The sequence below is a fragment of the Streptomyces sp. NBC_00572 genome (assembly GCF_026341815.1).
Classification (GTDB): domain Bacteria; phylum Actinomycetota; class Actinomycetes; order Streptomycetales; family Streptomycetaceae; genus Streptomyces.
The window spans coordinates 1-108,896 of record NZ_JAPENX010000004.1 but is presented as its reverse complement, the minus strand read 5'-3'; the positions used below and the strand labels follow the sequence as shown (position 1 = coordinate 108,896).

83 protein-coding genes and 4 pseudogenes are annotated in these 108,896 nt (G+C 71.0%); 42 read left to right on the top strand and 45 right to left on the bottom strand.

From position 1 onward, the window contains the following. Nucleotides 1-679 precede the first annotated feature (679 nt). A complete protein-coding gene (locus OG514_RS39025; RefSeq protein WP_266903282.1) occupies nt 680-817 on the top strand; it encodes a hypothetical protein in 138 nt (45 codons plus the stop codon). Between the two features lie 148 nt (nt 818-965). Here OG514_RS39025 and OG514_RS39020 read toward each other — a convergent pair whose 3' ends face one another. From OG514_RS39020 to OG514_RS39005, 4 genes are all read right to left on the bottom strand, one after another. Next, a complete protein-coding gene (locus OG514_RS39020) occupies nt 966-2,126 on the bottom strand; it encodes a ParB/RepB/Spo0J family partition protein (protein WP_266903280.1) in 1,161 nt (386 codons plus the stop codon). Then, nucleotides 2,126-2,860: a ParA family protein gene (locus OG514_RS39015; protein ID WP_266903278.1), complete on the bottom strand. Its 735-nt coding sequence runs from the start codon at nt 2,858-2,860 to the stop codon at nt 2,126-2,128. The genes OG514_RS39020 and OG514_RS39015 overlap by 1 nt, the downstream gene beginning before the upstream one ends. Nucleotides 2,861-3,313: 453 nt before the next feature. Beyond that, nucleotides 3,314-3,739 carry a DUF4267 domain-containing protein gene (locus tag OG514_RS39010; RefSeq protein ID WP_266903289.1) on the bottom strand — a complete coding sequence of 142 codons (426 nt, stop codon included), beginning with the start codon at nt 3,737-3,739 and terminating at the stop codon, nt 3,314-3,316. 229 nt (nt 3,740-3,968) lie between these two features. Next, nucleotides 3,969-4,415 carry a DUF1772 domain-containing protein gene (locus OG514_RS39005; protein WP_266903276.1) on the bottom strand — a complete coding sequence of 149 codons (447 nt, stop codon included), beginning with the start codon at nt 4,413-4,415 and terminating at the stop codon, nt 3,969-3,971. Nucleotides 4,416-4,506: 91 nt separating this feature from the next. Between OG514_RS39005 and OG514_RS39000 the strand changes: the two genes are divergently transcribed. From OG514_RS39000 to OG514_RS38990, 3 genes and pseudogenes are all read left to right on the top strand, one after another. Then, nucleotides 4,507-5,085, top strand: coding sequence for a TetR/AcrR family transcriptional regulator (locus OG514_RS39000; protein WP_266903253.1), 579 nt, complete (start codon nt 4,507-4,509; stop codon nt 5,083-5,085). Nucleotides 5,086-5,544: 459 nt separating this feature from the next. Further along, nucleotides 5,545-5,757, top strand: a pseudogene (locus tag OG514_RS39445) (hypothetical protein); the annotation flags it as partial. Nucleotides 5,758-5,825: 68 nt separating this feature from the next. Then, complete coding sequence (locus OG514_RS38990) at nt 5,826-6,638, top strand: transposase (RefSeq protein ID WP_266903251.1); 813 nt, start codon at nt 5,826-5,828, stop codon at nt 6,636-6,638. A 384-nt stretch (nt 6,639-7,022) separates the two neighbouring features. On the opposite strand, the gene OG514_RS38985 is transcribed toward OG514_RS38990, so the two are convergent. Next, complete coding sequence (locus OG514_RS38985; RefSeq protein WP_266903249.1) at nt 7,023-7,496, bottom strand: nuclear transport factor 2 family protein; 474 nt, start codon at nt 7,494-7,496, stop codon at nt 7,023-7,025. 668 nt (nt 7,497-8,164) lie between these two features. Between OG514_RS38985 and OG514_RS38980 the strand changes: the two genes are divergently transcribed. Continuing rightward, nucleotides 8,165-9,802 carry a serine/threonine-protein kinase gene (locus OG514_RS38980; protein ID WP_266903247.1) on the top strand — a complete coding sequence of 546 codons (1,638 nt, stop codon included), beginning with the start codon at nt 8,165-8,167 and terminating at the stop codon, nt 9,800-9,802. Between the two features lie 340 nt (nt 9,803-10,142). Here OG514_RS38980 and OG514_RS38975 read toward each other — a convergent pair whose 3' ends face one another. Continuing rightward, complete coding sequence (locus OG514_RS38975) at nt 10,143-10,787, bottom strand: transposase (protein ID WP_323181697.1); 645 nt, start codon at nt 10,785-10,787, stop codon at nt 10,143-10,145. Between the two features lie 198 nt (nt 10,788-10,985). Here OG514_RS38975 and OG514_RS38970 point away from each other — a divergent pair, with 198 nt between their 5' ends. From OG514_RS38970 to OG514_RS38955, 4 genes are all read left to right on the top strand, one after another. Beyond that, nucleotides 10,986-11,390 (top strand): GntR family transcriptional regulator, encoded by a 405-nt coding sequence (locus tag OG514_RS38970; protein WP_266903243.1) that lies wholly within the window; start codon nt 10,986-10,988, stop codon nt 11,388-11,390. Then, nucleotides 11,387-12,283 carry an ABC transporter ATP-binding protein gene (locus tag OG514_RS38965; protein ID WP_266903241.1) on the top strand — a complete coding sequence of 299 codons (897 nt, stop codon included), beginning with the start codon at nt 11,387-11,389 and terminating at the stop codon, nt 12,281-12,283. Before OG514_RS38970 ends, OG514_RS38965 begins: the two co-directional genes overlap by 4 nt. Further along, the gene (locus tag OG514_RS38960) at nt 12,280-13,287 is read left to right on the top strand and encodes an ABC transporter permease subunit (RefSeq protein WP_266903239.1); all 1,008 of its coding nucleotides are present in this window, start codon (nt 12,280-12,282) and stop codon (nt 13,285-13,287) included. Before OG514_RS38965 ends, OG514_RS38960 begins: the two co-directional genes overlap by 4 nt. Before the next feature lie 193 nt (nt 13,288-13,480). Further along, on the top strand, nt 13,481-14,176 hold the full coding sequence (locus OG514_RS38955) for a hypothetical protein (protein ID WP_266903237.1): 696 nt from the start codon (nt 13,481-13,483) through the stop codon (nt 14,174-14,176). 106 nt (nt 14,177-14,282) lie between these two features. On the opposite strand, the gene OG514_RS38950 is transcribed toward OG514_RS38955, so the two are convergent. From OG514_RS38950 to OG514_RS38940, 3 genes are all read right to left on the bottom strand, one after another. Further along, complete coding sequence (locus OG514_RS38950; RefSeq protein ID WP_266903235.1) at nt 14,283-14,891, bottom strand: GPP34 family phosphoprotein; 609 nt, start codon at nt 14,889-14,891, stop codon at nt 14,283-14,285. A gap of 106 nt (nt 14,892-14,997) precedes the next feature. Next, nucleotides 14,998-15,471, bottom strand: a complete 474-nt coding sequence (locus OG514_RS38945; protein ID WP_266903233.1) for a hypothetical protein — start codon at nt 15,469-15,471, stop codon at nt 14,998-15,000. A gap of 133 nt (nt 15,472-15,604) precedes the next feature. Next, nucleotides 15,605-16,042, bottom strand: coding sequence for a helix-turn-helix domain-containing protein (locus tag OG514_RS38940; protein ID WP_266903231.1), 438 nt, complete (start codon nt 16,040-16,042; stop codon nt 15,605-15,607). Nucleotides 16,043-16,266: 224 nt separating this feature from the next. Between OG514_RS38940 and OG514_RS38935 the strand changes: the two genes are divergently transcribed. From OG514_RS38935 to OG514_RS38925, 3 genes are all read left to right on the top strand, one after another. Then, complete coding sequence (locus OG514_RS38935) at nt 16,267-17,697, top strand: MFS transporter (RefSeq protein WP_266903287.1); 1,431 nt, start codon at nt 16,267-16,269, stop codon at nt 17,695-17,697. 318 nt (nt 17,698-18,015) lie between these two features. Next, nucleotides 18,016-19,200: an acyl-CoA dehydrogenase family protein gene (locus OG514_RS38930; protein ID WP_266903229.1), complete on the top strand. Its 1,185-nt coding sequence runs from the start codon at nt 18,016-18,018 to the stop codon at nt 19,198-19,200. A 120-nt stretch (nt 19,201-19,320) separates the two neighbouring features. Beyond that, complete coding sequence (locus OG514_RS38925) at nt 19,321-20,163, top strand: NAD(P)H-binding protein (protein ID WP_266903227.1); 843 nt, start codon at nt 19,321-19,323, stop codon at nt 20,161-20,163. Between the two features lie 105 nt (nt 20,164-20,268). Here OG514_RS38925 and OG514_RS38920 read toward each other — a convergent pair whose 3' ends face one another. Beyond that, complete coding sequence (locus tag OG514_RS38920; protein ID WP_266903225.1) at nt 20,269-22,356, bottom strand: BTAD domain-containing putative transcriptional regulator; 2,088 nt, start codon at nt 22,354-22,356, stop codon at nt 20,269-20,271. 323 nt (nt 22,357-22,679) lie between these two features. Here OG514_RS38920 and OG514_RS38915 point away from each other — a divergent pair, with 323 nt between their 5' ends. From OG514_RS38915 to OG514_RS38905, 3 genes are all read left to right on the top strand, one after another. Beyond that, on the top strand, nt 22,680-23,564 hold the full coding sequence (locus OG514_RS38915) for an NAD(P)-dependent oxidoreductase (RefSeq protein ID WP_266903223.1): 885 nt from the start codon (nt 22,680-22,682) through the stop codon (nt 23,562-23,564). A 130-nt stretch (nt 23,565-23,694) separates the two neighbouring features. Continuing rightward, a complete protein-coding gene (locus OG514_RS38910; protein WP_266903221.1) occupies nt 23,695-24,183 on the top strand; it encodes a pyridoxamine 5'-phosphate oxidase family protein in 489 nt (162 codons plus the stop codon). Between the two features lie 278 nt (nt 24,184-24,461). Further along, nucleotides 24,462-25,646 carry an acyl-CoA dehydrogenase family protein gene (locus tag OG514_RS38905; protein ID WP_266903219.1) on the top strand — a complete coding sequence of 395 codons (1,185 nt, stop codon included), beginning with the start codon at nt 24,462-24,464 and terminating at the stop codon, nt 25,644-25,646. 585 nt (nt 25,647-26,231) lie between these two features. Here the strand turns inward: OG514_RS38905 and OG514_RS38900 are convergent. The 7 genes from OG514_RS38900 to OG514_RS38870 form a co-directional block, all read right to left on the bottom strand. Then, on the bottom strand, nt 26,232-26,636 hold the full coding sequence (locus OG514_RS38900; RefSeq protein ID WP_266903217.1) for a DUF6009 family protein: 405 nt from the start codon (nt 26,634-26,636) through the stop codon (nt 26,232-26,234). Then, a complete protein-coding gene (locus OG514_RS38895) occupies nt 26,633-28,144 on the bottom strand; it encodes a phage/plasmid primase, P4 family (RefSeq protein WP_266903215.1) in 1,512 nt (503 codons plus the stop codon). The genes OG514_RS38900 and OG514_RS38895 overlap by 4 nt, the downstream gene beginning before the upstream one ends. Next, on the bottom strand, nt 28,141-29,265 hold the full coding sequence (locus OG514_RS38890) for a bifunctional DNA primase/polymerase (protein ID WP_266903213.1): 1,125 nt from the start codon (nt 29,263-29,265) through the stop codon (nt 28,141-28,143). Before OG514_RS38890 ends, OG514_RS38895 begins: the two co-directional genes overlap by 4 nt. 277 nt (nt 29,266-29,542) lie before the next feature. Further along, entirely contained in the window at nt 29,543-30,490 is a 948-nt protein-coding gene (locus tag OG514_RS38885; protein WP_266903211.1) for an SGNH/GDSL hydrolase family protein, read from the bottom strand. Between the two features lie 278 nt (nt 30,491-30,768). Then, on the bottom strand, nt 30,769-31,677 hold the full coding sequence (locus OG514_RS38880) for a zinc-binding dehydrogenase (protein WP_266903209.1): 909 nt from the start codon (nt 31,675-31,677) through the stop codon (nt 30,769-30,771). Nucleotides 31,678-31,821: 144 nt separating this feature from the next. Continuing rightward, nucleotides 31,822-33,108 (bottom strand): MFS transporter, encoded by a 1,287-nt coding sequence (locus tag OG514_RS38875; protein ID WP_266903207.1) that lies wholly within the window; start codon nt 33,106-33,108, stop codon nt 31,822-31,824. Beyond that, nucleotides 33,105-33,644 (bottom strand): transcriptional regulator, encoded by a 540-nt coding sequence (locus OG514_RS38870; protein ID WP_266903205.1) that lies wholly within the window; start codon nt 33,642-33,644, stop codon nt 33,105-33,107. The genes OG514_RS38875 and OG514_RS38870 overlap by 4 nt, the downstream gene beginning before the upstream one ends. 153 nt (nt 33,645-33,797) lie before the next feature. Between OG514_RS38870 and OG514_RS38865 the strand changes: the two genes are divergently transcribed. After that, nucleotides 33,798-34,889, top strand: a complete 1,092-nt coding sequence (locus OG514_RS38865; RefSeq protein ID WP_266903203.1) for a transposase — start codon at nt 33,798-33,800, stop codon at nt 34,887-34,889. A 207-nt stretch (nt 34,890-35,096) separates the two neighbouring features. Here the strand turns inward: OG514_RS38865 and OG514_RS38860 are convergent, their stop codons facing one another. From OG514_RS38860 to OG514_RS38850, 3 genes are all read right to left on the bottom strand, one after another. After that, complete coding sequence (locus OG514_RS38860) at nt 35,097-36,866, bottom strand: biotin carboxylase N-terminal domain-containing protein (RefSeq protein ID WP_266903201.1); 1,770 nt, start codon at nt 36,864-36,866, stop codon at nt 35,097-35,099. An 81-nt stretch (nt 36,867-36,947) separates the two neighbouring features. Then, nucleotides 36,948-38,111, bottom strand: coding sequence for a sensor histidine kinase (locus OG514_RS38855; protein WP_266903199.1), 1,164 nt, complete (start codon nt 38,109-38,111; stop codon nt 36,948-36,950). Further along, the gene (locus OG514_RS38850; RefSeq protein WP_266903197.1) at nt 38,108-38,572 is read right to left on the bottom strand and encodes a flavin reductase family protein; all 465 of its coding nucleotides are present in this window, start codon (nt 38,570-38,572) and stop codon (nt 38,108-38,110) included. The genes OG514_RS38855 and OG514_RS38850 overlap by 4 nt, the downstream gene beginning before the upstream one ends. Before the next feature lie 271 nt (nt 38,573-38,843). On the opposite strand from OG514_RS38850, the gene OG514_RS38845 reads away from it, so the two are divergent. After that, nucleotides 38,844-40,433, top strand: a complete 1,590-nt coding sequence (locus OG514_RS38845; protein ID WP_266903195.1) for an aspartate aminotransferase family protein — start codon at nt 38,844-38,846, stop codon at nt 40,431-40,433. Nucleotides 40,434-40,511: 78 nt separating this feature from the next. Here the strand turns inward: OG514_RS38845 and OG514_RS38840 are convergent, their stop codons facing one another. From OG514_RS38840 to OG514_RS38810, 7 genes are all read right to left on the bottom strand, one after another. Further along, entirely contained in the window at nt 40,512-40,652 is a 141-nt protein-coding gene (locus OG514_RS38840) for a hypothetical protein (protein WP_266903193.1), read from the bottom strand. Next, the gene (locus OG514_RS38835; protein ID WP_266903191.1) at nt 40,652-41,389 is read right to left on the bottom strand and encodes a 4'-phosphopantetheinyl transferase; all 738 of its coding nucleotides are present in this window, start codon (nt 41,387-41,389) and stop codon (nt 40,652-40,654) included. The genes OG514_RS38840 and OG514_RS38835 overlap by 1 nt, the downstream gene beginning before the upstream one ends. Further along, a complete protein-coding gene (locus OG514_RS38830) occupies nt 41,386-42,303 on the bottom strand; it encodes a metallophosphoesterase (protein ID WP_266903284.1) in 918 nt (305 codons plus the stop codon). Before OG514_RS38830 ends, OG514_RS38835 begins: the two co-directional genes overlap by 4 nt. Nucleotides 42,304-42,426: 123 nt before the next feature. Then, entirely contained in the window at nt 42,427-43,176 is a 750-nt protein-coding gene (locus OG514_RS38825; protein WP_266903189.1) for a thioesterase II family protein, read from the bottom strand. Next, on the bottom strand, nt 43,176-43,802 hold the full coding sequence (locus OG514_RS38820) for a ScbR family autoregulator-binding transcription factor (RefSeq protein ID WP_266903187.1): 627 nt from the start codon (nt 43,800-43,802) through the stop codon (nt 43,176-43,178). The genes OG514_RS38825 and OG514_RS38820 overlap by 1 nt, the downstream gene beginning before the upstream one ends. Nucleotides 43,803-43,996: 194 nt before the next feature. Next, nucleotides 43,997-44,422 (bottom strand): nuclear transport factor 2 family protein, encoded by a 426-nt coding sequence (locus OG514_RS38815; RefSeq protein ID WP_266903185.1) that lies wholly within the window; start codon nt 44,420-44,422, stop codon nt 43,997-43,999. Between the two features lie 86 nt (nt 44,423-44,508). Further along, nucleotides 44,509-44,889, bottom strand: a complete 381-nt coding sequence (locus tag OG514_RS38810) for a nuclear transport factor 2 family protein (protein ID WP_266903183.1) — start codon at nt 44,887-44,889, stop codon at nt 44,509-44,511. Between the two features lie 271 nt (nt 44,890-45,160). Between OG514_RS38810 and OG514_RS38805 the strand changes: the two genes are divergently transcribed. The 4 genes from OG514_RS38805 to OG514_RS38790 all read left to right on the top strand — a co-directional run bounded on the left by OG514_RS38805 (nt 45,161) and on the right by OG514_RS38790 (nt 72,151). Beyond that, nucleotides 45,161-59,107 carry a type I polyketide synthase gene (locus OG514_RS38805; protein WP_266903181.1) on the top strand — a complete coding sequence of 4,649 codons (13,947 nt, stop codon included), beginning with the start codon at nt 45,161-45,163 and terminating at the stop codon, nt 59,105-59,107. A 72-nt stretch (nt 59,108-59,179) separates the two neighbouring features. Next, nucleotides 59,180-64,648 (top strand): type I polyketide synthase, encoded by a 5,469-nt coding sequence (locus OG514_RS38800; protein WP_266903179.1) that lies wholly within the window; start codon nt 59,180-59,182, stop codon nt 64,646-64,648. 117 nt (nt 64,649-64,765) lie between these two features. After that, a complete protein-coding gene (locus tag OG514_RS38795) occupies nt 64,766-71,212 on the top strand; it encodes a type I polyketide synthase (protein ID WP_266903177.1) in 6,447 nt (2,148 codons plus the stop codon). Nucleotides 71,213-71,380: 168 nt separating this feature from the next. Then, nucleotides 71,381-72,151, top strand: a complete 771-nt coding sequence (locus OG514_RS38790; protein WP_266903175.1) for an SDR family NAD(P)-dependent oxidoreductase — start codon at nt 71,381-71,383, stop codon at nt 72,149-72,151. Nucleotides 72,152-72,222: 71 nt separating this feature from the next. Here OG514_RS38790 and OG514_RS38785 read toward each other — a convergent pair whose 3' ends face one another. Then, nucleotides 72,223-73,131, bottom strand: coding sequence for a ScbA/BarX family gamma-butyrolactone biosynthesis protein (locus OG514_RS38785; RefSeq protein WP_266903173.1), 909 nt, complete (start codon nt 73,129-73,131; stop codon nt 72,223-72,225). Nucleotides 73,132-73,248: 117 nt separating this feature from the next. Between OG514_RS38785 and OG514_RS38780 the strand changes: the two genes are divergently transcribed. Continuing rightward, nucleotides 73,249-73,914 carry a ScbR family autoregulator-binding transcription factor gene (locus tag OG514_RS38780; protein ID WP_266903171.1) on the top strand — a complete coding sequence of 222 codons (666 nt, stop codon included), beginning with the start codon at nt 73,249-73,251 and terminating at the stop codon, nt 73,912-73,914. Between the two features lie 23 nt (nt 73,915-73,937). Here OG514_RS38780 and OG514_RS38775 read toward each other — a convergent pair whose 3' ends face one another. Both OG514_RS38775 and OG514_RS38770 read right to left on the bottom strand, forming a co-directional pair. Further along, nucleotides 73,938-74,765 carry an AfsR/SARP family transcriptional regulator gene (locus OG514_RS38775; RefSeq protein WP_266903169.1) on the bottom strand — a complete coding sequence of 276 codons (828 nt, stop codon included), beginning with the start codon at nt 74,763-74,765 and terminating at the stop codon, nt 73,938-73,940. A gap of 74 nt (nt 74,766-74,839) precedes the next feature. Continuing rightward, nucleotides 74,840-76,009 (bottom strand): transposase, encoded by a 1,170-nt coding sequence (locus tag OG514_RS38770; RefSeq protein ID WP_266903167.1) that lies wholly within the window; start codon nt 76,007-76,009, stop codon nt 74,840-74,842. Nucleotides 76,010-76,292: 283 nt separating this feature from the next. Between OG514_RS38770 and OG514_RS38765 the strand changes: the two genes are divergently transcribed. Next, nucleotides 76,293-78,533 carry a helix-turn-helix transcriptional regulator gene (locus tag OG514_RS38765; RefSeq protein ID WP_266903165.1) on the top strand — a complete coding sequence of 747 codons (2,241 nt, stop codon included), beginning with the start codon at nt 76,293-76,295 and terminating at the stop codon, nt 78,531-78,533. Nucleotides 78,534-78,539: 6 nt separating this feature from the next. Then, nucleotides 78,540-79,097 carry an XRE family transcriptional regulator gene (locus OG514_RS38760; protein ID WP_266903163.1) on the top strand — a complete coding sequence of 186 codons (558 nt, stop codon included), beginning with the start codon at nt 78,540-78,542 and terminating at the stop codon, nt 79,095-79,097. 110 nt (nt 79,098-79,207) lie between these two features. Here OG514_RS38760 and OG514_RS38755 read toward each other — a convergent pair whose 3' ends face one another. Continuing rightward, complete coding sequence (locus tag OG514_RS38755) at nt 79,208-79,897, bottom strand: DUF998 domain-containing protein (protein WP_266903161.1); 690 nt, start codon at nt 79,895-79,897, stop codon at nt 79,208-79,210. A 209-nt stretch (nt 79,898-80,106) separates the two neighbouring features. Here OG514_RS38755 and OG514_RS38750 point away from each other — a divergent pair. Beyond that, nucleotides 80,107-80,285 (top strand): annotated as a pseudogene (locus tag OG514_RS38750) (site-specific integrase); the annotation flags it as partial. Here OG514_RS38750 and OG514_RS38745 read toward each other — a convergent pair. Next, the gene (locus OG514_RS38745; RefSeq protein WP_266903159.1) at nt 80,248-81,489 is read right to left on the bottom strand and encodes an MFS transporter; all 1,242 of its coding nucleotides are present in this window, start codon (nt 81,487-81,489) and stop codon (nt 80,248-80,250) included. The pseudogene OG514_RS38750 and the gene OG514_RS38745 sit on opposite strands and share 38 nt — an antisense overlap. Nucleotides 81,490-81,589: 100 nt before the next feature. Here OG514_RS38745 and OG514_RS38740 point away from each other — a divergent pair, with 100 nt between their 5' ends. The 4 genes from OG514_RS38740 (at nt 81,590) to OG514_RS38725 (ending at nt 85,925) form a co-directional block, all read left to right on the top strand. Beyond that, nucleotides 81,590-82,675: a helix-turn-helix domain-containing protein gene (locus tag OG514_RS38740; protein WP_266903157.1), complete on the top strand. Its 1,086-nt coding sequence runs from the start codon at nt 81,590-81,592 to the stop codon at nt 82,673-82,675. A gap of 187 nt (nt 82,676-82,862) precedes the next feature. Then, complete coding sequence (locus OG514_RS38735; protein WP_266903155.1) at nt 82,863-83,186, top strand: YciI family protein; 324 nt, start codon at nt 82,863-82,865, stop codon at nt 83,184-83,186. Between the two features lie 178 nt (nt 83,187-83,364). After that, the gene (locus tag OG514_RS38730; protein WP_266903153.1) at nt 83,365-85,350 is read left to right on the top strand and encodes a sigma-70 family RNA polymerase sigma factor; all 1,986 of its coding nucleotides are present in this window, start codon (nt 83,365-83,367) and stop codon (nt 85,348-85,350) included. 41 nt (nt 85,351-85,391) lie between these two features. Beyond that, nucleotides 85,392-85,925, top strand: a complete 534-nt coding sequence (locus OG514_RS38725) for an AAA family ATPase (RefSeq protein ID WP_266903151.1) — start codon at nt 85,392-85,394, stop codon at nt 85,923-85,925. 96 nt (nt 85,926-86,021) lie between these two features. Here OG514_RS38725 and OG514_RS38720 read toward each other — a convergent pair whose 3' ends face one another. Then, nucleotides 86,022-86,759 (bottom strand): NIPSNAP family protein, encoded by a 738-nt coding sequence (locus OG514_RS38720; protein ID WP_266903149.1) that lies wholly within the window; start codon nt 86,757-86,759, stop codon nt 86,022-86,024. Between the two features lie 131 nt (nt 86,760-86,890). Here OG514_RS38720 and OG514_RS38715 point away from each other — a divergent pair, with 131 nt between their 5' ends. The 3 genes from OG514_RS38715 to OG514_RS38705 all read left to right on the top strand — a co-directional run bounded on the left by OG514_RS38715 (nt 86,891) and on the right by OG514_RS38705 (nt 89,741). Further along, on the top strand, nt 86,891-87,868 hold the full coding sequence (locus OG514_RS38715) for a YafY family protein (RefSeq protein WP_266903147.1): 978 nt from the start codon (nt 86,891-86,893) through the stop codon (nt 87,866-87,868). Between the two features lie 164 nt (nt 87,869-88,032). Next, complete coding sequence (locus tag OG514_RS38710) at nt 88,033-88,212, top strand: hypothetical protein (protein WP_266903145.1); 180 nt, start codon at nt 88,033-88,035, stop codon at nt 88,210-88,212. Further along, nucleotides 88,209-89,741 (top strand): TerD family protein, encoded by a 1,533-nt coding sequence (locus tag OG514_RS38705; RefSeq protein WP_266903143.1) that lies wholly within the window; start codon nt 88,209-88,211, stop codon nt 89,739-89,741. Before OG514_RS38710 ends, OG514_RS38705 begins: the two co-directional genes overlap by 4 nt. A 33-nt stretch (nt 89,742-89,774) precedes the next feature. Here the strand turns inward: OG514_RS38705 and OG514_RS38700 are convergent, their stop codons facing one another. Then, nucleotides 89,775-90,287 (bottom strand): hypothetical protein, encoded by a 513-nt coding sequence (locus OG514_RS38700; RefSeq protein ID WP_266903141.1) that lies wholly within the window; start codon nt 90,285-90,287, stop codon nt 89,775-89,777. Between the two features lie 392 nt (nt 90,288-90,679). Here OG514_RS38700 and OG514_RS38695 point away from each other — a divergent pair, with 392 nt between their 5' ends. The 3 genes from OG514_RS38695 (at nt 90,680) to OG514_RS38685 (ending at nt 92,674) form a co-directional block, all read left to right on the top strand. Then, the gene (locus OG514_RS38695) at nt 90,680-91,195 is read left to right on the top strand and encodes a hypothetical protein (RefSeq protein ID WP_266903139.1); all 516 of its coding nucleotides are present in this window, start codon (nt 90,680-90,682) and stop codon (nt 91,193-91,195) included. A gap of 551 nt (nt 91,196-91,746) precedes the next feature. After that, entirely contained in the window at nt 91,747-92,217 is a 471-nt protein-coding gene (locus OG514_RS38690; RefSeq protein WP_266903137.1) for a lamin tail domain-containing protein, read from the top strand. 298 nt (nt 92,218-92,515) lie between these two features. Then, entirely contained in the window at nt 92,516-92,674 is a 159-nt protein-coding gene (locus OG514_RS38685; RefSeq protein WP_266903135.1) for a hypothetical protein, read from the top strand. A gap of 76 nt (nt 92,675-92,750) precedes the next feature. On the opposite strand, the gene OG514_RS38680 is transcribed toward OG514_RS38685, so the two are convergent. Beyond that, entirely contained in the window at nt 92,751-93,521 is a 771-nt protein-coding gene (locus OG514_RS38680; protein ID WP_266903133.1) for an SDR family NAD(P)-dependent oxidoreductase, read from the bottom strand. An 82-nt stretch (nt 93,522-93,603) separates the two neighbouring features. On the opposite strand from OG514_RS38680, the gene OG514_RS38675 reads away from it, so the two are divergent. Together OG514_RS38675 and OG514_RS38670 are read left to right on the top strand one after the other, a co-directional pair. Beyond that, complete coding sequence (locus tag OG514_RS38675; RefSeq protein WP_266903131.1) at nt 93,604-94,212, top strand: TetR/AcrR family transcriptional regulator; 609 nt, start codon at nt 93,604-93,606, stop codon at nt 94,210-94,212. Between the two features lie 159 nt (nt 94,213-94,371). Continuing rightward, nucleotides 94,372-94,518, top strand: a pseudogene (locus OG514_RS38670) (site-specific integrase); the annotation flags it as partial. A 12-nt stretch (nt 94,519-94,530) separates the two neighbouring features. Here the strand turns inward: OG514_RS38670 and thrS are convergent. The 6 genes from thrS to OG514_RS38640 form a co-directional block, all read right to left on the bottom strand. Next, on the bottom strand, nt 94,531-95,859 hold the full coding sequence (gene thrS, locus OG514_RS38665) for a threonine--tRNA ligase (protein ID WP_266903129.1): 1,329 nt from the start codon (nt 95,857-95,859) through the stop codon (nt 94,531-94,533). Nucleotides 95,860-95,931: 72 nt separating this feature from the next. Next, on the bottom strand, nt 95,932-96,480 hold the full coding sequence (locus OG514_RS38660) for a hypothetical protein (protein ID WP_266903127.1): 549 nt from the start codon (nt 96,478-96,480) through the stop codon (nt 95,932-95,934). Between the two features lie 163 nt (nt 96,481-96,643). Continuing rightward, nucleotides 96,644-97,489 (bottom strand): hypothetical protein, encoded by an 846-nt coding sequence (locus OG514_RS38655; protein ID WP_266903125.1) that lies wholly within the window; start codon nt 97,487-97,489, stop codon nt 96,644-96,646. Between the two features lie 305 nt (nt 97,490-97,794). Next, on the bottom strand, nt 97,795-98,484 hold the full coding sequence (locus OG514_RS38650) for a helix-turn-helix transcriptional regulator (protein ID WP_266903123.1): 690 nt from the start codon (nt 98,482-98,484) through the stop codon (nt 97,795-97,797). A 687-nt stretch (nt 98,485-99,171) separates the two neighbouring features. Further along, nucleotides 99,172-100,143 (bottom strand): peptidoglycan-binding protein, encoded by a 972-nt coding sequence (locus OG514_RS38645; RefSeq protein WP_266903121.1) that lies wholly within the window; start codon nt 100,141-100,143, stop codon nt 99,172-99,174. Between the two features lie 379 nt (nt 100,144-100,522). Next, on the bottom strand, nt 100,523-101,587 hold the full coding sequence (locus OG514_RS38640; protein WP_266903119.1) for a peptidoglycan-binding protein: 1,065 nt from the start codon (nt 101,585-101,587) through the stop codon (nt 100,523-100,525). 235 nt (nt 101,588-101,822) lie between these two features. Between OG514_RS38640 and OG514_RS38635 the strand changes: the two genes are divergently transcribed. Continuing rightward, a complete protein-coding gene (locus OG514_RS38635) occupies nt 101,823-103,232 on the top strand; it encodes a peptidoglycan-binding protein (RefSeq protein WP_266903117.1) in 1,410 nt (469 codons plus the stop codon). A gap of 120 nt (nt 103,233-103,352) precedes the next feature. Here the strand turns inward: OG514_RS38635 and OG514_RS38630 are convergent, their stop codons facing one another. Together OG514_RS38630 and OG514_RS38625 are read right to left on the bottom strand one after the other, a co-directional pair. After that, entirely contained in the window at nt 103,353-103,568 is a 216-nt protein-coding gene (locus OG514_RS38630) for a hypothetical protein (RefSeq protein WP_266903115.1), read from the bottom strand. A 272-nt stretch (nt 103,569-103,840) separates the two neighbouring features. Then, nucleotides 103,841-103,942 (bottom strand): annotated as a pseudogene (locus tag OG514_RS38625) (DUF6104 family protein); the annotation flags it as partial. 468 nt (nt 103,943-104,410) lie between these two features. On the opposite strand from OG514_RS38625, the gene OG514_RS38620 reads away from it, so the two are divergent. Further along, nucleotides 104,411-104,599: a hypothetical protein gene (locus OG514_RS38620; protein WP_266903113.1), complete on the top strand. Its 189-nt coding sequence runs from the start codon at nt 104,411-104,413 to the stop codon at nt 104,597-104,599. A 70-nt stretch (nt 104,600-104,669) separates the two neighbouring features. On the opposite strand, the gene OG514_RS38615 is transcribed toward OG514_RS38620, so the two are convergent. Continuing rightward, nucleotides 104,670-105,647, bottom strand: a complete 978-nt coding sequence (locus tag OG514_RS38615) for a recombinase family protein (protein ID WP_266903111.1) — start codon at nt 105,645-105,647, stop codon at nt 104,670-104,672. A gap of 207 nt (nt 105,648-105,854) precedes the next feature. Here OG514_RS38615 and OG514_RS38610 point away from each other — a divergent pair, with 207 nt between their 5' ends. The 3 genes from OG514_RS38610 to OG514_RS38600 all read left to right on the top strand — a co-directional run bounded on the left by OG514_RS38610 (nt 105,855) and on the right by OG514_RS38600 (nt 107,557). Continuing rightward, on the top strand, nt 105,855-106,793 hold the full coding sequence (locus OG514_RS38610; RefSeq protein ID WP_266903109.1) for a MerR family transcriptional regulator: 939 nt from the start codon (nt 105,855-105,857) through the stop codon (nt 106,791-106,793). A 195-nt stretch (nt 106,794-106,988) separates the two neighbouring features. Further along, nucleotides 106,989-107,153, top strand: coding sequence for a hypothetical protein (locus OG514_RS38605; protein WP_266903107.1), 165 nt, complete (start codon nt 106,989-106,991; stop codon nt 107,151-107,153). 14 nt (nt 107,154-107,167) lie between these two features. Beyond that, a complete protein-coding gene (locus OG514_RS38600; RefSeq protein WP_266903105.1) occupies nt 107,168-107,557 on the top strand; it encodes a hypothetical protein in 390 nt (129 codons plus the stop codon). On the opposite strand, the gene OG514_RS38595 is transcribed toward OG514_RS38600, so the two are convergent. Continuing rightward, entirely contained in the window at nt 107,554-108,018 is a 465-nt protein-coding gene (locus OG514_RS38595) for a hypothetical protein (RefSeq protein ID WP_266903291.1), read from the bottom strand. The two genes, OG514_RS38600 and OG514_RS38595, sit on opposite strands and share 4 nt — an antisense overlap. Nucleotides 108,019-108,896 lie beyond the last annotated feature (878 nt).

The following is a 108,896-nucleotide window of genomic DNA, read 5'->3' as shown; positions in this document are numbered from 1 at the left end:
CGGTTCGCTGCGCTCACCGCCCTCCCGCTTCGCGGAGGGCCGCCCGCTGCGCTCCGGGGGCCTGAAAGGGGGCCGGCCCGCTGCGCGGTCCGGGTTGAAAGGTGAAGGGGTTCGCTGCGCTCACCCCCGCCCCGGCGCAGCCGGGGTGGTCCCCTCCGCTGCGCTCCGGGGACCCGAAGAGGGCCGGGCCGCTGCGCGGTCCGGGTTCCCGGGCCGGTTGGGAAGGCTCGCTGCGCGGGCCAGAGGGGTGCGTCTAGGGCGGGACGCTGCGCTTACCCGCCCCATGGCCCCATGTACAACTCCAGTGCAACTCCAGAAACTCCAACAGGAGCCGGGAATAGGTCAACTACTGGGCGGCTGGGGTGCAGCCCCCAGGGGCGGCCTCCACCACACCCCAGCAACCCACAAACCCCGCCACCCCAACAACGGCAAAGAAGGGAGCTGGTGACGGGCCGTCGAAACGGAAGGGGCAGGGGTACCGGGACCCACTGTTGGGGCGAGAGGGGTGATCCCGCGTTGGGACGAGAGGGGTGATCCCCGCATCACACCATGGCATGCTTCAAAATGAGCAGAAGATTAACTATGGAGGGGGTCCAGACCCTCCTCACCCCACGCGACACCTGCGCCCGACACCGGCCCGACCCACCCCGGCCAGCAGGGCATCCGCCTGCTGCTGCTCATGGCGAAGTCACGGCCGCCCGGTGTCCCGTACGAGCAGCAGCAGTTCCACGCCCTGATGTCGGACAACGGCGTGCTGGACGTCACGCCCGAGCGGGCCGCAGCCGTCGCCGCCCAGCTCCGCGCAGCACTCACCTGAACAAATGCCTCAGGCCCGCGAGAACGAGCCCTGCTGTTTCCGCACGTCTCCGCTACGGGGGCGTGCGGTCCCAGGAGTGCCGCTGGAGACGTGGAAGCCCCTGCTGCTCCATCGTGTCGATGGAGCAGCAGGGGCTTCTTTGGATGGGCTACGGGTGCCTCAGTCCATCCGAGACCTGCTGCAGGATGTCTGCGAGCGAGGACCGGTCCTGCGGGGTGAGACTCCCCCGCATGTCCTTGATGACGGCGTCGACTCCATGGCTCCGCCGGAAGTAGCGCAGGATGAACGCGCTTCGCTCGGCGGGGGCCAGCCGCTCGAAGGCGGCGTCCATGAGGGCTGCTCCGTCGTGCCACGGGACCGCGACGTTCGTGTCCGTCGCGTGCGGTGTCTGTCGTGGCTCGGGGACATGGCCGTCAGGAGGTCCGTCCTGCCCCGGTGCTTCGGTGGCAACGGATTCCCCGTTGTTTGCCGTGGGCTCCGAGGGCGGTTTCAAAACCGGGTTTTGAACTTGCGGGGGTTCCGGCACCGATTTCAAAACCGGGTTTTGAAGCTGCGGGGGCTCCTGCGCCGGCTTCGTGCTCCTGCGCGGGCCCCTCGGCTGGTTGGCCTTGAGGATCTCCTCGGCCGCGGTCGCCTTCTGCTCCTCGGGGTCCTGGATCCTGGCGATCTTCTCCGCCGTCTTCACCTTGAGCTGCTTGGTGTCGACGACGTCCCGGAGCTCGGGGGTCAGGTTCAGCAGGCTCAGGCGGTTGGAGACGTACATCTGCGACTTGCCGATGCGTTCCGCGACCTTCTCCTGGGAGCCGTGGCGCTCGACCATCCGCTGCAGGAACTCCGCCTCCTTGTAAGGGGGGATGTTCTTGCGGTGGATGTTCTCGATGATGACGGCTTCGTCGACCTTGTCGTCGTCTTCCCTGCCGAGGCGGTCGCGTACCCGGATCTCGAACTTCGTCCAGCCGAGCTGCTTCGCCGCGTGGAACCGTCGGTTGCCGAGGATCACGATCCACTCGGCGTCGCCGATGCGAGCGCCGTGCTCGGGCTTGATGCGGAGGAACGCCTCGCGTGACATCGCGACGGCCGGCTGAAGCTGGCCGACCGATGTCATGGACTCCTTGAGCTCGCGGAAGTCGGCGTCGTCGTCGGTGTAGTCGACCTCGGTGCGCGGGTTGTCCGGGTTGCCGACGAGCGTGTGCATGTACACGGTGGTCGGCGGGGCCTCCGCCTTGGCGGGTTCTGCGGCGGTGGTGCGCTTGGTGCCGGGCTTGCCCGGCCCGTCGAGGAGGTCCGCCCAGGGCTTCTTCGCGGCCATCAGCGACGTTCCTTCTTGCCGGCGCCCAGTTCGAGGGCAAGCTGGTAGAAGTCCTCGCGTGCTTCCATGGCGACCCGGTTCTTCTTGTACTGGGTCACGACGGTCCCTTCGAGCGCCGCTCGGGTGTGGACCTTGTAGTGGCGGACGACGGTGTTCGCCAGGTTCCAGCCCTGAGCACGGACGAAGTCCTTGGTCTGCTCCAGGTCGGCCTCGCCGTCGCGGGGGTCCCAGTTGTTGATGACGACGAGGTAGGGGATGCCGAGGGGCTTCACCACTTCCTCGATCGTGTCGCGCGTCGGCATGAATCCGAGGGGCTCGGGCTCCACGGGCACGATGATGTCGTCGGCGTTGGAGAGCACGGCGCGCATGGCGTCGGCCGCGGTGCTCTTGCCGAAGGGGTCGCCGGCTTCTTCCTTCTCGTCCTCGGGGAGGTCCATCCATCCCGGGGTGTCGATGAAGGCGTGCTTGATCTTGCGGGACTTCTTGAGGTGGGAGAAGAGTTCGAGGTCTTCTCGGGAGTTGATCTGCTCGAAGGAGAAGGGCAGATCGTGGCCGACCCGTTCCGACCACCAGGTGGTCGACCCCTGGGGGTCGGCGGAGACGGCGGCGACGTAGTTGGGGTCGCCTTCGGGGGATTCGCCCAGAACGTGGGCGGTGATGGCCGCGGTGTTCACGGTGAGAGTCGACTTGCCGACTCCACCCTTGCGGTTGATGAGCGCGGTAATCCGTGCCATGGGTGGTACTCCTGATGCTCCGTATGCTTCCCGGCCCGGGTGGGTCGGTACTAGCGGACCGGGACAGGATGCCACGTAATGCCCCACCGGCGGCCCCTCGGCGTGTCGGTTTCAAAACCCGGTTTTGAAGGTGGGGGAGTGGCGCTCCGCGGGTCGGCGGGCTCGGCGGGGTTCAAAACCGGGTTTTGAAGCGGGCGGAACGGCGCTCACCGGGTCGGCGGGTCGGCGGTCTTCAAAACCGCGTTTTGAAGACGGGGGAGTGGCGCTCCGCGGGTCGATGGGCCGTCAGTCTTCAAAACCGGGTTTTGAAGACCTCGGATCAGAGCTGGGCGAGAGGTGTCGGGGAAGGACCTTGCCCGCGAGTTGCTGCGCCGTCGCCACGAGCTTCTCCTGTCGGTTCGGCACGCGTGAAGGTGGCCCGGCCGGGGGCCGGGCCACCTTGGACTGAGGGGATCAGGCGGGCTGCGGGGCGGGTCTTGCCGGAGCGGCCGCGACCTTGCGGGTCTCGTGCATCATCAGCAGACCGTTGACCACCATCAGCGTCGCGGTCAGGCCGTGGACGCCGAGGGCGGTGGCCACGGAGCCGTGGTGGGCCAGCACGGTGGTCATGTCGCCGTACGCGGCGAGGGCCTCCACCAGCAGGACCCAGCCCAGCGCCCGGCGGTGGCCCGTGACCAGCAGGATGCCCAGGACCAGGGCCAGGACGACGTCGCGGATTCCCTTGATGATCAGGAAGCCGCCGCCGTCGCCGGCCGGCCAGCTCGGCAGGCCGAAGCCCGGCGCCGTCGTCTCCGGGCTCAGGATGAAGTCCGTCCCGAACCAGAGGATGAAGAGGATGAAGGCGGCGGACAGGACGGTGTTGATCTTCTTCAGCGGCATTGTCTTCTCCCTGTCGGTCTTCGTGAACGTGGTGGAGCGCCGGTGAGTCGTGCTGGATGTCGCGCGCCGGAGCGGGGAGGGCGGGCACGAGCGTGCGCGCTCGGCCGGGTTCGCGTCTTCCAGGACGAGGCCGAAGAGGGTGAGCTCGGGCGAGTTGGCCATCAGGTGGTCGCCCAGGGAGGTCCGATGTCGACAGGTCCCTCCAGGACGGCGGGGGAGTCCGCGAGGGTCAGACGAGGGCGGTGACCAGCAGGGTGAAGGCGGCGATGATGACGGCGACGCGGACGTAGTGGAAGCGGTCCCAGCGGTTCATCTGCTGCTTCCAGTCGGCGGGCCGGTTCTCAGGGGTCCACGTCTTGCCCTGGTTGTTGATCGGGACGAGCAGCAGGATCGACATGATCACGCTGACGATCAGCAGCACGCCGGCGGTGACGACGAGGCCGGTGCCGGCGTGGTGCCATCCGGCGATGGCCCAGACGGCGGTGAGGACGAGCGAGCCGATGTACCAGACCGGCATCACGGCGCCGAGCATCCGGCCGCCGTGGGCGCGGCCGAGCTGGCCGCTGTCCTCGGGGAGTGCGTTGAAGATCGGGTTCATGACGAAGGCGACGGAGAACTCCACCCCCACCATCAGGCCGACGACCACGGTGGTGAAGACCTCGAGTGCGTTGAGCATGATGACCCCTCCAAGAATCTAGCGTCGCTAGGTGATGAGGCAACGCTAGTACTACTGCCGCTCGATTGTCTAGCGGTGCTAGGATCGAATCATGTCGGTACAGGAACGCAAGCAGCGTGAACGGGCGGACCGCGAGCGCCTCATCGTGACGACGGCCCGCGAACTCGCCGAGCAGCAGGGCTGGGACGCGGTCACCACCCGCCGGCTCGCCGAGCGCATCGAATACAGCCAGCCCGTCCTCTACAGCCACTTCCGCGGCAAGCGCGAGATCATCGGCGCCGTCGCCCTCCAGGGCGCCGCCGAGATGGCCGCGGCGGTGCGGGCCGCGACCTCCGCCGCGGACGGCCCGCGCGAGCGGGCCGCCGCGCTCGCCCGCGCCTACCTCGACTTCGCCGAACGCCATCCGGCGGTCTACGACGCCATCTTCCAGCTCGACGGCGGTCTCGCGTACGCGCAGGAGGACACCCCGGAACCGCTCAAGGACGCCTTCGCCGCCCTGCTGGAGACCCTCGGCGAGGTCGCCGGGGACGGCGTCCACCCGGGACTGTTCACCGAGACCTTCTGGGCGGCCCTGCACGGCGTCGCGACCCTGACCCGGGCGCGACGGCTGCCGCCGGAGGACACCGAGCTGAGGGTGCAACTGCTGGTGGAACGGCTCGCCGTGGTCTGACACAGCGTCCCGGCGGGTACGCGGCCGGGACCCTCGGGCCCTGCGCCGCTGCCTGCGCAGACCCTCGCGTGGCGGGTGGGCGGCGCAGCTGTAGCGGCCCAGGCAGTTGACGGTGGCGCGTTTCAGCGGGGAGCCCGCGGCCGCGTCTTCGTCCAGGACGTCACGTTCCCGCTCCTCGGGCGGCAGGGCCCGGGGTCCGCAGCCCCTCGCGGCCGGACATCCCGCAGCAGGTCGTACGCGCGGACCTGCCCGGTCACCCATGAGCCGGTGGCTTCGTTCGCTTCTAGGCAGCGTTTGTCCGCCAGTTTGGGCAGCAGTTTGCGGATCTTGAGGCCCGTGAATGTTCATGAGCAAAACTCGGGTTCTGGCTCACTTTCCGTGGAGCTTGCACGCTGAGTGACGGTTGTTGGGTGAGTGGGCCGTGGGGAAGTTGCCCGGAATTGACCCGTACCGGGTGGGGTGTGGCTGACAGTTCGGCCCGTGGAAGAAGTGGTGCTTCGGCTGGAGGAGTTGCTGTTCCCGTCGATTGCGGACGTGGCGGTGCTGTCGGTCGCTGTGAACGACGAGGCGGTACGTATAGAGGCTCGAAGCACGGTGGCTGGGGCCGTCTGTCCCGGATGCGGGAGCTGGTCACGGCGGGTTCACAGCTCGTACCTGCGCTTTCCCGCTGCTGTGCCCAGCGGTGGCAGACGGGTTGCTCTCTGTTTGCGCGTCCGCAGGTTCCTCTGCCCGGTCATCTCGTGCGGGCAGCGGACCTTCGCCGAACAGTTGCCAGGGCTGACGCGTCGGACGGCCGGCGGACGGAGCGGCTGCGGTCGACGCTGGCCGCGGTCGGGCTCGCGCTCGCCGGTCGGGCCGGTGCCCGCCTGGCGAGCGTGATCGGCGTTTCCGTGAGCCGCAGCACGGTGCTGCGGCTGGTCGAAGCGTTGCCCGACCCCGAATTTCCGGCCCCGCGGGTGGTTGGCGTCGATGAGTACGCGACCCGCAGAGGGCGTCACTACGGGACTGTCCTGGTCGACGTCGAGAGCCGGCGTCCAGTCGATCTGTTGCCCGACCGGGAGGCGTCCAGCCTGGCCGCTTGGCTCGTGAATCGGCCCGGGGTGGAGGTGGTCTGCCGCGATCGGGCGCCGTTCTTCGCCGAAGGTGCCACGGCTGGGGCACCTCAAGCGGTGCAGGTGGCGGACCGGTGGCATCTTTGGCACAACCTGAGCGAGGTCGCAGAGCGGTGCGTCGCAGACCACCGCGGATGCCTGCAGGTCCTGGCGCCGGATTCAGCCCAGTCGGCCCCCGAGCCGAAGAAGCTCGAAGACCCCTCCGACTCGCCCTGGCCAAGGGGACACCGCTTCGCTGACCGCACCCGCGACAAGCACGCGACCGTCCACGAACTACTGGCAGCCGGGCTCAGCCGGAGGGCGAGCGGCCGCCAACTCCATATGACCTCCCGCACCAGCTCGGAAGGCACCCGCCCGACCAACTGCAGCCCGTCCATCGAGACCAGTGGTCCACACAGTGCATCGACGGCTACACAGGCCAGCCCGCCGGATTCCCTGTAGTAGACGGTGACAGCCCTTGCGTAAGCCGGGGCGGTCATCTCGCGAAAGACGGCCTGGAGCACAAGGGCGCCGTGTCGCTGGTGCATGGAGAAGACGGTTCCAGTGAACCCCTGCAGCTCCATCGCGGCGCCGGCTTCCTCGTGACTCATGCCGAATCGGAGCGGGCCCACGCTCTCGAAGGGGGTGTAGTGCCACTGCACTCGATCGGAGTCGTTCACGACAGACCACATAGTCCAGCCATCTCACCACACACCACTGACATCACACTCAGTCAGCCCTCCACGGAAAGTGAGCCAGAACCTGAAAAGGCTCTGGCTCAAGTTCTGTGGAGTGTCACTCCCCGTGGCGCAGGACCCTTGACGGCCGGTCGGCTGGGAGCCGTTCTCATGACTGGCCGGGCCCGCCGAGGCGTTCCGTGGGACCGGCGAAGGAGAGGAAGAGAGTCCGCGTGGTGAGCAGCCAGGTGCCGTCCACTTTGCGGAACGTGTCTTCGTAGTGCCCCACCTGAACCGGGGGCCGCGGCGGTACGAGGCCCTCGCTGTAGCCGTCGACACGGTACGTGGTGAAGTAGGTGGTGGCGGCGGCGGTGTCCGCAGAGGTCACGGTAACCAGGATGTTGGTGCATATACGGCGTGACAGTCGGTCTGCGGGCCGGTTGCCGAAGTAGATGCGCAGGGCGTCGTGACCCGCAATGCGGCGGTCGCCGGCGGGCCATTCCCAGGTGCCGTCCTGCGTGAAGAGGTCCGCCACCGAGCCCGGGTCTCCGAGGTCGAGCCGGTGGACGAACTCGACGACCAGCCGCTCACAAGCCCGCTCTGCGAGCAGGCGCTCCATCGGGTCAAGAGTTTCAGTATTCATGATCAACTCATATCAGGTCGCCCCTGGCTGAGGCAGCCTCACCCGAGCTGGGCCCCGGTTCCGGGCGCATGCTCTCCAGAGCCGTGCCCGTCCGTGGCCGACCCCCACCTGCCGATCCGTGACTCAGTGTGGCCAGTCCACAGAACCTGAGCCAGAACCAAAACTCGTGAACATCACCCGACCGTGGATCTGGGTGCCTCCCAATCCCATGAACACCCGACGGCGCTACTCGGGCTCTGGCACAACTTCTGTGGTTGGTCGTGGGCCTGTTGTGGGCTGAAGAACTCGGCTCGGCGCTAGTCGTGCTGATCTTCGGCCCAGTGCTGGGCGGCATCTGCTCCATGATGATCGTCATGGATCGGACGATGCGAAGCCGCTTGAGACGGCGTATGGGGCTGCACGACGATGGCTGACCCTTGTCAGGCCAGCCATCACTCATGGTTGCCGACTCCACAGAAGTGATGCTGTTGGTGATCTTGTCGGGGCCTGCTGGCACGGAGCTGAGGCGCCCTGTGCCGCTGCCTGACTTGCAGCCAATGAGCGAGGCAACTCGGACCTTCGGCTGTTCTGGTGGAACGACAGGCAGGGTCCTAGGCTCGTGGGGCGAACGCGGCGGGCGGTCGAGCCGTGAGGAATCCCCGCGCGGGGAGACGAGGGGGGAGTACTTCGTGCCGAGGGCAGCGTTTCAGTTTCCTACATTGCAGTCTGACGATCCGGACAGTTTTGGGGGCTTTCAGCTGGTGGCGCGGCTGGGCGAAGGCGGTATGGGGCAGGTGTTTCTCGCTCTTTCCCCCGGCGGGCAGCCAACGGCTTTGAAGGTGATCCGTCACGAGTTCGCCGGGGACGCGGAGTTCGGACAGCGATTCGCGCGCGAGGTGGGCGCCGCACAGAAGGTGCGCGGTGCCCACCTCGCGCCGTTGCTGGACGCCGACCCCCAGGCCGAGCGGCCATGGCTGGCCACGACGTACGTGGCCGGGCCCTCCCTGCGGGACCTGGTGGCCGACCATGGGCCGCTGCCGACCGAGCAGGTGATGCTGCTGGCCTGGGGCATCGCCCACGCCCTCGCCGACATCCACGCCGCGAACGTGGTGCACCGGGACCTCAAGCCCGGGAACATCATGCTGGACGAGAGCGGTCCGAAGGTCATCGACTTCGGCATCGTCAAATCTCTGACCCAGTCGGTGACCTACCGGAGCCATTCCACCCGGATCGGCACCCCGCTGTACATGTCGCCCGAGCAGGCTTCGGGCCGCGCCGTCGGCGCGGCCTCCGACGTCTTCGCTCTCGGTTCCACCCTGTACTTCCTCGCCGCCGGCCGTGAGGCGTTCGCCGCGGAGAACGAGTGGGCCGTTGCCCACCGCGTCGTCGCCGACGACCCGGACGTGTCCCTCTTCACTCCACCTCTGCGCCAACTGATCGCCGCCTGCCTGCACAAGGACCCCGGCCAGCGCCCGACACCATTACGTGTGCGGGAGTGGTGCGAGGAGGAGCTGGGTAACGCACTCGGTCCGGGCGCCTGGATGGGGATTACTGGTGCCCGCGCGGCTATCCAGGCGCGCACCAGCGCTTTGCGCGCCCTCGCTGTCGCCGGCTCGGAAGCGGCAGACACCGCCTTCCGCAATCAGCCCGATTCCCCGCATATGACGGGTGGCGATGAAGGCGGCGGGACGACGGAGGCCGTGCCTGTCGCCTCATCGGCTCCCGCCGCGTTGCGGGGTACGCAGAAACTGCCGCAGCAGGTGCCGAACCCGATCGGGCCCCCATCGGTGGGTGAAGTGATCGGCCCCCATGTGGCAGAGATCCTCGTGGCAGCGGGAGCGCTCGTCTGGGCGAGCTTCAAGCCGCTCTTTTCGGAGACCTGGAAGAAGGAGTCCTCCGGCACTCAAGTGGCACACGTAGTCGAGCGCTTCAACTGGCAGCACCCTTGGGAAGCGATTCCCAGCGGCATCCCCGGATTGGCGACGAGCTGGCAGGCGATACCCATCGGGGTCATCGGTACAGCGGCCGGCCTCGCCTTGGCACTCCTGTTCCTGCTGAGACTGGCCGGCAGCCAAGACCTGAAGAAGTTCGGCCTGGCGGCAGGCGTGATCTGTGCCGGCTGGATCACCATCGTGACGCTTCTTGGTCTGTGGGTGCTCGCGATGACCTTCGGCCTGGAGCCCTCGGATGACGCCAATCCCGGATATACGATTCGCACCGTGCTCCTGCCTGGAGGGTGGCTGCTACTTCTCGCAAACGGCCTGATGGCTGACGCGCTCCGACGCACGCACGGATACCTCGCGAGGTGGACAGCAGGCAGTACCTGACGCTCAGATCCGCCCTCGCCGAGGTGGGTCAGATCGGAGTTGCAGTACTCCGCAGGTCCCAGCCCGCCCGCTGCCACCACCGCGACCCGAGGCGCTGCGTACGAGTCGCAGCGCGGCACGGGAAGTTTCGACAAGATCGCCAACAGCATCCAGAAGTTGAGCCAGAACGAGAAGGTTCTGGCTCAGGTTTTGTGGCGGGTGACGCTCTGTCATTGCTCGACATCGAACAGCGGGATGGACGGTGATGGCGGAGCAAGGACTGTGCGAAGACGGTTGAGGTCGGCTCGCCACTGCTTCCAGTCTTCCGGATCGACCCAGTTCGAGGCCGGCCCGGCCTCGTCTAGGCACGGACGCGCTGGTAGCTGCCTTTGTAGCCGAGCGGCACGATCTCCTCCCACAGCTTCCAGGCGTTGGTGAAACCCTCGTTCCACCGGTCGTCCAGGTAGGGCTTGTAGTCATCGAGGACCGAAGGTCGGTTCTGCCACTGGCCGGTGCACAGTTCCTCCGGGGCCGCAGACTCGGCGAGCTGCTTGACCGTCCGCCAGGTCATGCCGAGCTGACGCTGGATCGAGCGGCGGCTGTGCCCGGCCTCCGGCAGTGCGTGGACGGCGGCGTGCCGGGCCCTGGTGCGGTCGGCGAACCGGTGGCCGGTCGGCCAGGGTGAGCCGGGCGGCTCCTCTTCTGGGGCAGGTTCAGGCTCGGGTTCGGGGGCGGTGGGGACCAGGGCTCGCAGGCGGCGACGGTGCTGGGCGACGGCCCGTTCGGCGGCTTCGCTCAGGTTGTGCCAGAGGTGCCACCGGTCCGCGACCTGGACAGCCTGCGGGGCGCCGCCGGAGGCGCCTTCGGCGAAGAAGGGCGCTCGGTCTCGGCAGATGACCTCAATGCCTGGCCGTTCGGCGAGCCAGGCCGCCAGGCTGGATGCCTCCCGGTCCGGCAGCAGGTCGATGGGACGGCGGGTTGACATCCCGTCGAACGGTAGCTGCACCACTCCGGGCCCAGCGATGCGGCTGGTTTCAAAACCGGGTTTTGAACCGGGCTGCGTCGTTGCGCGGGCTGGCGGGGTGGTTCCTCCACGGAGATTCGTCGGTGGTGGAGCCGTCCTCGGCGTCGGGGGGCTTGTGCCGCGGGCTCTACCTTGCCGGATTGCTAGGGTAGATGGCTATAGTGCTAGGCAACTAGATAAATGGAGGAACTGGTGATTGAGTTCCACCTCAACGGCCGGTCCGGGCTGTCCCCTTACCAGCAGCTGGTCCAGCAGGTGCGGCACGCTCTGCGCCTGGGCGTGCTGAAGGAGGGCGACAGGTTGCCGACCGTCAAAGAGGTCGCCAAGCAGATGGCGGTCAACCCGAACACGGTGCTCAAGGCGTACCGCGAGCTGGAGCACGACGGTCTGGTGGCCGCCCGGCCCGGCGTCGGGACCTTTGTGACCCGGACGCTGGCCGACGGCACGCTCGCCGCGCACGGCCCGCTGCTCAAGGACCTGCAGCGCTGGCTGACCAAGGCCCGCCTGGCCGGGCTCGATGACGAAAGCATCGAGGCGCTGTTCCTGAACGCCTTTCGTAACGTCGCCGGAGAGGACGTAGCGTGAGTGCAGTCTTGCGAGCCCAGGGGCTGGGCAAGAGGTACAAGCAGCGGTGGGCGCTGCAGAACTGCGATCTGGAAGTTCCGCCCGGCCGGGTCGTCGGCCTGGTCGGCCCCAACGGAGCCGGCAAGTCGACCCTGTTGAAGCTGGCCTCCGGCATGCTGACCCCGACAGCCGGATCCATCGAGGTGTGCGGTGGCCGTCCAGCCGCTGATGTGGAACAGCTGGCCAAAGTCGGTTTCGTCGCCCAGGACACCCCCACCTACGCCGCGCTGAGCGTCGCCGACCACCTCGACTTCGGCAAGCGCCTCAACCCGAACTGGGACGACGCCCTGGCCCGGGACCGGATCCGTCGCCTCGGTCTGGACCCCAAGCAGCGGGCCGGCAAGCTGTCCGGCGGCCAGCGCGCGCAGCTCGCTCTCACCCTGGGCATCGGCAAGCGCCCGGAGCTGCTGATCCTGGACGAGCCGGTCGCGGCGCTGGACCCGCTCGCCCGGCGGGAGTTCATGCAGGACCTCATGGAGGCCGTCGCCGAGCACGAACTGAGCGTCGTACTCTCCTCCCACCTGGTCTCCGACGTGGAGCGGACCTGCGACTACGTCATCGTGCTGGTCGACTCCCGCGTGCAGGTGGCCGGCGACATCGACGACCTGGTCGCCTGCCACCACCGGCTCACCGGCCCGCGCCGGGACCCGGCCACCCTCCCCGCGGACCAGCACGTCATCACCGCGAGTCACACCGACCGGCAGACCACCCTCCTGGTGCGCGCTGACGCTCCGGTCAAGGATCCGTCCTGGACCGTCAGCCCGCTCGGCCTGGAAGACATCGTCCTGGCCTACATGACCCGGCCCGCAGACGCGGTCCGTGACACCCGACCCGCGCTGGAGGTACTCCGATGATCTGGCTGACCTGGCGCCAGTTCCGTACCCAGGCCGGCGTGATGTTCGCCGCGATGGCCGTCTTCGCCGCCGCCCTCGCGGTAACCGGACCGCAGCTGGCCAACCTCTACCAGGCCGCCGGCAGCAGCCTGGTGGACCGGCTCCCCAGTTCGGACCAGGGCCTCTACTACGCGGGACTGCTGGTCGTTCTCGCCGTACCGGCCGTCATCGGGATGTTCTGGGGCGCGCCGCTGATCGCCCGTGAACTGGAGACCGGCACTCACCACCTCGCGTGGAGCCAGGGCGTCACCCGCACCCGCTGGCTGGCGGCCAAGCTGGGCCTCGGCACGGTGGCCGCCATGACCGTCGCCGGACTGGCCACGCTCGCGGTGAGCTGGTGGAGCAGCCCCATCGACCGGTCCATCGACAACGGGGGTGCGACGGACACGTACTTCGCGAGGCTCGACCCCGTGGCCTTCGCCGCACGAGGTGTCGTCCCCGTTGCCCACGCCGCCTTCGCCTTCGTCCTGGGCGTCGCCCTCGGCCTCGTCATCCGCCGCACCGTGCCCGCGATGGCGACCACGCTCGTCGCCTACATCGCGGTCCAGTTCACCGTGCCGATGTGGATCCGGGCCCATCTGGCCGCAGCGGACCGGACCACCGTGCCGATCGCCCCCGACGGCGCCCCCATCAGCATCCAGGACGGTGCCAAGCAGATCGTCGCCCATCCCGACGTGCCAGGGTCCTGGGTCACCTCCCAACAGACGCTCGACGCCGCCGGTGAACCGACCTCCGTGCCGTCGTCCTTCGGCGACTGCCTGCACACTGCTTCGGGCCCGCCCACCCTGCCGCAAGTCGACGGCTGCATCGGCGACCTTCAGGCGCTGGGCTACCAGCAGCAGGTGACGTACCAGCCCGCCGGCAACTTCTGGGCCCTGCAGTGGGCCGAGACGGGGCTCTATCTCGGCCTCGCCCTCGCCCTGGCCGGGGGCTGCGTCTGGTGGATCCGCCGCCGGCTGGCCTGACAGACGACGCGTCGCTCGTTCGCCTCGGCTGAGTCCCTCCGCGCCGCCCGCCGCGAAGCGCCCGAACGGCCTCGGCCGGGCGTCTCCTGGCCCAGCTCAGAAACGGCTCAAGTCACTTGTCCCTGCAGGTCTCTTGGCCGCAGGGTGGACTTCGCCATCGACCAATGGCCTGAGGTACCAGGGGGAGACGAACATGAAGATCAGACGGACCTGCCTGTCCGCATACGCCGTCGTCGCGCTGCTCACGGGGACGGCCGCCTGTACGGCCGGCGGCGGGGCAACCGGCGGCGGGGCAACCGGCGGCGGGGCGACCAGCGGCGGGGCGCCCAAGAAGGCCGAGCTCGCCGTCGACACGGCATGCAAGAACGGCACGTACACGTGGTTCAACGTCGACGAGCGAGACGTGCTGACGGGTGTCGCCGAGAAGCAGAAGCTCGGCAAGGGGGGCGGCAAGCTGACGAACAGGCTGTCGAAGCTCCACACCCCGCGTACCGCCGTCACGTTCGAGAAGGGCCCGCGGGTCGACGCGGAGGCCACGCTCCGCTCGCTGGGCTCCCACATCGGGGAGACGGACGAGATCGACAACCACGATTACGGCTTCGCCGATGTCCACAGGCCCGCGCCGCAGCCGGCGACCGCCACCAGCGTCAGCGGCGCCGGGACCTTCGTGGACTTCGCCTTTGTCCGACAGGTCACCGCCGACTTCCTGTACACCTGCGGCAACAGCGAGCGGGTGACGGGCCGCGCGATCAGCTGGACCGGTGACGGCTCGGGCGTCGTGGAGTGCTCCACATCGACCGGGAACGTGAAGCCGGGGGAACCGGTCTTGGAAGCGGCCCGCCTGTCCTGCGGCCCCAACAGCCCTGCGGCCAGGGCCAAGAAGGCCTGACGCGCTCGCGGTCAAGGGTCGATGACTTCAGCCGGCATCGCTCATTCCTGGCGTCAGCGTCAGCGTCGGCCTTGACCGCGAACCCGGCCTCGGCCTCGGCCTCGACTCACGGTCCTCGCCAGAGGTTGGCGAAGGCCGAGTTCTCGATGTTCCGCCTCTGGCGTACGGCCTCCAGCTCCATCACCGCGTCATGGACCGAGGCCACCACGGTCGTCACCGCCTCGTCGTCGAAGCCGGGCTCTTCGTCGGGGCGGCGGCCGCCGTCGATGCCCACGACCGCGGCGAGGGCGGCCAGGACGGGTTCCTTCTCCTCCCAGCGGTCGGCTGCCCGGCGGCGCGCGGGCGTATCGGCCGGTTCCACGCGTTCCGCGCCGAAGGGCAGCCGACCGCTTCGCTTCCGCGTCAGCTCGCCCTCGTCCTCCAAGGCCGCCTGGTACGTGGCCGAGAGGTCTCGGCCCCGGCGCCACAGCCAGTCCTCGACCTGTTCGTAGGGGGCCTGCCGAGACAGCCCTGTCGCAGCCTCGGCCAGGAGCCGGTCGTCCGGTGTCGCGGCTTCGCCCGGCACGATGCGGTCGCCGTCCACGGTGGCGGTCCCCGCGCCGATGAGATCGATCAGCTCGGCTCCCGCGAGTGCGAGCGACAGGTCACCCTGTCCCACCGAGTCCTTCGACTCCGGGCTCATTCCGATGAGGAACAGGTCTCTTGCCGTGGTCATGAACGGATCCCCTCGGAGACGTCGACAAAGGTGGGGCGACTGTCACGATCAGTATCGCCCCCGCCGTGCGGCCGAAGCCCGGTCGCGGGAAGGGAATCGCCTTGGGTCAGGAGGCGACCCGCGTCACGTCCGTGATCCGGCAGGTGACGGCCTCGTCGACCTGCGTCAGGCTCTGGGCACGTTCGTTGGCGAGTTGGCCGGGGGCCAGGTGGCTGACGACTGCGTTGGACTCGGTGAGGCGCTCTCCCGACGCTCCTACGAACTCCACGCTGATGATGTAGTCGCTCGGCTTGCTGCTGCGGTTGGTGACGTCCAGGTCGGCATGGGGCCACTTCGTCCCTGCGTCCACCTGGCAGGCCGTGATCTTCACATCGCCCGCCGGCCCGGTGGGACCGTCCCGGCTCGGGTCCTCCACCGTCGCCACGAGTGCGATGACGGCGATCACCGTGACCAGGACGAGGCCGCCGAGGACGAGGCTGACGACCAGGCAGGTCCTCGACCTCTTCTTCGGGGGCTGCGGTGGCACGGCTCCCCAGCTTCCGCCGGGGGGAGGGGGCTGCTGACCGGGGGTGGTTCCCATGGCCGTCACCTTCTTCGTACGACTACCTCCACAGTGCCCCCGTACAGGGGTGCCTGCTCGGCGGTCGTGCTGGTCGCGGCCCTCGGCGGACGGCTTTGACCAGCACTTTCGCGGTGGAACCGCCCTGGTGGGGTCAGGTGGCCGACTCCAGGGCGTCCAGGCGGATGTCGTACTCGGCCCGGGCGGTGGCGATCTCCTCCTGGTGGTCCTCCGTCCAGTCCACCAGGGCCCTGATCGTGGTGTGCAGGGTCGCTCCGAGCGGGGTGAGCTCGTACTCCACGCGCGGGGGGACCACCGGGTGCACCGTGCGTCGTACGAGGCCGTCCCGTTCCAGCTGGCGCAGCGTCACGGTCAGCATCCGCTGGCTGATGCCTTCGATGCGGCGGCGCAGTTCGGAGAAACGCAGGGTCTGGCGCTCCAGGTGCGCGATGGCGAGCAGCGACCACTTGTCGGCGACGCGGTCGAGGATCTGCCTCACCTCGCATCCCTCGCGGGCATCCCACTGGCGGACGTCGTAGTCCTGCTCGGTACCCGTGCAGTGACTTGGTGACTTTAAAGTGCGTTCTTCCATGGTTCCCCACCGTGCCGCATGATGCCAGTGGTTACAAGTGGGAACCAGCACAGGCTTCTTCTTTGCAACTCCTCTCCCAGCCTGCCCCGTTCTCACGCGAACTTCAAGGGAACTCCAAGCACCTGCCGCAATAATGCGGCTGATTCCCTATCGCTATTCCTTCGCGTTCAAGGAGAAATTCTGTGTCCACACTGCAATCCCCCTCGAGCAGCGGCACCGACCGCATGAGCGGGCGCGCATGGGGCGTGCTGTTCGTGCTGTGTGGCGCGATCTTCCTCGAGGGCATCGACGTCGCCATGCTCAACGTCGCCCTGCCCTCGATCCGCGAGGACCTGGACATGTCGACCGGCATGCTCCAGTGGGTGATGAGCGCCTACGTGCTCGGTTACGGCGGGTTCATGCTGCTGGGCGGCCGTGCCGCCGACCTGTTCGGACGCCGCCAGATGTTCGTCTTCTGGCTCGTGGTCTTCCTCCTCTTCTCCGGCCTGGGCGGCTTCGCCACCGAGGGCTGGATGCTCATCGTCGCCCGCTTCGTGACCGGTGTCGCCGCCGCGTTCATGACCCCGGCGGGTCTGTCCATCATCACCACGAGCTTCGACGAGGGCCCGCAGCGCAACAAGGCCCTGCTCGTCTACTCCGGCACCGCCGCCGGCGGTTTCTCCATCGGCCTGGTCGTCGGTGGTCTGCTGGCCGCCATCAACTGGCGCTGGGTCTTCTTCGCGCCGGTCATCCTCAGCGCCCTCATCCTCATCGCCGCGATCGCCCTCATCCCCAAGTCGGCGCGCCCCGACCGCACCGGCCAGGGCGTCGACCTGGCGGGTGCGATCACCGTCACCGGCGGCATCCTGCTCCTCGTCTTCGGCGTCGAGCGTGCCACCCACGCCTCCGCCGCCTGGACGATCGGCACGATCGCGGCGAGCCTGGTCCTCTTCGGTGCCTTCATCGCCATCGAACGCAAGTCGTCCTCGCCGCTGGTACGCCTGGGCATCTTCCGCAACGGTTCCCTGGTCCGCGCCAACCTGGCCGGCATGCTCTTCGCCGCGGGGTTCTTCGGCTTCCAGTTCATCGCGGTGCTCTACCTGCAGGAGCTGCGCGGCTGGTCGACCCTGCAGACCAGCTTCGCCCTCATCGTCATCGGTGTGGACGCGATCCTCTCGCCCACCCTCACCCCCAAGCTCGTGGCCAAGTTCGGCAACGCCCGGGTGATCTTCGGCGGTCTGCTCCTCGCCGCCCTGTCCTACGCCCTGTTCCTGCCGGTCGGCGCGGACTGGACGTACATGGCGATGTTCCCGAGCCTGATCATCCTGGGCCTGGCGTTCTCCCTGGCCTACGGACCGCTCACCATCGTCGCCACCGACGGCATCGCCGAGGAGGAGCAGGGCGTCGCCGGCGGTCTGCTGTACACGTCCTTCCAGTTCGGCGCCGCTCTCGGTCTGTCCTCCGTCGCCGCCGTCAACATCGGGGCCACGGACGGCACCTCGCCGGCGGAGCTCCTCGACGGCTACCAGGCCGCCCTGGTCGTGCCGCTGGTCGCCGCCCTCGTCGCCGCCTTCATCAGCGCCTTCGGCCTGCGTAGCCGGGCCGGGGCGACCGACGCCGAGCCGGCAGCCACGGAGATCCCCGGCGCGGCCGAGCCCGTCGAGGCGTCGAGGTAGTTCCCGCCCCACCCTCGGCAGCACCTCGCTCAACCCGCTCAAGCCGCTCAAGCCGCTCAAGCCGCTCAAGCCGCTCAAGCAGCATTGCCCTGGCCTCCATGCCCCGGTCGGCCAGGGCAATGCTTTTTTCTTGCGCGGAACCATTCTCCGGTAACCGGCCGGTCGAGACGACGGCCGGTCTGGCTGTTTGATCGAGCTGTTTTCCGAGAGCGCCGGATTACCTGCACATGACCTTGCTTTCGAGAGAATACGAATGACCGTCGGCGCAAAGAAGAGTGCGCGTCGTAAAGTTGCTGCGGCAAATTCTGAGGAGACAGGATGACCACGACCGACAGTGCCGTCACCGCGGTGCTGGACGAGGTGACAGCCCTCGTCGACACGCTTCGCAAGAGCGGACCCGAGGGCGAGGAGCGTCGCTGGATCCCGGACGAGAACGTCGAGCTGCTCGACAAGGCCGGCGTGTACCGCCTGGCGGTCCCGCGTCGCTTCGGTGGTCTTGAGGCCCCGGTCGCCGACCAGGTCAGGATCCTGAGCGAGATAGCCCGTGCCGACACGGCCACCGGCTGGGTCTCGATGATCTGGGTGTCCAGCTCGTGGATCCCCAGCCTCTTCCCCGACAAGGCCCAGGAGGAGGTGTACGGCGCCGGCCGCGCGGTGCGCGTCTCCACCGGCTTCACCCCCACCGGCACGCTGACCCCGGCGGCCGACGGCTCGTACAGCCTCAGCGGCTCCTGGAAGTGGCTCTCCGGCGCCCGCGGTTCGAACTGGGCCGTGCTGTCCGCCCTGCTCGTCGGCCCCGACGGCACCCCGGCTCCCTTCGCCGCCCTCGTCCCCTTCAGCGAGCTGTCCATCGCCGACGACTGGCACGCCTCGTACGCCGCCGGCACGGGCAGCTCCACGGCCACCGCCGAGAACGTGACGGTCCCGGCCCACCGGGTGGTCAGCCTGATGGAGGTGCTCTCCGGCACCACCGGCGACCGCTCGAACACCGGTGCCACCGGGCGCAACTACGCCTTCATCCCCTTCTTCATGGCCCAGGGCGCCTCCGCCTACATCGGGATCGCCAAGGGTGCCTACGAGCTGTTCCTCGACCGCCTTCCGGGCCGGGGCATCACCTACACCTCCTGGACCGACCAGAGCGCCTCTCCGGTCACCCAGATCCAGGTCGCCATCGCCGCCAACAAGATCGCGGCCGCCGAGGCGCTCCAGGACAACTGGCTGCGCCGGCTCCAGGAGCACGCCGACGCCGGTACGAGCCAGTCCGTGGAAGAGCGGGCCACCGCCCGCGGCACCGCGGCCTTCGCCATCCAGCTCGCGAAGGAGGCCGTCGACGAGCTGTTCGAGGCCAGCGGCGCCTCGGTGATCATGCGCGACGTGGCGTTCCAGCGCTTCCACCGGGACATGCGGGGCCTGGCCCTGCACGCGCTGTTCGCCTTCAACCCCAACCAGGAAGTGCACGGACGGGCCATCCTCGGGCTCGCCCCCGACACCCCGTTCCTGTGATCCGCCGTTCCGGATGACCGGAACGCTCCGGCCACCGGGCCGCCCGCACGCGCGGGCGGCCCGGTCTCGTACACCCCTCTTTGGTCGTTTACATCTCCCTGTGCAGGAAGGCTCATTGCCATGACCGACACCACCGTCCTCGTCCTCGGCGGTACGGGAAAGACCGGCCGCCGCGTCGTGAACCGGCTGAAGGAGCGCGGGGCCACCGTCCGCGCGGCCAGCCGCTCCGGGGACGTCCGCTTCGACTGGGACGACACGAGCACCTGGGAGCCCGCGCTCGCCGGCGTCGACGTCGCCTACCTGGTGGACGCGCAGGACAAGCCCGGTGCCTGGGACGCCGAGGCCGCGCTGCGCGAGCTGTCCGGCCTCGCCGTCGCCGGCGGGGTCCGCCGGCTGGTGCTGCTCCAGGCCCGGGTGACCGAGCCGGTCGGCGGCAAGTCGCTGATAGCCGGCGAACGCGCCGTCCAGGAGTCCGGTGCCGAGTGGACCGTGCTACGGCCCAACTGGTTCTTCCAGAACTTCGACGAGGGGGTCCTGCTCGACGGCGTCCGTGCCGGTGAACTGTCCCTCCCCGCCGGGTCGGGCCGCGAGCCGTTCGTCGACACCGAGGACGTCGCCGCCGTCGCGGTCGAGGCCCTGCTGGGGGACGGCCACGCCGGACAGACCTACGAGCTGAGCGGCGCCCGGGCCCTCACCCTGGACGAGGCCGTCAAGGAGATCGCCCAGGCCACCGGCCGGGACATCCGCTACGTCCCCGTCGAGCACCAGGCCTACGTGGACGAGCTCGTGAGCTACGACGTACCCGCCGACTACGCGCTCTTCGTCGCCGATCTCGTCGCCCAGATCCGCGACAACAAGAACGCCACCCCCACCGACACCGTCCGGCGCGTGCTGGGCCGTGAACCCCGGGACTTCTCCGACTTCGTGAAGGACGCCGCCGCGCGAGGCGTCTGGAACGTCTGAGTCCTACCGGGCTGTGGAACGTCCGAGTCCTACCGGGCTTTCAGCACCTGACGTGCCGGGGCCCCGCCGGATCACCGGCGGGGCCCCTTCCCGGTGCTCCCTCCCTCACACCGCGATCCTCCGTCCGCGCGTCGGCGACTGCGGACGGCCCGCCGACGGCTCCTGCGACCGGTCCGTCCGCGGCGGCAGCAGCGTCAGCGTCGACGCACGGTGCTTTCCGCCGCCCCAGCCGGGGCGGCGTTCGAGCAGCTCGGGCCGGGCCGTGGCGACGGTGAGCAGCGGGGCCGTACCGGCGCCGTCGGACAGGGACTCGAGCCGGTCCAGTACGGCGTCGGCCGCTTGGTGGGCGTCGTCGACGACGACCACGACCGGTTCGATCGCGGCGGCCGCCGTCAGGAGCTCCGCCCATACGTTCAGGACCTCGCCCCGGTCGGCCGGGTCCACCGGAGAGCCATCCGGGGGCAGGAGCGGCAGGAGACGCTGGTACATCTGGGCGCGACGGGCCTTGGCCATGGGCAGACGCCACACGGCCGCGGCGAGTTTGGCCCGGGCGACCTCGACCGCGTCCTCCGCCAGGACGCCGCAGTAGCGGGCCAGGATCACTCCGGCCACGGCCAGCGGCTCGCCGCGGCCGGTGGCCCGGGCGGTCAGTACGCGCACGGGCGCCGGCGACTGTACGGCGATGCTGCGCTCGAACTCCGCCAGCAGATGCGACTTGCCGACACCCGGCGCGCCGAGGACGGTCACCAGGTGGGGGACCGAACTGTGCCGGGCCCAGTCCAGCAGACCGTTGAGCACCCCCAGTTCGTGTTCGCGGTCGGTACGGAACTCGGCTTCGTCGCCGAGGAGTCCCAGGACCTGCCACGCGTCGGAGGAGTCGTCGGCCGATTTCGCGGCGACGGAGGGCGCGGTCGCGAGGCGCGCCGCGCCGCTCATCCACACCTCGCCGTCCGGTACCCGGCCCAGCATCGCCCGGCCGTCGTCCAGCAGCGTTCCCACGGCCGAGGGGCGGCCGGCTTCGGCGCCGGGGCTGAGCCGGACCAGGGCCCTGCCGGTGGTGACCGCCGCCCTGAGGGCCGTCTGCATGTCGACCGAGAACCGCTCGCGCAGAGCCAGGGCGGCCCGGACGGCCCGCTCGGGATCGTCGTCCCCGGGCCCGTCGACTCCGAACAGGGCCAGCGTGAGCGATCCGATCGCGGCGACCACGGTGCCGCCGAACCGGGTGATGACGTCCTCGACGGTGAGCAGGGCCGTCTCGATGTCCCCGGGGGCCACCTCGTCGAGACTGCCCAGCCTGAGCCCTACGAGCAGCGCGCTCACGGGGATCCGCTCGGTGACGGCCGTGCCGCCCTGACGTGGAACCACGAGGGGGGCGGCGGGCTGTTCGACGGGGGGCCGCTGTGTGAGGACCGAGGTGACCGGGGCGAGCGGTGTGCCCCCCGGGGTGGTGGCCGGGGTTTCCGGGCTGGTGGCCCCGCGCGGAGTGACGGTTGCGCCCGGGGGAGTGGTTGCCTCGCGCAGGGGAGTGGTGGCCTCGGCAGCCAGCGCGGGGTCGTGGGTCAGGATCGCGTGCTGGAGCGTACGGAGACCGTGGCCGGGTTCCAGACCGAGGTTCTCCACCAGGGAGGACCGCACCCGCTCGTAGACGTTCAGGGCGTCGGCCTGTCGTCCGCAGCGGTACAGCGCGAGCATCAGCTGCCCGCGGGCCCGTTCTCGCCAGGGTTCCGCCTCGGCCATCATCGTCAGCTCGCCGAGTATCGAATGGTGGCGCCCGCACTCCAGTTCGGCTTCGAAGAGGTCCTCAAGGACGTCGAGCCGGTCCCGGCGGGCCGCGTCGAGCTCCGGCCAGGCGATGCCCGACTCGGCGAGGTCGGCGAGGAGCGGGCCTCCCCACAGGTCCAGCCCCTTCCGCAGCAGCCGCGAGGCCTCCTCCGGTGAACCCGCCGCGAGTTCGGCCCTGCCCGCGGTCACCCACCGGCGGAAGGCCATCAGGTCCACGTCGTCGGGGTCGACACGCAACATGTATCCGGGCGCCTTGGTCACGAGTTCCGGCGCACCGTGGGCCCCGGGGCCGGCGTTTTCGGCCAGGATCGTCCGCAGTCCCCATATCGCGTTGTGCAGAATCTTCCGGGCCGTGGCCGGTACGTCCTCCGATTCCCAGAGGGCTTCCACGAGCTCGCTCGTGGCCACCACGCGGTTGGCATTCAGCAGGAGATAGCCGAGTGTCGCGCGCTGTTTCGTCCCACCCAGGGCAACGGGTCCGTCCCCCGATATCGCTTCCAACGGCCCTAGCAATCTGAACCTCATTGCCCCCCGCTCCAAGGTTTGACGTGCATTCGGAAATACCCGCGGGCCGAATCAGGTTGGCAATCCTTGACGCGCCGGAAGGCCTGTGGTGCACTTCCCGCAGATTTTCCCCCCACTGTCCCACCTGCTCCTTGAAAGAGTCTTGAGCAGTGCGTGACGGGAATATTTTTTGTCCGGGGGACAGACCAGGAAAAGAGAAGGTGAAACTCATGGTCGACAACGAAGCCGAAGCGGAAGTAACAATTCTGGGTCTTGGCCTGATGGGGCGGGCGATCGCCGCCGCGCTCCTGCGGGCCGGCCGTTCCACCACGGTGTGGAACCGGACCCCGGGAAGGGACGGGGATCTGATCACCCAGGGCGCCCGGGTCGCGCCCTCCGCGGCCGCGGCCTTATCGGCGACCGACGGCCTCGTGATCGTCTGTCTCAAGGACCACGAGGCGGTCCGGTCCGTCCTCGACCCCCTGGGGGAGGCCCTGAGCGGGCGCACCGTCGTCAACCTGACGTCCAGCACCTCCGACCAGGCCCGCGAGCTCGCCGCCTGGGTCGGCGACCGGGGGGCCGCCTACCTCGACGGGGCGATCATGGCCGTCCCGGAGACCATGGGAGGTCCCGAGGCGGTCCTGCTCCACAGCGGGGACGAGCAGGTCTTCGATCAACACCTGCCGGTCCTGCGTGACCTGGGCACCTGCCTGCACCTCGGTACGGATCCCGGTCTTGCCGCCCTCCACGACGTGGCCCTGCTCAACATCATGTGGGGCGTGCTGAACAGCTTCCTGCACGGGGCGGCGCTCGTGGGCACGGCGAAGGTGCCGGCCGCCGAGTTCGCCGTCCTGGCCAACCAGTGGATCTCCTCGGTCACCGATTTCGTCTCGGCCTACGCCGAACAGATCGACGCCGACGCGCCTGTGGCCCGGGACGCCACCCTCGACACCCATGCCGCCGCCATGGACCACCTGGTGCAGGAGAGCGAGGCGGCCGGGGTGGACGTCTCGCTGCCGCGGTTCTTCCGTGGCCTGGTCGCCGAAACGGTCGCGAACGGCCGGGGCGGCGACAGCTACGCGGCCGTCGTCGACCGCTTCCGCCCACGTCCCTGACGGTACCCGCGGGAGAAGTCAGTGACTTCAAAGTGCCTTCTTCCGCGACCGGTGGCGGTACTGCATTCTGATACCAGAAGGGGTCTTCCGGACCCCTGCCATCGACAATCGGACGCCGAGAGGAATCGATATGGCTACCACCGTGGAATCCTTCTCGGAAATCGAAGACAAATTCAATTCCTACATCCAGGACATCGTCTACTGCACCATGATCACAGTGGACAAGAAGTCGCGCCCCCGGGCCCGTGTCCTGCTGCCCATCTGGGAAGTGGTCGACGGAAAGCCGGTCGGCTGGCTCGCCGCCTACAAGACGCCCGTCAAGGTGGCCCATCTGGCCAACAACCCGCACACCACCTACTCGTACTGGAACCCCCGCCAGAACGCGGTGTTCATCGACAGCGTCTCCACGTGGGCGGAGGACCAGGAGACCAGGCAGTACGCGTGGGACCTCTACCGCAAGGGAAGCCCCGCGGGCGTCGGGTACAACCCGCTCAACTTCTGGCGCGGCGGACCCGAGGACCCGAAGTACCACGTCCTGCGCATCGACCCGTGGAGGGTGCAGGTGCTGCGCGGCTCGGACCTCAGCAGCCGCATCTGGACCGACGAGAGCCGGCGCTGAACTCCCGGCGCGGGCAGATGATTCGGCCTCTGCCCGCGCCGGGCCCGTACCCACGATCGTGGGGTCGTCGGGGTCGCAAGGTCATGAGGTCGGCAAGACCATGAGGTCGTGAGGTCGCCAGGTCATGAAAAGATTCAAGATTCCCAGATATCGGTAACCGGGCGCTCATCAATTGATAGTCCCGGTAATGACCGAGGTGTGAGCGAATTCCGGAAGCAGTTGAATGCGCCGGCAGTACAGTCGGCAGAACCGGATGAATTCGCGGCAGAGGAGGCAGGATGGCCACGGTCGACATCGACGCCGGCACCGTACTGAAGGCGGTTCGGGAGAGTGTGCAGACTCTCCGTGAGAACGGACGCGCGACCGAGGAGCGCGGCTGGCTCACGCAGGAGAACATCGAGCTGCTGGACCAGGCCGGGGTCTTCCGGTCCGCGGTCCCGCAGCGGTTCGGCGGGCTGGACCTGCCGCTCGCCGACCAGTTCGCGGTCGTCGCCGAGATCGCCCGCGGCTGTGGTTCGACGGGGTGGGTGTCCAACGCCTGGATATCCAGCGCCTGGATCATCTCCCAGTACCCCGACCAGGCCCAGGAGGAGATCTACGCCACCAGCGGCGGTTCTCTGAAGGTCTCCGGTGGCTTCACCCCGACCGGCCGGGCGACCCGCACCGACGACGGCTTTGTCCTGAACGGGAGCTGGCGCTTCAACACCGGCATCCGCGGTGCCGACTGGAACATTCTCGCCGCCCTCGTCGAGCGCACGGACGACGTGCACGAGGAGGTCTACGCGGTGGTGCGCGCCGACGATATGACGATCGCCGACGACTGGGACGTCTCCTCCGCCGCGGGCACCGGCAGCTGCACCTCGTCCGTGAAGGACCTCTTCGTCCCGGCGCACCGGGTCGTGGACGGCTTCGAGGTGCTGGAGGGTGAGGTCGCCGGCCGGGCGCACGCCGAGGGGAGCGGCCGGGAGTACGGCCTCACCGCGTATGTGATGGCGCTGTCGGCGGCGGCCTACGTCGGAATGGCCCGGGCGGGCCTCGAACTGTTCCTGGACCGGCTGCCGGGCAAGGGCATCGCCTACTCGCACTGGGAGGAGCAGCGGGCTCACCCGTACATCCAGTTCCAGGTGGCGGCCGCGGCCAACAAGATCTCCGCTGCCCAGGCGTTGGCCGACAGCTATGTCCAGCGCATGCAGGCCGTCGCCGACGCGGGTGAGCGGATGTCGATGAACGACCGGGTGGAGCTTCGCAGCCAGATCACCTACTCGGTCCTGCTCGCGAAGGAGGCCGTCGACACCCTGCACTCGGTCAGCGGGGCTTCGGTCATCCAGCGCTCGCAGCCGTTCCAGCGCGTCCACCGGGACATCCAGGGGCTCGCGCTGCACGGCCTGATGGCGCCCCTGGGCGGCTTCGAGGCGTACGGCAGGGTCCTGGTCGGGCTCGACCCGGACACCGAGTTCTTCTAGACCGCCGGCTGTTCCCGAGGGCCGTGTACGGCGAAATCCCCCCGCCGTACGCGGCCCTCGTCCGTTCCCACGTCCCTCTGCCCACGGCCGCCAGGGCAGGGGGCCCACGGGGGCGCCTGGCGAGCGCGGGAAGAGAGAGCGGCGCCTGGAGAGACCAGCGACTGAGAGGGCGCAGCGACTCACCAGCTACTGAAGGAACAGCGACTGAGGATTTTTGAGTCGCTGTCAGTCGCTTTGGAAGAAGTGCAGGTCAGAGGGGTCAAAACCTTCAAAACAGCGACTGAAGCGACTCAAGACTCGTATCTATGACACGCACACGCGCACGCGAATGTCTTCATAAAGTCCGAAGTTGAGTCGCTACGGTCGCTAACGGGAGGGGTGAACCCCTCCTGACCTGGGCTTATGTGGCAGCGACTGAACAGCTACCGAAGCCCTCCAGAGTCGCTGAATCGCTGATTTCTTCAGTCGCTGAGGCGCTCCGGACGTGCTCGTGCCCAGCGACCGAGGCAGTTCGGTCGCTGGGCACGTAGTTTTCAGTCGCTGACAGCGACTCAAGGGTGGCTCTGAGCGACTCAGTCCAGCGACTCAGGCCTCGGGCAGCGTGATGCCCAGCTCCCGCATGGCCGCGGACTCCGGACCGCCCTCGGACCGCTGGGTCTTGTACCCCTTGATGCGGGGGGCCACGGTGCGGGGGTCGATGGCCTCGGAGGGTGCGCCGGAGGCGTACAGCCCCGTGGGCTGCCCGTCGCGGTCGTGGGGGAGCAGCCAGAAGACCCGGCGCACGAAGGTCCCGGAGGCGCGCGATGAGCGGGCGTCCGGGCCGAGGATCGCGTAGCCGACCATGCGGCCGGCCCGGTGGTAGGCGGGTTTGCCCCGGCGGGTCGGGAGCCGGTCCAGGGTCTGTCGCACGTAGTCGAGCGGAGCGATGTCCTCCAGCCACACGAGTTCTGTCTCGGAGCTGAGCTGCTCGGGTTCGATGAGCGCGCTCATACCGTCTCGCCCCCTTCGGTGTTGAGTCCGATGCCCGGGTAGAACTTCCGCTGATTCGACAAGATCATCTGCTTGGGGGTGCTGATACCGATGGTTTCACGGACACGGGCGGCGAAGGACCTGGAGGAGACAGGATTGGCTCCTTCCATCTGGCACCAGCCCGTATAGCTGTTGTACAGCTGCCTCTGCTCGGCGCGCATCGCGGGGTGCAGTGTGCAGCACTCGCCGAGGAAGCGGCCCGTGTGGTCCTCGGTCTCGGCGTATGCGGTCGTGGCGGTACGGACCTGGTCGGGCCCCGTCAGATCGCGGGGGCCGTCGAGGTAGAGGCCGGCTCCGGAGATCAGCCAGTGCAGGATGCCCGGCCCCTCCTCGGTGACCAGGACGTCCGCGAGGTTGTCGATCTGACGGTCCGTGGCGACGACCCGCTCGAACGGGATCAGCGTCATACGGCGCCAGAAGGCGTATCCGCCGGTCCCGACCTCGGGGCGGTGGTTGCCCAGCAGCCAGAGCTTGTGGGTCGGGGTGAAGCTGAAGAAGTCCTGCCGCATCCGGCGGGCCTTGATGCGGTCACCGCCGGTGAGCAGCTTCACCCGGGCCTCGTCGAACCGGTCCCCGGGCTTGAGTTCGGAGCACACGATGATGCGGCGGCCGTGGAGCTCCGCCAGGTCCGTGGGGTGCCCCTCGAAGGGGCGGGCCATCAGGAACCCGGGGGGAGCGGCGTCGGCGTAGTCCCCGAGGAGTTTGACCATCACGTCGAGCAGGACGCTCTTGCCGTTCTTTCCCTGCCCGTACAGGAACGGCATGATCTGGGCGCCGACGTCGCCGGTGATCGAGTAGCCGAGGAGTTCGTGCAGGAAGTCGATCAGCTTCTGACCGTCCTCGTCGTCGCCGAACGTGTCGGTGAGGAACCGGTTCCACCGTGGCGTGGACATCGCACGCGGGGAGACGCTCGTCGCCCGCGAGTGGAAGTGTTTGTCCGGATCCGGCGCGGAGAGCTGCCCGGTGGCGAGGTCCACCACCCCGTTCGGGGTGCACAGGGCGTACGGGTCGGCGTCCAGGAGCGCGGCGTTGAGCACCATGCCGGGCGCGGCCTTCGCCTGGAGCAGCATCGCCTTCATGCCGGAGGTGGACAGGGCCCGGCGCTTGTGGCGGCGCAGGTCCGTCGTGGTGTACCGGCTGATGGGGTCGCTCTCGGCGAGGGACTCGGCCATCTCTCCGGCGGCCCACACGACGGTGTCGTCCTCGTCCAGGGCCCAGCGGTATCCCGACCAGCGGTACCAGCCGATACCGGGGACGTGCCGGAAGTCCCGTCCGTAGAGGGCGACGAACAGCTTCGCGTTGCCACGGTCGCTGAGACTGTCGGGGAGCAGGCCGTGCTCGGTCGCGTGGGACGGCACGGTGCTGGGCGGCGTCTGGGACGGTACGGCACGCGGGGTCGAGAGCAGGATCTGCCGGGCCACTTCTGCCGGGTCGAACAGTCCGTCGTGGGGCTCGGGTACGCGGGTCAAGAGAAGTCTCCCGGCATGAGGGGACGCTGTCGGCCGGCGCTCATCCCGCTGCGGATGATCTGCAGGGCCCGCCGTTCCTGCGTGGGGCGGGCGTGGAGCGCGGCGGCCAGCAGCGCGGACTCGGCGTCGGAGTCGGTCAGATGACCGGCACTCACCAGCCCGCCCGCGGTGTAGGCGGCTCGGTTGAGTTTGTCGCTGAAGGCAGCCCCCTCGGGGACGGAGGCGCAGGCGGACACCGCGGCCAGGACCGTGGCCAGGGTGCGTCCGACGACGGCCCGGCCACCGCCCGCGGCGATGACGGCGGCGCGGGCGCGCTGCGGGACGGGCGATCCGGAACGCTGGGGTGGCAGCGCGGGCAGGTGGCCTGTCCGCGCCAGCTCAAGGGCGAGCCAGGCGGGCAGCGGTGCGGGATGGCGGGCGCTGCCGACCGCCGTATAGGTACCGGCGTCGGTGACGGTGCCGGGGGCGATGATGTAGCCGCCGTGGGCGCGCACGTCGACCTGCCAGGCCAGCGCGCGGGAGGGGCTCGATCCGGCCGAGCACTGCCAGGCCTGCCCGGGCTCCGCCGCGTACCAGATGTGCATGCCACCGGAGGGCGTGCGGACGCGCAGGGTCGTGGAGTCCTCGGCCGGATCGGGCTGGCCCCGCAGCGCGGCGAGCAGGGCGAGGCTGTGGAACCCGTGGCGCAGCCCGTTCAGTGAGACGGCCGGAGGGATGGGGATCCCGGGCAACAGCCGTTCCCGCTGCGGGGGCAGGGCGTCGTGTGCGTCCACGTCGATGACGACGAGACCGGCGCTGCCGCAGGCCACACCCACGCCGAAGCCGGGCTGCTGCCCCCACCAGGCGCGGATCCTGGCGACGTCGGTCGTGGCCGCGTGGAAGCCGTGGCACCAGCGCCCGGACGGGATGCAGGGACAGTCCTGAGGCTTGTGCGTACGGACCTGACACTCCCGGCAGTTCGCGCTGGGCGTCTTGCGACGGGGCGCGAGAGGATGCACGGGCCACCCCTGCTGGGAACACCACAGGGCGATCTCCAGAGGAGTCCCCGGGCGGCTGCCGACTCGGTCGGTCTCGCTGCGACATGTTGAGTCGCTGGGTGATTTCCCCAGGTCAGGGAGCATGAGGCGTTCCTCTCAGCGACCGAAGCGACTCAAAGTCGGAATATGCTCCGAGTAGGTTAGCGGAGGCTCGGGCGAAATCCTGTGAGCCCCTGTGAACAACGGTCGCGAGGGCCGGGTGAACACGGTGGGGGAAGACCGGGTTCACCCGGCAGCCTCGTCAGTCCCGACAGCACCGGCGGGCGTTCCCGCACGAACGGCGGCCGGAGGGCGGGACGTCAGTGGGGCCTGCGGGCGGCGGACAGGACGGCGACGGTCGTGCGGACGGCGGCGTCGGCGGTCACGGGGCCGTCGCCTTTCCCAGCGGCGAGAGGTCGGGACGCTTCGGTCTCATTCCGTCGCCGGCCGACTGGCCGCGGAGTTGACGCGCCATCCAGGGAAGGAAGTGCGCACGGAACCACCGCAGGTCCTGGAGCTGTTCCGCCGGCCACGGCCGGCGCTCCGCCGCCCAGGCGGAGGCGGGCTCCTGCTGCCGTGGAAGACCGAGGACGTCGGCGGCCCGCCGGGCGACCTGCTCGTGCCCCTGGGACGACAGGTGCAGCCGGTCCTCGCTCCAGGCACGCGGATGCTGGATCGCCCGCAGCGACCACAGGTCGACCACCGCGCATCCGTGCCGGTCGGCGATGGCGCGGATGTGGGCCGTGTAGACGGCGATCTTCCCGCGCAGCCTGCGCAGGACCGGCGTGTCGCGGGGGTCGAAGCCCGTGAAGACCAGGACCGTACCTGCCGCGCCGGTGAGCTCGGTGACCGCGGCCTCGAAGCGGGCGGCGATGTCGTCGGGGGAGCTGCCGGGATGCAGGATGTCGTTGCCGCCCGCGCACAGACTCACCAGGTCCGGTGCGAACTCCCGCACCCTCGGCACCTGCTCCTCGACTATCTCGTCGAGCAGCCGGCCCCGGACGGCGAGGTTGGCGTAGCGGAACTCGGGGGTGGGGGAGTGCCGGGCCAGTCGGGTGGCGAGCCGGTCGGCCCAGCCGACCACCTCGCCCCCGGGAGTCTCGTCGCCGATCCCTTCGGTGAAACTGTCGCCGAGTGCCGCGTACGAGCTGATGCCGGGGGCCGCCGGGTGGGGGCCGAGGCCGGGCGGCGTGGCGGACGGGCCGATGCCGGGCGTCGTCGTGTGCGGGCTGATGCCGGGCGTCGTCGTGTGCGAGCTGGTGCCGGGGGCCGCCGCCTCGTACGGATTGGGGGCGTATCGGGTGGACGGGGGACGGGTCGCTTCCGGCATGTCCTGTCCCCTGCCTTTCGGTTCCGGCCGGTGCGTCTTGAGCACCGGAGCAGTCGCGGTGAGGCGGCACGGGGCAGGGGCAGTCAGGGCATGAAGGACCTGCCCCCGCGCCGTCTCGTGGCCATAGCTTGAACCGGCGCCCGGCTTCGGGCCAAAGGAGTATCGGCGAGAGTGTCAGTTTTCCGCGCGGTCGGTCTGTTTTCGCGTGGGGCTGTTGCACCAGGCCGGACGCGGCGTCAGGCCGGACGCCGCGTCCGCCGGGCAGGGCTTCGGGCCGGTCAGGGGCGCAGGACGACCTTGCCTGTCGTACGGCGCTCCAGCAGGTCGGCGTGGGCCGTACGGGCCTCGGCGAGCGGGTACTCGATGCCGGTCACCGGACGCAGTTTCCCCTGGAGGGTGAGCCCGATGAGCTGCTCCAACGGCTCGCGCAGGCCACCCGGTCGGGCCAGGGTGGGCCGCAGCCAGAAGCCGACGACGGCGGCGTTGAGTCGGCTGAGCTTCGCCGGGTCGAGCGCGGCGAACGCGGTACGGGACGCGTTGCCGTACGTCACGAGCCGGCCGAAGTCGGCGAGCGAGCCGAGCGCGTGGTCGAACAGGTCGCCGCCGGCGGCGTCCAGGATCACGTCCGCACGCTGCGCCAGCGGATACCGGGCGACCTCGTCGGCGCCCAGCTCCAGGGCGAGCTTCTCCTTCTCCGCCGTGGACGCCTGCGCCAGGACGCGGCCCGCCCCGAACTCCCGGGCCAGTTGGACCGCGAGGCTGCCCACCCCACCCGCGGCGGAGTGCACGACGACGCTCTCGCCGTTCTGGAGCCGGGCCGCGGAGCGCAGCAGGTGCCAGGCGGTGAGCCCCTGCGTCAGTAGGGCGAGGGCCCGGGGGGCGTCCAGTTCCTCGGGGACCTCGACCAGAGCGGACTCCCGGGCGACCACGTGTTCCGCGTATCCGTGGGTGACCTTGGCCAGGACCCGGCGGCCGTCCTCGGTCCGGCCGACGACCTCGCCGCCGGGGATGTGGGGAAGCAGGTCGGGAGAGAGGTAGGACCCGTCCACCTGCAACGTGTCGGCGAAGTTGACGCCGGCCGCCTCCACGGTGAGCAGGGTCTCGCCGGGTCCGGGGACCGGGACGGGCACGTCGACGGGCGTGAGCACTTCGGGACCGCCGAAACGGTCGAACCGTATCGCGAGCATGATCAGGACGTTACCCGGCGGCCCTGAGCCGTGGGTGCCGTTCCGCTCCGACCCTTGGGGAGTTGTTCCGTCCGGACCCCGTGGGCGGTGGGTCGCGTGACTCCGCCTCCGTACCGGCGCTGGCTCAACGCCCCTCGCGGTGCACTAGACGGCGCGTTCCTGAACGCGGTCCCCGGATTCCGGGTGATCTTGATCATCGGCCGGGGCGGCGGCACGCAGCGCCGCTTCGACCCGGCGGTTGCTGGTCATGGTCGCGGTGACGGCGGTCATGGTGAGGAGGAGGCCGGCGGCGGTGTAGAGCGGGGTGCGGACGTCGTAGGTGGTGGCCAGCCAGCCGCCGAGGAAGGCGCCGAACGGGGCGGCGCACATGGCGAGCATGCGGGAGGTGGAGGCGACCCGGCCCATCAGGTGGGCGGGGACGATCGACTGCCGGAGGGAGGGGGCGAGCACCATCGTGGCGCCCATGCCCGCTCCGCAGACGGCGAGCGCGAGACCGGCGACGTACGGGTTCGGGGCGGCGGCAAGGCCCAGGATGGCGAGTCCCTCGACTGCTGCCGTGCAGGTCAGCGCGGTGCCGGTGCCGAGGCGCCGGCCGAGGAAGGAGGCGATGCCCGCGCCGAGCAGACCGCCGGTGGCCTCCGCCGTGAGGAGCAGGCCGAAGCCGAAGGTGCCGATGCCGAGACGATCGCGAGCGAAGAGGGCGAGCACGGTCTCCACGGCGAGGAAGGCGATGTTCCCGACCGCCGGACGCAGCGCGAGCCCGAGCAGCAGCCGATCCCGGAACACGTACGAGGCACCGGCGCGCGCCTGCCGCAGCAGCGATTCACGGGCCTGCGGTACGGGCCGGGGTGAGGCGGGCAGCGAGCGTACGAGCAGTGCGGAGACCGCGAACGAGACCGCGTCGGCGAGCAGCGGAACCGCCCGCCCGAGCGCGAGCAGGGCACTGCCCGCGGGCGGCCCGGCGAAGCCCGACGCGGCGGTCTGGGTGCCGCGCAGGCGGGAGTTGGCGCGCTCCAGGAGCGCGGGGTCGCGGCCGAGCAGATCCGGCAGATAGGCCGTGGCGGCCGTGTCGAAGAAGAGTCCGCCGAGGCCGAGGAGGAAGGCGACGCCCGCGAGCAGGGGGATGCTCAGCCCGTCGAGGGCGGCCGCTGCCGCCGGTATCGCGAGGAGCACCGCACGCGCCGCGTCCGTGACCCACATCGTGCGCCGGCGGTCCCAGCGGTCCACCAGTGCACCGCCGAGCACCCCGAAGAGCAGCCACGGCAGCGTTCCGGCGGCCGCGACGACGGCGAGCGCCATCGGGTCCCGCGTCAACGTCAGCGCGAGCAGGGGCAGCGCGGCATGCGACACCCCGTCACCGAGCGAGGACACCGTCTGAGCGGTCCACAGCCGTCCGAACCCGGTCGGCAGCTTCCGAAGGTCTGAGGTCACTTGGCCTCACCTTCGGCCTGCGCGCGCGATGCCGGGTGGAACAGTGCGAAGACGAAGGACGCGTCCGGCAGCGACGGATCGGACAGCCCCCGGTACTCCTCCGCCAGTGCCTGCAGCCGCGCCCCCAGCTCCGCGAACTGCTCGTCGGTGAGTCGCAGATGCGCCATCCCCACGTGCCGCTCGCCGTCCGCCGGCGCTGCTTCCAGGTCCGCCACCGCATGCCGCATCAGCATGTCCGGGCCTCCCTCGCCCGGATCCGGCAGCACGATCGACCGCGCGGCCATCGCGTAGTACCGCTCGGTGACCCCCCGGACCTTCCGGGTGCGTACCACCTTCACCAGGCCGGCCCGTTCGAGCAGCCGTACGTGGTAGCTGGAACTCCCCTTCGCGAGGCCCACTCGCTCGGCGATCTGCGTGATCGTCGCGGGCTCGAAGCGGAGCACGGCCATGATCCGGTGGCGCGTGAGGTTGGAGACGGCGCGTAGCTGCTCGTCAGTGGTGACGTGGAACGTCTCGGGGACGTCATCGGTAGGCATGGGTCCAATGGTCAACGTTTCTTGACCATTGCGCAAGGGGGTTTCCGCTCCGGCTTCCGGAATCAGCGGTTCAGCAAGTGAGGGCGCTCCACGCGGGATTCAAGAGCCACTCGCCACTCTGGTCCCCGACAGGACAAGGGACGAGGAGCGGAGATGGCGCACCAGCTCACCGGGGAACGGCCGGCGACGGACACCGGGCAGGGTCACGCCGACACCCGGCACGGGGACAGCGACCCCGTCCCGGCCTGGTTCGCGAGCGCCGTGTTCGGAAACCTGCCGCGCTCCGACCAACGGCGCTGCGCCACCGCCTACCTCCGGGCGCTGCTCACCTCGCCCGGACGCAAGACCGTCCGCGCGATGGCGAACTCCACCACGGACCTCCAGGCCCTCCAGCAGTTCGTCAACGCCAGCCCTTGGGACTGGCGGCCGGCCCGCCGGGCGCTCGGCCGCCTCGCGGCCGAGCGGATGAACCTACGGGCCACCGTCCTCGACCTCGCCCTCGTCCCCAAGTACGGCGAGCAGATCGTGGGCGTCCACCGGCGGCCCACCCCCACCGGCGGGTCCGTCAACTGTCAGGTCTCGCTCGGCATGTTCCTCACCGAGCGGGGCCGGAGCCTGCCCGTCGACTGGCGGCTCTACCTCAACCGTGCCTGGGGCGAGGACAAGGCGCACCGGCAGCGCGCCCGGGTCCCCGACGGGGTACGCCGCCGTCCCCTGGAGGAGCTGGCGCTCGAACTCCTCGACGAGGCGCCGGAGCCGCGGCGGGGCCGTACTCCGCCCGTGATCCTCGATCTGCGCGGCACCGGAGACACCTGCCGCGCCGCCGCCGGTCTCCTCGACCGGGGCGCGGACTTCCTGCTGTCCCTGGGTGAGGCCGAGCGGCGGCGGGCCAATCTGTTGAAGCCGCCGGTACGCGGACCCCTGGTGACTCTCGCCTCCCCAGCACGCCTCGCCCTGCCGGGATACGGAGCGGGCCGCTTCCGGCTCCTGACCGAGTGGTCCCCGGCGCGTGATCGCCCCAGACAGGTGTGGCTGACCAACATCCTGGACGGTGCGTCGAACGACTTCCTCGCCCTGCTGCGGCTCAGGAACACCTCCGGCGGAGCGCTGACGGCCATCAGCGAGGACTACGGGATGGCGGACTTCACGGGCCGGTCGTTCCCCGGCTGGAACCACCACATGACGCTGGTGTCCGCGGCGTACGCGGTGGACACGCTGGAGCTCGGCGAAGAGGACGTGCCGTAACCGTTCTCTGCCCCGCGAGCGGCCGGACGACCGTGACCGGAGCCCTGATCCAGACGGAGACCGACCCCCGATACCTCGGCCGGGTCACCTCGGTCACCACTCTGTGCACGCTGGGCCTCGCACCCGTACGGGACCGGACAGTCGCGGGTAGCCGTCCGCCTCGCCCGCCGGCCGCCGCACCCCTGCATTCGGCTTCCGTGTCTGCCGTCAGTCCTTGATGTCGCAGATCGCGGCGCCGGAGGTGACCGACGCGCCGACCTCGGCGGCCAGGTCCTTGATGGTGCCGGAGCGGTGGGCGTTGAGCGGCTGTTCCATCTTCATGGCCTCCAGGACGACGATCAGGTCGCCTTCCTTGACCTCCTGGCCCTCCTCGACCGCGATCTTCACGATCGTGCCCTGCATCGGCGAGGCGAGGGTGTCGCCGGAAGCGGCCGGGCCGGACTTCTTGGCCGCGCGGCGCTTCGGCTTCGCACCCGCCGCGAGCCCGGTCCGGGCCAGGGTCATCCCCAGCGAGGACGGCAGCGAGACCTCAAGACGCTTGCCGCCGACCTCGACGACGATCGTCTCGCGACCGGCCTCGTCCTCGTCGGCATCGGCGCCGGCGGGGGCGAAGGGCTTGATGTCGTTGACGAACTCGGTCTCGATCCACCGGGTGTGGACCCGGAAGACGTCGTCGGATGTCGCAGTGGCGGTGAAGTCGGGGTCGATGACGACGGCCTGGTGGAAGGGGATGGCGGTGGCCATGCCCTCGACCTTGAACTCGCCGAGTGCGCGGGCGGCGCGCTGGAGGGCCTGCTCACGGGTGGCACCCGTGATGATCAGCTTGGCCAGGAGGGAGTCCCAGGCCGGGCCGATGACGCTGCCGGATTCGACGCCGGCGTCGAGGCGGACGCCGGGGCCGGTGGGCGGGGTGAAGAGGGTGACGGTGCCGGGGGCGGGCAGGAAGCCGCGGCCGGGGTCTTCGCCGTTGATGCGGAACTCGAAGGAGTGACCGCGGATCTCGGGGTCGCCGTAGCCGAGTTCCTCGCCGTCGGCGATGCGGAACATCTCCCGGACGAGGTCGATGCCGGTGACCTCTTCGGTGACCGGGTGTTCGACCTGGAGGCGGGTGTTGACCTCCAGGAAGGAGATCGTGCCGTCGGTGCCGACGAGGAACTCCACCGTGCCGGCGCCGACGTAGCCGGCCTCCTTCAGGATCGCCTTGGACGCCGCGTACAGCTCGGCGTTCTGCGCCTCGGAGAGGAACGGGGCGGGTGCCTCCTCCACCAGCTTCTGGTGGCGGCGCTGCAGCGAGCAGTCACGGGTGGAGACGACGACCACGTTGCCGTGGGAGTCGGCCAGGCACTGGGTCTCGACGTGGCGGGGCTTGTCGAGGTAACGCTCGACGAAGCACTCGCCCCGGCCGAACGCGGCAACGGCCTCACGCACGGCCGAGTCGTACAGCTCCGGGACCTCTTCCAGCGTCCGGGCGACCTTCAGACCACGGCCGCCGCCGCCGAAGGCGGCCTTGATCGCGATCGGCAGCCCGTGCTCGCGGGCGAACGCCACGACCTCATCCGCACCCGAGACCGGGTCGGGGGTGCCGGCGACGAGCGGGGCACCGGCACGCTGGGCGATGTGACGGGCCGCCACCTTGTCACCCAGATCACGGATCGCCTGCGGCGGCGGACCGATCCACGTCAGACCCGCGTCCAGCACGGCCTGCGCGAACTCGGCGTTCTCCGAAAGAAACCCGTAACCGGGGTGGACCGCGTCCGCACCCGAGTCCTCGGCCGCCTGCAACACCTTCGCCATGTCCAGATAACTGGTCGCCGGAGTGTCACCGCCCAGAGCGAACGCCTCATCAGCCGCCCGGACATGCAGAGCATCCCGGTCCGGCTCGGCGTACACGGCCACGCTGCCGATACCCGCATCCCGGCACGCCCGGGCCACACGGACAGCGATTTCGCCACGGTTGGCGATGAGCACCTTGCGCACGACGGCTCCTCATACCTGTTTCACGGCATACGTGATACCTGTTTCACGACATACGGGAATTACGACCCATTCGGCGGGAATTCACGCCACGGACGGGACCATTCGTGTCCCGTGCCGGTGCGGCTGAAGCGGCAGATGCGCTTCCACCTGGGTCCCGTGCCCCCGCGAGCTGCTCACGGTCAGCCGGCCGCCGGCGTCCTCCATCCGCTCCGTCATGGAACGGAAGCCCTGATGGGCATGGCCGGGCCGCAGCACCCGCTCGACATCGAACCCGCGACCGTCGTCCTCGACGCTCGCGTACGCCCACCAGCGGGTGGAGCGCACCGAGACCTTCACCCGCCCGGCCTTGGAGTGCGCGAAGCTGTTGCGCAGCGCCTCCCGGACCGTGAGGTACAGGTCCCGGCGCCGTACGTCGGGCAGGAGGCCCTCGTCGCCCGTCACCTTCACGGTGACCTGGACCCCGTCCGGCGCGGCGCCGACCGCGAACGCGCGCAGCGCCACGTCGAGCGGCGGGACGACGGACCGCTCCCGCACCCCGCCGACCAGGTCGCGCAGCCGCTGGTCCGTGGCCCGCAGTGCGTCCCGGGCGGCCGCGATCCGGTCGGCGGTGACCCCATCCAGCGGCTCGTCGCACTCCTCCAGGGCCTCCCGGGCCGCGGTGACGCCGTCGGCGACATCGTCGTGGAGCTCGCGGGAGATCCGGCGCTGCTCATGCCAGCAGCATTCGGACTGGTCCGCCGAGCCGGCGCTCTCGCCCGCCCGCCGGGCCGCCTCGCCGAGGACCCGCACAGATCCCTCGTCGAGGCGGCCGCTCTCCATCATCTGCAGCATGGCGCACTCCATGAGCAGGACGGCCGCCGCCGCGTTGTGGTGGGGTGCCAACGTCACCGGCGGGGTGGGGGGTGGTCCGGGGTCGGCCGCGAGGTCGGTGCCGAACGCGGCGGCCAGGACGGCACGGGCCCGGTCGTTCAGGGCCTGCCGTACGGAACTGTCCCAGCGGACGGCCTTGTTCAGCGTCGCAGGGAGCGCCGACTCGAACCGGCGCAGCACCGCGTCCAGGCATTCGGAACCCGGCCCCTCCGCGGAGCGCGCCGGCTTCCGGGGCACGAACTGCCGCGCGACGTGGGGCCCGGGCGGCCCGGGGGACGCCTGCTGTGCCACACGGACGAGTCCTTCCTGCAGGGCCTCGGCGAAACCGGGGCCGATGACGGACTCCCAGCCGCCGACCGCGACCTCGGCGGTCATCGGGTCGGGGCGTCCGCGCGGTGGAACGCGCCGCCGAAGAACAGCAGCCCGTCCGCGCCGTCGCCACGGCTCGAACCGACCACGTCGCCGATGAACACGGTGTGGTCGCCTATCTCGTGGGCGGCGGAGACCTCGCACTCCAGCCAGGCCAGCGACCCGTTCAGGAGGGGGGCTCCCGTGGCGGGGCCGGGGACCCAGTCGACGCCGGTGAACTGGCTGGGCCCCAGGGGGCGCTTCTTGTCGGCGAAGAAGCGGGCCAGACCCTCCTGGCCGGCCCCCATGATCGAGACGCCGAAGTGTCCGGCGGAGGTGATCGCCTTGTACATGACCGCGCTGTGCGCGATGGAGCACAGGACGGACGGCGGATCGAGAGAGATCGACGTGAAGGCGTTCGCCGTCATGCCGTGGATGTTCTCACCGCCGACCGACAGCACGGTGACACCGGTCGCGAACAGGGACATGACCTCCCGCAGCGGGGCGGGATGCGTCGCGGGCCCCGGGGAAACGGCGACGCCAGTGGATACGGAATTCATGCCGCGCCTTTCATGTAATCCATGGGGATAAATGTACGAGGGGAATCCGGCGGTCGAGGAACCGTCGAGTAACTGGCCGCTCAGCCGTGTACGGGGGAGTGCCGGATTACCGTTCCATGAGCGCCCGTTCACGAGGGGATGAGCGCTCCGTGGTTAGGATCTGGGCGTTTCGGTCAGGGCACTGTCAAAAAGGGGTGACATGAATAGCGTCTCTGCTGACCCGCAGCTCGCTGAACCGTATCTGCTCGGTTGGCTGGCCTCGCTCGGTCTCGACGTCGATTACGTACGGGCCGAAGGGAATACTCTGTATTACCTCGGTGCGAACGGCGCGGAGATTCCCGTACTCGATTTCGCGGGCGGGTACGGTTCCCTGATCCTGGGCCACAACCATCCGGAGATCACGGCATACGCGCAGCAGCTCCTCGCGTCGCAGACGCCGGTGCACGCGCAGTTCTCCCGCCACCCGTACGCGAACGACGTCGCCGTCGCGCTCAACAGGATCCTCCAGCGCGAGCTGGGCACGGAGGAGAACTACTCCGCGATCTTCGCCAACACCGGTGCCGAGGCGGTGGAGGCGGCCGTCAAGCACGCCGAGCTCGACCGCGGGCTCCGGCTCGCCGAGCTCCGCGAGCAGCTCGACGCGAACCTGGCCGCCGCCCGCGCGGCGGTCGCGGACGGGGCGGTCGTCGCGGCGGAGGCGTACCGCCTCGTCGGTGTGGACGCGCAGGCCGGAACGGCCGGATTCGAGGCGCTGGCGGCGGCGGTCGCGGGGCACAACGCCGAGCAGACCGGCCGGCCGCCGGTGCTCCTGACCTTGGAGGGCGGGTTCCACGGCAAGCTGGTCGGCAGTGTCCAGCTCACCCACAACGAGGGCTACCGGGCCCCCTTCGCCGCCCTGGCGACGCCCGCCCGGTTCATCCCCGCGGACAGCCCGCAGGCCCTCAAGGCCGTCCTGGAGAGCGAGCGGGCGACCGTGTTCGACCTGGTCGTCGAGGGCGGCACGGTGTCGGTGGCCGAGCGGAACTCCCCGGTGTTCTGCGCCTTCGTCCTGGAGCCCATCCAGGGCGAGGGCGGGATCCGCGTGCTCTCCGAGGAGTTCGCCCAGGAGATCCAGCGGGCCTGCGCCGAGGTCGACTGCCCGGTCATCGTCGACGAGGTGCAGAGCGGAATGGGCCGGAGCGGTGACTTCCTGGCGAGTTCGGCGCTGGGCCTGCGCGGCGACTACTACGCGCTCGCCAAGAGCCTGGGCGGCGGCATAGCGAAGACGTCCGTCATGCTCACCCGCCAGTCCCGCTACCGCTCCGAGTTCGAGCTCGTGCACAGCTCCACCTTCGCGAAGGACGCCCTCTCCTGCTTCATCTCGCAGAAGGTCCTGGAGATCCTGGAGGCCGATGACGGCGCCGCGTACCGCACGGTCCGGGAGCGCGGCGCGAAGCTGCTCGGGGTGCTGGAGGGCGTACGCGCCGACTTCCCCGACGTGGTGAAGGACGTGCGGGGGCGGGGCCTGATGCTCGGCCTGGAGTTCCACGACCAGTCCGGCTCCGGCTCCGAGGCCATCCGCGAGAGCGCCCCGCTGCTGGGCTACACGGTCGCCGGGTATCTGATGCGCGAGCACCGGATCCGTACGTTCCCGACCGCGAGCGCCGTGAACACGCTCCGGTTCGAACCCTCGCTGTACCTGACCGACGCCGAGATCGACCAGCTGGAGCGGGGCCTGCGGGGCGCCGCCCAGCTCTTCCGCACCCACGACGGGGCCGGTCTCACCGGCACGGCGGCGGACGCGGCCTGACGCGGGACGGTCCCCGGGCCGGCCGGTACGAGATGCACCGGCGGCCCGGGGACCGGCATGTCCCGGGGGACCCGTACGTCAGTCCATGCCCCGCACGATGTGGGGCTCGCCGGGCTCCTCGTCCGTGCCGGCGAGCTGGAGCGGCGGGTAGCGCAGGACGTGCGCAAGGCCCTTGGGGAAGGCGTGGCCGAGGTCGGCGTCGTACGTCTCGTCGCGCATCATGTCCTCCGGTCGTCGAATGGAACGGCCCCGCCGCGCGCCGGCCCGGTCCGGGCGGACGTCGTCGACCGCACGGGCGGCCGCAGACCGATGGCGGTCACCACCAGCCCGTTGCCCGTACGCCACCGTCCGTCGAAGGCGGTGATCCGTACGCCGTCCACCACCGGTCCGGGGACCAGGAGTTCGGCGCGGAACGTGCCCGCCACGGGATCGGGTGTGATCACGGCCTCGTCGAAGTCCAGAGGCCGCCCGGTGAGCGGGAACCAGGTCTTGTAGACGCTCTCCTTGGCGCTGAACAGCAGCCGGTCCCAGGAGACCGCCGGCCGCCGCGCGGCGAACTCGCGCAGCCAGACCCGCTCCTGGGGGAGCGATATCAGCTCCAGGGTGTCCGGCGAGGGAAGCGGCGCGTTCGGCTCGGCGTCGCAGCCGACCGCCAGCAGATCCGTGGCCCGGGCCACGGCCGCCGCGCGGTACCCCTGACAGTGCGTCATGCTGCCGACGACGCCCTCCGGCCACCGGGGCGCTCCGCGCGCGCCGGGCAGCAGCGGCGCCGGCGGCAGCCCGAGGCGGGCGAGTGCCTGCCGGGCACACGCCCGGACCGAGGCGAACTCCCTGCGGCGCCCGGCGACGGCTCCCGCCACCACGCGCTCCTCCTCGGGGAACAGGCCCGGCGGCCCGGGAGGGTCGTGGAAGAGCTCGGCGGTGACGACCGGCGCGGGGAGCAGCGCGGCGATCACGGCCGTTCTCCGGTGGGAGCGTCGGTGGCGAGGCCGGTCGGGGCCTCGGTCGGAGCCTCGGTGGGTGCCTCGGCCGGGATCCCTGTCGGCGCCGGGGCCGAGAAGCCCGGCAGGACCCGTGGGGCATGGCCGGGGTCGGCTCGGCGGCGCCATTCGCGTGGGTAGCCGAGGGACACCTCGTAGTGCGGAATCCCCTGCTTCCGTATCAGCCGGGGGATGTGCAGATGCCCGTAGACGACGGCGGCGGCCCGGTACCGGACCGGCCAGTCGGCGGTGGCCTCCGTGCCGCACCACAGGGCGAAGTCGGGGAAGCGCAGCACCTCCGTGGGCTCGCGCACCAGGGGGAAGTGGTTGACGAGGACGGTCGGCAGGTCGGCGGGGAGCGCGTCGAGGCGCTCGGCGGTCCGCCGGAGGCGGGCCCGGCACCAGTCACCGATGCCGGCGTACGGGTCGGGGTGGAGCAGGATCTCGTCGGTCGCGACGACCCCCGCTTCGTCCGCGAGCCGCAGCGCCTCCTCGGCGCTGCGGACGCCGGGCCGCCGGAAGCTGTAGTCGTACAGGAGGAAGAGCGGCACGATCACCGCGGGGCCGCCCGCCCCGCGCCACACCGGGTAGGGGTCCTCGGGGGTGGTGACGCCCAGGCTCCGGCAGAGCTGGACCAGGGCGTCGTAGCGGGCGGCGCCGCGCGTCTGGACCGGGTCGTCCGGAGGGGTCCACAGTTCGTGGTTGCCCGGCGCCCAGATGACCTTCCGGAACCGGCCGGCCAGCGTGGACAGTGCCCATTCGATGTCGGCCATGTGCTCCCCGACGTCGCCCGCGACGAGCAGCCAGTCCTCGTCCGATGAGGGCCGTAGCGCCTCGACGACCGCCCGGTTCTCGTCGTAGCGCACATGGAGGTCGCTGAGGGCCAGCAGACTGCCGGGGGAGGAGTGGCCCTCGGGGTGGCCTTCGGCGCGACCCTCGCGATGGCCCTCGCGATGGCCCTCGCGACGGTCCTCCTCGCGATGGCCCTCAGCAGGTGGCGGTATCACGCCCGATCACGCCGTGGAGCCCGCGACGAGCAGGCCGTCCGTGATGATGTCGCGGACCTCGTCCGTACGGTCGTCCAGGTAGAAGTGGCCACCGGGCAGGATCCGCAGGTCGAAGTCGCCGCTGGTGTGGTCGTGCCAGGCCGCGGCCTCGTCGACGGCCACCACCGGGTCCGCGTCGCCGATCAGCACGGTGACGGGGGCGGCCAGCGGGGCGCCGCCGCTCCAGCGGTACGTGCCGAGGGCGCCGTAGTCCGCGCGCAGCGCCGGCATCACCATGGCGAGCAGCTCGGGGTCGTCGAGCACCGCGTGGCCGGTCCCGCCGAGACCGCGCACCGCCCTGAGGATCTCCGTGTCGCTGCCGAGCCGGTCGTGCGGGCTGGGCAGCGGCGAGGGCGCGCCGCGTCCGGAGAGGAACACCCGGCAGGGGCCCGGCCGCCCGGCGGCGACCAGACGATGTGCCGTCTCGTACGCGAGGACCGCCCCCATGCTGTGCCCGAAGAAGGCGTAGGGCTCGTCCGTCAGCGGACCCATGGCCTCGGCGAGGGCGTCGGCGTGCGCGTCGACGCTGCGGTACGGCTCCTCCCGCCGCCGGTCCTGACGGCCGGGGTACTGCACGGCGAGCACGTCGACGTGCTCGCCGAGCGCCCGCGACAGGGGAATGAACGCGCTGGCCGCGCCGCCCGCGTGCGGGAAGCACACCAACCGCACCGCGCCCTCACGGGCCGCTCCGAAGCGCCTGAACCACGTGCTATCCACTACGTCCCTTTCAGCGGGCCGGTACCCGGTGGCACCAGACGGGGGAGCATGAACTGCCAGAACCGGCCGAGCCGTTGCCGGGAGAGCCAGGTGGGATCCTTGCGGCCGAGGGCCTCGAAGCCGACGGTCGACGCCGCGACGACGGTCACGACGTCCTCCGGCTCGGTCCCGTCGGCGAGCGCGCCGATCTTCGCCGCGTGCCGCAGCGTGCCGTCGATCCAGTCCCGCCACTGGCCGTGCAGGTCGACCGGGCTCGCCCAGGACGGCTCGCAGCCGAGCGTGAACCCGGCGCGCAGGATGACGTCGCTGTTCAGCCCGTCGAAGAGCTGGTGGGAGGTCTCGACGAGGTTCTGGATCAGGTCGACGTCACCATGGGATCCACGGCCCTCGGATCCGTCCGGTGCCGGACCGGTGATACACCACAGCCGCTGGACGGCGGCCTGCTCGATGGCCTCCGCGAGGGCGCTCTTGTTGGCGAAGTGGAAGTGCAGGGCACCGCTGCTCACTCCGGCCCGGTGCGAGATGGCGGAGAGGGAGGCCGATACAAAACCGTCGGTGTCGAAGATCTCCGCCGCGGACCGGAGCACCGTCGCTCGTGTACGGACAGCGCGTTCCTGTTTAGCCATGTGCACTCCGTGGATGCCTGGGGGCGCTGCTGACGGCCCCTCAAGAACGTCCAGCGTAATGAACCGCAACGGCGGTTTTCTATCGGCCCGGATCGAGTTCGTCTTGAAAAGGCCACCCGTCGGACGGCCCGGAATCCGGAGCCTGGCCTGCCCGAGCGGGGGGAAGGATCGGGCAGGCCAGGAGAAGGGGGGACCTACTCCGGAAGCAGGGTGCCGGCGACCGGGCGGTCGATGGACATGAGCCAGCGGCCGTCCTCGCCACGACGCAGCACGTCGGTGCAGTTGCCTTCGATACGGACGGGCTCGCCCTCGGGACCCGTGCTGTCGACGCTGAACTTCACGCCGATCAGGGCCACGTCGCCGGCCACGTACGCGTGCGTGATCTCCGCCTTGAGGAACGGCTTCGGCGCGAGGAACTCCTTGAAGAACTCCAGGCGCTCCTTCCCGGTGAGCGGGGAGCCGGAGAAGTTCGATATCGCGTCCTCACGGTAGAGGAGGTCGAACAGGGCTCCGTCACCGGAATTGAAGAGCTGGATGAAGATCTCGTTCTGAGTATCCGCGTCCGCGGTCAGATCGGGGTTGTCGACGTCGAAGTCGACCGTGATACCGGGAATGCTCATGGTCTGCGACACCACTTTCTTGGGTCTTGGGGTGCCTCCGCGCCGGGCACGGAGACGCGCGGGTTGCTGCTGCTCGCCGTACGGGGTTACTTCTTCTCGCCGTACGGCTCGTCGATGGCGTAGCGCCAGTTGCCGTCCGCACCCTTGCGCAGCACGTCGACACCGACACCCGTCAGCAGCTCGGGGATGCCCGCGTCGTCCACGGTGGCGATGGACCAGTCCACGATCAGGAGCGCGGTGTCTCCGGTCTCGAAGACCTGGCGCGGCTTGGCGCTCATCTTCGGCGAGCGGGCCAGGAACTCCTTGACGGCGTCCTTTCGGGCCTGGCCCGTGAGCGGCTTGCCCGGTTCCCAGACCGCGACGGCCTCGTCGGTGTACATCTCGTTCACGGCGTCGGCGTCGCCCGCGTTGAAGGCCGCCTCGTACAGCGCGGTGTGCTGTGCGACATCGCTGGTCAGATTACTCATGGTGAGACCGTTCCTGCTTTCTTCCGGCATGACACCCGGGAATTCGAGGAGTTTCACGCAGATCTGTCCAGAACGTAACCGGCCAACCTCACCGGCCGCCCACCGACAAGTAACGGACCGGCCACCCCGTCGCCGAATCGTACGGTTACCCGTGCATGACCGGGTGTTGAGAAGAAACAGGTCGGTCGGTCTTAGGGTCGAAAATGCGGGGTTCCATATCCGGGATACTCAGGCCGCTTCGATATCAGTCAGGAAAGGGCAGTCGAGCGCCATGACGACTAATCGCATTTCTGTGGAGAGCCGCGCGCCGCGAGGCGACGAGGGGGCCATCGCCGTCATCGGCATGGCCTGCCGGCTCCCCATGGCCCTCGGCCCGGCCGACTTCTGGCAGATGCTGCGCAGCGGCACGGACGCGATCACCGACGCACCGCCCGGACGCTGGAACACCGCGGAACCACAGGCCGGGGCAGGAGTCCGCCGTGGCGGATTCCTCGACGGCATCGCCGACTTCGACGCCGGCTTCTTCGCGATCTCGCCCCGCGAGGCCGCCGCCATGGACCCGCAGCAGCGACTCGTCCTCGAACTGGCCTGGGAGGCCCTGGAGGACGCCGGGACCGTCCCCGCCCACCTGCGGGACTCCCGTACCGCCGTCTTCGTCGGCACCCTCCGCGACGACTACACCAGCCTCGCCAACCAGTACGGCGAGCAGGTCATCACCCAGCACTCCATGACGGGCCTCAACCGAGGCGTCATCGCCAACCGCGTCTCCTACTACCTGGGCCTGCGCGGACCGAGCCTCACCGTCGACGCCGCCCAGTCCTCCTCCCTGGTCGCCGTGCACCTGGCCTGCGAGTCGCTGCGCTCGGGGGAGTCCACCACGGCGATAGCCGCGGGCATCAACCTCAACATCCTCGGCGAGAGCGCCGTGACCGAGGAGCGGTTCGGCGGTCTCTCCCCGGACGGCACCGCCTACACCTTCGACGCCCGCGCCAACGGATTCGTGCGGGGCGAGGGCGGCGGGGCCGTCATCCTCAAGCCGCTGGCCCAGGCGGAGGCGGACGGCGACCGGATCTACGGCGTCATCCGCGGCAGCGCCGTCAACAACGACGGCGCCACGCCCGGACTGACCGTGCCCAGCCGCGAGGCCCAGCGCCAGGTTCTCCGCGAAGCCTACGAAAAGGCCGGAATCAGCCCCTCCGATGTTCAGTACGTCGAGCTGCACGGCACCGGGACCCCCGTCGGCGACCCCATCGAGGCCGCCGCGCTCGGAGACGTCTTCAGCTCCCACCGCGCACCCGGCGACCCCCTGGTCGTCGGCTCGGCCAAGACCAACGTCGGGCACCTGGAGGGGGCCGCCGGCATGGTCGGCCTGCTCAAGGCCCTGCTGAGCCTGACGCACCGCGAGATCCCCGCGAGCCTCAACTTCGGGACCCCGAACCCGGCCATCGACCTCGACGGCCTCGGCCTCTCCGTACCGCGCGCACTCACCCCCTGGCCGCATCCCGACCGCCCCCTGGTCGCGGGCGTGTCCTCCTTCGGGATGGGCGGCACCAACTGCCACGTCGTACTGACCGAGGCGCCGGTCTCCGGGCAGGCGTCGGTCTCCGGGCAGGCCCCGGCCGCGGAGACTTCGGCTGCGGACTCTCCGGCTGCGGACGCTTCCGCCGTGGACGCTCCCGCCGTACTGCCCTGGGTCCTCTCCGGCCGTGACGCCGACGCGCTGCGTGCCCAGGCCGGGAAGCTGCGCGCCTTCGCCGACGCGAGCGAGGCGGCGACCGCCGACATCGGCTGGTCCCTGCTGACCACCCGCACCACCTTCGACGCCCGCGCGGTCGTCCTCGCAGACAGTGAGGAAACGTTCCTTGCTGGCCTCGACTCCCTCGTCGAGGGCGCACCTGGCACCGGCGTCGTGACCGGACACGTCCAGGACGGCCGCACCGGCTTCCTGTTCACGGGCCAGGGCGCGCAGCGGGCGGGGATGGCGCAGGAGCTGTACGCCACCTTCCCCGTGTTCGCGGCGGCCTTCGACGAGATCAGCGCGCTCTTCGACGTAGCGCTGGACGGTTCTCTCCACGAGGTGATCGTCTCGGGCGAGGGGTTGGACGAGACGGGCTGGACGCAGCCGGCGTTGTTCGCGGTCGAGGTCGCGTTGTTCCGTCTGGTGGAGTCGTGGGGTGTGCGTCCGGACTTCGTGGCGGGGCATTCGATCGGTGAGATCGCGGCCGCGCATGTGGCGGGAGTGTTCTCGCTTGGGGACGCGGTGCGTCTGGTGGTGGCCCGGTCCGGTCTGATGCAGGCGCTCCCGCGTGGCGGTGCGATGGTCGCCGTCGAGGCGACGGAAGCCGAGGTCGTCGCCCTGCTGGACGGCCAGGCCGCGATCGCGGCGGTCAACGGCCCCCGCTCGGTCGTCGTCTCCGGCGAGGAGACTGCCGTCCTCGAAGTCGGCCGCAAGGTCGAGGAGCTGGGCGGGCGAACACGCCGCCTGACGGTGAGCCACGCCTTCCACTCGCCGCTCATGGACCCGATGCTCGACGAGTTCAGGGCCGTCGCCTCCGGAATCGCGTACGAGGCACCCCGCATCGCCGTCGTCTCCACCGTGACCGGTCAGATCGCCGCCGCCGACGACCTCCGTACCGCCGACTACTGGGCCGACCAGGTCCGCGGCACCGTCCGCTTCGCCGACGCCGTCGAGACGATGGTCGCCGAGGGCGTCACCTCGTACCTGGAGGTCGGCCCCGACGGCGTGCTGTCGGCACTGGCCGAGGGCGCCGTTCCGGCGCTCCGCCGGGGCCGCGACGAGGCCGTGACCCTGCTGTCCGCCGTCGCCACCCTGTTCACCCGGGGCATCGCCGTCGACTGGCAGGCGCTGTACGAGGGGATCGGCGCCCGTCGGGTACCGCTGCCCACGTACGCCTTCCAGCGCAGCCGCCACTGGCTCGAACCCGGGTCCGCCGGCCGGACCGCCCCCGCCCTGCCGGAGCTCTCCGCGAGCACGCCCGCCGAGGCCCCCGTCCCCCGAGGCGAACTCGGCCACCGGCTCGCCGCGATGTCCCCGGCCGAACGCTCCCGCACCGTCACCGACCTGACGGCCACGCACATCGCCGCCGTCCTCGGATACGACAAGGGCCGCCGCGCCGATGCCCGACAGTCCTTCAAGGACCTCGGCTTCGACTCCCTGATGTCCGTCGAGCTCCGCGACCGGCTCGCGACCGCCACCGGTCTGCGCCTCTCCGGCGGCCTCCTCTTCGACCACCCGACCCCCACCGCGCTCGCCGCGTACATCGAGGCCGAACTGACCGGCTCGGCCACCGCCGACGAGCAGCACCTCGCCACCCCGCTCCAGGACGACGAGCCGATCGCCATCGTCGCCATGGCCTGCCGCTACCCCGGCGGCGTCGCCTCGCCCGAGGACCTGTGGCGGCTCGTGGCCGACGGCGCCGACGCCATCTCCGGCTTCCCCGCCGACCGGGGCTGGGACGCCGACCTGTACGACCAGGACGCCGAGCGCTCCGGGAAGAGCTCCGTGCGCGAGGGAGGCTTCCTGCACGACGCCGCCCTCTTCGACGCCGGGTTCTTCGGGATCTCGCCCCGCGAGGCCCTCGCCATGGACCCGCAGCAGCGCCTCCTCCTGGAGACCGCCTGGGAGGTGGTCGAGCGCGCCGGCCTCGACCCCGACACCCTCAAGGGCAGCCGCACCGGCGTCTTCGTCGGAGCCACCGCGCTCGACTACGGCCCGCGTCTGCACGACGCCCCGAAGAGCGTCGAGGGCCACCTGCTCACCGGCTCCACCAGCAGCGTCATGTCCGGCCGCATCGCCTACCAGCTCGGACTCGTCGGCCCCGCCCTCACCGTCGACACCGCCTGCTCCTCGTCGCTCGTCGCCCTGCACATGGCCGTGCGGTCGCTGCGCCTGGGCGAGACGACCCTCGCGATCGCGGGCGGCGCGACGATCATGTCCGCCCCCGGGATGTTCGTGGAGTTCTCCCGGCAGCGCGGCCTCGCCGCGAACGGTCGCAGCAAGTCCTTCTCCGCCGACGCGGACGGCACCTCGTGGGCCGAGGGCGTCGGCCTCCTCCTCGTCGAGAAGCTCTCCGACGCCCGCCGCAACGGCCACCAGGTCCTCGCCGTCATCCGTGGCACCGCCGTCAACCAGGACGGTGCGTCGAACGGTCTGACCGCCCCCAACGGCCCCTCGCAGGAGCGGGTCATCCGCCAGGCCCTCGCCGACGCCCGCCTCACCACCGGCGACGTCGACGTCGTCGAGGCGCACGGCACCGGGACCCGGCTCGGCGACCCGATCGAGGCCGCCGCGATCCTCGCCACCTACGGCAGCGACCGAAGCGACCGAACCCCGGTGTATCTGGGATCGCTCAAGTCGAACATCGGGCACGCCCAGGCCGCGGCCGGTGTCGGCGGCGTCATCAAGATGGTCCAGGCGATCCGCCACGGCGTCCTGCCGCGCACCCTGCACGTCACCGAGCCCACCCCCCACGTCGACTGGACGGCCGGCGGGCTCGAACTGCTCACCGAGGCCCGCGACTGGCCGGAGACCGAACGCGCCCGCCGGGCGGCCGTCTCCTCGTTCGGCATCAGCGGCACCAACGCCCACGTCATCGTCGAGCAGGCGGACGACGAGCACCAGGACGCCCGCCCCGAGGCCGCGACCACCCCCGGACTGCCCACCCCCTGGGCCCTCTCCGCCCCCGACCGCGCCGCCCTCACCGCCCAGGCCGAGGCGCTCCACACCCGCCTGGAGAACGACCCCGAGCTCGGCGCCGCCGACGTCGCCGACATCGGCTTCTCCCTCGCCACCACCCGCGCCACCTGGTCCGAGCGGGCCGTCGTCACCGGCACCGGAGCGACCGAGCTCCTCGCCGGTCTCGACGCGCTGCGCCGCAACGCCGACGCCCCCCAGCTGGTCACCGGCTCCGCCGCCCGCGCGGGCCGTACCGCGTTCCTGTTCACCGGCCAGGGCGCCCAGTACCCGGGCATGGGCCGCGAACTGTACGAGACGCATCCGGCGTTCGCCGCCGCCCTCGACGAGGTGTGCGCCGCGCTCGACCCGCACCTCGACCTCGGCCGGCCGCTGCGCGACGTGATGTTCGACGACGCGGACGGCGACACCGCCCCGGACAGCGACACGGCTCTGGGCGGCGACACCCCGTACAGCGACACGGCCCTGGGCGGCGACACCGTCCTGCTGAACGAGACCCGCGCCACCCAGCCCGCCCTCTTCGCCCTCGAAGTCGCCCTCCACCACACCCTCCAGGCCCACGGGCTCACCCCCGACGCCGTCGCCGGGCACTCCATCGGCGAACTCGCCGCCGCCCATGTCGCCGGGGTCCTCTCCCTGGAGGACGCCGCCGCCCTGGTCGCCGCCCGCGGCCGGCTGATGCAGGCGGCGGTCCCCGGCGGCGCGATGCTCGCCGTCCAGGCCACGGAGGACGAGGTCGCCGAGACCCTCGCCCCCTACGCCGACCGCCTCGCCGTCGCCGCCGTCAACGGCCCGGACGCCGTCGTGGTCTCCGGTGACGCCGACGCCGCCGACGCGCTCGCCGCGCTCTGGCGCGAGCGCGGCCGCAAGACCCGCCGACTGACGGTCAGTCACGCCTTCCACTCGCCGCACATGGACACGATCCTCGACGAGTTCCGTACCGTCGCCGAGGGCCTGACGTACCACGCGCCGCTCCTCCAGGTCGTCTCCACCGTCACGGGCCTGCCCGCCACCGGCGACGACCTCGTCACCCCCGACTACTGGGTGCGGCAGATCCGCGAGGCCGTACGGTTCCTCGACGCCACCCGCAGCCTTGAGGACGAGGGCGTCACCGTCTTCGTCGAGATCGGCCCCGACGCCGTCCTCACCGCGATGGCCGCCGGATCGTTCCTGGCCGACACCTCCCAGGCCGTCGCCCTCCAGCGGTCCGGCCGCCCCCAGCCCGTCACCCTCGCCGCCGGACTCGCCCGCGCCCACACCCTCGGCGCCCCGCTGGACCTGGCGTCGTTCTTCCCCGGCGCCTCGCGCGTCGAGCTGCCCACGTACGCGTTCCAGCGCAGCCACTACTGGCTCCGGCCCGAGGCCCGCACCGACGCCCGCGGTCTCGGACTCGACCCGGCGGGCCACCCCCTGCTGGCCACCAGCGTCGACCTCGCCGACCGCGAGGGCCTGGTCCTCACCAGCAGGCTGTCGCTGAACGACCACCCGTGGCTCGCCGACCACCGCATCCACGGCACCGTCCTCGTACCCGCCACCGCGTTCATCGAACTCGCCACGGCGGCGGGCCGGACCGCCGGCGCCGAGCACCTCGTCGAGCTGACCCTGGAAGCCCCGCTCGCCCTTCCCGAGCAGCGGGCCGTCCGCGTCCAGGTCACGGTCTCCGCCCCCGACACCACGGGCACCCGCACCTTCGCCGTGCACTCCCGGCCCGAGACCGACACCGAACACGACGAGCCGGCCGCCTGGACCCGCCACGTCTCCGGCGCCCTCGCCGGCACACCCCCCACCACCGGCCCGGCCTTCGACGAACTCCTCACCTGGCCGCCGCAGGACGCGGAGACGGTGCCGCTGGACGACACGTACGAGCGGCTCACCGCCCTCGGATACGAGTACGGCGCCACCTTCCAGGGACTGCGCGCCCTCTGGCGCGGCGCGCACGGCACCACCTACGCCGAGGTCGCCCTCCCCACGGACCAGCACGAGGCCGCCGCCGGCTACGGCATCCACCCCGCCCTCCTCGACGCCGTCCTCCACCCGGTCGTCCTCGACGCCGCCGACGCCGCCGACCCGGACACCATCCGGCTGCCGTTCGCCTGGAGCGGGATCACCACCCACGCCGTCGGCGCCACCACCCTGCGCGTCCGCATCGAGCGCACCGGCACCGACACCGTCGGCCTGCACCTCGCCGACGCCACCGGCGCCCCCGTGGCCACCGTCGACTCGCTGATGCTGCGCCCCGTCGCCAAGGACAAGCTCGCCCCGGCGGCCACCACGGACGGCCTGTTCACCGTCGCCTGGACCACCCTCACCCCGGCGGGCGGCCCCGCGCCGCGCGTCACCGAACTCCCCGCCGGCACGGACACCCTCCCGGACGCGGGGGAGCCCACGGCCGACGTCCTCCTCGTCCGCGTCGACGCCGGCAGCGCCCCCAACCCCGCCGCCGCCCACGAGAACGCCGCCCGCGCCCTCGCCCTGACCCAGCGGTGGCTCGCCGACGAGCGTTTCGACGGCACCCGCCTCGCGTTCGCCACCACCGGCGCCGTCGCCACCACCCCCGGCGAAGCCGTCGACGGCCTGTCCGCGGCCCCCGTCTGGGGCCTGCTGCGCGCCGTCCAGAGCGAACACCCCGACCGGATCGTCGTCCTGGACGTCGACGGCACCTCCGAGGCCGAGGAACGACTGCCCGCCGCCCTGGCCACCGGAGAACCGCAGCTCGCCCTGCGCGGCACCCGGCTGCACGCCCCGAGGCTCAGCCGCGACCGCGCCCCGGCACCCGCCGACGCGCCCCGCCTCGACCCCGAGGGCACCGTCCTCATCACCGGCGGCACCGGCGGCCTCGGCGGACTCCTCGCCCGCCACCTCGTGACCGGGCACGGCGTACGCCACCTGCTGCTCACCAGCCGACGCGGACCCGACACCCCCGGAGCCGACCGGCTCACCGCAGAACTCACCGGACTCGGCGCCCGGGTGACCACCGTCGCCGCCGACGCCGCCGACCCGGACGCCGTCGCCACCCTCCTGACGGCCGTCGACCCCGCGCACCCGCTCACCGCGATCGTGCACACCGCCGGCGTCCTCGACGACGCCACCGTCGAATCGCTCACCCCCGAACAGCTGGCCAAGGTCCTGCGGCCCAAGGTCGACGCCGCCTGGAACCTGCACGAGCAGACCCGCGACCTGGACCTGGCCGCCTTCGTCCTCTTCTCCTCCGTCTCCGGCATCACCGGCACCGCCGGACAGTCCAACTACGCCGCCGCCAACACCTACCTCGACGCGCTCGCCGCCCACCGCCAGGCCCAGGGCCGGGCCGCCACCTCGCTGGCCTGGGGCCTGTGGGACGCCAGCCACGGCATGGGCGCCCAGCTCGGCGAGGCCGACCTCGCCCGCTGGAGCCGGGCGGGCGTCGACCCGCTCCACCCGGACACCGGCCTCGCCCTCTTCGACGCCGCCCTCACCGGCGGCGACGCCCTGGTCGTACCGGCCCTGCTCGACCTGGCCCGGCTGCGCGCCGCCGCGGCCGGCAACCCGCCCGCCCTGCTGCGCGGGCTGATCCGCCCCCGCGCCACCACCCGGGCCGCGCAGGGCGCGACGGCCGCGGCAGCGGACGGCGGCACCGAATGGGCCCGCCGCATCGCCGGCCTCCCCGAGGAGGAGAGCAGGGCCGCCGCGGCCGACCTCGTCCGCGGCATCGTCGCCGGCGTCCTCGGCCACGCGAGCCCGGAGGGCATCGACCCGGAGCGCGCCTTCAAGGACATCGGCTTCGACTCGCTGGCCGCCGTGGAACTGCGCAACCGGCTCAACACCGCCACCGGACTGCGGATGCCCGCCACCGCCGTCTTCGACCACCCCTCACCCGCCGCCCTCGCCGCCTATCTGCACCAGCAGGCCGTCGGCCGCAAGCCCGCCACGAGCAGCGCACCCGCCCGCCGGGCCGCCGCGGCGGCCGACGAGCCCATCGCCATCGTCGGCATGGCCTGCCGCTTCCCCGGCGGCGTGTCCTCGCCCGAGGACCTGTGGCGGCTCGTCGCCGAAGGCACCGACGCCATCAGCGAGTTCCCCGACAACCGGGGCTGGGACCTGGACTCCCTCTACCACCCGGACCCGGAGAAGACGGGCACCTCCTACACCCGGCACGGCGGATTCCTCCACGACGCCGACCGGTTCGACCCGGCGTTCTTCGGGATGTCCCCGCGCGAGGCCATCGCCACCGACCCGCAGCAGCGCCTCCTCCTGGAGACCGCCTGGGAGACCTTCGAGAGCGCCGGCATCGACCCGGCCGTCGTACGCGGCACCAGCACCGGTGTCTTCACCGGCGCCATGTACGACGACTACGCCTCGCGGCTCGCCAAGAGCCCCGAGGAGTTCGAGGGCTTCCTGCTCGCCGGGAACCTCTCCAGCGTCGTCTCCGGCCGCCTCTCCTACACGTACGGCCTCGAAGGCCCCGCCGTCACCGTCGACACCGCCTGCTCCTCCTCCCTGGTCGCCCTCCACCTCGCGGCCAACGCGCTGCGCCAGGGCGAGTGCGACCTCGCCCTCGCCGGCGGCGTCACCGTGATGTCCGGCCCCAGCACCTTCGTCGAGTTCTCCCGGCAGCGCGGCCTCTCCGAGGACGGCCGCTGCCGCTCCTTCTCCGCCGACGCCTCCGGCACCGGCTGGGCCGAGGGCGTGGGCCTCCTCCTCGTGGAGAAGCTGTCCGACGCCCGCCGCAACGGCCACCGGGTCCTCGCCGTGATGCGCGGCTCGGCCGTCAACCAGGACGGCGCCTCCAACGGCCTGACCGCCCCCAACGGTCCGGCGCAGGAACGCGTCATCCGCCAGGCCCTCGCCGTCGCCGGCCTCACCCCCGCCGACGTCGACGCGGTCGAGGCACACGGCACCGGCACCAGCCTCGGCGACCCGATCGAGGCCCAGGCACTCCTCGCCACCTACGGCCAGGACCGCCCCGAGGGCCGCCCGCTCTACCTCGGCTCCCTCAAGTCGAACATCGGGCACGCCCAGGCCGCGGCCGGTGTCGGCGGCGTCATCAAGATGATCCAGGCCATGCGGCACGGCACCCTGCCGAAGACCCTGCACGCCGAGAACCCCTCCCCCCACATCGACTGGGACACCGGCGCGGTCCAGCTGCTCACCGAGGCGACCCCGTGGCCCGCCACCGGCCGCCCCGCCCGCGCCGCCGTGTCGTCCTTCGGCATCAGCGGCACCAACGCCCACGTGGTCCTGGAACTGGCCGGCGACACCCCGGCACCGGCCGCTCCGGACACCCCGTCCGGTGGCGAGACCGACGCCGTCGTCCTCCCCTGGATCCTGACCGCGAAGGACGAGAACGCCCTGCGCCGCCAGGCCGACCGGCTCCACCGCCACCTCACCGGCCACCCCGGGCTCACCGCCGGCGACGTCGGCCTCACCCTGGCCACCACCCGCGCCACCCTGGAGCACCGCGCCGCCGTCCTCGGCACCGACCGCGCCACGCTCCTGACCGGACTGGCCGCCCTCGCCGGCGGCGAGCCGACGCCCGCGGTCGTACGGGCCACCACCGGCCGCCGCGGCAAGACGGCGTTCCTCTTCACCGGACAGGGCAGCCAGCGGCTCGGCATGGGACGCGAGCTGTACGAGACGTCCCCCGTCTTCCGCCGCGCCCTCGACGAGGTGTGCAGGCACCTCGACACCGAACTGTTCCGCCCCGTCAAGGACGTCCTCTTCGCCCCCGAAGGCTCCGCGGACTCGGCCCTGATCGACCAGACCGCCTTCACCCAGGCCGCCCTCTTCGCCACCGAGGTCGCCCTCTTCCGGCTCGCCGAACACCACGGCATCACCCCGGACTACCTCCTCGGCCACTCCATCGGCGAGGTCACCGCCGCCCACCTGTCCGGGGTCCTGGACCTCGCCGACGCGTGCGCCCTCGTCGCCGAGCGCGGCCGGCTCATGCAGGCGGCCCGCGAGGGCGGCGCGATGGCCGCGCTCCAGGCCTCCGAGGAAGAGGTACGGTCCGTCCTCGCCGACTACGAAGACGTCGCCATCGCCGGGATCAACGGCCCCCGGGCCACCGTCATCTCCGGCGACCAGGACCTCGTCGAGGAGATCAGCACCCTCTGGCGCACCCGGGGCCGCAAGACCAAGCGACTGCCGGTCAGCCACGCCTTCCACTCGCCGCACATGGACGAGGTGCTCGACGAGTTCCGTTCCGTCGCCGAGTGCCTGACGTACCACGAGCCCCGCATCCCCGTCGTCTCCAACGTCACCGGCGTCCTCGCCACCACCGAGCAGCTCACCTCGCCCGACTACTGGGTCACCCACATCCGCGAGGCGGTCCGCTTCCACGACGGCGTCCGCCACCTCGAAGAGCTGGGCGTCACCGAGTACCTGGAGATGGGCCCCGACGGCGTCCTGACCGCCATGGCCCAGGAATGCCTGACCCGCGAGGCCGGCTTCCTCGCCCCGCTGCTCCGCTCGGGCAGGCCCGAGGCCGACACCGTCGCCGCCGCCCTCACCGGCGCCGTACTGCGCGGCGCCCGCCCGGACTGGCAGTCGTACTTCCCCGGCGCCCGCCGCGTCGACCTGCCCACCTACTCCTTCGACCACGCCCGCTACTGGCTGGAGGGCGCCGCCACCCCCGGCGACGCCGAGGGCTTCGGCCTCGCCGCCGTCGGCCACCCCCTGCTCAGCGCGGCCGTACGGGTCGCGGACCGGGACGCGTACCTCCTCACCGGCCGCGTCTCCCGCCGCACCCACCCCTGGCTGGAGGGCCACGCCGTGGCGGGAACCGTCCTGCTGCCGGCCACCGCCCTGCTCGACCTGGCCTTCCGCGCCGCCGAGCAGGTCGACTGCGACCTCGTCGACGAACTGACGCTCGCCGCACCGCTGGTCCTGCCCGAGCGCGGAGCCGTCCAGCTCCAGCTCGTCGTCGGCGAACCCGACGGGACCGGCGGCCGCAGCCTCGCCGTCTACGCCCGGCCCGACCAGGACGACGACCCGGACCAGCCGTGGACCCTGCACGCCGAGGGCCGCCTCGGCACCGGCACCGCCACCCCCGAGGGCCTCCTCGCCTGGCCCCCCGCCGGGGCCACCGAGGTCGACCTCGACGGCGTGTACGACCGGCTCGCCGGCGCCGGATACGGCTACGAGAACGCCTTCCAGGGCCTCAGCCGCCTCTGGAAGGCACAGGACGAGCTCTTCGCCGAGGTCGTCCTCGGCGAGGAACACCGCACCGACGCCCCCCGGTTCGGTCTCCACCCCGCCCTCCTCGACGCCGCCCTGCACCCGCTGCTCCCCGGCGTCGCCGAGCCCGAAGGCACCTCCTGGCTGCCGTTCTCCTGGTCCGGCGTGAGCCTGTACGCCACCGGGGCGACCGTCCTGCGCGTCCGGCTCACCCTCAACCGGGCCGGCGACGACTCGCTCAGGGTCGCGCTCACCGTCGCCGACGGCGCGGGCGCATCCGTCGCCTCCGCCGCATCGCTCCTGCTGCGCCCGCTGTCCGAGGAGGCGCTCCGCGGGGCGGGCACCGCCGCACGCGACGGACTGTTCGGCCTCGGCTGGACGGCCCTGCCCGCCACCGGCACCGCACCGGCCCGCACCGGCTGGGCCCTGCTCGCCGACGGCGCCGGCCAGGGAAGCGTGCGGGCCCTCGGCGCCGCGCTCGACGCGGGCGCCGCGACGCCCGCCGTACTCCTGCTGCGGACGCCCGGCCACCTCACCGACGCGACCGGCGCCCACCTCACCGACGCGACCGGCGCCCACGACGCCGACGCGACCGGCGCCCACGTGACCGGCGCCCACGACGCCGACCTGCCCGAGCGGGCCCGCACCGCCGTACGGCGGGTCCTCGACACCGTGCAGGACTGGCTCGCCGACGACCGGCTCGCCGAGACCCGGCTCGTCGTCACCACCCGCGGAGCCGTCGCCGCGGGACCCGAGGACGTCACCGACCTGGCCCACGCCGGAGTCTGGGGCCTCCTCAGGTCCGCACAGACCGAGAACCCCGGCCGGATCGTCCTCGTCGACCTCGACCCCGCCACCACCGGAGACCACACCGCAGGCGACCAGGACCGTACGGCCGCCGAGGACCGGCTCCTCGACCTCGCCGTAGCCACCGGCGAGGCCCAGATCGCCGTCCGCGGCGACACCCTCACCGTCCCCCGGCTGACCCGCGCCACCCCCGCGGCCGAAACCCCCACCACCCCCCACTGGGACCGCGGCACCGTCCTCGTCACCGGCGCGACCGGCGCCCTCGGCGCCGTCCTCGCCCGGCACCTCGTCACCGAACACGGAGCCCGCCGACTGCTGCTGCTCAGCCGCCGCGGCCCCGACGCCCCCGGCGCCGGCGAACTCCGCACCGAACTCGAAGCCCTCGGCGCCCACGCCGAGACCGTCGCCTGCGACGTGACCGACCGCGACTCCCTCGCCGCCGTCCTCGCCGCCGTCCCCGACCAGCACCCGCTCACCGCCGTCGTCCACACCGCCGGCGTCCTCGACGACGGCGTCGCCGCCCAGCTCACCCCCGACCAGCTCGACAAGGTCCTCCGCCCCAAGATCGACGCCGCCTGGCACCTCCACGAACTCACCCGGAACCTCGACCTCACCGCCTTCGTCCTCTACTCCTCCGTCGCCGGCCTCATCGGCACCGCCGGCCAGGCCAACTACGCGGCGGGCAACACCTTCCTCGACGCCCTCGCCGCCCACCGCCGCGCCCACGGCCTGCCCGGCCTGTCCCTCGCCTGGGGCCTGTGGGCCCAGGCCAGCACCATCTCCGGCAGCCTCGACGAGACCGACCTGCGCCGCCTGGCCCGCGTCGGCCTGCGCCCCCTCGCCTCCCAGGAGGCGATGGCCCTCTTCGACGCGGCACCCGCCACCGGCGAGGCCGTCCTCGCCGTCACCCGCCTCGACACGGCGGCCCTGCGCGGCGGCGGCGAACTGCCGCCCGTCCTGCGGGCCCTCGCCGGACCGCCCAAGCGCCGCACCACCACCGTCGCGAGCGGCGGAGCCTCCGAGGAGGCCCCGCTCGCCCAGCGGCTCGCCTCCCTCGGCACCGCCGAACGGGAACGCGCCCTCACCGACCTCGTACGCGCCCAGGTCGCCGGCGTCCTCGGACACGGAGACCCCGGCCGCATCGAGGCCGACCGGGCCTTCCAGGAGCTCGGCTTCGACTCCCTCACCGCCGTCGAACTCCGCAACCAGCTGGGCCGGGCGACCGGACTGCGCCTGCCGACCACTCTCGTCTTCGACCACCCGTCGCCGCAGGCCCTCGCCACCCACCTCCTCGGCGAACTCGCCGTGGAGGAGGCCTCGCCCGCCGAACCGGTCCTCACCCCCCTCGCGGGCCTGGAGACGGCCATCGCCGCCGCACCCGACCAGGAGACGCGCGACCTGATCACCGCACGCCTCAAGGAACTCCTCAAGGCGGCCGAGATCGCCGACGGCCTCGGACGCCCGGCGGACACCGAGGACGAGCAGGACCTCGAAACGGCGAGCGACGAGGAGCTCTTCGCGCTCCTCGACGAACTCGAATGACCCCCAGGGCACGCGCCGCCCACGGCGCGCACACGGCAATCGGACACACCACCACACGGGAGCTGAATTCACGTGGCTGACGAGGTACAACTCCGCGAATACCTCAAGAGGGCCATCGCCGACGCCCGAGACGCACGCAAGCGTCTGCGCGAGGTCGAGGACAAGGAACAGGAGCCGATCGCCATCGTCTCCATGGCCTGCCGGTACCCGGGAGGCGTCGCCTCGCCCGAGGACCTGTGGCAGCTGGTCGCCGACGGCGTCGACGCGGTCTCCTACTTCCCCACCGACCGCGGCTGGGACCTGGAGCGCCTCTACGACCCCGACCCGGAGAAGACCGGCACCTCCTACTCCCGCGAGGGCGGATTCCTCTACGACGCCGACCTCTTCGACCCCGAACTGTTCGGGATGTCCCCGCGCGAGGCCCTGGCGGCCGACCCGCAGCAGCGGCTCCTCCTGGAGACCGCCTGGGAGACCTTCGAGCGCGCCGGCATCGACCCGGTCTCGCTCAAGGGCACCCGGACCGGTGTGTTCGCCGGCGTCATGTACAACGACTACGGCTCGCGCCCCCACCTCCCCCCGGAGGACTTCGAGGGCTACCTCTTCAGCGGCAGCGCGGGCTCCATCGCCTCGGGCCGCGTCGCCTACACGTACGGCCTCGAAGGCCCGGCCGTCACCGTCGACACCGCCTGCTCCTCCTCCCTGGTCGCCCTCCACCTCGCGGCCAACGCGCTGCGCCGCGGCGAGTGCGACCTCGCCCTGGCCGGCGGTGTCACCGTGATGTCGACGCCGGTCGCCTTCGTCGAGTTCTCCCGGCTGCGCGGGCTCGCCGCCGACGGCCGCAGCAAGTCCTTCTCCGCGGCCGCGGACGGCACCGGCTGGGCCGAGGGCGTGGGCCTCCTCCTCGTGGAGAAGCTGTCCGATGCCCGCCGCAACGGTCACCGGGTGCTCGCCGTGATGCGCGGCTCGGCCGTCAACCAGGACGGCGCCTCCAACGGTCTGACCGCCCCCAACGGTCCGGCGCAGGATCGCGTCATCCGCCAGGCCCTCGCCGGCGCGGGCCTCACCCCCGCCGACGTCGACGTCGTGGAGGCCCACGGCACCGGAACGCGGCTCGGCGACCCGATCGAGGCGCAGGCGCTCCTCGCCACCTACGGCCAGGACCGCCCCGAGGGCCGCCCGCTGTACCTCGGCTCCCTCAAGTCGAACATCGCCCACGCCCAGGCCGCGGCAGGAGTCGGCGGCGTCATCAAGATGATCCAGGCCATGGAGCACGGCGTGATGCCTCGCACCCTGCACAGCGATCAGCCGACCACCCACGTCGAATGGGACGAGGGCGCCGTCTCCCTCCTCAACGAGGCGAGGCCCTGGCCCGAGACGGGGGCCCCGCGCCGCGCGGCCGTCTCCTCCTTCGGCTTCGGCGGCACGAACGCCCACGTCATCATCGAGGAACCGCCCGCGGCGGCCGAAGATGCCACGGAGAAGCCCCAGGAGGCGTCGGCGGCGCTCCCCGTCGTGCCGTGGATCATCTCCGGCAAGACGGCCACCGCCCTCCGTGACCAGGCACGACGGCTGAACGCCCGCCTCACGGCGGACCTCGCCGTGTCCCCCCTGGACATCGGTTTCTCCCTGGCGACGGGGCGGGCGTCCCTGGACCACCGTGCGGTGGTGACGGGCCGGGACCGTGGTGAACTCCTCGCCGGGGTGCGGGCGCTGGCCGAGGGCGGGACGGCTCCGGGTCTGGTGCACGGTGAGCGGGCGCGGGGCCGTACGGGCTTCCTGTTCACGGGGCAGGGCGCGCAGCGGGCGGGGATGGCGCAGGAGCTGTACGCGTCGTTCCCGGTGTTCGCGGCGGTGTTCGACGAGGTCTGCGCGCTCTTCGACGTAGCGCTGGACGGTTCTCTGCGTGAGGTGGTCGTCTCGGGTGAGGGGCTGGACGAGACGGGCTGGACGCAGCCGGCGTTGTTCGCGGTCGAGGTCGCGTTGTTCCGTCTGGTGGAGTCGTGGGGTGTGCGTCCGGACTTCGTGGCGGGGCATTCGATCGGTGAGATCGCGGCCGCGCATGTGGCGGGGGTGTTCTCGCTGGAGGACGCGGTGCGTCTGGTGGTGGCGCGTGCCGGTTTGATGCAGGCGCTGCCGCGTGGTGGTGCGATGGTCGCTGTGGAGGCGACGGAGGCCGAGGTCGTCGCCCTCCTGGAGGGCCGGGTGGCGATCGCGGCGGTCAACGGCCCCCGCTCGGTCGTCGTCTCCGGCGAAGAGGAAGCGGTCCACGAGGTCGCACGGAAGGTCGGTGAGCTGGGGGGCAGGACCCGTCGTCTGACGGTGAGCCACGCCTTCCACTCGCCGCTCATGGATCCGATGCTGGCCGAGTTCAAGGCCGTCGCGTCCCGGCTGACGTACGAGGCTCCCCGTATCGCGGTGGTCTCCACGGTCACCGGCAAGGTCGCCACCGGCGACGACCTCCGTACCGCCGACTACTGGGCCGACCAGGTCCGTGGCACCGTCCGCTTCGCCGACGCCGTCGAGTCGATGGTGGCCGAGGGCGTCACCTCGTACCTGGAGGTGGGTCCCGACGGCGTGCTGTCGGCACTGGCCGAGGGTGCCGTTCCGGCGCTCCGCCGGGGCCGCGACGAGGCCGTGACGCTGCTGTCGGCCGTGGGAACGCTCTTCACCCGGGGCGTCACGGTCGACTGGCGAACGCTGTACGAGGGAACCGGCGCCCGCCAGGTGCCGCTGCCCACGTACGCCTTCCAGCGCCGCCGCTACTGGCTCGAATCCCGCCCCGCCCCCGAGACCCACGGCCACGGCGCCCCCACCACCGGCCACCCGGTCCTCGGCTCGCCCATCACGGTGGCCGGCTTCAACCAGATCCTGTTCACCAGCCGCCTCTCCCTGGAAAGCCACCCGTGGCTCGCCGACCACGTCGTCCTCGGCTCGCCCGTCCTCCCGGCGTCGGCGCTCGTCGAACTCGCCATCCACGCGGGCGACCTGATCGGCCACCCGGCGCTCGACGAGCTCAACCTCCAGGTGCCGCTGGTGCTCCCGGAAGAGGGAAACATCCAGCTCCAGGTCAGGGCAGGCACTCCGGACGACACCGGACGGCACTGCTTGTGCCTGTACTCCCGCCCCGACGACTTCGACGCGCCGTGGACCATGCACGCCGAGGGCTGGTACCTCACGGAGGAGCCCGAGGTCGCCGCCTCCCTCGCCTGGGACGACGACGCGACGGGCCGGACCACCGAGATCCAGCTCCCCGACGGCCTCCGGACCGACGCCGGACGGTACGGGCTGCACCCGGTCCTGCTGCAGGCGGCCCTGCCCGTCCGCCCCGAGGACCCGGCCGCCGGTACGGTCCCGGTCCCCGCCGACTGGTACGGGGTACGGCTCCACGCCACCGGGGCGACCGCCGTCAAGGCGCGGGTCACGGAGATCGACGAGGGCGCCTTCTCGCTCCAGCTGGCCGACGCGGCCGGCGACCTGGTCGTCTCGGTGGAGTCCATCGTCTTCCGCGACATACCCAACGAGCAGTTCAGGGCCGCCGTGGGCGGCGACAGCACGGGACGCGAATCGCTCTTCCACGTCGACTGGACGCCCACCGCCCTGCCGGAGCCGGCCGAACCGCTCGCGTGGGCCGTCCTGGACCCGGACGGCACCGGCGGGCAGAACGGCACCGGCGAGAACCGGTACGCGCACCCCGCCGAGGTGGCCGCGGCCGTCGCCGCCGGCACGCGCGTCGACGCCGTCCTGTTGCCCTGGACCCCCGCGGATCCCGGCGCCGACCAGGCCGCCGCCACGCACACGGCCACGCGGAAGACCCTCGCGCTGGTACGTGAGTGGCTGGCCGACGAGCGTCTTGAGGGGACCCGGCTCGTGGTGGTCACCTCGGGCGCGGTCGCCACCGCCGACGGGGAGGACGTCACCGACCTGGCGGGCGCCGCCGTCTGGGGCCTGCTCCGCTCGGCCCAGTCGGAAGCCCCCGACCGCATCGTCCTCATCGACACGGACACGGACACGGACACGGACACCGACGGCGGTACGGGCACGAACGCCGACACCGAGGTGACGCTCTCCCTCCTCGCCGCCGGTGAACCCCAAGCCGCCCTGCGCGACGGCAAGACGCTCCTGCCCCGCCTGCGACGAGTCCCCGTCACCGACAAGCCCGCCGGCCGGCCCCCCGTCTGGAAGCACGGCACCGTCCTCGTCACCGGCGGCACCGGCACCCTCGGCGCCGAGTTCGCCCGCCACCTCGTCGCCGAGCACGGCGCCACCCGTCTCCTGCTGCTCTCCCGTACCGGCGAACAGGCCGACGGCGCGGCAGGGCTCCTGGACGACCTGCGGGGCATCGGCGCCCACGTCACCGTCGCCGCCTGCGACGCCGCCGATCGCGACGCGCTCGCCCGGGTGCTCGCGAGCATCCCGGAGGAGCACCCGCTGACCGCGGTCGTGCACACCGCAGGCGTACTCGACAACGGACTGCTCCCCGCGCTCACCGACGACCGGCTCGCCGACGTGCTGCGGCCGAAGGCGGACGCGGCCTGGCACCTGCACGAGCTGACCCGGCACCTGGAACTGGAGGCGTTCGTGACGTTCTCCTCCACGGTGGGCGTCCTCGGCGGCCCCGGCCAGGCCAACTACGCGGCGGCCAACGCCTTCCTGGACGCCCTCGCCGCCCACCGGCGCGCCCAGGGCCTGCCGGCGACCTCCATCGCCTGGGGCCTGTGGCAGCTCGGCGGCATCAACGCCCACCTGGCCGAGAGCGACCTCAACCGCTTCGCCCGCGACGGCTTCCGGCCGATCGCCCGCGTCGAAGGCCTCTCCCTGTTCGACCGGGCCACCGCCGACGGCCGGGCCGCGCTCGTCGCGACCCCGGTGGGCGTGACCGCCGTACGGGCCCAGGCCCGGATCCCCGCCCTCCTGAGCGAGCTCGCGGCCCTGCCGGGCCGCCGCGTCGCCCGGTCCGGGTCCGCCGACCACGCCGCCGACCCGGCGGCCGGTCTTGCCGCACGACTGGGCGAGCTGAGCGAGGTGGAGCAGGAACAGTTCCTCCTCACCCTCGTGCGTACCGACGTCGCCGCGGTCCTCGGCCGTACCGACGCCGAGTCCATCGCCCCGGAACGCGCCTTCCAGGACCTCGGCTTCGACTCGCTCACCGCGGTCGACCTGCGCAATCGGATCGGCACCGCCACCGGCGTCAAGCTTCCCGCCACCCTCGTGTTCGACCACCCCACCCCGGCGGCCCTCGTCGCGTTCCTGCGGGACCGCCTCACCCCCCAGGCACCCGACGCCCGCCAGGCGCTCCTCGACGAACTGGACGAGGTGGAAAGGAAGCTGGCCGCCGTGTCCCAGGGCGACCAGGACCGGTCCGCCGTCTCCGCCCGCCTCCGTGCCCTGCTGTCCCGGGTCGAGGGGGCCGACGGTCCGGCCGCGGTGCCCGGCGCGTACGACCCGTCCGACGCGGCCGACGATTCCGATGCCATCGAGTCGGCCTCCGTCGACGAGCTTCTCAGCTTCATCGACAACGAACTCGGCAGCTCCACCCCCTAGGTGCCTTCCGCCGTCGGCCCCCTGGCGGCGGACGGATCCCAGAGCCGGTCCGGCGGCCCCCTTCCGCCGGACCGGCCCCCTGCCACTCAGCCTTCGCCCGAGGAGAGCACGAACCCGATGTCCAACCCGTCGAACGAAGAGAAGCTGGTCGAGTACCTGAAGCGGGTCACGGTCGACCTGCAGAAGGCGCATCGCAAGATCGCCGCGCTGGAGGCGGCCGACTCCGAGCCGATCGCCGTCGTCGGCATGGCCTGCCGCTTCCCCGGCGGAGTGGCCTCCCCCGACGACCTGTGGCGACTTGTCGACTCCGGCACCGACGCCATCACCGACTTCCCCACCGACCGCGGCTGGGACCTGGAGCGCCTCTACGACCCCGACCCGGGCCGCGCCGGCACCTCCTACACCCGCAAGGCCGGCTTCCTGCACGACGCCGCCCTGTTCGACGCCGGGTTCTTCGGGATCTCGCCCCGCGAGGCCCTCGCCATGGACCCGCAGCAGCGCCTCCTCCTGGAGACCTCGTGGGAGGCGTTCGAGCAGGCGGGCATCGACCCCGACACCCTGCGCGGAAGCCGTACGGGCGTCTTCGCGGGCATCATCGAGCAGAGCTACCTCGGCCTGGACGGACCCGAGGAGTTCGAGGGCTATCTGCTGACGAGCAAGCTCAGCAGCGTCGCCTCCGGCCGGGTCGCCTACAGCCTCGGTCTCGAAGGCCCCGCCCTCTCCGTCGACACCGCCTGCTCCTCCTCGCTCGTCGCCCTCCACCTCGCGATCCAGTCGCTGCGCTCCGGCGAGTCCGACCTGGCCCTGGCCGGCGGCGTCACGGTGACCGCGACCCCGGGCGGATTCGTCGACTTCTCCCGGCAGAGCGGCCTGGCGCCCGACGGCCGCATCAAGTCCTTCTCCGCCGACGCGGACGGCACCTCGTGGTCGGAGGGCGTCGGCATGCTCCTCGTGGAGAAGCTGTCCGACGCCCGCCGCCACGGCCACCAGGTCCTGGCCGTCATCCGGGGCTCGGCCGTCAACCAGGACGGCGCCTCCAACGGTCTGACCGCCCCGAACGGCCCCTCGCAGGAGCGGGTCATCCGCCAGGCCCTGACGGACGCGGGCCTGACCACCGCCGACGTCGACGTCGTCGAGGCGCACGGCACCGGGACCCGGCTCGGCGACCCGATCGAAGCCCAGGCCCTGCTCGCCACCTACGGCCAGGGCCGCCCGGAGGGCCGCCCGCTCTACCTCGGCTCCCTCAAGTCGAACATCGGGCACACCGTCGCCGCCGCCGGTGTCGGCGGCGTCATCAAGATGATCCAGGCCATGGAACACGGAGTGCTGCCCCGCACCCTGCACGTGGAGAGCCCCACGCCGATGGCGGACTGGGACTCCGGCGCCGTCGAGCTGCTCACCGAGGCCCGGGACTGGCCGGCCACCGATCGCGCCCGCAGGGCCGCCGTCTCCGCCTTCGGCGTCAGCGGCACGAACGCGCACGTGATCATCGAGCAGCCGCCCGTGGAGGAACCCGCGCAGGCCGAGACGGCCGAACTGCCCGTGGTGCCCTGGCTGCTGTCGGGCCGGACGCCGGACGCCCTGCGCGAGCAGGCCCGCCGCTTCCACGACCACGTCTCGGCCGAAGCCACCCACTCTCCCCTGGACCTCGGTTTCTCCCTGGCGACGGGGCGGGCGTCCCTGGACCACCGTGCGGTGGTGACGGGCCGGGACCGTGGTGAACTCCTCGCCGGGGTGCGGGCGCTGGCCGAGGGCGGGACGGCTCCGGGCCTGGTGCACGGCGAGCGGGCCGGGGGCCGTACGGGCTTCCTGTTCACGGGCCAGGGCGCCCAGCGGGCGGGGATGGCGCAGGAGCTGTACGCCTCCTTCCCCGTGTTCGCGGCGGCCTTCGACGAGGTCTGCGGTCTCTTCGACGCGGCGCTGGACGGTTCTCTGCGTGAGGTGATCGTCTCGGGCGAGGGGCTTGACGAGACGGGCTGGACGCAGCCGGCGTTGTTCGCGGTCGAGGTCGCGTTGTTCCGTCTGGTGGAGTCGTGGGGTGTGCGTCCGGACTTCGTGGCGGGGCATTCGATCGGTGAGATCGCGGCCGCGCATGTGGCGGGGGTGTTCTCGCTTGGGGACGCGGTTCGTCTGGTGGTGGCCCGGTCCGGTTTGATGCAGGCGCTCCCGCGTGGCGGTGCGATGGTCGCTGTCGAGGCGACGGAAGCCGAGGTCGTCGCCCTCCTGGAGGGCCGGGTTGCCATCGCGGCGGTCAACGGCCCCCGCTCGGTCGTCGTCTCCGGCGAGGAGACTGCCGTCCTCGAAGTCGGCCGCAAGGTCGAGGAGCTGGGCGGGCGAACACGCCGCCTGACGGTGAGCCACGCCTTCCACTCACCGCTCATGGACCCGATGCTCGACGAGTTCAAGGCCGTCGCGTCCCGGCTGACGTACGAGGCTCCTCGTATCGCCGTGGTCTCCACGGTCACCGGCAAGGTCGCGACGGGCAAGGAGCTCCGAACCGCCGAGTACTGGGCCGACCAGGTCCGCGGCACGGTCCGCTTCGCCGACGCCGTCGAGACGATGGTCTCCCAGGGCGTCACCGCCACCCTGGAACTCGGCCCCGACGGCGTCCTGTCCGCCCTCGCGGCCGAGCTCGTCCCCTCCGCCGTCGCCCTGCTGCGCCGCGACCGGCCCGAGGCCGACACGGCCGTCGGCGCGCTCGGCCGACTCCACCAGCACGGCGTCCCCGTCGACTGGGCGGGGTTCTTCGCCGGCACCGGTGCCCGCCGGGTCCCCCTGCCCACGTACGCCTTCCAGCACCAGCGCTACTGGGTGGAGTCGGCGGCCGTCGCCCCCGACGCCGCCGGGCTCGGCATGCGGTCGACCGGCCACCCGCTGCTCGGCGCCGCCGTCGTCCTCGCGGGCGCCGACCGGACCGTGTTCACCAGCACCTTCTCTCCCCGCACCCATCCCTGGCTCGCCGACCACACCGTCTCCGGTTCCGTGGTGCTGCCGCCCGCCGCGCTCGTGGAGCTCGTCGTCCGGGCCGGGGACGAGTCGGGGGCGACCACCCTCGACGAACTCGTCCTGGACACCCCGCTCGTCCTCGGCAAGGGCGGCACCCACCAGCTCCAGGTCGCCGTGGGCGCCCCCGACGCCACCGGCCGCCGCCCGGTCACCGTGCACGGCCGCCCCGACGACCCCGACGCGGCGTGGACCGCGCACGCCCACGGCACGTTGAGCGTCACCGCCCAGGGCCCCGGGTTCGAGCCGGTCGAGTGGCCGCCCGCCGACGCCGAGGAGACCGCCCTCGAAGAGCTGTACGCCGGTCTCGCCGACGCGGGCCTCGCGTACGGCCCGGCGTTCCAGGGCCTCACCGCCGCCTGGCGCCGTGGCGACGAGCTCTTCGCCGAGGTCGCGCTGCCCGAGCAGGCGACCGGCGCCGAGGACTTCACCCTGCACCCCGCGCTCCTCGACGCGGCGGTACGGCCCCTCCTGCCCGCCGTACCGGAGGGTGCTCCGCTCGCCGGGCACTGGCGCGGCGTACGGCTGCACGCGACCGGCGCCACCGCGCTCCGGGTCCGTATCGCCCCCGGGGCCGGTGGCGGCGCGCGCGTCGAACTCGCCGACCCGTCGGGGCAGCCCGTCGCCGTCGTCGCCGAGACTGCGGTGCGCGGTGTCGACGACGGCGCGTTCGCGACGGCCGCCGGCCGGCACGACGACGCGCTGTTCCACATGGGCTGGACGCCGCTGGGCGTGCGGCCGGCCGGGGAGACCCGTCCGGCCACGCTCGGCGACGAGGGCGACTTCACCAGCCCCGGCGAGGTGGTCGCGGCCGTCGCCGCCGGACGGGAGGTACCCGTCGTCGTCCTCCGTGTCCGGCCGGAACCGGCGGGCTCGCTGCCCGGTTCGGTCCACGCCACGACGGAGAAGGCACTCGGCCTGGTGGGTGAGTGGCTGGCCGACGAGCGTCTTGAGGGGACCCGGCTCGTGGTGGTCACCTCGGGCGCGGTCGCCACCGCCGACGGGGAGGACGTCACCGACCTGGCGGGCGCCGCCGTCTGGGGCCTGCTCCGCTCGGCCCAGTCCGAGCACACCGGCCGCATCGTCCTCGTGGACGCCGACCCCGACGCCGACCCGGACACCGACGTCACGGGCCTGGTCGCGGCCCTCGCCGTCGCCGGCGAAGCCCAGGCAGCCCTGCGCGCCGGACAGGTGTACGTCCCCCGGCTCGCGAGGGCCGTCGTACCCGCTCCCGGCACCGCCCCGGCCTGGAACCCCGACGGCACGGTCCTGATCACCGGCGGCACCGGCAGCCTCGGCGCCCTCTTCGCCCGCCACCTCGTCACCGCGCACGGGGTGCGCCACCTCCTGCTCACCAGCCGCAGCGGCCCGGCCGCCGCCGGTGCGAAGGAGCTGTCGGCCGAACTGACCGCCCTGGGCGCCCGGGTCACCGTCGCCGCCTGCGACACGGCCGACCACACGGCGCTCGCCGAGCTCCTCGACACGATCCCCGCCGACCTCCCGCTCACCGGCGTCGTACACGCCGCCGGCATCCTGGACGACGGCCTCCTCACCACCCTCACCCCCGAGCGGCTGCACGCCGTACTGCGGCCCAAGGTCGACGCGGCCTGGAACCTGCACCGCCTCACCCAGGACAAGGACCTCACCGCCTTCGTCCTCTTCTCCTCGATCGCCGCGGTCGTCGGCGGCCCGGGTCAGTCCAACTACGCCGCCGCCAACCAGTTCCTCGACGCCCTCGCCCAGCACCGGCACGCGCGCGCCCTGCCCGCCACCTCGGTCGCCTGGGGCCTCTGGGAGCAGTCCGGCGGCATGAGCGGCCACCTCAGCGAGACCGACCTCGGCCGCATCGCCCGCAGCGGCTTCCGTCCCGTCCCCCAGGCCCAGGGGCCCGCGCTGCTCGACCGGGCGATCGCCCTCGGGCACCCGGCCGTCGTCGCGACCCCGCTGGACATCGCGGTCCTGCGCGAACAGCCCGGCCGCATCCCGGCGGTGCTCACCGGGCTCGCCCCCGCCCCCCTGCGCCGGGCAGCCGCCGGCGAGGGCACGGCCGCGACCGCCTCGCTCGCCGACCTGGTCGCCGGGCTCGACGGACCCGAGCGCGAACAGGCCGTCCTGGACGCGGTGCTCGAACTCAGCGCGGCCGTCCTCGGTCATGCCGACACCTCCGGCATCCAGCCCGGACAGCCGCTGACCAAACTCGGCTTCGACTCGCTGACCTCGGTCGAGCTCCGCAACCGGCTGAGCGCCCTGGTCGACTCCAAGCTGCCCGCGACGCTGGTCTTCGACCACCCCACCCCCGCCGCCCTCGCCGCCTTCGTCTCCGGGCAGCTCGCCGGCGGGCCGGGGCCGGACGCCGCCCCGGCGCTCCCCGCCGTGGACTACGCGGTCGAGGTGCGCCTCGCCGACGACATCCGCCCGGCGGACGAGGTCGTCACGTCGGCCGCGGAGCCGCGGTCGATCCTGCTGACCGGAGCCACCGGCTTCCTCGGCGCGTTCCTGCTGCGCGACCTGATGCGGACGACGACGGCGACGATCCACTGCCTGGTCCGCGGAGCCGACCAGGACGAGGCGATGAAGCGGCTTCGGACCAACATGGAGTGGTACCGGCTGTGGGACGAGGTCGACGAGAGCCGGCTCTCGCCCGTCCTCGGCGACCTGGCCGAGGAGCGGCTCGGCCTCACGGAGGAGCACTTCGACGACCTGGCGCGGACGGTGGACGCCGTCTACCACAACGGCGCCCGGGTCCACTGGCTGCACCCGTACACGGCGCTGCGCGACGCCAACGTCCGCGGCACCGAGGAGGTGCTGCGCCTGGCGGCCCGTCACCGCACCGTCCCCGTCCACTACGTGTCCACCGTCGGCGTCTTCGACGGCGTACGGGAGGAGGGTGTCCCGCTCAAGGTGACCGACCCGACCGGTCCCGCCGAGGCCCTGCCCAGCGGCTACCTCCAGAGCAAGTGGGTCGCCGAGCAGCTCATCGGCACCGCCCGCGGCCGGGGCCTGCCCGTCTCCGTCTACCGCGTCGACGTGATCTCCGGCGACACCCGGACCGGCGCCTGCCAGACCCGCGACTTCGTCTGGCTCAGCCTCAAGGGCATCCTGCAGTCGGCGGCGGTGCCCGCCGATACAAGCGGCCGGTTCCACCTGCTGCCCGTCGACTACGTCAGCGCCGCCATCACCACCCTCTCCCGGCAGCGGGACACCGCGGGCCGTACCTTCCACCTGTTCAACCAGAGCTCCCTCAGCCTCGCCCAGTGCGTGGAGAACCTGCGGGCGTACGGGTACGCGCTGGACGAGCGGGACCGGCGGAGCTGGCACGAGGAGGTCGGCGCGAGCAGCGACAACGCCCTGCGCCCGCTGCTCCACGCCTTCGAGATGATGACCTCCGACACCGACGGCTTCTACCCGCCGATCGACACCTCCGAGACCCTCGCGGCCCTCGCGGGGACCGGCGTCGACTGCCCGCCGCTGACCGCCGAGCTCTTCGCCCGGTACGTCGGCTTCTTCGTCGAGGTGGGCCACTTCCCGCCCGTGCCGGACCGGGAGTCGGCACGCGTATGACGGGAGGTCAGGGCCGGGATCCGGCGCGCGTGTGACGGGAGGTCAGGGCCGGGGCCCGACGAAGTGCCCCGGCCCGGACCTCTTGACCCACCCTTGACCTGACATACCTTCCCTTTACCTGGAGGGAAGACGGCAGGTGACGGACTATCGGATGGCAGCATCGGCGCCATGAGCGATACGGGCGGGTTACTGCAGGACAAGGTCATTCTGGTCACGGGGGCGAGCAGCGGGATCGGTGCGGCGGCCGCGTACCTCTTCGCCCGCGAAGGCGCGTCGGTGGTCCTCGCCGCACGCCGGGAGGAGAGGCTCACCGCCTTCGTGGCGGAGCTGACGGCCAAGGGGTTACAGGCCTCGTCGGTGGTGTGCGACGTGACGCGCGCCGAGGACGCGCAGCGCGCGGTCGCACACGCGACGGAACGTTTCGGCAGGCTTGACGGCGCCTTCAACAACGCGGGCATCGGCGGGGACCAGGCCCCCCTCCACGAGATGGGGGACGAGGTCTACGACACCATCCTCGACACCAATGTGCGGGGACTGTGGAACTGCCTGCGCGCCGAGATCGGCGCGATGCTCCCGAGCGGCGGCGGCGCCATCGTCAACAACAGCAGCGTGGGTGGCCTGGTGGCGATAGCCACCGCCGCCCCGTACGTGGCGTCCAAGCACGCGGTGGTCGGCTTCACCCGCGCCGCGGCCGACGAGTACGCGAGGCAGGGCATCCGCGTGAACGCGGTGGCACCCGGTCCGACCCGCAGCGAGATCACGGTCGGCTGGTTCGCGCGCAACCCCGGTCTGGAGCAGACGGTCGAGGCGACCACCTCCCAGAAGCGCACCGCCGCGCCCGAGGAGGTGGCCGAGGCCGCGGCCTGGCTGCTCAGCGACAGGTCCTCGTACGTCACCGGTGCCGTCATGCCGGTGGACGGCGGCTACCTCAACCACTGAGCGCGGCAGGGCCGGTACGGAACAGGGGCGGTGCCGGTCCACGGACCGCACCGCCCCGCACGCCGGCATCGCTACCGTGCGCAGTCCATGGAGACGGAGAAGGCGCGCCCGCCGTTCTGCACACCGGTGATCTCGACGTGCAGGACGCCCTCGTCCGGTGCGGGGACGACGGAGGCGTCGATCCACAACGGGGCGTCGAACTCGACGTAGCGGTTGAAGGTGCTCATCACACGGATGGGATGGCAGTCCGGTGCGGTGACCGCGTGCGCGGCCTGATAAGCGGCCTCGACCAGCACCAGGCCGGGCACGTGGTCGACCCGGTGGTCGTACAGCGCGAGGTTGGACACGTCCGTGCGCAGCTGCCAGCGGTTCGGGAGGCCGCTCGGGGCGAGAAGGACCTCGCGCTCATGGGTGCGCCCGACCGTGTGCGCGAGGACCGGAGCGGGTGAGGTCACCTTTTCCCACGCGACCTCGGCGTGCGCGCCGCGCAGCCTGCGGTAGGCGGCGGGGGCGATCCAGCTGTAGTCGAGACGTGCCTCCGCGACCAGCCGTCCTTCGGACAGGATCGACTGCTCGATGCGCAGGGAGCGCGGATTGTTGCGCTTGACTGTCACAAGAATGAACAGGTTGTCCGGTTTGTTTTTTGGATCGTAAAAATCGCCGGAGACGCTGAAGTCCATCAGCTCCATGAGCGTCTGGTGCGACAGCGGGACCGATAACTCCGCGTGCCCTATGAGCAGGGCGCCCTGACGGACCGTCTGGGCGAGCAGCAGTGGGACGGAGCCGCCGTAGACCCCGGCCTCGGGCCAGTGCGCGGTCACGGCATAGCGGTCCGACCCCAATGAGGACCACTTCGTGAGGAGGACGGCGTCCTCGTCGTGCAGATGCACGTACTCCTTGGGAACGTTCCGGACGGGCGCGGCGATCCGATGGACGACATTGGTGTGCCGTCGGCGATCGGAGAGCAGGGCTTTGGGCATGATCCCCCCCTGGGTCAGGCCTAGATTGAGGTGCCGGGTTCCGACACGGGATAAGATACCGGCTAAGCGGTCCTTTTCAAGGAACAGTTTCAAAGCACAAGTACTGAGAGGTGGCCTGTGGCGCAGCAGGAACGTGCGATCCGTACCCGGCGGATCATCCTGGAGGCCGCTGCCGAGATGTTCGACGAGCGCGGCTACGAGTCGACGACCATCGCCGAGATCCTGGAGCGGGCGGATGTGACCAAGGGAGCCCTGTACTTCCACTTCCCCTCCAAGAGCGATCTGGCGCGCGGCGTCCTCGCCGCCGCCGTGACCACCGACGGCGTCCGCCCGCAGGAGCTCAAGCTCCAGGAGATGGTCGACACCCTGCTGCTGCTGGCCTACCGGCTGCCTCGCGAGCCGATGCTCAGCGCGGCCCTCCGGATGGCGGTCGATCTCCAGTCCCGCCGGCAGTTCGGCACGGCCTGGCCGGACTGGACCGAGCTGCTCGCCGGATTCCTCAAGGACGCCAAGGGCCGCGGAGAGGTCCTTCCGTACGTCGACGAGGCGGACATCGCCCGCATGATCGTGAGCACCTGGACCGGCGTCCGGGTGGTGTCCGAGGGACTGCCCGGTACCTACGACCTGGCCGCCGAGATCGCTCTGCTCCTCCAGCTCCTGCTGCACGCGATCACGACCCCCGCCGTCCTGCCCCGCCTGGAGATCTCGGCCGCCCGGGCCGCCCACCTCTACGACGACATGCCTGCCTGGCGCGCCACGTCCGAGGCCGTCGGCGCCGGCTGAGGCCCTCCCGGGCCGACCGGCACTCACCCTGTGCGAGTCGACTCCCACAGGGGCACCACCACACCACCGCGCGGGACGGGTGGTGCCGCCGGGCCCCGGGGCGGGCTGAGCACCCTCTCGTGCAACCACTGGATGTCGGGCGACGGTTCGAGCCCCAGCTCCTCCCGCAGGATGCGCCGGACCTTCTGGTAGGCGTCCAGCGCCTCGGCACGGCGGCCCGCCTGGTGCAGGGCGGCGATCAGCTGGCCGTGGAACCACTCGTTGAGCGGGTAGTCGTGCACGAGCGTCCGCAGTTCGGGGACGAGTTCACGAAGCCGCCCGAGCAGCCGCATGGCCTCGATCCGCAGTTCGAGCGCCCTGATCCGCAACTCCTCCAGATGGACGATCCGGCCGGCGAGCACATCCCCGGTCGGCACGTTGGACAGCACGGGGCCGCGCCACAGGTCGAGCGCCATGCCGAGGGCGTCGGCCGCGGCCTCGTACCGGCCCGCCCGGAGCTCGTCCTTCCCCCGGGCGACGAGCCGTTCGAAGGTCTTGATGTCGATCGCGGCGTCGTCGACGTGCATCGTGTACCCGCCGAAGCGCGTGGTCAGCAGGGAGTGCTCGGTGTCCGGACGGGCGTCGTCCGTGAGCAGTCTCCGCGCGTGGTGCACATAGGTCTGCACCGTGTTGAGCGCCGAGCGCGGCGGGCTGTGCTGCCACAGCTCCTGGATGAAGGTGTCCGGCGTCACGAGGTCGTTGGCGTGGGTGAGGAGTACGGCCAGGATCTGGGAGACCTTGGGGGTACCCACCGGAAGGACCGCACCGCTCTCGGCGACGATCTGGAACGGTCCGATGAGGTTGAAACGCATGACGCACTCTCCTTCGGGGCGGACGTCTCGGGTGGTGCGGGACGGCTGGTCGGCTGCCGGCGGGGCAGGGCGGCTCAGCCGGCCCCGAGGAGCAGCGGCCTCATGGCCGTTCGGTGCGGTACGGCGTCTCCGAGGACCGCCCGTACACAGGCGAGATGGGCCACCGAGGCCAGCGTGATGTGACGGTGCCAGCCCTGGAAGGACCGCCCGGCGAAGTCCCGCAGCCCCACCCGCGTGGCCACCAGACCGTCGTCCCGGTCCACGACCTCCGCGAGCCCGGCCAGCGACAGCACGGGGCCGTGGCGCATCCGGCCGTCCGCCAGCCACAACCGCGCCGCGGACAGATCGGATTCCGGCCACTGGGCCACCAGGAGCCGCGGTCCGCCGGCCGGCGCCCCCGGCAGCATCACGGGAACGGCCATGGACAGGCCCCTGCCTCCCGTGGCGAGCCGGGCACGGGGCCGCCAGAGGTGCCGCATCGAGCCGATGAGCCCCGCCGCGGTGAGCGGCAGATCGCCGTGGCCGGGTAACACCAAGGGGTCGACCCGCAGCCGGAGCCGCCGCTCGACGCGCTGGATCAGCGGGATCCCGGCCTCCCCGAAGAGCCGCCCCATCCGCAGCGGATCGAGTCCCGGCGCGTCGAGGACCACGGGAAGGGGAGCCCCGGAGAGGGAGCGCGCGGCACGCAGGGCGACGTCGCCCGCGTTCTCCTCCGGACTCAGCGCCCGGCTGGTCGCCGGGATGTGGGCCCGTAACCGCCGGGAGCGGTCCTCGATCCAGTCGGCCGGCAGGACGAGCTGCCAGTTCACCGGCACGCCCGCGGCCGGTGAGGCCAGCCAGGCGCCGAACGACTGCTGCCCGGTGACGGTCCGTCCGAGCTGCGGCGCGAAGTACTCCGCCACGCCGACCGAGTGCCCGCCCGCCTTGGGCACGACGGTGGGGCGCACCACCAGGGCCCGGGGCCCGAGCAGTTCGTCCGTACGGCGGGCGAGGCCGCGGCGTACGGGCTCCCACTCCCAGGAGGACTCGCTGATGAAGTGGTGGACGCTCTGCTTGCGCGCCGCCTGCCCGCCCAACTGGTCGGCCACGTTGCGCAGGGTCTTGCGCCCGTGCGCGCCGAGCAGCCCCACCACGTACTCGCCGGCCTTCAGCCGCTGGTCGTTCCTCGGCAGGGAGTCGAACAGGTCGAGGGGTATCCCGGCGAGCGTCTCGTGGAACGTCGGACCGATCGAGGGCGAGTGCATGTCCAGTTACTCCCTGCGAAACCGTGGTGTCCTGTGTGTCGGTCGTGGCACGCCGGAGGAGAGCCGCGCCGAGCGAGGAGCAGTGTGGCGAGCCGCAAGTAAATGAAACCACACAGCCGGTTTGTTGTGTTGTTCTCGTGTGCACCAAACCGTGAGGACACGAAGAGGAGGCGCCGGGAAAGGAATTCGTACGCGATTCGTACGCGACGTGCCCGACCTTTGCGCGCCATGAGCACGCGAAGCGTGCGGTTCATGGGATAGGTTGCCAGGTAGGAGGTAGGGCATGTCCGAGTTGTTCGACGCGGTCGACGCACTGCTCGCGTCCCGCGCCACGCTGCCGTCGCCGGAAGAGCGCAAGCGGCTGCGCAGGGCCCACGGGCTGACGGTCGACGAGGTCGCGACGGCACTGAAGGTACGTCGTGCCACCGTCAGCTACTGGGAGTCCGGCAGGACCGAGCCGAGGCCGCCGGAGCGCGACGCGTACGCGCGTCTCCTCGAAGGCCTCGCGAAGCTCTACCCCGCCGACGCGGCCACGCCCGAACCGGCCGAGTCGCATGAGCCGTCGGAGGCGCCGCTGCCCGAGGCGCCCGCGGACACCACCGCCCCCGCTCCGGCCACCACCACACCCGCCACACCGCCCCCGCCCGGGACCACCAGGCCGCCACTGACTCCGACTTCGACTTCGACGTCGGAGTCGAGGTCGGCGTCGGCGACGCGCCGCGCGCCCACCAGGAAGCCCGCCCCGGCGGGCACCCCGGCCGACACCCCCGCGAGCACCCCCACCGACACCGACCCGCGCTTCGCGAACGGCCCGCTCGCCGTGGTCGACGTAGCCGCCGACGGCCAGGTCTTCGCGTACTGCACCGGTGGCCTGGTCCTGGACGTACCGGCGAAGTCGCTGCCGGCCCTGGTCGAGTGGACCCTGACGGAGGGACGGCTCGGGCAGCCGAAGCTCGCCGGGCCCGGCAGGAGCGCCGACCCGCTGATCGTGCTCACCGAAGCCGCGCTGGAGCGCTACGGCCTGCCGACCACCCTCACCGAGCAGGAGCGGGTCGCCGGACGGATTCCGGAGGGCCACAAGGTCATCAAGCAGCTGACCCGGCAGGACTGGCAGCTGACGAAGCGCGGCTTCGGCCCGTGGGCGCGGATCTACCGCCCCGCCACCGGCTCGGAGCGGGCCTGCGTCCAACTGTGCATCCCGTCGTGGGACGCCCTCGACACCCGCCACTGGGGCGACGCCGCAGGCCTCGCCCCGGAGGAGCTCGCCCGGCTCCTCGGCACGTACGCGGAACGGGTGATGACACCGCGCGGGTCGACCGCGGTGACCGGCCTGGAACTGATGACCGCGCTGCACCCGCCGACCCGCGCCTCCGAGCCCGACGCCGACGGCAAGCGGCACTCCGAGCACAACCCCGGAAGCCTGGGCAAGGACCCGGTCGACCCTGCGCCGTGCGAGGCCCCCGACGGCCACCCGCTCCTGGCGGACCTGCCCCGGTTCCACGTCCGCGGCCCGGCGGAGAAGCTGTTCGAGGAGGCGTACGACTGGGCGCGGCCGATGACGGACGCCGAGTGCACCCGCCGGCACCTGGTCGGCATCGACGTGAACATGGCCTTCGCAGCCGGCGCCAACGGCCTGATCGTCGGCACCGGCGCGCCGACACACGTCAAGGAGCCGGTGTTCGACCCGAAGCTGCCCGGCTCGTGGCTCGTCGACCTCTCCCACGTCGACCTCTCCCGGGTGAAGGTCGCCAAGGACAAGTGGGTGCGACTGGACGGCAGCCGGCTGCCGAGCCCGTTCACGCCGAAGGGCGAGCACCCGCAGGGCCCGGCCTGGTACGCGACGCCGACCGTGGCGTACGCGGTGGAGCTCGGCTACGACGTCGCGCCGGCCGAGGCGTACGTACGGCACGAGAACGGCCGCTACCTGGACGGCTGGTACAACCGGCTCCGCGACGCCTACCTCGCCACGATGGCCGACCTCGGCGTGGCCGCGGACCTGCCGCCCGAGGACTTCCTGACGGCGATGGACGGCCACAGGAGCCGTGACCCGGAGCTGGCGATCGTCGTCTCTGCGATCAAGGCGACGGTCAAGGGCGGCCTGGGCAAGCTGCGCGAGCGCCCCCGCGGGGAGGGCTGGCGGCCGGGCGAGCCGTGGCGGGCCCTGGCCCGGCCCACCTGGCGGCCCGACATTCGCGCGGCGGTCATCTCCCGCACCCGGATCAACCTGCACCGCAAGATCGTCAAGCACGCCGCCTTCACCGGCGACTACCCGATCGCGGTCCTGTCCGACTGCGTCGTGTACGCCGCCGACGGCACCTCGCCGCTGGACTTCCTGCCCTACCGCGAGGGCAAGCCGCTGCCCGGCGGTTTCAAGCTCGGCATCAACCCCGGCCTGGTCAAGCACGAGGGCACCCAGACCGTCCTGTGGGGCGAAGAGGTCCGCGAGCGGTTCGACGCCCCGGAACTCAACCTCGCCCGGTACATCAAGGACGGCACCGTCACCGATGCCGACAACGGGGAGTAGCAGCCGATGAGCATGTTCGGGGACGGCCTCGAAAAAGCGGTGCAGAAGGCGTTCACCCGCCCGGCGCCCAAGAGCGCCGGCGCGCAGATGAGGTACCTGGTCAAGCAGCTCAAGGGCACCAAGGCGGTCGCCCAGATGCTGCGGATCTCCCAGCGCACCGTCGAGCGGTACGTGAAGGACCAGATCAAGAAGCCCCGCGCGGAACTCGCCGCCCGCCTGGAGGCCGAGGTCAAGAAGCGGTGGCAGCCGCAGATCCGGGCGAAGGCCAAGGAGAAGGCGTCGAGCACCGGCGGCATCATCATCGACACCCAGGCCCGGCTCGGCTACACCGCCCCGATCGGCTCGACCGACCAGGACCGCATCCGCCACCTGACCGTGGCCCTGCCCCCGCAGTACGCCGCACGCCTCTTCCGGGCCCAGGACGCGGGTGCCACCGACACCGAGCTGCAGCAGATCGCGGCCGAAGGCCTCAAGGAGATCTACTTCCAGGACGGCGGTCGCCGAGCCGGCTCCCTGGAAGAAGTCCGCTTCACGGACATCGAGCACCTGGAATTCGACCTGTAGCCCCCGCACTTCGCACAACCGGCGAGCCCCGGACCAGTCGGTCCGGGGCTCGCTGACGTATCGCGGGAGTCGTCGTCCGTGTCGGGGAAGGCGCTGTCGGGGAAGGCGTTTCAGTGGCTTCGGCGGTAGTGGCCGGCGATCAGGGAGATCGAGAACATCGCGGTCATGACGCCCACGGCCAGGGTCAGCGTGCCCGCCGTGCCGCCGCCCATCGACCAGCCGTTGCCGAGCAGGAGGGCGGTGCCGCCGATGCGGGCGAGGACGGCGTACCCACGGTTGCCGACGCGGCTGAAGTGACGGGCCAGGACGTAGCAGGCGGCGATCATCGAGAGGAAGGTGACCGAACCGGCGGCGAAGTGGGCGTAGCTGTGCCAGGTGAGTTCGGCGGGCATTCCGTAGGGGGTGCCGACCGGGAAACCGTCGGCCGGGTCCATGACGAACACGCCCGCCGCGATCATGCCGAAGCCGGAGACCCGAACCAGCCGCGGCGCCCACGTGCCCCCGGGAGTGCCGTGCAGTGCCCGGCGCAGACCGGTCGCCCCGAGGGCGAGCAGGGCACCGACGACCAGGAAGTTGGCGATCTGGAGCCAGCCGAGGGAGCCGTTGCTCAGCGCGCTCAGCGGGTGGCGGGTGATGTCGAAGCCGTCCCGGGTGGCGGCCTGGGTCAGAGCGACGACCGCCCACAGCGGAGACGCCAGGACCGCACAGGTGAGCAGGGAGCGGGTGGCGCCCCGGGTGGCCGGGGTGCCGGTGGCAGCGGCGGTGGCGGAAAGGGTGCTGCGGTGGTCGACGGTGGTCATGGCGGGTGTCCTCCGGGGTTCGTCGTGTTCGGTTCTCGCTGACACGTCGATCCAGCGATGTGACAGGGAATGGCGGCATTCCCTGTCACATGACGTCGTTCGACGTGTAGGCAGACGGCGACCACCGCACCGCAGGTGTCCCGTCTCATCGAAGATAGTCGCCGGATGCGACCTGACCTGGTTGGACTAGGTTCCGTGAGACGGCGTGCCTGCACGAGTACCGCCACTCCGCCCTGACCCACCTCGGCGAGCAGGGCGCCTCGCTGTTGATGCTGATGGCGAAGTCTCGCCACAAGAGGCCGGAGAACGTCCGCCGATACTTCAAGCCGTCCCCGAGGCGATCGCCGAGCTCACGAGCCTGCTCGCGCTCGGCGGCAGCCACCGCTGAGCCGCGTTCCTTGATCCTTCTCGGTGGCGGCGGCGGAGGCGGATAGAAGCGTCGCAGCGGCGAGGCTGCCCCAGAGGGCAGCCGAGCCGTGGGAGGCGAGAGCGGTGATGACCGCCGGGGAGACGGCGAGGCCGAAGCCCGTGGAGAGCTGGAAGCGGGCGAGGGCGCGTCCCAGGACATGGGCCGGCGCGAGGGCGGTGACAAGCGCGGTGGCGCTGCCGGCATAGATGATCTCGCCGACGGTGCAGACCACGGACACCGTGGCGACGGCCGGGGCACTCCAGCCGTGTCCCAGCGAGGTGGCCACCAGGAATCCGAGGTAAGACGCGGCGAGTACCACGCCGGCAAGAGCCAGCACGGCCCGCCGTGAGAAGCGGGACATCAGGACGGTGACCGGAACCTGCAGGGTGACCACCAGCACCGTGTTCGCCACGAAGATGGCTGCCGACCACACCGGGGATGCGTGCAACTGGGTCACCAGGACCAGCGGGAGCGCGATTTCGGGGACGTTGAGGCAGAAGACGTAGACCACGTTGGCCGCCAGCAGCGCGCGCATCCGAGGTGCGGGCCCATGGGCCCTGTCCGTGGCCGGGGCAGCAGCCGGATGCGCGCGCAGGCGGACCGACCACGCCAAGGCTGCCGCAGCGAGATAGGCGAGCCCGGTGACGGCTGCCAGCGCCTGCAGTGCGGTGGTGCCACCCGCCAGGCATGCGGTGGCGAGGAGGCCGCCCACGCCCAGGCCGGCGTTGCGCAGGGCGCGGCCTCCCGCGAGAGCGGCGTCGCGTTCCCGGCCGCGGGCGACCGTGGCCACGAGGGCTGCATGGGCGGCCGGCCAGGCCTGGTTGCCGATGCCGAGGAAGAGTGCCGCCGTCGCGAACAGCCAGACGTGCCCCGCCGGGGCGACCAGCAGCAGCGCCACGCCCACCACCCGCACCAGCATCGACGCCGCCACGACCGTGCTGCGTGCGCCCCGGTCCAGCCATCGGCCCACCGCGGGCATGGACACCAGACCCACGACGGCGCCGACCGTCATGGCGATGCCGGTGGCCGACGCGGACAGCCTCAGCACCGTCACCCCGTAGAGCAGCAGAAAGGGCCGCAGCAAGCCGGTGCCGAGCGCGTCCACGGCCAGGGCGACGGCATAGCGGGTGCCTCCGGAGGCACGGACGAGGGCGCGCGGCTGGAGCTTGGTGATGGTTGCCATGGCGTCAACGGTGCGTTCGGTCCGCCGGGCCGACTATGCCGGTTGACGGAGACCGTCAACCGACGCGGTCGTCGGCCATCCGACCAGCGAGAATGACGGGATGACGTTGAGGATCGACATCGGCGGCCTGCCGTCCGGGCGGCTGCGGTTCGCTGCCTCCCCGCTGGCCGAACTGACCGCGATGCTGCATGTGCTGGCCGAGCCCGCGCATCACCCGCAGTTCGCCGGCTGGGCCGGGGACGTCTGGGCCGGGCTGCGGCCGGAGCTGGCCGAGCGGCTCAGGGAGGCAGAGTTCCTCTGGCGTTCCTCACGAGCCGACTTCCTGGTCCCCGCTCGTCCCCGGCCGACCCTCACCGAGGAACTGGACGATGTAGACCGGATCGACGACGAAACCTATGTGACCGCCGCGCTCATCACCACGTGCGGCAGCAACCGGGTCCACTTCGCCGCGCCGTCACCGCTCGCCGACGCGACGGCGCGCGAGCGGGCCCTGGACCTCGCCCAGGCCCGCGGCGCGCTCCAAGAGGCCTTCGCGGAACGGCTGCTCGCGGACCCCACAGCCGTGCGGGCGCGGGTGCGTCACACCCTCGAACAGTGCGCCGAGGCCTTCTTCGACGCCGCATGGACGGGCGTCGCCGTGCAACTCGCCACCGACCTGCGCCTGAAGAACGACCTGCTGAAACGCCAGGGCATCGGGGCGGCACTCGCCTCAATCTCCAGCGCCGTCACCCTGGCGCCGGACGGCAACGGCATCGTCGTGGACAAACTGCAGGACAATGCGACCGTCGCCCACGGCACCGGGGTCACCTTCCTCCCCAGCGTCTTCGGCCGCCCGCACCTGGTGGCGGTCCACGCGCCCGGGTGGCAGCCGGTGGTGCAGTACCCCGTCGCCGAGCCGAGTCCACCGGAGCCGGTAGCGCTGGAAACGGTCACGCTACGGCTGGAGGCACTCGCGCATCCGGTACGGCTGCGGCTGCTGCGCACCCTGGCCCGCGGCCCGCACACCACCGGTGAGCTGGCCCACGCCTGGGAACTTTCACCCCCGGAGGTTTCCCGCCACCTCGCTGTCCTGCGCCGCGCGGGCCTGCTCACGGCCCGGCGGCAGGGCCGCTACGTCCGTTACACCGTCAATCTGCCCGATCTGACGGCGCTGGGGACCGACCTGCTGGCGGCCGTACTGCGCTGAGTAGCGTCACCTCGAACCCCAACCGGTACAGCCACCCAGCACCCCCAGCGCGATCGCCTACACGACTAGATTCGCTGAGACGGAAGGCGAAACGACTGGGTTCGCTGAGTGAACGCCTCGATTGAATGAGAGCGGTCAGCAGGTCATCGCACGACGAAGTCACCGCACGACGAGAAGAGAGAACCCCATGCGCTACCTGATGACGACCAGGCCTTCCGACACCGCCCCCGACGAGCAGCTGTACGCCGAGATGGGCAAGTTCGTCGAGGAGCTGACGGCCGCCGGTGTGCTGCTGGCCACCGGCGGCCTCGCGCCGGGCGGCATCCTGGTGAGCTCGGCCGGCGACGAGATCACGGTGACGGACGGGCCGTTCGCCGAGGCCAAGGAGGCCGTGGCCGGCTTCGCGCTGATCGAGGTCCGGTCCAAGGAGGAGGCGATCGAACTGGCCCGCCGCTTCCGCAGGATCGTCGGCGACGGCGAGAGCGTGGTCCAGGAGGTCTTCGGCCCCTGAACTGCCGACACTCCTGAACTGCCGGCCCCCGGACCTGCCGGCCCCTGAAACCGTCGGCCCCGGACCTGCGGGCCCCCGGCCCTCAGCCCCCGGGCTCCAGCCCCGGCCCCCGGGCTCCGACCAGCGATGACAGCACCTGCCCCCGGCTTGCGAGCGAGCCGGGGCAGGTGCTGTCATCGTGCCTGTGCTCGATGCCCATCGCACCATTGACGCGGTCTGGAAACTCGAATCGGCCAAGATCATCGCCGGGCTCACCCGGATGGTGCGCGACGTCGGACTCGCCGAGGAACTGGCCCAGGACGCGCTCGTCGCCGCGCTCGAACAGTGGCCCGGTTCCGGCATCCCGGACAACCCCGCGGCATGGCTGATGACCACCGCCAAAAGACGCGCCGTCGACCACATCCGGCGCTCCGAGCGCCTGACGCGCAAACAGCAGCAGCTCGCCCACGAGCTCGAACAGCAGCAGGACACCGAAGACCAGGAGACCCCCGAACAGGACGACGTCCTGCGACTGATGCTCATCTCCTGCCACCCGGTCCTGCCGACGGAGGCCCGGGCCGCACTGACACTCCGACTGCTCGGCGGCCTGACCGCCGAGGAGATCGCGCGGGCCTTCCTCGTCACCGGGACGACGATCACCCAACGCATCGCCGCCGCCAAGCGGACGCTGGCCGAGCAGCGCGTACCGTTCGATCTGCCGGACGAAGCGGAGCTGGCCGAGCGCCTCTCGTCCGTCCTCGAAGTCATCTACCTGATCTTCAACGAGGGGTACTCGGCGACCTCCGGCGACGATCTGATGAGGCCCGGCCTCTGCCTCGAAGCACTGCGACTGGGCCGGCTGCTGGCAGAGTCGGCACCCCAGGAAGCCGAAGTGCACGCGCTCGTCGCGCTGATGGAGATCCAGGCCTCGCGCTCGGCCGCACGCACCGGCCCGTCCGGCGAGCCCGTCCAGCTGCACGAACAGAACCGGGGACGCTGGGACCAACTGCTCATCCGCCGCGGCTTCACCGCGATGCTGCGCGCCCGAGAAGCCGGTGGAACACCCGGCCCGTACCTGCTGCAGGCGGCGATCGCCGTGACCCACGCCCAGGCGCGTACCGCCGAGGACACCGACTGGGTGCGGATCGCCGACCTGTACGGGGCGCTGGCGCGGCTGCTGCCGACACCGATCGTCCAGCTCAACCGGGCGGTGGCACTCGGAAGGGCGCACGGACCGCAGGCGGGCCTCGACCTGGTCGACTCCCTGATCACCGACCCGGCGCTGCGCGACTACCACCTCCTCCCCAGCGTCAGAGGAGATCTGCTCCTCCGCCTGGACCGGCGCCAGGAAGCGCGGCTGGAGTTCCTCCGGGCCGTGGCACTCACCGGGAACGCCTCCGAGCGCGCCTTCCTGCGCCGCCGCGCGGAGGAGATCACCGTCACCGGACCGTCCCTCCCGACCCTCGGGCAGGCCGCGCACGACTTCCTGAGCCGCGACGCCCTGAACGCCGCGACCGTCCACTCGTACGGACAGACCCTCCGGCGCCTGTGCCGCGCCCTCGGCGAACACACACCGCTGGCCGCCCTGACGGCCGACCAGGTGGCGCAGACGTTCGCGACGGCCTGGGGAGGCACCGAGGCCGGCACCTGGAACCGCCACCGCTCGGCCGTCCGCTCCTTCAGCACCTGGACGTCGGCGAACGACCTCGCGGCGAAGCTGGACCGCCGTACCGAGACCCGCCCCCGCGCCCAGGCACTGACAGCGGAACAACTCGACGAGCTGTGGAGCCACCCGGACCTGCCGTTGCGCGAACGGACGCTGTGGCGCCTCCTCCACGAGTCCGCGGCCGGCGTGAAGGCCGTCCTGTCCCTCGACATCGAGAACCTGGACCTGGACGACCGCCGGGCCCGCACGAGCCGCGGCTGGGTGAGCTGGCGCTCCGGAACCGCCCGGCTCCTGCCCCGACTGCTGGCCGACCGGACCCGCGGCCCGGTCTTCCTCTCCGACCGACGCCCCGGCCCGGCCCGGACGCCCGAGCCCGCGGATCTCTGCCCGGACACAGGCCGCAGGCGCCTGTCCTACGAGCGGGCCGAATACCTGTTCAAGGAGCGGACGAAATCCCTCGACCCGACACACAACGGCTACACCCTCCGCAGGCTCAAGCCCCCACCGGAACCGAACTGAACCGGCCCGGCGCGACCTCGTACTCCGTTAGCGTCGGACCCATGATCGTATGGCTCAACGGCACCCACGGCGCGGGCAAGACGACGACCGGCGCACTCGTTCAGCAGCTGATCCCGGACTCACGGGTGCTCGACGCCGAAAAGGTCGGCGAGACCCTCATGGACATCACCCCGGGGCTGCCCAGGACGGACAACTTCCAGCACTGGCCGCCGTGGCGCCCCCTCGTGGTCGAGACCGCCCGCCGCGTACTCGACTACACCGGCGGCACTCTGGTGATGCCCATGACGGTCCTGGTCGAGCGGTACTGGCGCGAGATCAGCGAGGGCCTCGCCCACCACACGATTCCGGTACGCCACTTCGTCCTCCACGCCGACCGGGAAACCCTCCGCGAGCGCATCGCGAACGACACGGTTGTCGGCCCCGACTCCCCGTTCCGCCTCGCCTACCTGGAGCCCTACGCCGAGGCGGCCCGCACCTGGCTGCACCAGGAGGCCGAAGTCATCGACACCACCCACCTCACCCCCACGGAAGCCGCCTGGCAGATCGCCGACGCCGTCAAGGTCGTCAAGGCCTGAAGCCCGTGCGCAAAGGTCCAGCGACTCCGTCGCGAGGCGAGGCCGACGGAAGGTGCGACCGATGAAGGTGCGACCGGCCGCTGTCGGCGAGCGGCCTCAGACGAGTGAGCGTCCCGTGGGCGTCAGCCGGAGTCTCCGGGGTGCCGCTGTCTGCTCTCGCTCGATGGCCGGCAGGAGTTCGACGCGTGCCAGGGGATGAGCACGCATGCCGGTGAGGTGCCGACGGTGCGCACTCTCGTCGGGGTACGAAGTGACGATCACGGCGACGTTCTCGCCGGAGCAGACCGGCAGCCTCGGGAACGTGTTGGGCGCGTCCTCGGTGGTCAGGAAGGCGAGTGGAGCGGGCCCCGTCTCCAGGAGTACGGGAAGGAGTCCGTCCCTGATCAGCGCGATGCCATCGTGTCGTCCGGGAGGGAAGGACCACACGATGGCGGCCACGAACCGGTCCGGCGCAGGAGCTCCGACCGCGGGCCGCCCGGAGGGGGAGCAGGTGAACCCGCTCCCGCTCGGCTCGGGGCGCAGGAGCAGGACGTCGTCGGAGTCGATCATCGTGTCGTTCGCCCGGGGACCGTGCCTGGCCCAGACGGGGCCGCCGTAGAAGTCCGAGAGCCCGCGATGGCGCGCCGTCATGTCCGGGAATCCCCGCAACCAGACGAAGCGGTCCGGGTCGTCGAGGTCCCGGAACTGGCCGAGGACCATCATCCCCACCTCTTCCTGGGATTCGACGAACTCTCGGTCGAACAGCGCTATGAGCTCGTCGCGCCGGCCCGGACGCAGGGTGTACTGGCGAAGCTCGATCACGGAAGGCAGGCCGACGGGGTCGGTCGGTGGCACAGCAGGACTCCTGTTCGACGCTTCATCGGGTACGCGATCCCGGCGCTCGTTCGGTCCGAGCCGGGACGCGGACCCGACGGTAGGGGAGCCGTATGACAGAGGCTGTCAGGGTTTCCGAAGAGAATGCCCCCATGACTGCCAGTCGACTGCTGTCGGTGCTGCTGCTGCTCCAATCCCGTGGCCGCCTGTCCGCACGGACGATCGCCGAGGAACTGGGGGTGTCGGTGCGGACCGCGTACCGCGACCTGACGCGCCTGCAGGCTGCCGGGGTTCCGGTCTACGCGGAGCCGGGCCGCGGGGGCGGCTACCGACTCCTCGACGGCTACCGCACCCGGCTGACCGGGATGAGCGAGGGCGAGGCGCGGGCACTGTTCCTCGCCGGACTGCCCGGCCCGGCCGCGGACCTGGGGCTCGGGGGCGAGGTGGCCGCGGCCCGGCTGAAGCTGCTGGCCGCGCTGCCCACAGGACTACGGGACGAGGCGGAACGGACCACGGCGGTCTTCCACCTGGACGCTCCCGGCTGGTACCGGGAACCCGAACGGACACCGCACCTCCCCCTACTCGTCGACGCGGTGCTCACCCGGCGTGCGGTGGACGCGCGCTACCGCCGCTGGCGCGCCCCGCAGGAGGTGGACCGCCGCCTCCACCCCTACGGACTGGTCCTCAAATCCGGTACCTGGTACCTCGTGGCCGCCACGGAGAAGGGCGTCGCGACCTACCGCGTCACCCAGATCCTCGACGCGGTACTGAGCGGCGAGACGTTCACCCGGCCGGGCGACTTCGACCTGACCACGTACTGGAACTCCTACCTCGACGCGTTCGAGGCACGCCGCCACACCGGTACGGCCACCGTTCGGCTGTCCCCCCGGGGACGCCGGCGCCTGCCCGACAACGTCCCGCCGGAGGTGGTGCGGGCGGTCGACTCCACCGCGACCGCCGTCGGCGACGACGGATGGGTCGAAGCGGTCATACCGACGGAAAGCACCGAACACGCCTGCGGCGAGCTGCTCCGGCTCGGCGTCGACGTCGAGGTCGTCGCACCGGCGGAGCTGCGCCTGGCCATGGCGGAGACCGTACGGTTCCTCGCCCGGGCCTACGAAGTCCACTGACGCCGGAACATCCCGTCGGGCAACTGCTGTCGGGACCCGGGTTCGGGCGCCGCGTAGTGGCTGCTCGGAACCACGAGTGTGTGTGTCCCGCCACCGACAGCGCCCCGGGCCTCAGCCGGCCCGGCCGGCTACCGGGCCGGGTCCGCGCGACCCAGGAGTGCCAGATGCTGACGAACAGCGGCTGCCACCAGCTGCTCGTCGTCGGTGGCGAGCAGGTCGAGCAGGGCTCCGTGCAGGACGGCCAGCGGGAGAGCAGCAGCGCGTCATCGAGGGGCGGAGCATCCCCACACCGCCGCGCCCGACCGTGGACCCGCCCGGGGCGGCGTGCCAGCATGACGCGGTGACGCAGATCATCAAGGGGGAGAACCTGCCGGTCCCCGGGCAGGCGTGGCGGATCGAGGTCGTCCGGCAGGCGGCCGGCGACGGGGTGCCGGAGGTGGCGGTCTCCGCGCTGCTCCTGGACGCCGCCGACAAGGCCGTCGGGCACCTGGTCCTCGAACGGACCGGCGCAGTGGACGACCGGTCCGCGGACCGGCTGGACCTCGACACCGGGAGCGTCGGACCGGACGTCCGGCGCATCGTGATCGTCGCCGTCGGCCAGAACGGCACGCTCGGGCAGGTACCCGGCCTGTCGGTGCGGACGTCGAGCGCCGCGACCGGGGAACAACTCGCCCTGTACGAGGTCGACGACGCCACCACCGAGACGGCGCTCGTCCTCGGCGAGTACTACCGGCGCGACGGTGGCTGGAAGTTCCGCGCGGTGGGCGAGGGCTACGACGAGGGGCTCAGGGCGCTGGCGGAGGACTTCCGCATCTCGGTGCCGGCACCGACCCAGGGCGGGCCGGTCCCGGCGGAGCTTCCGCACGGGTCGGTGGGCAAGTCCGCGGGCGCGACCGGGCCGGTGCCGGTGGAGCTTCCCCGCGGGGCCGTCGGCAAGTCCCAGGGATCGCCTGCTGATACGGAGCGGGGGCAGGGCTCGGGTGGTTCGGCCCAGGGGCAGGGGCAGGGGCAGGGGCAGGGGCACGGAGGCGGCTCGGGACTGACGAAGGGCGAGGCCGAGGGACACGGCCCGGGCTCGCATCCACCGCATGCCTTCGCCCAGGCCCAGCCCGGAGCCGTGGCCCAGGCCCAAGCCCCGCCCCAGCCCCGGCCCCCGACCCGGGGGCCGGGAGCGATCCCGGTGGTCCCCTCGCCGGCCGCGTCGCCCGAGGCGGTCGCCGCCGTCGGGATGCTCGGCGGGGAGTTCGACGACATCGTGTACAGCGGGCGGGGCAGCGCCAAGTTCGCCATGGACACGACTCCGCCGCCCGGCTACGTCCTGGTCGACTTCGCCCGGACCGGCAAGGGCTACTTCGACCTGGACTCCATCGACTGGAACGGCAGGGAGGCCGTCGACCTCGGGGACTCGGCCACGTCCCACCGGTTCGAGCGACGGGTGATGTGGTGCGACAACCTGTACCCCTTGCGCTTCCGCGTCGGCTGCGACGACCGCGACGAGTGGACGATCGTGATCCGACCCGTGAGCACGGTGCGCGAGCTCGGCGAGGCGGCCACCGGCCGGGGCTCAGAGGTACTGCTCCACACCGGACCCGCCGGCGAGCTGGTCTCCCGACTGCGTCCGACGGAGGCAACCGGGTCCGTGCGTGTCGAGGGGCACAAGCCGCGTCGCCCCGGTGCCCCCGCCAGGTACCCGGACGCTCTGGCGAGCGAGTCCGGCCGGAGCCCGAAGGTTGCGCGAGCGCTGCCGGAGGGGCCGCTGTTCGTGGCGGTCGTCCGAGGAGAGGGCGACTGGTCGCTGGAAGTCCGTCCCCCCAGAAGCGTCCCGCCCCAGGAGAAGCGCTCCGGTATCTGGCGCCGCTTCAGCAGGTCCTAGATCCCACGCCGTTCGGCAGCGGCGGGGCGATGCTCACTTGTCGCAGTGCTCGGCGGGTTCCTGGCGAGCAGGCGCGTCGCCGAGGTCCTCGCCGTCCTCCCTTTCGTACTCCGCCGTACGGAGCCCTGTCGGGTCGCGAAGCCACTGCTGTCCGTCGCTGTCGATGAATTGGATCGCCCGGAGCGGGGCCCCGCCCTGTTCGATTCCGAACCTGCTCAGAAGGAATGCGTCGACGGCGCGGTGATCGAAGACCATGCGGGTGCAGGGTGGGATGGTCGAGAAGGCCATGAAGACATCCTCGTGCTTGGCCGGGTCGATGTTCGCGTCCGGTGCGTACCACCACAGCTCGACGTTGGTCACCGGATCCAGAGAGCGGTTCACGATGACGATGGTCTCGGCGAGTTCACCGGCCGACTCGGTCCAGTAGCCGACCCGTCCGGCCTGCTGCCGCGCGTCCTGGTCCAGCTGCCGGCGTGTCGCGTCCACACTCGACGACGCCACCGTGGCGCTGAAGAAGAGTCCGATCGCGGCCGCGAGCGCTGTCAAGGCCGTCGCCCAGGGCACGAGGACGTCGCCGAGGCCACGTGGCCGTCGTGCGGCCCCCGGCGGTGCGCCGGTCGGCGGACGTCTCCGGAGGGCGTACAGCCGCCGGGCTCTGACGGCAGGGGAGGGTGCTCGATGCATCACACCATCACCATCAGCCAGGGGAACCAGCCCGGCCACCTACCGCCGAGGGTGGCAGAGGGGAGGATGACGGCCTCATCGGGACACCTGCACGGGAGGGGATACGCGACACTCTGCCGGGTGATATCGATGCAGCCCGTCGTGGAGATACGCCATCCCGAGGGTTTCCCCTTCTGCCTGTTGCCGACGGGAAGCCGTTCTGGCACATGGCACTGAGCGGTGAGCTCACCGCTGCCGAGGTCGGGACAGCCGTGATGAGCATCGTCGCATGCAACGACATCGACCCCGATCCGAACGCGGGGGACGACCGCCCGCCCCGGCCTGCTCACCCGCTCGGGTCATTCCTGCACGGACTGCTCACGTTCGACAGCCTTTTCGCGGCCGGTGGCCTGAGAGTCACGGACAGCTCCTCAGGCGTCACGTTCCTTCCCGGATGCTGCAATGGGCTGGAGGAGTGGCGTGACTGGCGCACGGTCGTCAGCGGCAGCGGACCGGTCTTCTTCGGCCATGACCCCTACCCGGTGGCTGAGCGCTTCGGTGACACCGTCCGGCTGATCGTCGACATCGAGCAGAGTGACAGCCCGTCGATCGAGTGGTCGGCCACCGGGCTTCGCCGTCAACTGGGAAGGGTCGAGCGCGACCTGGCCGGCTTCCTCGCGCTGGCATCCGAGTGGGGCTCCGGGAACCTGCCCGACCACTCGGTCCCCGTCGTTGCCGCCCTCGCCCGCGTTCTCGACCTACCCGCGCCGGCCGTACCGCCCCATCGGTAGAACCACCGGTCGGCTCGGCTGATCAAGTGGGTCGCTTCCAGGCCGCCGCAGCACCCGGATCTCCCGCCCGGCGGAACGGGCGGTGTACGCGCGCCTACGCCTCCACGGGGGAGAGGCAGCGGTCCAGCTGCCGAGCCTCTGCCCATCCTGGAGACGATTCCAGGTGCGATTCGTCTTCGTGTGCGATGGAGGTCGGTCTGTGCGAAGAAACGTGCAGGACGGCTGTTACCCGGCCTGGTCACGCGGTTGGCGGAGTGCGCCGGGGGGTGCTGCTGGTGGTGCGCCGGCGCATGCAAGGGCTTGTGGTTGATCAGTGAACGGGTGGATGTAGCTGTCAGCGAATGTCAGGGCCATGCCTGTCGCATATGCGTGCCCGATGAAGGTGACAGTTACGGAAATGTCCGTACCTGGTAACCGGCCGCAGTCAGCATTCCGCCAGGGCCGGCGGGGCGGCAGAGTTCGGGTCCTCGGCCCGTACCGGACCGGGACCCGCACCGCTCTCACCAGCTGTTATCGGCTGGTGGGGCACTGTTTTTGAGGAGACATCACCCATGTCTGCTTCTTCGACCGCCCGCCGTATCGCCGCGACCGTCCTCGCGGCCGGCGCCATGGTGTCCGTCGCAGCCCTGCCGGCCTCCGCCCACGACGGCGACCGGCACCGGACGCCGAAGGTGGAGATCAGCAGCGTCCAGGCGGACAGCCCCGGACGTGACAACCGCAGCGTCCGGTCGCTGAACGCGGAGTGGGTGGAGATCACCAACAACTCCCGCCACGCGATCAACCTCGACGGCTGGACCCTGAAGGACGAGGACGGCCACCGCTACAAGTTCAACGACTACCGTCTCGCCGGCCGTTCCACCGTCCGTATCCACACCGGTGAGGGCCGTGACACCCGCACGGACCTGTTCCAGGACCGCCGCAACTACGTGTGGGACAACCACTCCGACACCGCGACCCTCCGCGACGACCGCGGCCGCACCGTCGACACCGAGTCCTGGGGCCACCACCACCACCGCCGCTGACCCCTCCCGTTGATGCCCCGTCTCCCGCCACGTCCACAGCGGAAGCCGGGGCATCGGCCTGCCCCCGGTCGGGTACGCCCGAAGCGCTTCGAGACCAGGGGCAGGAACCGGTGTTGGCCGGGACGACGATCGCCGGTGTCGGGAGCTGCATGAGCCGTCGGATGCCGTGGTCATGGCCAGGTGTCTTTTCGAGTGGGCCATGTGGATTCACTTCCCGCGGACTCCTGTGCTGAGGGCGACGCTGTAGGCGTCCCGAGCCCGCGTCCGCGAAGGGTCGATGCCGAGGGGCAAGTCGTCAGTGTCGACCCTTCCGCTCTTCGTCAGCACCTTCCAGTACCAAGCAGCCGGCACCACCACCAACCGCACCGTCGACACCCAGGTGCAGGACCTCACCGGGGAGACCGAGGGGCACCTCGCCACCCTCGCCGAGGGCTGCAAGACGCACCGGTTACGTTGACGAAGCGGACGGCAGCCGGCTCCTCACCAGCCCGGGCCGAAGGTGGCGCCGTGAGCGACGTCGTGGTTGCCCTCGGTCACACGCGTGGGCCCAGGAACAGGCCTCCGCTCGCGTCCACGACCTGGCCCGTGATCCAGCGGGCGGCGTCCGATGCGAGGAACGTGACCACCTCGGCGACGTCGTCCGGTCCGCCCAGCCGGTCGAGCGCGGTCATGCCGGTGATCTGTTCGGCGAGTCCCGGCACGTCGAAGACGGCTCCGTTGGTCGGCGTTCTGGTGGCTCCGGGAGCGACCGCGTTCACCGTGATGCCCCGGGGGCCGAGTTGGGTGGCGAGGGTCCTGCTCATCGTCTCGACTGCGGCCTTCGTCATCGCGAAGGACGTCTGTGCCGGGTTGGCCATCCGGGTCGCGACCGAGGAGATCGTGATGATCCGGCCGCCGCCGCTGTTGCGCAGCAGGGGCAGCGCGCGCTCGATGATGAAGTAGGGCGCGCGCACGTTCACCGCGAACAGGTGCTCGAACTCCGCCCGCGTCGTCACGCCGAGCGGGCCGGCCGGTGGGGCCGCCGCGTTGTTGACGAGGATGTCGAGCGGCCGACCGGCCAGGGCCGCCTCGACGCCCGCGAAGAGCGTGTCGACGTCGCCGTCCACGCCCAGTTCGGCCTGTACGGCGTGGGCGGTCCCACCGGCGCGCTCGATCGCCTCGACTGTTGCCGCCGCCCCGCTTGCGTCCTTCCCGAAGTGCACGATGACCAGGGTTCCTTCGGCCGCGAGCCGGGCCGCGATCGCCTGCCCGATGCCACGCGACGCGCCTGTCACCAGAGCCGTTCTGCTGGTCGTGCCGTCCATGACGTCCACCCGCCTCACTTGTCTCTGACGTGCCGCTGTTCACGTTCATGTTAGTCACTAACATTAAGGTAGTGTGTACCACATGAGCGAGCGGAAACCGACCCTGCGGGAGCGACAGCGGTCCGAGACGCGGCACGCGATCCAGGCGTACGCGGTACGGCTGTTCACCGACCGCGGCTACGACGCCGTGACGGTGGCCGACGTCGCCGAGGCCGCAGGCGTCTCGGCGATGACCGTGTACCGGCACTTCCCCACCAAGGAGGACCTCGTCCTCGTGGATCAGCCCGCACTGCTCATCGCGGAGCGGGTTGCCGCGTCGTCGGCGGGGGAACCGGTGGTGCGGAGGGTCGGCGGGGCGCTCGTCGAAGCTGCCGCGGCACTGACCGGGGGTGGGGGTGAGCCTGTTGCCGACGAGCGGTTCCTGCTGGACTGCCTCCGGCTCATGGTCTCGACGCCCTCCCTGCGGGCCCGGCACTTGGACAGCCAGTACGCGCTGCAGGGGGTCATCGTCGACGCGCTGGGGTGCGATACGGCAGATGCCGAGGACGTTTTCCGCGCGCGGGCGGCGACCAGCGCCTGCCTGGCCGCCATGCATACGGCGCTGACGCGCTGGGCCGACGACGACGGACGCACGAGCCTGCCCGACCTGATCGCGCAGGCGCTCGCGGCCGGTACCGGAGGGAAGGACTGAGACGCCTTGCCGTGTCGGCGAGAGTGCCCGCGGTTGCTTGGCGAGCGAGGGCGACGACACGGCGCCGGTGGAGGAGGTTGATGGCGCCGATGTCCTGGAGGAACGAGGCCTCGGGCACGGTCAGCTCGCCGGCCCGCTCGTACAGGGCGCGGATCCCACCTCGGCGAGGCCGGGGCGAGCCTGCTGATGCCGATGGCCACGTCGCGACACAGGAGGCCGGAGAACGTCCGCCGCCACTTCACGCCCTCGCCGGACGCCATCGCGGAAATCACCAGCCTCCTGGCCCCGGGCGACAGCGGACGTTGATCGCAGCGCCGACTATGCGGCAGTGCCGATCCACAGGTCGGTGCTGTGGGCATCGACGAGAGCACTGATACGGGTGAGCGCCTCGCCGACCGGCTGCGGGTCGAGTCGGCGTCCGTCGCGCAGACGTAGGGCGACGTGATCGTCAGCGGCCTCCTTGGCGCCGATGACGGCTTGGTAGGGAACCAGGCGGGCCTCCCGGATACGCGCGCCCAGGGTGCCGCGGTCCGGTCCTACGATCTCGGCACGCAGCCCGAGGCCGGCACATCGCTGGGCGAGGGCTGCGGCGTTCGGCAGTTCGGTGTCGGAGATCGGCAGGATCACCAGTTGAGTGGGGGCGAGCCAGGCAGGGAAGGCACCGCCGTGCTGTTCGATGAGATGGGCAACGGCTCGCTCCACACTGCCGATGATGCTGCGGTGGACCATGACCGGGCGGTGTTTGGCGCCGTCCGCGCCGATGTAGTGCAGGTCGAACTGCTCGGGCTGGTGGAAGTCGACCTGGACGGTGGAGAGGGTGGACTCCCGGCCGGCGCCGTCGGTGACCTGGACGTCGATCTTGGGGCCGTAGAACGCGGCCTCGCCCTCCGCCGCCTCGTAGGGCAGGCCGGAGCGGTCGAGGACGTCGGTCAGCAGGGCGGTGGACCGTTGCCACTTCCCAGGAGCGGCAACGTATTTGCCACCGCGGCCCGGGAGGGAGAGCCGGTAGCGGGTCGGGGTGATGCCGAGCGCCTCGTAGGCCCGGCGGATCATCTGCAGCGCGGCCTGCGCCTCCTCGGCAACTTGATCCAGGGTGCAGAAGATGTGCGCGTCGTTGAGCTGGATGGCCCGCACCCGGCTCAGCCCGCCGAGCACGCCGGAGAGTTCGGAGCGGTACATGCCTCCCAGCTCGGCCATGCGCAGGGGCAGCTCGCGGTAGCTGTGGGAGCGGGAGCGGAAAATCACCGCGTGGTGAGGGCACAGGCTGGGCCGCAGGACGACCTGCTCACCGCCGAGGTCCATCGGGGGGAACATGTCGTCGCTGTAGTGCGCCCAGTGCCCGGAGATCTCGTACAGCTCCCGCTTGCCGAGGACCGGCGAGTACACGTGGCGGTACCCGGCTCGCCGTTCGGCGGCGCGGATGTACTCCTCCAGGGTGTGCCGTACGGTCGCGCCGTCGGGCAGCCAGTACGGCAGGCCCGCGCCGATCAGCGGGTCGGTGTCGAACAGGCCCAGTTCACGGCCGAGCTTGCGGTGGTCATGCATGGCGGTCTCCTCGCGGACATCGGGCGAGTGACCGAAAGGCGAAGCCCCGGGGCACTCGCCCCGGGGCTTCGGACTAAGACATCTGTCAGCGCGCCGGGACACTCTCCGGCGTCGTCGTCATAACAGCGCGCTTCATGCCGCAGACGTTAGCAGGCCGCAGCGACGTCCACACGGTCATTCCTCGCCGGCGGCGCCCGGGTCACGCAGGGGGACAAGTCCCCTGGTGATCACTGGATCGGCGATGTGTCGACCTGGGAGTCCAGTGATCATTTCAGGATCTGCTGAGGCGGTGAAGTGCGGCTCTGAGCTGGGGTTTTCGCGGAGTATCGGGACCTGGAGCGACGCTGAGGTGCAGAGTTGGTGATCTGCTCGGAATGGAGTGATCGGCGCGGGGTTCCTTCTGTGCTCCGCAGTTGGATGGGGTGGGTTTCGGGCCTCGGGGCCCATCGCCGGGTCGTTCGCACCGGCTACGGCAAGCACCGGGGTTGGATTTCCCTCGACCCGCTCGTGGATGTCGGAGCCACGAGTCCAGGATTCGAGGTACGAGCGCAGGGCCGCCGACGAGGAGCGTTCAGAGCCGCTCACTCTGGCATCCAGCCATGCATCGTCGTGCTGGCTGCCGGTGGTGACGTCGAAGATCGTCCTGCGGTTGCCGGAGTCCTCCACGGCCCCGACGAACAGGTCCCACATCTCCCCTTTCAGCTCCCCGATCGCGCGTGCCACCGGCGAGCTCGTTGATGAGTCGGCGCGCGTGGGCTCGTCGAGGGCCTGGAGGCCGCTATGGGCGAGCATGGCGAGTGATCAGCTCTGCGGTGTCGCCCGTACGGCCGGAGACAGCGATCAGCGCGTGCCGGGCCTGTCGTCCTGCCGAAGGGAGGGCACATGATCACGGGAAGATCTTCACAGTGCTGCCTCCGACCAGATCGCTGAGCACCAGGTGGAAGGTTTCCACTTCACGATCGGGCGCATCTGTGGCGGAGGGCAGGGTCACCAGCATGTGGTTGGCGCCGACGAAAGCTCTGTGCCCGAATCGCCGCCCGTACAGGCACCGGGCCTCTTCCAACTGCTCACTACTGACTTGTCCTGCAGCGAGGGCGATGAGCGTTCGGTGGATCGCCTGCAGCCCTGCTACGTACTCAGGAACACCTGCGGGCCTACCACCGATGGTGAGTGCTCTTTGGGGCCGTCGGCCATCGGCTGTCAGGGGAGCGAATACCTCCCCAAGCACAGACTCGACGAGGTCCCAGCGCACCGGTGTCCTCGACATGGCACTGTCCAGGACCAGCTTCGCCTTCCGTACCTGCGTAGGCGTCGCGTTGGGGTGAGTGAGATCGTCGACCACGCCCGCCACGTCCTTCTGGATGGCTTTCAAGGGCAGACGCAGTTGCTTCGAGGAGAGAGTCTTCAGGGCGCGCCTGGCTTGCTCGGTGGGTATGTCCACGGGGCATCCGACGATTCCGAGGAGCCACATGTAGACCACTCGTCCCAGGATCCGGTTGCGTCGGTCGCGCGGGGCAACGGGAATGTCTCTCCTGGCTCTGAGAACGTTGATGAAGTGCTGCCCCTGCAGGTGAGGGAAAGTGCGCTGGCTGCTTCCGTGCCGTGAACCTTTTTGAAACTCCGGGCTGCACAGCATGCCGATCTCAATCCAGTCGGTGATGAGGCGTCGGCTGACCTGGGTGAAGCCGTGCTCGTGGGCAATCCTGAGGAGGTCATCAGCGGTGAGCGGCACGTCGCTCTGCCTCTGTGCTGCCCTCATCGCAGGACTCCGGCTGCCAGGCTCGCTACAGCCGTCGTCAGCGCGGCCGCCACACTGGAGAGAACCGCGACCAGGACCGCTTCGCGGACCTTAGTGCCTTGGGAACGTAACGAGCAGTCACAGGCCTCACGGCGATCCTTGCGGCTGCGTATCGACATCGTGCCTCCTTCATGGCCTCGGCCGTTACCTGGCGGGCTCGGCGGGGGACCACTATGCCCAGCGCAGACAAGCCGCTGCGTCGTCTCGTGCCCTCGCTTCGGTGTAAGTTCTGTGCCGCCTCAGATGCCGGCGGTGATGTCAGGCAGGCTGAGGCCGAGGAGTAGGGCGGGTAGCCAGCCGATGAAGATGATCACGGCCCAGGCGGTGGAGTCGGTCAGGCGGGCGGCGAGGGCCATCGCAGTGCTGGCGACGCCGAGGTTGGCGAGGATGCCCAGCAGCAGTTTCCACGTGCTCAGGTCGGGGTCGTTGTCGAAGGCGACGCTGAAGGTGATCCCGGTCAATGTGCCAAAGCCGAGGTCGAGCGCGAAGGCCAGGAGGGCCACCAAGTGGGGCAGGAGGAGCCAGGCCACGTTCTTGGCGGGGGAGGGGCCTGGTGCGGGACGCGGCGGAGTCAGGCGCGGGGCTGTCACGCGTTCGCGGGCGGCGCGGAACGCCTCGACTTCTTCTTGTGTGGCGCCCATGGCCTTGACGAGGCGCTTCAGATTTTCCCATTCGGGCATCACCAGGCCGCCCGTCCAACACCGTACGAGCGCGGCGTGCCTGTGTGAGGCCCGCCCGGTCGCGGCCCGAGCCATGGAGGGATAGCTCCACCGTCTCTCGCCGGCCCGCCGCCTGAGCGCCCGGATCTGTCCTCCCAACTGGCCTTCGTGGGACATGCGGGACAGCGCCTGCGCCAGCTCGCTGGGAGGCGCCTTCTCGTCGGCGTCCTTGCTGGTCGAAGAGTTGTCCACGTTGTTCGCGTTGTCCACGCCCTGCCCGTGGAAGGTGTCGCCGCCGACCGGGAGTGTCCACGACGTCGTCCACGATCCCGTCTTCGGCCTCGTCCGCATGATCAGGGTTGGGGGCCGGCGGTTGGGCGGGTGTCTTCGTGGTCCAAGCGCCCAGCCCGGTCGGGAGCAGGATGTCCTCTTCGTGGTCCGGTCCGTCCGCGGGATGCTCCCGGCTGTCACGGTTGGTGTTCAGCTCAGCAATGACGGTCCAGGGCGGAGTCGGCGGGATGCCGCCGGTCCCACCTCGGCCGCCACGGCTGGTGTCTGACCTACCGCTGACGGTCCAGGGCAAGACCGGCGGAGGACCGGCGGCACGGTCAGACCCGGAGCCGGCCCCCGTATCAGCCGGTGGGACGCCGATGAGGATGTCGGGTCCTGCGGGGCCGGTGTCGAAGGAAGCGACTCCGAGGTCGCCTCCCAGGTCTTCGATTCCCTGGTCACGTTCGACGAGCTCGTCGGCCGAGAGGTCGAGCGCGTCGGACATCATGTCGAAGGAGAGCAGCAGCGGGTCGACAGCATCCCGTGGTGCGGGCAGGGCGGCCGGCCCGCAGATCCGGGCCAAGGCCCTGCAAGCCCCCACTGCACCGTGGCCCCCGGCGGTATGCCGGGGGCCACGGTGCAGTGGGGGAGGTCTTGGCTGCTCACCTGACCTGGGTGCCGGAGGGCTTACTTGAAGGTGATGTCCCAGTGGATGCCGCCGTTGCGGGGGGTCTCGTAGACGTACTCGGCGGAGATGCCGTTCAGGGTGCCGTGCCAGCGGGGGTCGTTGCCGCGGGGCTTGCCCTTGCGCTGGGTGTTCTTGATCCAGTTGGTGACGCAGCGGCCCTCGTCGCGGGTGCGCAGGTCGAGCTTGTAGCCCTTGGCGTGGCTGTAGTTCCCCTTGGTGCTGTGGCCGGACTCGGTGCCGCCGGTGATGACGATGGTGCAGCGGCTGGCCTTCCTCAGGGCGATGACGCCCTGGATGGTGCGGGCGCGGACGCCGTGGAGGGAGGTGCGGCCGACGGGTCGCTGGATGCCGGCGGCGGCGAGCTGGCGGAGCGCCAGCTTGTGGTCGAGGCGGACGTCGCGAGGGGAGGCGGGGACGGCGAGGGTGCTGGTGCCGGCGATGAGGCGGTGCCATGTCGTGGGCCTGACGACCCCGTCGACGGCGAGGCGGCTCTTCTTCTGGAAGCTGCTGACCGCGGCCTTCGTCTTCCTACCGAAGACGCCGTCGGCCTTCACGCCGAGCTGCACCTGGACGGCCTTGACCGCCTGGCCCCGGGCGCCGGAGGCGACGGTCAGGTTGGTCAGCTTGGCCCAGGTCTTGGCGCCGATGACACCGTCCGCCTTGAGGCGGTTCTTCCTCTGGAAGTCCCGCACCGCCTTGGTGGTCTTCTGGCCGAAGGCGCCGTCGGCGGCGAGGCGGTGTCCACGGGCGGCCAGGAGGTGCTGGGCGGTCAGGACATCGGTGCCCCTCGAGCCGGTCTTCAAGGCCGGCCACACCGCCCTCAGGGAAGTGGCGTGGGAGCCGGTGCGGGGGCCCGGCTTCGTCGAGGCGTTGGCCTCGTCGCCGGTGGCGTTCACCGCGCCGAGCGTGCCGCCGGCCAGAAGCACGGCCGCGAGGCCCTGGAGCAGAAGGTTCCTGACGTTCTTACGCATTCTCGTCCTCATTCAGGTGTGCCCGTTCCCCGCTCGCGGCGGGGGCGGGAGTGTGTTGCCGGCCCCGGGGGGCGGCGCTGACGAGTTGAAGGTTTGGCGTACCGCCGTTCCTTTGGAAGCCGGACCCGCGTTCCTGTCGTTCCGCCTGTTCCGGCGTCCGCGCCGGTGCGTTCCACAGGGCGTTGACCTGGGGAAACGAGGAATGGGTGGAACGGTGATCCGCGGTTGGCAGGGGGGCCAGGGCGTCCCTGGTGCGGTGGCGGTGTCCCGTCCGGGCGCAGAGCGAGGAGGGGCTGGGCCCGTCTGCTGGTGGGGGCTGGAAACGCCGACCGCCCCCGGCAGGAGATGCCGGGGGCGGGTCGGGTGAGGTGGTGGGGGATCAGCGGACGTAAAGCGTCAGGTTCTTGGGCCAGCGGGCCTGATCGAGGCGCTTGAACAGGTCCTTGATGTCGGTGGGCGTGAGCTTGATGCAGCCGAGGGACCTGTAGTCGTTGGGGCCTTCCCAGCGGTCGCTGTCATCGCGGTTCGGGTTGTCCTTGCCCTGACCGCCGTACCGGTTCATCTCGCTGTGGATGAACAGCTGCGTACGCGTGACGGGCTTCCTGCCGGCCTTGGGCTTGCAGGCCTTGTCGGGGAGCTGGATGGCGTAGCCGTCGATCGCGTCGCCGTCGCGGTTGGTGAAGTGGCCCTGCACCCTGTACGCGCCGCTGGGCAGCCACCCCTTGCCCGAGGCGCACTCGTCCTTGCTGCCCATGCCGGAGCCGGCGCGCCAGGACTTGAGGACCTTGCCGTCACGGACGAGGGAAAGCTTGGAGTAGGTGGGGTGCTTCAGGTTCTTGGAGAACTGCAGGGAGTATCCACGCACGACCGGCTTCGCGGGCTTGACCTTGGCCGCGATGGACCCGGTGATCAGAGCGTTCCACGTCTGCGGGCCGACGACGCCGTCGCCCCGCAGATTCTTCTTCTTCTGGAAGGCGGCGACGGCGGCCTGCGTGCCCTTGCCGAAGACGCCGTCGGCCTTCACGCCGAGCTGGACCTGGACGGCCTTGACCACGTGACCCCGGTCGCCGCGGGTGACAGTGCGGGCGGTCAGCTTGCTCCAGGTCTTCGGGCCGATCACTCCGTCGGCCTTGAGACCGGCGCGCTTCTGGAAGGTCGCGACCGCCTGGGCGGTCTTCGGCCCGTAGATCTTGTCGGGGGTCACGGCGTACCCGCGGGCGGCCAGCAGGTGCTGGGCGGTCAGGACGACCGTCCCCTTCGAACCGTTCTTCAGCTTCGGCCACACACCGGTGAAAGCCGAGTTCTTGCCCGTGGCGCCGTGCGCGCCTGGCGTCGTCGAGGCGTTGGCCTCGTCGCCGGTCGCGTTCACCGCGCCGAGCGCGCCGCCGGCCAGAACTACGGCCGCAAGGCCCTGGAGCAGAAGGTTCCTGACGTTCTTACGCATCTTCATCCTTCGATCGCATGCCCACGTTCCCGCTGGTGCGGGAGACATGGAGCGGTGTCGCCGCTCCTGATGGGCGGCGCTGACGAGGTGAAGATTCGGGGTACCGGCGTTCCATCGGTAGCCTGATCAACTGTTCCAGTCGTTCCGTGTGTTCCAGTCGTTCCACATGGCCTTTGACCTGCGGAAAGAAGAGGCTGGAACGCGCGGTTTTCCGTGATCGTGTCGAGGGGGACGCGTGCTGTCCGAGGACGAGGGCCGCCAGAGGGGCAATCCGCCGGCGGAAGTCGAGGCCCTGCGGGCCGAACTGGTTCGGATCAAGGAGGAGAAGAACCTCTCCCTAACCGCCCTCGCCCACGACAGCGAGATCTCCCGGTCGACCTGGAACCGGGTTCTGAAGGGAGAGTCGTTCCCGCCCCGCAAGGAGATCGAGCGGCTCAGCAGGCGCCCCAGGCTCGAGGCGCAGCACCTGCTGGGATTGTGGGAGGCCGCCGACGCGGCACTCAAGGCCACAGCGGCGGACGCTGCCTCGGCCGGCGCGCCACCAACGGCACCGGACGACGACGTCGCGACCGCCCCGCCGACCACGACGGCCCCTGCTCCGGCCGCTCCGGACAGCTCCACCGCTCCCGTTACTCCGGCACCGCCCAGCGACCCGGCCGACGATGCCCCCGGAGCCACGGCCAGACCTACCTCGGGCGAGCCACTGCCCTCCGACTCCCCGTCCGGACGCCCGAACACCACCCCGGCCGCCGAGACCACTACGGTTGTTCCGCGCGTCCCAGCGGCCCCTGCTCAAGACGGCCCCGCAGAGTCGGCGGTCGATGCGGCCTCGCCGTCCCCGGCAGTGGCCCCGGCGCCCGCTGCCGAGGAGATCGCAGTCGTCCGCCCGGTCCCCGTCCCGGCGCCCGCCACCAAGACGGGGAAGATCGCCAAGATGCTGATCACCCTCCTGGCGCTCACGGTGGTGCTCCTCATCGGACGCTGGGCCGCCATGCCCGATCCGGACAAGAACGCCCTCGGGCCCCAGACCACCGGGCCCCAGACCACCGGCGAAACCCAGCCCGGCGCTACCGAAGACGCTGGCGAGGGCGGTGACCCGGGCAACGAAGAGTCACCCCAGGACATGCCCCCGCCAGCCGATGACCCGACGGCGGCAGGAAACGACGACAAGCCGCAGGACTCTCCCGCCACCGGCCCCGGTGACCTGGGATCGCCCGCGCCGGGCGCGTCGTCCGGCATCGAGAACACCACCGCCCCGAGCGGACGGGCGACGCCGGACAAGACCCCTTCGGGTTCCCCGACCCCGACCACGACACCCTCGACGGCGACGCCGACGACCGAGCCCACCAAGGCCCCGACGACAGCCGCGTCGCTCGGCGAGGAAGGGCGTACCGCGTGCGCCCACTACAAGCCCAACCGCAGGGTGATCCTGGCCAAGGGCATGGTCGGCACCAACGTCGCCCAGGTGCAGTGCCTTCTCAACCACAACTACGACTACACCCTCCCTGAGGACGGTGTGTTCGGCGCCAACACCGAGGCCGGGGTGAAGGCTGTACAGCGCTGCTCCGGCATCACGGCCGACGGCAAGGTCGGCCCCGACACCTGGAAATACCTCGACTACCCCAAACCCGCCTGCGGCCACTGACCACGCGGCGGTACGGCCGGGTCAGTGACGACCAGGAGCCGGACTCAGGTACGTATCTGAGTCCGGCTCCTGGTCGTCCAGCATTGCCCTCGCCGACGGATTGGCCGGGGCCGGAGAGTGTCAGTCAGGGATCCATCTGACGCGGTAGCGAGCCTGGAGTTCGTCGGCGGTGTCTGTGTGGATGCTTCCGGCCCAGCTGGTGTGCCGGTCGTAGGTGAAGCCCGGCACCATGTCGGGATCGACCTTGAGTACCAAGGCGGCGACGACCAGTACTTCGTGCCCATCGGCGAGCGTGACCGTGCCCCCACCTACAACCGGGTCTTCCCGTCTCCCCACGGCATTGCGCCTCCTCGGGGTGAGCATGCACGGGGATCGTTCCGCATATGCAGGACGCAGGCAACCGTCCTGGGTTGACTGCGATCCTCCAGTTCACGCCGTTCTCCTTGAGTCGTCGTCGGCCTCTCGGTAGCGGCGCATGGCCTTGCTGTCCTTGCCCCGTCCGCCGGCTTCTCGGCGACGGGGTCGCCGCTGCCAGCGCGGGCAGGCTCGGTGACCAGGCCATTTCGGCGGAGCTGTGGCCGGTCGGGAGGTGAATGAAGCCTGGGTTGGTCAACGAACGTACGCAGCTGCGCGACGAGCCACTCGAAGGTGATTTCCTCCTCACCGCGCCGCTTCTCCAGCTCCTCGATGCCACGGTCGGTGAAGTACACGGTGAGCCACCTGGTGAGGCGAGGGGACGTTGAGATGCGGCCCGGTCCGCCCGTCGCAGATGCCCACCACGGCTCCGGTGGCACAAAGAAGAAGCAGGGGCCGGCCTGAAATCTTCCAGTTCGACCCGCCCAAGCCCCACTACTGGGGCACCGGCTTCTTCATCGCCCCCAGCTGGGTGCTGACCTGCGCCCATGCCGTGGCAAGGGGGAGTCAGGTTCGAAAGCTCCAGCTACTGACTGGCGATCGCCCCGCTGGTGATCTCGGTGCCGCCATTGCCGTGCTCTCAGACCCTCCCGATCAACCGCACTGTCCTGTTCGATCCCGCAGCCCACACGTCCGGCCCTGGAAGGCGTTCAAATGTCCCTCAGGATTGAGGTCTTGCGGGGCTACCCCGCAAAGCCTCCAACGTGTGGCCGCCGTCCGATGCCGGGCACGGGAGAACTTTCTTGACCTACTGGAGGACCGCCATGCCCATCTCGATCGACCCGCTGCTCGCGCTGCCTCTGCTGGTCGGCATCTTCTGCATCGCCCTTGTGGCCATCGTCTGCATCGTCGCCTTGCTCCGTGCCGACCGCGCCGACACCGTTGCCGTCATCAAGGCCCTGCCCGAGCTCGCCGCGACGCTCCTGCGGTTTCGTCGGCGGCCCCGGCGATGACGCCCACGAGCTCCTCGACTCGGCCGTGTTCTCGTATAGCTGCCGCCACCCGTCATGTAGCGCTGAGTAGTTACGCGGGGCCATGGTCGCGCTGCTGGAGGTTGACGAAGTCGGTGTGCGCGGCTTCGACGGCTTCGGGGTACGCCTCGCGGTGGGCGTGTTCGGTGAGCGCCCGGTAGATGCTGGCGACCGAGGGGCTGTGTCCCTTGCGCTTGCCGGTGGGGATGATCAGGTCGGGCTGGATTTGCTCGACGGACTCGCCGCCCGCGCGGCGCCGGAGCACGGTGTGGAGCATGTCGTCGGTGATGACGGGCGGCCGGCCGCCGTGCTTGCCCTTGCGGGCCGCGGTGTCGAGCCCTTCGAGCGTCGATTCCCGGATGTTCTCCCGCTCGGTCTCCGCCATCGCCGCGAAGAACGCGAACAGCAGCTTGCCCGGCCCGGTGGGGTCGTAGATGCCGGGCAGGGGCCCGGCGAGCATCTCCAGGACCAAGCCGTGGGCGGTTAGGTGGTCGGCCAGAGCGGTGAGCTCTGCGGCGTCGCGGCTGAGCCGCTTCATCTCGTACACGGTGAAGATGACCCGGCAGTGTGGGGCGTGCGCCTTGACCTCCCGCGCAGTACGGAGGGCCGCTTCGAACTTCGGGCGGACCCGGACGCGGGTGCTGATCTTCTCGGCGAAGATCTTGTCCCGGGGGATGTTGTGCTTGCTGAGTGCGTCGAGCTGGGAGTCGAGTTCCTGGCCGAGGGGCGAGCAGCGGGCGTAGCCGATGCGGATGTCCGCGCTCGGCAGGTCCGGGTCGATCGGTGCCGGGGGCGGGGTGCCGGGCCGCCATGGGCGGCCCGGACCGCGACCGGCCGGGGTCGGCACCCGCAGTTCCTTCTTCAGCCGGGGCACCAGGGCGAAGCGGCGGGTGTGGTAGGCGGAGGCGACCGCGCCGCTACGCGAGCGGCACGGTGATCCGGGCTGGGCTTCGCACTTCGGACAGGCGTGCGCCTCGACGTCGTCGGCGTCCGACCGGTCGGCCGGAGAGGGGTGCTGAGGGTCCGTCATGGACCCGGATTTTCGCACAATGCAAGTCTCACAACGGGGTCCGTACCGCTTTCGGGTGAGAACGGGTTGTGAGAACGAATCCGGGTCCGGCGTGGGTCTGATGGCTCACGGTCGATCTTGCTCGGGCAAAGGGCCGTTTGTGAGAATTCGACCGTCGCGAGTTCACGAGCTTGAGTCTCCAGCAGGGGGAGACCAGAGGGTGGGGACATGAACGGCCGCACGCTCTACTCGATCGGCGAACTGGCCCGACGGGCCGGTAGCACAGTCAAGACCATCCGGTTCTACTCCGACTCCGGACTCCTACCGCCCGCTGACCGCAGCCCAGCTGGCTACCGCCTCTACGACCACGACGCCGTCGCACGCCTGGATCTTGTGCGAACCCTGCGCGACCTGGGACTGGACCTCGCGGCCATCCGGAAGGTCATGGACCGGGAACTCGCGCTGTCGGAGGTCGCCGCGGTACATGCCGACGCGTTGGACGTGCAGATCCGAATCCTGCGGCTGCGGCGCGCAGTGCTGACCGCGGTGGCGGACCGCGGGGCTACCCCTGAGGAGACACATCTGATGCACAAACTGGCCAAGCTATCCGAAGTCGAACGCCAACAACTGGTCGGCGACTTCCTCGACGCCGCGTTCGGTGGCGTGGGTACCAGCTCCATGTTCGCGGGAATCATGCGCTCGATGACTCCGGAACTGCCGGACAACCCCGATACGGAGCAGGTCCAGGCATGGGTGGAACTGGCCGAGCTGTCGCAGGACCTAGACTTCCGCGCCCTTGTACGAGACCTGGCACAGGAGCAGACGGCCAGGTACATCCCGGGCCGTCCACCCGCGCTGCACAACGACTTGGCTGCGATCGTCCGTGGCCAGATCACGCCGGCCGTGGCAGCGGGTGTCGAACCGGCTTCGCCCCAGGCCGGTCCGGTCGTCGCGGTTCTCATGACCCGCTGCGCACATCTCCTCGACTGCGGTGACGATGCCACGTCGCGGGGGCAGCTCTTGGTCCGGCTGGAACGTATGAATGACCCTCGGAGGGAGCGGTACTCCTCGCTGCTTGCGGTGATCAACGGCTGGCCGGGTCCGGAGAGCCTGCGGCCGGTGCTCGACTGGGCCGTCCATGCTCTGCAGGCTCGGACACGGAGATGACGGGACGACTGCGGGGCGGCATGGACCAGCTATCGCCGAGGCCAGATCAAAGCCCGGCTGTACATGATCCGGCAGTGAACTCTCCCGTCATACTCCAGGCTGCCGCGACCTCGACCGCTCCCGCGCTTGCCCTTCGCCCCTGGTGCGCGGAAGACCCCCGGGTACACGCCGGAGCAGGAGGCCGAGGAGAAGTGCTTGTGGGATCTCGTCTGGGAGCTGTCGGTCGCGGTGTCCACACACCCGTACTGGGCCACCTTGGAGAAGGATGCAGGGTTGGTGGAGGCGCGTATGGAGCTGAAGCAGCACCCGAAAGCCCAGCCGGACGCCGCAAGTGCGGCCAGCGACGCCGAGGCGGCGTGAGCAAGGGTGCGGTTATGGGGATGCCGATAGCCGTTCGGCTGGAGAAGAAGAGGGTGCTGCTGGAGTGGCTGCGGTACCAGGCGGCGGTCACCGAGCGGGAGATCCGTGACCTCGATGCCCAGGACGCCGAGGAGAAGCGGCGCCGGGAGGTCGCGCGGTGTGAGCTGGCGTGGGTGGTCTCGGTGCCCCGGACCCTCGACGGGCATCCGGTGCTCCATCGGGGGAACGGCGGTCTCAGGGCCCGGTACGGGGCCGGGGAGCTCGTGGACCTCGACGGTGTGATGGGAGCGTTCGAGGAGTACCCGGACCTGGAGATGTGCGACGTGTGCGCGCCGTGGGGGAGCCTCGGCCTGGACAAGCCGGCCGACCGGCCCGCGCGGGCGACGGAGGTTGAGTTGCCCTAAGCGGCCTTGTTCCGCCGGGCTGCGGTCGTCTTCTTCGCAGTGGTCTTCTTGCTTGGGGTCCTCTTCGGGGCTGCCTGCATCTTCGGCTTCGGCATCTTGTGCACGGTCGCCTCGCCCTCGCCCTCGCCACCGGTCTCACCGCGGTGCTCGTGGGCTTCGGAGACGGACTTCTCCAGGGCGGCCATTGGGTTGACGACCGGCGCGGTCGCCGCTGTCTCCTCGTCCTTGGCCGGCGCGGGAGTACGGTGCTTGGCCTTCGCCGTGATGACCTCGGGCACGATGTCTGTGCCGTGCCGGTTCTGAAGGATCTGGGTGTTCAGTGGGAGCAGGCCGTTGACGGTGCCCTTGGAACGCCCGCGTCTGCGGCGCAGTGCCTCACGGACGGCGGCGACGGCCCGCTCGTCGGCCCGCCGGTGTCGGGTAGGTGTGGGGTGGGGTGAGGTGGGTGTGGACTCCTCCATAGGTTATCTTCTGTTCGTTTTGAAGCACATCGTGGTGTGAGTCGTGGGATCACCCCCGGGATCACCTCAGGGGTCACTCCCGGGTTTGCTTCTTCTGTCTGGGCAGCGGGTTCCGGTACCCGTGTCTCTTTGTTCTGACGACCTGTCACCAGCTTCCCTCTTTCGTTCCGATGGTCCGTCACTAGCCCCCCTTGCCTTGTCGTTTTTGGGGTGGTGGGGTTTGTGGGTGGCTGGGGTGTGGTGGGGGCCTTCTCTGGAGGGTCGTAGTACTGCCGCCCGGCAGTTGACCTGCCGGCAGTTGACGTGTTCCGGGTCTCTGTTGGGGTTTTTGAGGCACGGTGGAGGGGGTCTCTGACTGTGTGTGGGCCGGAGGCGCAGTACCCCTGGGGTTCTCTTCGCTTCATGTAGTGGCGTCTGGTGTTCAGCACGGAACTCGGGGGATGGGATTTGCGCGTGGAGCATGAGGCGGGTAAGCGCAGCGTCCCGCCCTGGATACAGTGCCCTGGTTCGCGCAGTGAGCCTCCCCATCAGGGCCGTACAACAAGGCCGGCCTCCTTCCAGGCCCCTCAGGCCCCCGGAGCGCAGCGCAGGGGGCCACCCCCGCGAAGCGGGAGATGCAGTGAGCGCAGCGAACCGCTTCACCCTGCACCCCGGACCGCGCAGCGGGCCGGCTCCCTTCGGGTCCCGGAGCGCAGCGGAGGGGACCACCCCGGCTGCGCCAGGGCGGGGGTGAGCGCAGCGAACCCCTTCACCTTTCAACCCGGACCGCGCAGCGGGCCGGCCCCCTTTCAGGCCCCGGAGCGCAGCGGAGGGGCCCTCCGCGAAGCGGGAGGGCGGTGAGCGCAGCGAACCGCTGCGTTTGCTTAGCGCGCAGCGCT

Coding starts and splice junctions, on each gene's coding strand:
- OG514_RS39025 (WP_266903282.1), top strand. CDS start 680: ATGGCGAAGTCACGGCCGCCCGGTGTCCCGTACGAGCAGCAGCAGTTC.
- OG514_RS39020 (WP_266903280.1), bottom strand. CDS start 2,126: ATGGCCGCGAAGAAGCCCTGGGCGGACCTCCTCGACGGGCCGGGCAAG.
- OG514_RS39015 (WP_266903278.1), bottom strand. CDS start 2,860: ATGGCACGGATTACCGCGCTCATCAACCGCAAGGGTGGAGTCGGCAAG.
- OG514_RS39010 (WP_266903289.1), bottom strand. CDS start 3,739: ATGCCGCTGAAGAAGATCAACACCGTCCTGTCCGCCGCCTTCATCCTC.
- OG514_RS39005 (WP_266903276.1), bottom strand. CDS start 4,415: ATGCTCAACGCACTCGAGGTCTTCACCACCGTGGTCGTCGGCCTGATG.
- OG514_RS39000 (WP_266903253.1), top strand. CDS start 4,507: ATGTCGGTACAGGAACGCAAGCAGCGTGAACGGGCGGACCGCGAGCGC.
- OG514_RS38985 (WP_266903249.1), bottom strand. CDS start 7,496: ATGAATACTGAAACTCTTGACCCGATGGAGCGCCTGCTCGCAGAGCGG.
- OG514_RS38970 (WP_266903243.1), top strand. CDS start 10,986: ATGGAGGAACTGGTGATTGAGTTCCACCTCAACGGCCGGTCCGGGCTG.
- OG514_RS38960 (WP_266903239.1), top strand. CDS start 12,280: ATGATCTGGCTGACCTGGCGCCAGTTCCGTACCCAGGCCGGCGTGATG.
- OG514_RS38955 (WP_266903237.1), top strand. CDS start 13,481: ATGAAGATCAGACGGACCTGCCTGTCCGCATACGCCGTCGTCGCGCTG.
- OG514_RS38950 (WP_266903235.1), bottom strand. CDS start 14,891: ATGACCACGGCAAGAGACCTGTTCCTCATCGGAATGAGCCCGGAGTCG.
- OG514_RS38945 (WP_266903233.1), bottom strand. CDS start 15,471: ATGGGAACCACCCCCGGTCAGCAGCCCCCTCCCCCCGGCGGAAGCTGG.
- OG514_RS38940 (WP_266903231.1), bottom strand. CDS start 16,042: ATGGAAGAACGCACTTTAAAGTCACCAAGTCACTGCACGGGTACCGAG.
- OG514_RS38935 (WP_266903287.1), top strand. CDS start 16,267: ATGAGCGGGCGCGCATGGGGCGTGCTGTTCGTGCTGTGTGGCGCGATC.
- OG514_RS38930 (WP_266903229.1), top strand. CDS start 18,016: ATGACCACGACCGACAGTGCCGTCACCGCGGTGCTGGACGAGGTGACA.
- OG514_RS38925 (WP_266903227.1), top strand. CDS start 19,321: ATGACCGACACCACCGTCCTCGTCCTCGGCGGTACGGGAAAGACCGGC.
- OG514_RS38915 (WP_266903223.1), top strand. CDS start 22,680: ATGGTCGACAACGAAGCCGAAGCGGAAGTAACAATTCTGGGTCTTGGC.
- OG514_RS38910 (WP_266903221.1), top strand. CDS start 23,695: ATGGCTACCACCGTGGAATCCTTCTCGGAAATCGAAGACAAATTCAAT.
- OG514_RS38905 (WP_266903219.1), top strand. CDS start 24,462: ATGGCCACGGTCGACATCGACGCCGGCACCGTACTGAAGGCGGTTCGG.
- OG514_RS38900 (WP_266903217.1), bottom strand. CDS start 26,636: ATGAGCGCGCTCATCGAACCCGAGCAGCTCAGCTCCGAGACAGAACTC.
- OG514_RS38890 (WP_266903213.1), bottom strand. CDS start 29,265: ATGCTCCCTGACCTGGGGAAATCACCCAGCGACTCAACATGTCGCAGC.
- OG514_RS38885 (WP_266903211.1), bottom strand. CDS start 30,490: ATGCCGGAAGCGACCCGTCCCCCGTCCACCCGATACGCCCCCAATCCG.
- OG514_RS38880 (WP_266903209.1), bottom strand. CDS start 31,677: ATGCTCGCGATACGGTTCGACCGTTTCGGCGGTCCCGAAGTGCTCACG.
- OG514_RS38870 (WP_266903205.1), bottom strand. CDS start 33,644: ATGCCTACCGATGACGTCCCCGAGACGTTCCACGTCACCACTGACGAG.
- OG514_RS38865 (WP_266903203.1), top strand. CDS start 33,798: ATGGCGCACCAGCTCACCGGGGAACGGCCGGCGACGGACACCGGGCAG.
- OG514_RS38855 (WP_266903199.1), bottom strand. CDS start 38,111: ATGACCGCCGAGGTCGCGGTCGGCGGCTGGGAGTCCGTCATCGGCCCC.
- OG514_RS38850 (WP_266903197.1), bottom strand. CDS start 38,572: ATGTCCCTGTTCGCGACCGGTGTCACCGTGCTGTCGGTCGGCGGTGAG.
- OG514_RS38845 (WP_266903195.1), top strand. CDS start 38,844: ATGAATAGCGTCTCTGCTGACCCGCAGCTCGCTGAACCGTATCTGCTC.
- OG514_RS38840 (WP_266903193.1), bottom strand. CDS start 40,652: ATGCGCGACGAGACGTACGACGCCGACCTCGGCCACGCCTTCCCCAAG.
- OG514_RS38820 (WP_266903187.1), bottom strand. CDS start 43,802: ATGGCTAAACAGGAACGCGCTGTCCGTACACGAGCGACGGTGCTCCGG.
- OG514_RS38815 (WP_266903185.1), bottom strand. CDS start 44,422: ATGAGCATTCCCGGTATCACGGTCGACTTCGACGTCGACAACCCCGAT.
- OG514_RS38810 (WP_266903183.1), bottom strand. CDS start 44,889: ATGAGTAATCTGACCAGCGATGTCGCACAGCACACCGCGCTGTACGAG.
- OG514_RS38805 (WP_266903181.1), top strand. CDS start 45,161: ATGACGACTAATCGCATTTCTGTGGAGAGCCGCGCGCCGCGAGGCGAC.
- OG514_RS38795 (WP_266903177.1), top strand. CDS start 64,766: ATGTCCAACCCGTCGAACGAAGAGAAGCTGGTCGAGTACCTGAAGCGG.
- OG514_RS38790 (WP_266903175.1), top strand. CDS start 71,381: ATGAGCGATACGGGCGGGTTACTGCAGGACAAGGTCATTCTGGTCACG.
- OG514_RS38785 (WP_266903173.1), bottom strand. CDS start 73,131: ATGCCCAAAGCCCTGCTCTCCGATCGCCGACGGCACACCAATGTCGTC.
- OG514_RS38775 (WP_266903169.1), bottom strand. CDS start 74,765: ATGCGTTTCAACCTCATCGGACCGTTCCAGATCGTCGCCGAGAGCGGT.
- OG514_RS38770 (WP_266903167.1), bottom strand. CDS start 76,009: ATGCACTCGCCCTCGATCGGTCCGACGTTCCACGAGACGCTCGCCGGG.
- OG514_RS38765 (WP_266903165.1), top strand. CDS start 76,293: ATGTCCGAGTTGTTCGACGCGGTCGACGCACTGCTCGCGTCCCGCGCC.
- OG514_RS38760 (WP_266903163.1), top strand. CDS start 78,540: ATGAGCATGTTCGGGGACGGCCTCGAAAAAGCGGTGCAGAAGGCGTTC.
- OG514_RS38755 (WP_266903161.1), bottom strand. CDS start 79,897: ATGACCACCGTCGACCACCGCAGCACCCTTTCCGCCACCGCCGCTGCC.
- OG514_RS38745 (WP_266903159.1), bottom strand. CDS start 81,489: ATGGCAACCATCACCAAGCTCCAGCCGCGCGCCCTCGTCCGTGCCTCC.
- OG514_RS38740 (WP_266903157.1), top strand. CDS start 81,590: ATGACGTTGAGGATCGACATCGGCGGCCTGCCGTCCGGGCGGCTGCGG.
- OG514_RS38735 (WP_266903155.1), top strand. CDS start 82,863: ATGCGCTACCTGATGACGACCAGGCCTTCCGACACCGCCCCCGACGAG.
- OG514_RS38725 (WP_266903151.1), top strand. CDS start 85,392: ATGATCGTATGGCTCAACGGCACCCACGGCGCGGGCAAGACGACGACC.
- OG514_RS38715 (WP_266903147.1), top strand. CDS start 86,891: ATGACTGCCAGTCGACTGCTGTCGGTGCTGCTGCTGCTCCAATCCCGT.
- OG514_RS38710 (WP_266903145.1), top strand. CDS start 88,033: ATGCTGACGAACAGCGGCTGCCACCAGCTGCTCGTCGTCGGTGGCGAG.
- OG514_RS38695 (WP_266903139.1), top strand. CDS start 90,680: ATGAGCATCGTCGCATGCAACGACATCGACCCCGATCCGAACGCGGGG.
- OG514_RS38690 (WP_266903137.1), top strand. CDS start 91,747: ATGTCTGCTTCTTCGACCGCCCGCCGTATCGCCGCGACCGTCCTCGCG.
- OG514_RS38680 (WP_266903133.1), bottom strand. CDS start 93,521: ATGGACGGCACGACCAGCAGAACGGCTCTGGTGACAGGCGCGTCGCGT.
- OG514_RS38675 (WP_266903131.1), top strand. CDS start 93,604: ATGAGCGAGCGGAAACCGACCCTGCGGGAGCGACAGCGGTCCGAGACG.
- OG514_RS38645 (WP_266903121.1), bottom strand. CDS start 100,143: ATGCGTAAGAACGTCAGGAACCTTCTGCTCCAGGGCCTCGCGGCCGTG.
- OG514_RS38640 (WP_266903119.1), bottom strand. CDS start 101,587: ATGCGTAAGAACGTCAGGAACCTTCTGCTCCAGGGCCTTGCGGCCGTA.
- OG514_RS38620 (WP_266903113.1), top strand. CDS start 104,411: ATGCCCATCTCGATCGACCCGCTGCTCGCGCTGCCTCTGCTGGTCGGC.
- OG514_RS38615 (WP_266903111.1), bottom strand. CDS start 105,647: ATGACGGACCCTCAGCACCCCTCTCCGGCCGACCGGTCGGACGCCGAC.
- OG514_RS38610 (WP_266903109.1), top strand. CDS start 105,855: ATGAACGGCCGCACGCTCTACTCGATCGGCGAACTGGCCCGACGGGCC.
- OG514_RS38600 (WP_266903105.1), top strand. CDS start 107,168: ATGGGGATGCCGATAGCCGTTCGGCTGGAGAAGAAGAGGGTGCTGCTG.
- OG514_RS38595 (WP_266903291.1), bottom strand. CDS start 108,018: ATGGAGGAGTCCACACCCACCTCACCCCACCCCACACCTACCCGACAC.